Genomic DNA, 100575 nt, shown 5'->3' with positions numbered 1-100575 from the left:
CCGCGCGCAACACTATCGCGAAATGAAAAAGGCGCCCCGAGGGGCGCCTTTCTCTTTACCACCGACCGGCCCGCGTTGCAGGCCGTCGCAGCTTACGCATAGGCCGGGCGCGTCTGGCCGGCCACGTCCTTCAGGTAGCGATGCACCGACAGGTCGTCGGCCTGGATCGCGGGCATCTTGCCCGAGATCAGGTTGGCGAGCAGTTGGCCCGAGCCGCACGACATCGTCCAGCCGAGCGTGCCGTGGCCGGTGTTCAGGAACAGGTTCGACACCGGCGTGCGGCCGACGATCGGCGTGCCGTCCGGCGTCATCGGGCGCAGGCCCGTCCAGAACGTGGCCTTCGACGTGTCGCCGCCGCCCGGGAACAGGTCGTTTACGCACATTTCGAGCGTTTCGCGGCGCGCGGCGCGCAGCTTCTTGTCGAAGCCGACGATTTCCGCCATGCCACCGACGCGGATGCGCTGGTCGAAACGCGTGATCGCGATCTTGTAGGTTTCGTCGAGCACGGTCGACACGGGCGCGGCCGCTTCGTTGACGATCGGCGCGGTGATCGAATAGCCCTTCAGCGGATAGACGGGGATCTTCATCAGGTTCGAGATGAAGTTCGTCGAATACGAGCCGAGCGCGACGACGTACGCGTCGGCACGCACCGTCTCGCTGCCGCACTGCACGCCGGCGATCTTGCCGCCCGCGATCGCGAGCGCGTCGATCGGCGTGTTGTAGCGGAACTTGACGCCGAGCGATTCGGCGAGCGCGGCAAGGCGCGTCGTGAACAGCTGGCAGTCGCCCGTTTCGTCGCCCGGCAGGCGCAGGCCGCCCGTCAGCTTGTGCGAGACGGCCGCGAGCGCCGGTTCGGCACGCTTCAGCTCAGCCGGCGACAGCAGTTCGAACGGCACGTTCGCTTCCTGCAGCACGGCGATGTCCTTCGCTGCGCCGTCGAGCTGCTGCTGCGTGCGGAACAGTTGCAGCGTGCCGCCCGTACGGCCTTCGTATTCGATGCCGGTATCGGCGCGCAGCGCCTGCAGGCAGTCGCGGCTGTATTCGGCGAGGCGGACCATGCGGCCCTTGTTGACCGCATAGCGCTCGGCCGTGCAGTTGCGCAGCATCTGGTACATCCACTGGAGCTGGAAGCGCGTGCCGTCGAGGCGGATCGCGAGCGGCGCATGCTTTTCGAACATCCACTTGACGGCCTTCAGCGGCACGCCGGGCGCGGCCCAAGGTGCGGCATAGCCGGGCGAGATCTGGCCTGCGTTCGCGAAGCTCGTCTCGAGCGCCGGGCCGGCTTCCCGGTCGATCACGGTGACTTCATGGCCTGCGCGCGCGAGGTAATACGCGCTTGCCACGCCCACTACACCACTGCCCAGAATGACGACTCGCATAGCTGCTCCAGATGGAAGGGACCAGATTGAGGCCGGGCGCATGTGCGGCTCCGTGTAACCTCTAGCTGATCTAGTTTTTTGCGCTATGGTATTGTCGAATGTGCAGGTTTTGTTATCGTATTTTTCAGGTTTTCAGCATAAACAAATGAGAACGCAACGTCAGCCCGTACGCTCGCTCGACAAGCTCGACCGGCGCATCCTGAAACTGCTCCAGGACGACGGCCGGATGGCGATGAAGGACCTCGCGGAACAGGTCGGATTGACCGTCACGCCGTGCATCGAGCGTGTGCGGCGCATGGAGCGCGATGGCGTGATCACCGGCTATCACGCGCGCGTCGATCCCCACCAGCTGGGCGCCTCACTGCTGGTGTTCGTCGAGATCACGCTCGGCCACAAGGGCGGCAACATGTTCGAGCAATTCCGCCGGGAAGTGATGAAGATCGACGAGGTGCTCGAATGCCATCTCGTGTCCGGCGATTTCGACTACCTGATCAAGGCGCGGATCGGCGAGATGGCCGACTACCGCAAGCTGCTCGGCGACATCCTGCTGCAGTTACCGGGCGCCGTGCAGTCGAAGAGCTACGTCGTGATGGAAGAAATCAAGGAAACGCTGACGATCGCCGTCGGCGATTGACGTGCCGGCGGCCCGTTGTCGGGCCCCTTATCCCGCCCTTGGCACGCTGCGCCCAATACTGTATAAATGTACAGTATTGGGCGCAGGCGAATGGGTGGGCATATGGACGATCGATCCGACAACGAATTTCCGGTAGCGCCGCCCGTGCCCCGCAAGGGGCGCGGGGCGGTCGACAACCTGCAGGGGCGGTATGAAATCGCGCAGCGCGAGGCGGTCGACGACGGCTGGACGCACGAGTCGGATGATGCCGACTTCCCCGCACCGCTGCGCACGCAGGTGTTCGAGGAGCGCGCGAAGAGCATCCTGACGCACAACCAGTCGCCCGATATCCCGTTCAGCGTATCGCTCAATCCGTATCGCGGCTGCGAGCACGGTTGCATCTACTGCTTCGCGCGGCCGACGCACAGCTATCTCGGCCTGTCGCCGGGGCTCGATTTCGAAAGCCGCATCTATGCGAAGGTCAACGCGGCCGAACTGCTCGAGCGCGAGATTTCGCGCAAGCGCTACGTGCCGGAGCCGATCGCGCTCGGCGTCAACACCGACGCGTACCAGCCGGTCGAGCGCGACCTGCGCATCACGCGCAGCGTGATCCAGGTGATGCACGATCGCGGGCTGCCGTTCGCGGCGATCACGAAGTCGTCGCTGATCGAGCGCGATCTCGACCTGCTCGCACCGATGGCCGAGCGCGGACAGGTGATGGCGGCGGTCACGATCACGACACTCGATGCCGATCTCGCCCGCACGCTCGAGCCGCGCGCGGCCACGCCGGCGCGGCGGCTGCGCACGATCCGCGCGCTGCGCGATGCAGGCGTGCCGGTCGGCGTGAGCATTGCGCCGGTGATTCCGTTCGTGACCGAGCCCGACATGGAGCGCGTGCTCGAAGCGTGCGTGGAAGCCGGTGCGACGCATGCGAGCTACATCATCCTGCGGCTGCCGTGGGAGGTCTCGCCGTTGTTCAAGAACTGGCTCGCCGCGCATTTTCCCGATCGTGCGGAGCGCGTGATGAACCGCGTGCGCGACATGCGCGGCGGCAAGGACTACGACTCTGATTTCTCGAAACGGATGAAGGGCGAGGGGATCTGGGCCGACCTGTTGCGGCAGCGCTTTCGCCAGGCTGTCAAGCGGCTCGGGCTGAACGAGCGCACGAATGGCATTCTCGATCTGTCGCAGTTCAGCGGTGCGCCGGCCACGGTTGCGCCGGCGCCGCGCGTTGCCGTGCGTTCGGTCGGCGCGAAGCCGCGCGATGACATGCAGTTGAACCTGTTCTGACGCGCGAACAAGACTGTCGCGTGTCGGCACCGGGCGCAAGGCACCGGTGCCGTGTTCGTTGCGCTTACTGCGAAATCTGCTTCGCGGCTTCGACCTGCGATTCGAAATACGTCTGGAACGACAGCGCGAGTGCGGTCATCAGCAGGAACGCGCCGATCAGCAGCGAGAAGATCACGACGAAGATCACGGTCCAGCCCGACTTGCTGTGCTTGCCGGTGTCCGCGTTGAATTGCGCATCCCATTTCTCGTCGGGGCGCAGCCCGTAGACGAGTGCGGCGAGGAATGCCGCCAGCAGCGAGATCGCGCCGGGTAGCGCAAGCCACCAGCCGAGGCCGGCGCTGCGTTGGGTCGCCGCGAGCAGAAGGAAGCCCGGGATGCCGACGATCGTCGCAAGGAGGTGTGCCCAGCCGTACACGTCGCGAAAGCCATACAGATAGAAGCGGTGCACGCCGAGCGATCCGAACAGGAACGCGAGGGCGGCGGTGAGCGTCTTGGAACGAAAGCGGCGGGACGGTGCGGTGCTGCTGGACATGGATGGCGGCGTATTGTCGTTGGCATGGGCGGCCGGCGGGCCGGCGCGGGCGCGCGGCCCGGCACGCATTCTACGATGCCCGGTCAGGCCCGGTCACCCCTTGCCTGCGTCAAGGTGCCGCATAGGTCACGCGGTAGAGGGCGCCGGCGTAATCGTCGCTGATGAGCAGCGAGCCGTCCGGTAGCGGCAGTACGTCGGCCGGGCGTCCCCATACCGTGCCGTCGGGCCGCAGCCAGCCCGTGACGAATGGCGTCTGGCGCGCCTGGCTGCCGTCTGCCGACACGACCACACGCATCACGCGGTAGCCGACCTTCGTGCTGCGGTTCCACGAGCCATGTTCGGCAATGAACACGTTGTTGCGATACGACGCCGGAAACATCGGCCCGGTATAGAAGCGCATGCCGAGCGCGGCAACGTGCGCGCCGAGCTTCAATACGGGCGGTACGTAGCGGCGGCACACGTCGGCGCTGCCAAATTCGGGGTCGGGCGTATCGCCGCCATGACAATAAGGAAAGCCGAAGTCGAGCCCGGCGCGCGGGGCGCGGTTCAGCTTGTCGTCGGGCACGTCGTCGCCCATCATGTCGCGCCCGTTGTCGGTAAACCACAGCTCGCCCGAATCGGGGTGCCATGCGAAGCCGACCGTATTGCGCACGCCGCGTGCGACTACCTCGCGTCCGCTGCCGTCCGGCTTCATCCGCGCGATGATCGCGTAGCGGCTGCGATCGGCGAGACAGACGTTGCACGGTGCGCCGGTCGGTACGTACAGCTTGCCGTCGGGGCCGAACGCGATGAATTTCCAGCCGTGATGGTGTTCGGTCGGCAGCGCGTCGGTCACGACGACGGGGGCGGGCGGGTTGGCGAGCCGGTCGTCGACATGATCGACGCGCAGGATGCGCGATACGGCGGATATATAGAGGGTGCCATCGCGGTAGGCGACGCCGACGGGCATGTCGAGCCCGGACGCGATCACGTAGCGCGCGCCGATCCGGCCCTCGTGCATCACGAACGCATGCACGCGGCCTTCCCGGGTGCCGACATACAGGATGCCGCGCGGCGACCAGGCCATTTCGCGCGCGGTCGGTACCGCGTCGGTCAGGATTTCCACGTGAAAGCCGGGCGGGACGACGAGTTCGCTCACCGGCAACGGCGCGGCAAACACCGGTGCGGACGCGAGGCAGGCAAGGCCGGCAAGCAGCGCCATGAAACGGTGCTGCGCGCGGCGCGTCGAGGCGGCGCGAAGGGGCGGCATGACGGTGGGGAACGTCCTGGACACGACGATTGTATGCCTGCCCGACAGGCCGTCCGCGGATTTTTTGCGCGTAAGTGTTTGTTGTACCTCTGGTTTCCGGCTATAATCGCGTGTTTCAGTAGTTTCGAACCCGGTTTTCCGAAGGACATCATATGGTTATCATCCGTCTGGCTCGTGGCGGCTCGAAGAAGCGCCCGTTCTACAACATCGTCGCTACCGATTCGCGCAACCGTCGTGACGGCCGCTTCATCGAGCGCGTCGGCTTCTACAACCCGGTCGCCACGAAGGGCGAATCTCTGCGTATCGCTCAGGATCGCCTGACGTACTGGCAAGGCGTTGGCGCGCAACTGTCGCCGACCGTCCAGCGTCTCGTGAAGGAAGCGCAAAAGGCGCAACCGGCTGCCTAACATGGCACGGTGTGCCGGTCGTGCCGGCTGTGAGGTGCATTGATGGCGGGTCACGATTCCGGTAATGCAAGGCGCGGGCGTGCGTCGTTTGGCGCATTCGTCCGCAAGCCGGTCGAGCGCGACGCTGTCGCGAGCGCCGGTGAGGCTGCCGAGCAAGGTGGTCTCGAAGCGACGCAAGCCTGGCCCGACGATGCCGTCGAGGTCGGGGCGGTAGTCGACGCCTATGGCCTGAAGGGCTGGGTCAAGGTGGCGGCACACGCCGACGCCGGTCGCGGCGGCGATGCGCTGCTCAAGGCGCGGCGCTGGTGGCTGGAGCGCGGCGCGGAGCGGCTTTCCGTCCGCATCATGCAGTCGAAGACGCACAGCGACACCGTCGTTGCGCAACTCGAGGGCGTGAGCGACCGCGATGCCGCGCTGGCCATGCGCGGCTTTCGCGTGTTCGTGCGTCGGGAAGATTTCCCGGCATTGGCCGCGGACGAATTCTATTGGGTCGACCTGATCGGTCTCGACGTCGTCAACGAGCAATCGGTGGCGCTTGGGAAGGTGAGCGGGATGATCGACAATGGCGTGCATTCGATCATGCGTGTCGAGTATCCGGCGACCGGCAAAGACGGTCAGCCGACCACCGACGAGCGGTTGATTCCGTTCGTCGGCGTATACGTCAAAACGGTGGACCAGGCGGCGCGTCGCATCGTCGTCGACTGGGAAGCCGATTACTGAAATGAACCAGGTTACCGAGAGCGCGGTGCAGTTCGACGTCGTCACGCTCTTCCCCGAGATGTTCCGTGCACTGACCGACTGGGGGATCACCAGCCGGGCCGTCAAGCAAGGGCGCTTCGGGTTGCGCACCTGGAACCCGCGTGATTTCACGACGGACAACTACCGCACGGTCGACGATCGTCCGTACGGCGGCGGTCCGGGCATGGTGATGCTGGCCAGGCCGCTCGAAGCCGCGATCGATGCCGCGAAAGCGGCACAGGCGGAACAGGGCATCGCGAGCACGCGTGTCGTGATGATGTCGCCGCAAGGTGCACCGCTCACGCACGATCGCGCGGTGCGGATGGCGCAGGAACCCGGTGTCGTCGTGCTGTGTGGTCGCTATGAAGCGATCGACCAGCGCCTGCTCGATCGGTGCGTCGACGAGGAAATCAGCCTCGGCGATTTCGTCCTGTCCGGCGGAGAGTTGCCGGCGATGGCGATGATGGATGCCGTCGTGCGGTTGCTGCCCGGCGTGCTGAACGATTCGCTGTCGGCCGTGCAGGACAGTTTCGCCGACGGGCTGCTCGATTGTCCGCACTACACGCGCCCGGAGGAATACGACGGCGTGCGCGTGCCGGACGTGCTGCTCGGCGGGCATCATGCCGAGATCGAGCGGTGGCGGCGGCAGGAAGCATTGCGGAATACGTTGCGGAAGCGGCCGGACCTGATCGTCCGGGCGCGCCGCGAGAAGTTGTTGAGCCGTGCCGACGAGGCGTGGCTTGCGAACCTCGCACGCGAAGCGAAGAACGCCTCCTGAGGCGGCTGCGCGAGCGGGAATTGGCGGTGCCGTGCATGCGTGCGCGGCGCCTGATGTGAATCCATCCTCTATCGGGGCCAGGCCTGGAAGCAGGCGGGTGCCAACGCCGACACGATGGCATAAGGAGTCAGTAATGAATCTGATCGCAAAACTTGAGCAGGAAGAAATCGAGCGCGCGCTCGCCGGCAAGACGATCCCCGAATTCGCCCCGGGCGACACGGTGATCGTGAACGTGAACGTGGTTGAAGGTACCCGCAAGCGCGTTCAGGCTTACGAAGGCGTCGTGATCGCGATTCGCAGCCGTGGTCTGAACTCGAACTTCATCGTTCGCAAGATCTCGTCGGGCGAAGGCGTCGAGCGTACGTTCCAGACGTACTCGCCGCTGCTGGCAAGCATCGTCGTGAAGCGTCGCGGTGATGTGCGTCGTGCGAAGCTGTACTACCTGCGCGAGCGTTCGGGCAAGTCGGCTCGTATCAAGGAAAAGCTGGTGTCGAAGGATCGCGCCGCAGCAGCTTCCCAAGAGTAAGAGCTGTAAGGAAAAAGCACCCACCCGGGTGCTTTTTTCATTCTGGCGCGACAATATGCTCGATACGACACGAACCCGAGAGCCCCATTGAATCGCCGCCCCATCATCGATCCCGAAGTCCTGCCGGTCGAAGGCACCGGTGCCGGCCTGCCTGTCATCGATCCCCGGCTGATGACGCCGTCCGGCTTGCGCGAACGTTTCGCGCGCACGCTCGAATGGAGTGTCGAGCCCGGCGAGGCGAGGCTGCAGGAGGGCGTCGATCCGCGTAGCGCGGCCGTCCTCATGCCGCTCGTCGTCCGCGAGTCGGGCCTGACCGTGCTGCTGACCCAGCGCGCCGACCACCTGAACGACCATGCCGGGCAGATCAGCTTCCCCGGCGGCCGTCGCGAGCCGTTCGATCGCGATGCAACGGCCACCGCGTTGCGCGAGGCGAAGGAAGAGATCGGGCTGGCCGACGAACGTGTCGAGATTCTCGGTGCGCTGCCCGACTACCTGACCGGCACGGGCTTCTGCGTGACGCCGGTGGTCGGCCTCGTGCATCCGCCGTTCACCGTGCGGGCCGATACGTTCGAAGTTGCCGAGATTTTCGAAGTGCCGCTCGCGTTCCTGATGAATCCTGCGAACCATCAGGTCCGCGTGTTCCGTTGGGAAGGCGGCGAGCGTCGTTTTTTTGCGATGCCCTATCCGAATGGCGAACCAGGCGGGCATTACTTTATCTGGGGCGCAACTGCCGGCATGTTTCGCAATCTCTACCGCTTCTTGGCCGCCGGCTAGGCGCACGCACCGGCCGGCGCGCGTGGCCGGCCGCCGGGCGACCGCGCCGGCAGCCATGCGCGGCTTACGCTGTGCTATCGTTATGCGAAAAATGACATAACTCCGAAGACGGCGCCACGCATGACTTTCTTTTCGGTTCTCCTCGCACTCATCATCGAACAGGTCCGCGCGTTATCACCGAGCAATCCGGTGTTTGCGTTGTTCCAGTTTCATGCGGAAACCGTTGCGCATGGCCTCGACGCCGGCAAGCAGAAGCACGGCATCCTCGCATGGCTCGCGGTCGTGCTGCCGTGGGTGCTGATCGTCGCGCTGATCTATTTCCTGCTGTACAAGGTGAGCTTCGTGCTCGCGTTCCTGTGGAACGTCGTCGTCGTGTATTTCACGCTCGGCTTCCGCCAGTTCAGCCATTACTTCACCGATATCCACCTCGCGCTCAACAACGACGACGTGCCGCGTGCGCGCGAAATCCTCCATGAGTGGACGGGCATCGATACGGTCGACATGCCGGTCGGCGAAATCGTCCGCCATACGCTGATTCACGCGGTTGTCGCATCGCATCGCCATGTGTTCGGCGTGTTCTTCTGGTATGTGCTGCCGATCGGCCCGGCCGGTGCCGTGCTGTACCGGATTTCCGAATATCTCGCGCGCAGCTGGTCGACGCCGGGCGACGACCGTACGGCCGCGTTCTCGACGTTCGCGCAGCGCGCGTTCTTCGTGATCGACTGGATTCCCGCGCGACTGACCGCGCTCGGCTTCGCGATCGTCGGCAATTTCGAGGATGCGATCTACGCTTGGCGCAATCACACGCGCCAATGGCCCGATCCGAACGACGGCGTGCTGCTGGCAGCGGGCAGCGGGGCGCTCGGCGCACGTCTCGCGGGGCCGCTCGCGGAACCGTCTAGCCTCGATGCGCTGGCGGTCGGCGACAGCGGTCCGTTGACGGTCGGCGACGATTGCACGCCGCGTACGCTGCAATCGGCGGTCGGCCTCGTCTGGCGCGCGGTGATCCTGTGGATGATCCTGCTGCTGATGCTGACGCTTGCCGTCTGGGTGTCGTAACGAAGCAGTGCAGGATCAGGATTCGATGAAAGAAAGGGCCGGCTCGATGCCGGCCTTTTTGCTGTGGGGTCAATCGTCGCGCGGGTCGCGCACGGCACCGCACTGCCAGCACGCGGTGAATTGCGCTTCAAGCGCTTCGCCGCACTGCCGGCAACGCCATGGAGCGGCGCCGGCCGACGGCCCGTGCGAGGCGGCATCGAGGAGCCGGCGCGCGAGTGCGTCGTCGCGTTCGTCGTCGAGCCACAGCTCGGGCGAGCACGCATCGGCCGGCAGGCCGCCGAGCGCGCCCGTCGCGTAGCAGTTGTGCAGCTCGCAACCGATGCCGGCCACCTGAAGCACGTTGGCCCAATGCTGCGCGGTCGCGAGATTGGGTGCCTTGAAGCGCATCGCGGCTCCTGTCGGTGAAGGCCGGCCCGCAGCGTGCCGGCCGGCGCCGCGCGCATGTCGCGCTTAGCGGACGATCTGGCTCGCCTCGTGCACGAGCTGCGCGTACAGCGCATGCCGCGTCGGCCCGATGCGGCCGTTGGCGACGGCTTCGAGGATCGCGCAGCCGGGCTCGTGCAGATGATGACAATTATAGAAACGGCAGTCCGCGAGCAGCGGCCGGAACTCCGGAAACGCACGCTCGAGGCGGCCTTCCGTCAGGTGGTAAAGGCCGAATTCCTGGAAACCCGGCGAATCGATCAGTGCACCGCCGCCTTCCAGCGGGTAGAGGCGCGTGAACGTCGTCGTGTGGCGGCCGCTGTTGAGCGCGGCCGAGATTTCGCGCGTCGCGGCTTCGGCATCGGGAACGAGCAGGTTCACGAGCGTCGACTTGCCCATCCCGGACTGGCCGAGCAGGATCGTCGAATGCCCGGCGAGGCGCGGCATCAGTTGCGCGCGCGCGTCGTCGGGGGAACCCTTCACCGACAGCTCCAGCACGTCGTAGCCGAGCGCGCGGTACGGCGCGAGGCGTTCGCGCGCGACCGGCAGCGCGGCCTCGACGTCGATCTTGTTCAATACGACCAGCGGCTTCAGTTCGTTCGCCTCGGCGGCGATCAGCGCGCGGCCGAGCAGGTCCTCGCTGAAATAGGGCTCGGTCGCGAGCACGATCAGCAACTGGTCGAGGTTGGCCGCGAACAGCTTCGACTTGAACTGGTCGGAGCGGTACAGCAGGTTGCGCCGTTCGCCGATCTCGACGATCACGCCCTGGTCGGCCGAGGCGAGTTCGTACACGACGCGGTCGCCGACCGCGATGTCGCTCTTCTTGCCGCGCGGGAAGCACTGCAGCATCGGGCCGCCGTCGTCGGGCGCGACGATATAGTGGCGCCCATGCGCCGCGATCACGCGGCCTTCGACCCGTTGCGCGCTCGACGCGCGCGGGGCCGGCTTGCGGGAAGTCGGGCGGCTCATGCGTGTTGCAGCAGGCGGTCGATCCGCTGCGACGCAGGCGGATGCGAGTAGTAGAAGGCCGTGTAGACGGGGTCGGGCGTCAGCGTCGACGCGTTGTCCTCGTAGAGTTTCACGAGCGCACTGACGAGATCCTGTGCGTCGGTCTGGCTGGCCGCGAACGCGTCGGCCTCGAATTCGTGCTTGCGCGACGTGAGGCTGCTGAACGGCGTCGCGAAGAACAGGAATACCGGAATCGCGAGGAAGAACAGCACGAGCGCGGCGCCGGCGTTGCTGGTGTCGAGCGACGGTATGACGCCGAGCCCGGTGTAGAACCACGTGCGTTGCGCGAGCCAGCCGAGCAGCGCGAGCAGCACGAGGCTCAGCACGAACGACACGAGCATCCGCTTCATCACGTGGCGGCGCTTGAAATGGCCGAGTTCGTGCGCGAGCACGGCCTCGATTTCCTGGCCGGACAGACGCGCGAGCAGCGTGTCGAAGAACACGATCCGCTTCGATGCACCGAAGCCCGTGAAATACGCGTTGCCGTGCGCCGAGCGGCGGCTGCCGTCCATCACGAACAGTCCCTTCGCCGCGAAGCCGCAGCGCTTCATCAGCGACTCGATGCGCGAGCGCAGCACGTCGTCCTTCAGCGGCTCGAATTTGTTGAAGATCGGTGCGATGAAGGTCGGGTAGATCAGCAGCACGAGCATCTGGAACGCGACCCAGACGATCCAGGTCCACAGCCACCACAGGCTGCCGGCCTGGTTCATCAGCCACAGCACGACGAACAGCAGCGGCAGGCCGAGCGCGGCGCCGAGCAGCGAGTTTTTCAGCATGTCGGTGAAGAACAGCCGTTTCGTCATCCGGTTGAAGCCGAACCGCTGCTCGATCCCGAACTGGCGGTAGTACTCGAACGGGATGTCGATCACGCTCGTGATCACGAGTACCGCGGCGACGAGCGCGACCTGCTGCCCGTAGCCGCGGCCGAGCCAGCCGGTCAGCAGCGTGTCGAGCGCGCCGACGCCGCCGAGCAGCGTCAGGCCGACCAGCACGCCCGCACTGACGACGATCTCGAGCATCGTCAGCCGGGTGCGCTCGACCGTATAGTCGGCCGCACGCTGGTGGGCGGTCAGCGGGATGGTCGCGCTGAACTGCGCGGGGACGCCGTTGCGGTGCGCCGCGACGAAGCGGATCTGCCGCGACGCGAGCCACAGCTTGGTGACGACCATCGCGAGTACGGCGATCGCGAACAGCAGGGTGAACGAAAAGGGTGACATCGAAGGCGCCAAAGGGTTCTATGCGAGAATTATATGTTCTAGCGGACCGGCCCCGCTGATGCGATGTCGGCCGCCCGGGCGGCGCCGCGCGCCGTCCGCCATTTTCCAGGATGACTCATGACCGATACCGCCGCTTCCACCAGCCAGCCCGTGCTCGTGCGCAACGAGTTGAACCTCGTCTGGCTCGATATGGAGATGACCGGCCTCGACCCGGATAACGACCGCATCATCGAGATCGCGGTCGTCGTGACCAATTCCACGCTCGACATCGCGATCGAAGGCCCCGTGTTCGCGATTCACCAGAGCGACGAAACGCTCGCGAAGATGGACGACTGGAACAAGTCGACGCACGGCCGCTCGGGCCTGATCGACCGCGTGCGCGCATCGACCGTGACCGAGGCGGACGCCGCCGCGCAGTTGCAGGCGTTCCTCGCGCAGTACGTGTCGCCCGGCAAGTCGCCGATGTGCGGCAACTCGATCTGCCAGGACCGCCGCTTCATGGCGCGCTGGATGCCGGAATTCGAGAAATTCTTCCACTACCGCAATCTCGACGTCAGCACGCTGAAAGAGCTGTGCCGCCGCTGGCAGCCCGCGATCTACAAGGGTTTCCAGAAGCGCGCGATGCATACGGCGCTCGCGGACATCCACGAGTCGATCGACGAGCTGAAGTACTACCGCGAGCATTTCCTGATTCCGGCCGCGTCGGCGCCGGCAGGCGAGTCCGCGCCGGCCGCCTGAGCGGGCCGGCACGCGTTCGGCGCCCGGCAAACGCTCAGCGCCGCGCGCTTTTCGGCCGGAACGCCGCGACCACCGCGGCGTCGGTCTCGATGTACGGGCCGCCGATCAGGTCGATGCAGTAGGGCACCGCGGCGAAGATGCCGGGCACGGTCGACTTGCCGTCGGCATCGCGCAGCCCTTCGAGCGTCTCCCGGATCGACTTCGGCTGACCGGGCAGGTTGATGATCAGCGCCGCATGGTCGGCCGTCTCGCGGATCACCGCGACCTGCCGCGACAGGATCGCGGTCGGCACGAAATTCAGGCTGATCTGCCGCATCTGCTCGCCGAATCCCGGCATTTCCTTCGTCGCCACTGCCAGCGTGGCCTCGGGCGTCACGTCACGGCGCGCGGGGCCGGTGCCGCCGGTCGTCAGCACGAGGTCGCACCCCGCGACGTCGACGAGCTCGGCAAGCGTGGCGGAGATCGTGGGCGCATCGTCCTGGATCAGGCGCGTTTCGGCGCGCCACGGCGAGACCAGCGTACCGGCGAGCCATTCCTGCAGGGCCGGAATGCCCTTGTCTTCGTAGACACCCGTGCTCGCGCGGTCGCTGATCGACACGAGGCCGACGATCAGCTCGTCCGGGTGATTACGCTTCGTCGTCATGGTCGTCTTCGGTGTCGTCCGGCGCGTCGTCACCTGCATCGGGCCTGCCGCTCGAGGTCTTGATCCACTGGAACAACTCGCGGAAATAGCGCGGCGGCTTGCCTTGCTGCGCTTCCTTGCGGGCGTTGCGGATCAGCGTGCGGCCTTCCTGGATGTCTGCGTCCGGGTGCTGGCGCAGGAATTCGGTCAGCGCGTCGTCGCTGGCGAGCAACTGGTCGCGCGTGCGCTCGATCCAGTGCAGGCGGGCCGTCGCGGCCTTGTTCACGCCACGTTGCGCGTCGAGTGCGGTGCGCAGCGCGGCCGTTTCGTCGTCGGTCAGCGAGCGCATCACGCGGCCGACGTACTGGAGCTGGCGGCGCTTGCCTTCGTGATCGGTGATCCGGCGTGCCTCACGGACGGCGTCCGAAAGGCTTTCGGGCATCGGCATGCGCTTGAGGGCGTCTTTCGGCAGATCGACGAGCGCCTGGCCGAGCACCTGCAACTCGTGCATCTCGCGCTTCAACTGGGATTTGCTGGGGCGATCGTAGCCGTTGTCGTCGTCTTCGACGGCATGCTCGATCGGCTGGATTCGGGTTTTGCGTGTCATGGGCGGCATTGTATCGCGGCGGGGACACCCCAAGCTTGTCTGTGTCCGGCCCCGGACCTTGCTATGATCGCGGGATACGCAACATTTTGACCATGCGGGCGCCCGCCCGCCACCGGATACCAAGACGATGGCAGCCAATCTCGACGTACAAGCGCGCTATTTCCCGCACACGCAGGACCAGCTCAAAGAAATCGCGTCGGACATCCTTCGCCATGCGAAGGCACTCGGCGCGTCGGACGCCGCGACCGAAATCTCCGAAGGCGACGGCCTGTCGGTGTCGGTTCGCCGCGGTGAAGTCGAAACGATCGAGCACAACCGCGACAAGATGGTCGGCGTGACCGTGTTCATCGGCAAGAAGCGCGGCAACGCGAGCACGTCCGATTTCTCGCCGGCCGCGATCAAGGATACCGTCGCCGCCGCGTACAACATCGCGCGCTTCACGGCCGAGGATGAAGCAGCCGGCCTCGCCGAGGCCGAACTGCTCGAAACCGACCCGCGCGACCTCGATCTGTACCACCCGTGGGCGCTGACGGCCGACGAGGCCGTCGAGCTGGCCCGCCGTTCGGAAGATGCCGCATTCGCGGTCAGCCCGCAGATCCGCAATTCGGAAGGCGCGAGCGTGTCGGCGCAGCATTCGCAGTTCGTGCTTGCGACGTCGCGCGGCTTCCTGTCCGGCTACCCGTACTCGCGCCACTACATCGCCTGCGCGCCGATCGCGGGCAGCGGCCGTCACATGCAGCGCGACGACTGGTATTCGTCGAAGCGCAGCGCGATCGATCTCGCGGCACCCGAAGCGGTCGGCCGTTACGCGGCCGAGCGCGCACTCGCGCGGATGGGCGCACGCCGTCTCGACACCCGCAAGGTGCCCGTGCTGTTCGAGGCGCCGCTCGCGGCCGGCCTGCTCGGCGCATTCGTGCAGGCCGTGAGCGGCGGCGCGCTGTACCGCAAGACGTCGTTCCTCGTCGACAGCCTCGGCAAGCCGGTGTTCGCACCGCACATCCAGGTCGTCGAGGATCCGCACGTACCGCGCGCGATGGGCAGCGCACCGTTCGACGAGGAAGGCGTGCGTACGCGCGCGCGCAGCGTCGTGAAGGACGGTGTCGTCGAAGGCTACTTCCTGTCGACCTATTCGGCGCGCAAGCTCGGCACGCAGACCACCGGTAACGCGGGCGGGTCGCACAACCTCGCGCTGCGCAGCTCGAACACGCAGGCGGGAGACGACTTCGAAGCAATGCTGAAGAAGCTCGGCACGGGCCTGCTGCTGACCGAGCTGATGGGGCAGGGCGTGAACTACGTGACGGGCGACTATTCGCGCGGCGCGGCAGGTTTCTGGGTGGAGAACGGTGTGATCCAGTATCCGGTCGAGGAAATCACCGTCGCGAGCACGCTGCAGGAAATGTTCCGGCACATCGTCGCGATCGGTGCCGATTCGATCGTGCGCGGCACGAAGGAAACGGGCTCGGTGCTGATCGAGCAGATGACGATCGCAGGGCAGTAAGCGACGCGCGGCGTCAGCCGCGATCCAACGAAAAAGCCCGACCGGCGCACGCCGGTCGGGCTTTTTTCATCGTGCGTGACTGCGAAGCGCGTCAGCCGCGCTTGCGCGCGTAGACGACGAACGCATAGCCGAACGTGTTCGGCGCGGCAGCCTGGTGCGCATCGCGCGACACTTCCTGCCAGTGTGCGGCGTCGGGTGCGGGGAACGACGCATCGCCGTCGAAGTCGGCATCGATCTCGGTGACGACCAGCTTGTCGGCGAGCGTCAGGCCTTCCGCATAGAGTTGCGCGCCGCCGATCAGGAATGCCTCGGGCACGCCGTCGTGCGCGGCGAGCGCCAGCGCATCGGCGAGCGACGTGACCGTGTCGCAGCCGTCGAAGCGCCGCGCTGCGTCGCGCGTGACGACGATATTGCGGCGGCCGGGCAGCGGCCGGCCGATCGATTCGTGGGTCTTGCGGCCCATCACGATCGGCGCGCCCATCGTCGTGCGCTTGAAGAACGCGAGATCCTCGGGAAGTTTCCAGGGCAACTGGTTGTCGCGGCCGATGATGCCGTTGCGGGCACGCGCGACGATCAGGGTCAACGTCGTCATGAAGGTCGGGGAAGAGGAAAACCGGAATGGCGCCGATTCTACCGGAACGGCGGCGCGCATCGCGCTTTCGCGTGCTGCGCGCCGCGACGCTCGAGGCATTGCGTCGCGGCGACGAACCGAATAAAAAGAGTGCCCGCCGGGGGACGGAGCACAAAACCTTTTCGTGTTGCGGGAGCGGCGATGCCGGCACGGATCGGTGCCGGCCGGCTTGTTCGAATCGTCAAATCAATGCGTAGTACTTATTGAGTGGGCCGGCTCACGCTCACTGGCGCGTATTGCTCTGCGCGTTGCCTTCCATTGCGTGCTGCACGTCGCCGGGTTGCGGTATCGGAAGCGGCATCGGCAGTTGGGGCGGTGGCGGGATCTCGTCCCACAGCGTGACGGTTGCCTTGCCGGTTGGCAGCGGTTGCGGTGCCGACACGGTCACGATCCCGAAACCGTTGCCGTGCTGCAGGCTCGGTGCGTTTTCGGCCAGCAGCATCGCGCGATCCGGTTTTGCGATTTCATCCGCGCGGGCCGGTGCTGGCGGGCCCGCGGCCGAGAGCGCAAACGCTATCGGCACGAAAGAAAGTAAAAGATGTTTGCGCATGGTCGCTGTCTCCGATCGTTTACGTATTCAGCGAAATGCATGCCACCGTGCCGGGACCGTTGTCGCGACAGCGATTCGCGCTCAAGCGTTGCGAATTGTGGCCGAAAAGGCCTGAAAATGTTTCAGGCCTGAAACGAGGGGGCTTGGGAATACTGCGGATTCAATCGATACGCTTCAAGGATGAAAATCGGCCCGTGTGTTGATGAACGAACACTTCGCTGCGCATGTGCTATGTGCAGATGATTGACTTGCATCGACCTCCTGAGCGATCGGGCCGCATCGCCGTCGGCGCTGAAACGGGTTTGTCGTATTCGGTGCCTATAACTAAGCTGTCTTGACCAAAATATAACTGGACGCAAGATAAGCGCCATCATGCGAGGCTTTGTCGTTGCCGAGCATCGGCATGGCGAATCGAGCCACCTCTGGCTGACCCGATTCGATCCTTTTCGCACGAGACCTGACGTGCGCGGCAATCGTTAGACGGTTGATGAACGGGGTGAGCATATGGGAGCCGATCAGCGGCACGTGATCTACTATTCGCGCGAACCGAACGACGCGTTGCGCGGCCATTTCGACGAATGCGGCTGGCGCGTCGATCTCGCGGAGACCGTACGTGATGTACGGCGCGTCGTGCAGCACGGTGTGGCAACCGCCGGCCTGCTCGATTTCTCGCCGGGCTTCAAGCCCTCGGACCTGCGCGAACTCGAATCCTGCCTGAGCATCCAGCATATCGGCTGGATCGCCGCGACGCGTCGCGGCCAGTTGCAGGACGCGACGTTGCGCCATCTCATTCGCGACTATTGCTTCGACTATGTGACGATGCCGTACGAGACGTCGCGGATCGTCGAGACCGTCGGTCATGCGCACGGCATGGTCGCGTTGACCGAACCCGTTGCGCCGCCCGTCGGCGCCGGGCGCAGCGAAGGCGAGATGGTCGGTACCTGCGATGCGATGCTCGGGCTCTTCAGGACGATCCGCCGCGTCGCGGCGACCGACGCACCGGTGTTCATCTCCGGCGAATCGGGTACCGGCAAGGAACTGACGGCGGTTGCGATTCACGAGCGGTCGTCGCGCGCGCAGGCACCGTTCATCGCGATCAATTGCGGGGCGATTCCGTCGACGCTGCTGCAGGCCGAACTGTTCGGCTATGAGCGTGGCGCGTTCACCGGTGCGAACCAGCGCAAGATCGGCCGCGTCGAGGCCGCCAACGGCGGTACGCTGTTTCTCGACGAGATCGGCGATCTGCCGCTGGAAAGCCAGGCAAGCCTGTTGCGCTTCCTGCAGGAAGGCAAGATCGAGCGGCTCGGCGCGCACGTGTCGGTGCCCGTCGATGTGCGCGTGATCTGCGCGACGCACGTCGACATGGAAGTGGCGTTGCGCGAAGGGCGGTTCCGCGAGGACCTGTACCATCGCTTGTGCGTGCTGAAGATCGAGGAGCCGCCGCTGCGCGCGCGCGGCAAGGACATCGAGGTGCTGGCGCGCCACATGCTCGAGCGTTTCAAGGGCGATGCACATCGCCGCCTGCGCGGTTTTTCGCCTGACGCGGTCGCGTCGCTGTACGGCTATTCGTGGCCGGGCAACGTGCGCGAGCTGATCAATCGCGTGCGCCGCGCGATCGTGATGTCGGAGGGCCGGATGATCACCGCGGCCGATCTCGAACTGAACGACTTCGCGACGCTTGCGCCCGTGTCGCTGCTGGAGGCGCGGGAGGCGGCCGAGCGGCAGGCGATCGAGCAGGCGCTGCTGCGCCACCGTGGCCGTTTCGCGGATGCCGCGCGTGAGCTCGGTGTGTCGCGTGTGACGCTCTACCGGCTGATGTGCGCACACGGGATGCGCGATCGCGGCGACACGCTGGCAGGGTTTTCGGCGCCGTTGCCGGAGCTTCCTCACCACGCTTGCTAAAATTGGCGGGTACGGCCGCCCTCGCGGCCGAAGGAACCCGCATGAAACAGTATCTCGATCTCGTTCGTACCATTCTCGATACCGGTGCCTGGCAGGAGAACCGCACGGGGATCCGCACCATCAGCATGCCGGGCGCGATGCTCCGCTTCGACCTGCAGCAAGGCTTTCCGGCCGTGACGACCAAGAAGCTCGCGTTCAAGTCGGCGATCGGCGAACTGGTCGGCTTCCTGCGCGCGTCGCGCAGCGCGGCCGATTTCCGCGCGCTCGGTTGCAAGGTGTGGGATGCGAACGCGAACGAGAACGCGCAGTGGCTTGCGAACCCGTATCGCCAGGGCGTCGACGATCTCGGCGACGTGTACGGCGTGCAATGGCGCCAGTGGCCGGGCTACAAGGTGCTCGACGCGGGCGCCGACGCGCAGATCGCCGACGCGACGCGCCGCGGCTTCCGGATCGTCACGCGTTTCGACGAAGACGGCGCGCCGAAGGTGCTGCTGTACAAGGCGATCGACCAGCTGCGCCAGTGCCTGGACACGATCATGGAGAACCCGTCCGACCGTCGCATCCTGTTTCACGCGTGGAATCCGGCCGTGCTCGACCAGATCGCGCTGCCCGCGTGCCACCTGCTGTACCAGTTCCTGCCGAACGCGACCAAGCGCGAAATCTCGCTGTGCCTGTACATCCGCAGCAACGACGTCGGCCTCGGCACGCCGTTCAACCTGACGGAAGGGGCCGCGCTGCTGGCGCTCGTTGGCCGGCTGACGGGCTATACGCCGCGCTGGTTCACGTACTTCATCGGCGACGCGCACATCTACGAGAACCAGCTCGACATGCTGCAGCAGCAGCTCACGCGCGAGCCGTACGAAAGCCCGCGGCTCGAGATTGCCGAGCGGGTGCCTGAATACGCGAAGACGTGCGTTTATGCGCCCGAATGGCTGGAGAAGATCGAGCCGTCCGATTTCTCGCTGGTCGGCTATCGTCACCATGAGCCGCTGACTGCGCCGATGGCGGTCTGAGCGCACGGTACGGGTCGCGCGGTCTCATCGATCCGCGCCCCGCGGAAAAAGGCCCGACCGGCTGAAACCGGTCGGGCTTTTTGTTTCACGTTTGCGGCACTTACTGGCGATGCCGCTCTTCGTGACCGCCTTGCGGCGGCGGGCTGCTCGGGCGCGGCGCCTCGACGTGCGGTGCCGGTTGCGGCCGCGGTTCCATGCGCGGGGCGGGCATCGACGGGCGCGGTTCCATGCGAGGCGCCGGCTGCGGACGCGGTTCCATGCGAGGCGCGGGTTGGGGCCGCGGCTCCATGCGCGGCGCCTGCGGCTGCGGGCGCGGCATGTCGTGCACGGCGGGCGCCGGCGGCCGGTACTCGTTCACGCGCGGCGGCGCGATGTCGCGGTGCGGCGCCGGTTGCGCGAATTCGGGGCGCGGTTGCGGCGTCGGGGTGGCCCGTTCCGGTTGCCGCTGCGCGTGCTGGGCCGGCGTCTGGAAATCGGGGCGCGGTCGCGGTTGCGCAATCTGCGCCGTGTTGTCGATCCTCGGTTGCGGCAGCGCACGCGGCACCTCGTTCCGACCGCCGGGCTGCATGCCTTGCGGCGTCAGTACGCCTTCCGGATGCGGCACCGCCGCGCTGCGCACGGGCGGCAGTGCATTCTGGCCCGCCGCGTGAAGCGCGGTCGGCGGGGCGGAGCGCTGGCGCTCCATCGGCGTGTGAGGCTGCATCCACGCGGGCGACGGCGTCTCGGCTGCGTGTGCGCTGCCGATGCCCGGCGGCGTGTTGCTTGCGACTGGCGGATGCGGGACACCGTTGCCGGGCCCGAAGGCCTGATGCGGCGTCGCGTTGCCGGGCGCCTGTGGCATGCCGCCGTTGGCGAAATGCGGTGCATTGGGCGGTTCGCCATTCGTCGGCCGTCCGGCATTCGGCATGCCCGGCATCGGCGTACCCGGCGCACCCGTCCGTCCGGCCTGCACGGCGGGCGGCTGGCCTTCGCGCGGCGCGCGTGACGGCTGCACGACGGGGCCGTGCGGATTCACGAGCTGCACGTTGTGCATCGCCCACGCGCCGCCGCTCGGGTTACCCGGCACGCGCACCGGGCGGGCCCGGTAATCGGCCGGCACGCTCGTCTTCACGACCGGCGCGCCGGCGCCCGGCACGCGCCCGCCTTGCCGGGCCAGATGGGCGGCTGCCTGGTCGCGATAGGCGGCTGGCACCGCAGGGTTGCGCGTCGCGACGTACGGATGCTGCGCGACCACCGCGGGCGGACGGTAGCTGGCATTGCGCAGCCCGCCGGTAAAGCTCTGGCGCACCGGCGCGATGCCGGGCGTGCCCGGCGTGACGTGCGCGTTGCGCCATTGCTGCGGATCGACGTGCTGCGAAAAGTGCGCGACCGGCTGGCCATGTACGAACGCGGAGGCCGGCACGGCCGTGATCGCGTGCGGCGCACGGAAGTTCACGTACGTCTTGTTGATGTTGGTGATACTGGTGATGTTCGTCACGTTCACGGTCTTGTTCACGTTCACGTTGACGTTGTTCACCACGACGTTGCGGTTCACGCGGTCGTAGTAGTGCGGGCTCCAGCCACCCCAGCCCGGGTGCCAGGGTTCGCCGGGGCCGAGCGCGAACCATGCGCAGCCGGCCGCGGCGACGCCGCCGACCGTGAGCGCGACGCTCCAGTCGGGACCGCCGCCACCGCCGACGAACGCGACGAGTGCCGGCGCATAGACCGGCGGCTGGCTGACGACCATCGGGCCGGGCACCCATGCCCAGCTGTCGTCCACGTACGCCCAGCGGCCGTAGTGATACGGCGCGAAGCCCCACGGCGCATCGTCGACCCACGTCCAGCCCCACGGTGCCTGCCAGATCCAGTGGCCGTCGTGATACGGCGCCCAGTCGGCCGGCGTGTCGTTCGGTACCCAGACCGAGCCGTAGTTCGGCGTTTCACGCCACGTGCCGTTCGCGTCGAGATCCTGGTAGCCGGGAACGTCGCGGGACACATAGCGGGCCGATACCGAGCGCTCCTCGGCCGCGTCGCGGCTGGCGGCCCACTGGTCGAGCGGGTCGGGGCCCGGCGCCGCCGATTGCTGCGCGACCTGCAGGTCGGTGCCCGTGAACACGACCTGCTGCCCGGGCGACAGCGGATACTGCCCGTTGCTGCCGTAGACGGTCGCGCTGCCGTTGCGCATCGTGACCGTCGTGCTCGCACCGTTCGGCGCGACATCGACGCGATAGTCGCCGGGGCCGGTGATGCCGAGCGCGAGGTTCGGCGTGTCGATTTCGTACGATCCGCCATGCGGCAGATCGCGCACGTGCGTCGATACGGTGCCGAGGCCGACCTTCAGCTGCGTCGTCGTGTCGTCGAGATTCAGCACCGACAGGCTCGTCGAATCGCCGAGCCGCACCGCGGTCGAGCCGATGTGCAGCTCCGAGCGTGCGCCGGCATCGTTCCAGAGCTGGTCGCCGGTCGTCAGCGGCCGGTTCACCGCCGCGTACGACCACGTATCGGTGCCGGCCGGTTCGGTCGTCACGGCGCCCGACAGGTAGTTGAGCCGCGCGACGCGGCCGGGCGGGTCGCCTCCCGGTTGCCGGGAGGCGGCCGCGTGCGGCGGCGCATCGGCCGATTGTGCGAATGCGGGCGGCAGTGCCGCAAGCGCGGCGAACGCGAGCAACGTGTAGCGGGCGGTTCGCTTGAGCGTGAACAGGGTGGCCATGGTGAGCGTCATCGTCGTTATCGCGGCGCGTCGATTCGTGCCGATGAGTTCACAATATCCGCTTGGCCTGTTTCAATGCCCCACGTTTTGTAAGTCGAATGGCACGCGATGTAACAAAACCTGTCCATCGCGCGCCGTTGTCGTGCAGACGCAATCCAGGCGTCAAGCGGACGTAAGCCACCCGTCGAAAACCTGCTGGCCGGGCACGGTCACGCGCAGCACGCGCGGTCGCGCGGAACGCTCGATCCAGCCGTTCGCACAGAAGCTCTCGAGCAGCGCCGCGCCGAGCGCGCCACCGAGATGCGAGCGCCGCTCGCTCCAGTCGAGGCAGCCGCAGGCGAAGCGCCGCCGGCGCGTGCGTTGCTGTGCGACGTCGACGCCCCATTGCGCAAGCGCCTGCGTGCCGAGCTCGGTGGTCTCGATCGCGTCGCCGTCCGCGAGCAGCCAGCCGCGCGCGGTGAGCCCGTCGAAAATGCGGACGGCAAGTTCGCCGGCCATGTGGTCGTAGCAGGTGCGCGCGTAGCGCAGTTCGGCCGGTACCGTGCGCGTCGGCGGCGGAACCGGGCGGTGCGGCGCGGCCGCGCGGGCGACGTTGGCGAGCGCTTCGAGCGACGCCGCGATGTCGGCCGACGCGATGCGGTAGTAGCGGTGCCTCCCGCGCACGTCGAGCGCGAGCAGGCCGCCTTCGGTCAGCCGCGCGAGGTGCGCGCTTGCCGCGGACGGCGACAGCCCCGCGATCATCGTCAGTTCGCCGGCCGGTCGTGCGCTGCCGTCCATCAGCACCCACAGCATCGCGGCACGCCCGGGGTCGGCGATCAGTGCGCCGATGCGGCTCAGGCCCGGAAAGTGGTGGTCGTCTTGATCGGTCATCGTCGTCTCTCGTCAGGCGGGATGAGTTTCAGTGTAGTGGGTGCGGGCATTCGATGTTTCGCATCCGGATGAAATGTCGGATGCGGCGGCGTCCCGTCGGCAGGCGCGACTGCGGCTCGCTGCGGCGCACGCGTAGAATGGCCGGACGCGGCGGCAGCGGGCCGCCGCATGTGACTCGACGCAATGATGAAGACGATTTTCTGTATGTTGGCCGCCGCGCTCGTCTGCGCGGCCTGTGCGCAGGGTGGCGCGGGCGCCACCGGCGGGCAGGGCGGCAGTATCGAGATGTACGGGACGATCGACCAGGGCATCACGGTGCGCCGCTGACCGGCGCCGATCCGTGGCCTTCCGGTATGGCCGCCGCAGCCGCGTCATACGGGGCTTGCCGCGACGCGTTGCCGCAGCGCAACGTATAATGGCCCGATTACAGCGCCCCTGCCGCCTGGAGCCAAAAGATGTCCCAACCGTCCCCCGTGCCGGCCGCCCTCGACCGCACTGAAACCGTATTCCGCTTCCTCGCCGAGCCTTCGTCCGTGAACTTCGGCGGCAAGGTGCATGGCGGCGCGCTGATGAAGTGGATCGACGAGGTCGCGTATGCGTGCGCGGCCGTCTGGTCGAGCCGCTATTGCGTGACGGTCAGCGTCGGCAACATCCGTTTCCAGCGTCCGATCCTGGTCGGCAATCTGGTCGAGCTGAAAGCGCGCGTCGTGGCGACGGGCCGCACCAGCATGCACATCCATGTGTCGGTGCACGCAGGGGATCCGAAGGGCGGCGTGCTGCGCCAGACGACCGATTGTCTCGTCGTGTTCGTCGCGGTCGACGAGAACGGCAACCCGGTGCCGGTGCCGCCGTTCGTGCCCGAGACCGACGAGCAGAAGGTGCTCGCGAAATATGCGGCCGACGTGCGTGCCGCGCTCGACAAGATCGTCGAGATGAAACCGGAAGAAGTCGCGAAGGGCGCGGTCTGACCGCGACGGGCGCCGCGCTCGACGCGCCGCGCCCGCCGTCCTGCCTTTACCGCGTCCCGATCATCTGCTCGGGGCGTACCCACGCATCGAATTCCGCCTCGGTCAGATAGCCGAGCGCGAGCGCGGCCGCCTTCAGCGTCGTGCCTTCCTTGTGCGCCTTCTTTGCAATCTGCGCGGACTTGTCGTAGCCGATGTGCGGATTGAGCGCCGTCACGAGCATCAGCGATTCGTTCAGCAACATGTCGATCCGTGAACGGTTCGGCTCGATGCCCACCGCGCAGTGATCGTTGAAGCTCTGCGCGCCGTCGGCGAGCAGCCGCACCGACTGCAGCACGTTGTGCGCGATCATCGGCCGGAACACGTTCAGCTCGAAATTGCCGCTCGCACCGCCGACGTTGACCGCGACGTCGTTGCCGAACACCTGGCAGCACAGCATCGTCACGGCTTCCGACTGCGTCGGGTTCACCTTGCCCGGCATGATCGAGCTGCCCGGCTCGTTCTCCGGAATCGACAGTTCGCCGAGCCCGCAGCGCGGGCCGCTCGCGAGCCAGCGGACGTCGTTCGCGATCTTCATCAGTCCGGCCGCGACCGTCTTCAGCGCGCCGTGCGCGAACACCAGCGCGTCGGCGGCCGCCATCACCTCGAACTTGCTCGGCGCCGTCACGAACGGCAGCTTCGCGAGCCGGCCGATTTCGTCGGCGACGCGCACCGCGAACTCAGGATGCGCATTCAGCCCGGTGCCGACCGCGGTGCCGCCGAGCGCGAGTTCGTACAGGTGCGGCAGCGCCGATTCGACGTGACGGATGCTTTGGTCGAGCTGCGCGACGTAGCCGGAAAACTCCTGGCCGAGCGTGAGCGGGGTGGCGTCCTGCAGGTGCGTGCGGCCGATCTTCACGATGTCGGCAAAGGCCTTCGACTTCGCGTCGAGCGTCGCGCGCAGCGTGCGCAACGCCGGCAGCAGGTGGTTGACGATCGCGTAGGCCGCCGCGACGTGCATCGCGGTCGGGAACACGTCGTTCGACGACTGGCCGCGGTTCACGTCGTCGTTCGGATGAACCTTGCGCGCTTCGCCGCGCTCGCCGCCCATCAGCTCGCTCGCGCGATTCGCGATCACCTCGTTGAGGTTCATGTTGGTCTGCGTGCCGGAGCCCGTCTGCCACACGGCGAGCGGGAATTCGCGCGGATGCTTGCCGGCGATGATCTCGTCGGCCGCGTCGATGATCGCGCGCGCCTTGTCGTCGGCGAGCACGCCGAGCGACTGGTTCACGGCTGCCGCCGCACGCTTGACGATCGCGAGCGCGTGGATCAGCTCGGGCGACTGCTTCTCGGTCGAGATCCGGAAATTCTGCAGCGAGCGCTCGGTCTGGGCGCCCCAGAGCCGGTCGGCCGGTACGGCGATCTCGCCGAACGTATCGCGTTCCATCCGAACTGCTTCGTTCATGATGCACTCCTCCTGGAAAGGGGAAAGGCCGCGCGTCGTCGCGCGGCATCAGACGTAATCGGGCGTATCGTGAGGCAGTCGCGCCGCTCGCGCGGCGTCTCCAGGTGTTCAGCCCACAAGCATAGCGCCGGCCGGGAATTCGCGTCGTGTCGCGCTCAGCGCGGCGACGTCACGAGCGACGCGCTCTTCAGATGAAAGCGCCACGCCATCAGCACGGCCACGCTGGCAAGGCCGGCCGCGAGGCCCCACCAGAGGCCCCGGGCACCGAGGCCTACGTGGAACGCGAACCAGTAGCCGGTCGGAAAACCGATGCCCCAGTAGCCGAGGGTCGCCGCGAGCATCGGGATGCGCGTGTCCTTCAGGCCGCGCAACGCGCCCGACGCGACGGTCTGCGCGCCGTCGACGATCTGGAACACCGCGGCGATGCCGAGCAGCGACGCGGCAAGCGACACGGTGGCCGCGTTCGACGGATCGTCGAGGTTCAGGTACAGGCCGACGATCGCATGCGGCGCGACGATCAGCACGATGCCCGACAGCGTCATGAACGCGACACCGAGCCCGAGTGCGACGAAGCCCGCATGCCGCGCGGCGACGGGCGCCCCTGCGCCGACCCAGTAGCCGACCCGCACGTTGGCGGCCTGGCCGATCGCGAGCGGCACCATGAACGCCACCGACGCGACGTTCAGCGCGATCTGGTGCGCGGCCAGCGATGTCGCACCGAGCACGCCGATGGTCAGGCCGGTTGCGAGGAACAGCGTCGACTCGACCCCGTACGTGATCGCCACCGGCCAGCCGATGCCGATCAGTTCGCCCATCATGGGCAGCTTCGGGCGCGCGGCGGTGACGAAATGACGGAAGCGTTGCCGGCCGTGCAGCAGCCAGATCAGTGCGAGCGCGGTAAGCCAGATCGTGATCGTCGTTGCGACCGCCGAACCGAGGAAGCCGAGGCGCGGCAGCCCGAACGCGCCGTGGATAAGCCCGTAGTTGAGCACGCCGTTGACGCCGACGCCGCCGATCGACACCCACAGCAGCCGCCGCGCCGCGCCGATCGCCGGCAGGAATGCACGCATCAACCCGACGCCGATCAGGCTGCCGAGCGCGGCGAAGCGCAGGATGCCCGTGTATTCGCCGACGTGATGCGCGAGCAATGGCGGCTCGTGGAACATCAGCAGGATCGGTTCGGACAGCGACAGCGCGATGATGGCCGGAATTGCGAGCAGCACGGACAGCGCGAAGCCGGTCCAGTAGATGTGCGGTACGCGCTCGTCGGCTTTGGCGCCGCGCGCGTGCGCGACGCTGACGCTCACCGACGACAGCACGCCTTGCAGCACGGTCACGATGACGAAGAAGAAGTTAGCGCCGAGTCCGCCCGCTGCGAGCGAATCGGGGCCGAGCGAACCGAGCAGCACCGTGTCGGTGACGCTCATCGCCATCTGCGAAAGTTGCGCGATCGCGAGCGGCGCGGCGAGGCGTGCGGTATCGGCGGCGTGACTGGATAGCGACGGCGGCGCGGCGACCGTCCGCGTAAGACCGGAATGCGACATGGAATGGGCGCTCGCGCGGGTGCGAGCCCGCGCTCTATGTATTTATTTTGAGAGACGCTCAGCTTACGGCTTTATTCAAACCGTGTCGAACGCGTGCGCCGATGGCCATGTCGCAGGCAGGGGGAACGACGCGGGTGCTAGCCCTCGCGCACCGCAATGCGCGTGTCGCCGAGCAGCACGACCTGGCCTGCGCGGATCTTGCAGGTCTTGCGCAGCTCGACCGCGCCGTCGACTTTCACCGCGCCGGACGCGACGATCAGCTTCGCGGTGCCACCGCTGTCCGCGAGGCCGGTGATCTTGAGAAGGTTGTGCAGCTCGACGTATTCGCCGGTCAGCGTGAAATCCAGGTTGGGCATGACGAAGAAGGTGCGCAAGGCGCGGGAGGAAACGCTCCGCATCATACGGCACCGCGGGCCGGCACGCGAGCGCGGGCCGCCGCGCCATGCAGTTGTTAAGGACTGTGAGCGATTCGTCAGCAAATGAAACGGTGGGTAACAGTCTGAGAGATTCGAGAACCGGCCGGGTGCGCCGCGGGTCTTTTGTCGTACCTGCTGCGTGTTGCGGCAGGTGGCGCCACGGGCCGCATCGCTGCGGTCCGGGCTCACAACTCATTGAGGAGAATTGCCATGTCCAAGATTCGTACGATGCTGATCGGTGCCGCGCTGACGGCGTTCGCCACTTCGGCCGCATTTGCCCAGACGGGCACGGCGGTGCAGGGTGCGGCCGGTGCCGGCGTGCAGGCGCAGACTCCGGCGGCAGGCGTCGGCGCAGGCGTGCAGGGCAGTGCCGGCGCGAACGCGTCGGGCAACGCGGTCGGCGGTGCAACCGATGCGGTCGGCGCGGCAGCCGACGGCGCGAAGGATTCGGCGACGTCGGCCGTCCATTCGGCCAAGAAGCACACGAAGCATGCCGCGAAGTCGGCCAAGGGCCATGTCGGCGCAGCCAAGGCGAAGGCCGGCGAAGCGACCGAAGGCGGCGCATCGGTCGGCGCGGAAGGCGGTGCATCGGCCCAGGGCGCCACGCAGTAAGCGGTGCCTGACGCCGCGTGACGCTCGCCCCCCGGGCGTCGCGCCGGCGACAGTATGACGGCCCGGTCCGCTGCGTGCGAATCGGGCCGTTTTCATGGGTTCATGCTTTCTGCGGGATGGGTGCGCGGTCAGGGCCGGCGCGGTCCTTGCCCCTGTCCCGGTTGTCCCTGCGCCGGTCGCACGGCGGCCGGCGTGAACACGCTGCGCAGCCACGCGGCAAGCCGCGCGAAGACGTCGTACGGTTCCTCGACGAAGATCTCCGGCTTGAGCAGCCGCAGGTATTCCATGATCTGCTGCGCTTCCTGCTTCTGGAACGAGCCGTGCGCGAGCCCGAGCCGCAGCAGCCCGCGCAGTTCGCCGAGCTTGTCGCGCGCGGTGCTGCCGACGCTCATCTCGCACGCGAGCTTGGCCTCGTAAATGCGCTGGCGCAACGATTCGGCGAGCCGCCACGCGGGCGTCTGCATCAGTTCCTCGAGCGTCTGGATGTCCTGCGCCGCGCCCTTGATCTGCGACGCGAGCGGGTCGATCAGCGACGGGTCGCCCTGCGCTTCGGCGACGATCGCCTTCGCCCAGTCGCGACACGCTTTCGCGAGTTCGTCGGGGGTCCATTCGGAGCGCGACGCGAAGCCGAAGCCGAATTCGCCGGCCTGTCGCATCAGGATCGCGACGACGTCCGGAAATTCCTTGTCGAGCGTGCGCTTGGCCCACGCGTACTGGCCGCCCTGCAGCATCCGCTGCACCGCGTGTTCGGTCAGCGGGACCATGTTGTCGAGCAGCTTGGCGCGCAGGAAATCCTCGAACGACGGCGTCGCGAACTGCGGGTCGAGTTTCAGCGACACGCGCACGAACGCGTCGTAGTCCTTGCGCAGGGACTCGAGCGTGTCGTCCTTGAGGGAAAGGGTGATCTGGCCCATGAATCGTCTCGATGGCGGCCCGCGCAAGCCGACGGCCGGCACGGCGCACCGGAGCGGGCACAGTGTCGACTGACCGGTGCGCGCAGAGGCCGGTGGCGGGTCTTCATTCCCTATATCGGCGCGCCGGGCGAAAACTTGAGCGCGCGTGGGTAGAGCGTCCGCTCAGGCGGGCAGCCAGTGCGGGATCACGACCCCTTGCCAGAAGAAGAACACCGCGAGCCCCGCGGCGATCGTCACGAGCGGGCGACGGGTTGCCGCCGACACCAGCACGGCGGCGAGCGCGCCGACGAGCTGCGGATTGCGCCAGGTCAGCTCGGCCGTGCCGCCGTGCGGGGAGACGGTCATCGGCACGATGATCGCCGTCAGCACGGTGACGGGAACGAAGCCGAGCGCGGTCCGCACGAGCGGCGGGAAGGTCAGCCGTTCGCCGAACAGGAACAGCGTCGAGCGGATCGCGTACGTGATGACGGCCATTCCGAGGATCAGGAGCGCGTAGTTCACGATGCGGCCTCCGTGCGCGAGCCGGCGCGCGTGCGTTCGTGCAGCAGCGTGAGCGCGACGCCGATCGCGACGCCCGCGGCGACCGCGCCGAGCAGCCCGAGCTTGTACGGCCAGCCCTGCCAGAGGTACGCGAGCGTGCCGGCCGTCGCGGCCGCCGCGAAGTAGCGCAGCGTGCCGAGTTGCGGGACGACGATCGCGATGAAGGTGGCCGCCATCGCGAAATCGAGGCCGAGCGACTGCAGGCCCGGGAACGCGGCGCCGAAGCCGATGCCCGCGAGTGTCCAGACCTGCCAGTTCAGGTACATCGCGAGCCCGGAGCCGAAGAAGTAGTGGGGGCCGATCGTACCGGGCGCGAAGTGCCGGTAGTGCGCATAGGCGACCGCGAACACCTCGTCGGTCATCAGCGCGCCGAGCGTCGCGCGCCAGCGCAGCGGCAGGTGTGCGACATAGGGTGCGAGCGTCGCGCTGTACAGCAGGTGGCGCAGATTCACGATCAGCGTGGTCGCGAGCACGACGACGAAGCTCGCGCTGCCGGCGATCAGGCCGAGCGCGATGAACTGCGCGGAGCCCGCGAATACCGCGAGCGACATCAGCGCGCCATGCCATGCGGCGAGCGGGCCGCCGCCGACGAGCGTGCCGAAAATCACGCCGAACGGCGCGGCGCCGATCATCATCGGAATCGTGTCGCGCGCGCCGTCGAGCCATTCGTTGAGCGGGCGGCGAGGGGGCGATGCGGATGTCGGGTTCAAAGGGTTTCCTCCATGGATGGGAGGATAGCGGGCCGGTGGCGGGCCGGCTTGTATGTTCTTGCGCTGGCGGAATCGGAGGCGGCCGCGTCAGCTCGCCTGCCAGCGCCCGGGCGGCACGCCGAACATCCGTTTGAAATGGCGCGTGAAGTGGCTCTGGTCGACGAAGCCGCTGGCCGCCGCGACGTCGGCGACGGGCACGCCCGCGCGCAGCGGCGCCAGCGCGCGCTGCAGCCGCAGTTGGTTGCGCCACGCATGCGGCGGCATGCCGGTTGTGCGCGTGAACAGGCGCGCCGCGTGAAACGGCGACAGGCCGGCCGCCTGCGCGATGTCGTCGAGCGTCACCGCGCACATGAGATCGGCCGCGAGCCGCTCGCGCATCGCATCGACGCGCGGTTCGTCCGCCGCGAGCAGCGCCGGTCGCGGCAGCGCGTCGGCATGGCGCACGATCAGCGTCGACAGCGCGTCGAGCATCGCCGTTTCGGCGGCGAGCGGATCGTAGATGCGCGGTGCGTCGATCGCCGTATCGCCGGCCGGCTGCCCGTGCGCATTCGACGACAGCGCGCGCTCGCTGCCGGCTTCCATCATCCGGTGCGCCAGCGTGAGCCGGGCCGCGAGATCGGCATCGCGAATCACGTCGGGGGCAAACCACGGCGCATCCTGCGGGCGGCCGGCGATCGCGCTCGTGAGTTCGCGGATGAATTCGACCGGCATGTAGCTGACGCGATAGCACCAGCCTTCGTCGGCCGCGCGCGAGCCCGTATGCACTTCACCGGGATTGATCACGGGCACGGTGCCCGTTTCGGCGACATAGCCGTTGCCACGATAGGTGAAGCGTTCCGCGCCTTCGAGAATCACGGGGATCGTGTACGCGTCGTGCCAGTGCGGCGCGAACGTGTGGTCGCGATAGGTCGCCGTGACGAGATCCGCCTCCGGCAGCAGCGGCGTGCGCCAGTAGCGTGCGGCGTCGGGAAGGCGAGGGGCGGACATGATCGGGCGCGGGAGCGGTCGAACCGACAGTGTATCGCTCGCGCGCCCGGCCGGTGTGCGCGTTACTTGACCGGAATCGTCGTGCCGGCGGGCATCGGTACCGCGGTGACCGCGTTCTTCGGGCTGCCGCTGACGATGCGGTCGCTGTAGGTCAGGTAGACGATCGTGTTGCGCTTCTTGTCGACCACGCGCACGACGTGCAGCGTCTTGAAGATGAACGACATGCGCTCGCTGAACACGTCGGTCTGCTGCTTGAGCGGTTCCTTGAAGCTGATCGGGCCGACCTGCCGGCAGGCGATCGACGCTTCGCTCGGATCCTCGGCGACGCCGAGCGTGCCCTTGATCCCGCCGGTGCGCGCGCGGGATACGTAGCAAGTCACGCCGTTCACGACCGGATCGTCATACGCTTCGACGACCACGCGATCGGAGCCCGTGACGCGGAAATGGGTGTTGACGCTGCCGACTTCCTCCGCGTGCGCGAGCGGTGCCGCGGCGAATGCGGAAAACAGGAGGGCGAACGGGGCGGAGCGGAGGAGGCGATGCTTCATCGACGGAACCGGAGGCGAATGCGGGACAGAGACTCTAGCATGCGCGTGAGCGGGCGACGAAAGGCGGAAAAGCGGGAGGGCGGCCGGAAAAACAAAAGGCCCGTCGAATGACGGGCCTTTCGCTGTCTGGCTCCCCGACCTGGGCTCGAACCAGGGACCTACGGATTAACAGTCCGGCGCTCTACCGACTGAGCTATCGGGGAATAAATCGGTACATCTGCGTGTGTTTGTTCCAACAAAAAACCCGTCCACTTTCAACGGGCCTTTGTGTTTTTGGCTCCCCGACCTGGGCTCGAACCAGGGACCTACGGATTAACAGTCCGGCGCTCTACCGACTGAGCTATCGGGGAACAAACAACAACAGCAGAGAAACGAGATTGTATGGAGTGGGCGCTAACCTGTCAATACTTTTGGGCCACGATCCACAAAAAAATTTTGCGGCCGCCGCGCGATCAGCGCTCGAGCAGGTGCAGCTTCTCCTGCACGTCCTTCCACTCGTCCGCGTCGGCCGGTGCCGGCTTGGTCTTCGTGATCGACGGCCAGCCCTTTGCCAGCTCGGCATTCAGCTCGGTGAACTGCTGCTGGTCGCCCGGAACGTCTTCTTCGGCATAGATCGCATTGGTCGGGCACTCGGCGACGCACACGGCGCAGTCGATGCACTCGTCCGGATCGATGGCGAGAAAGTTGGGACCTTCACGGAAGCAATCCACCGGGCACACATCCACGCAGTCCGTGTATTTGCACTTGATGCAGCCTTCGGTCACAACGTGAGTCATTAAAACGCTCCTGCTTGGCGGTATATATGGGGTGGCGTTTGCGCCAAAAGCGGCATTGTAACTGAAGCGCAAAACCCGCATGGCGTGGTCGGCTATCCGGCTTATATCGTTTCGTGATTAGTTTATGGGGTGGGCAAGACGGGACCCTGCGCATCGCGCGCCGGCGCGACGGGAGCAGGGCGGCAGGCGGTTTCGCGATGGTCGGGCCCGCATTCGGGTAACATGGCCGACAGACCGGGCGGCGCGCGGTGCGCCGGGGCCCTGTCACGATATTGGCGGTGCCGTAATTATGATCATCACTTCGCTGCTCGACACGGATCTCTACAAGTTCACGATGATGCAGGTCGTCCTGCATCACTTCCCCGCCGCAAGCGTCGAATACCGTTTCCGGTGCCGCACGCCGGGCGTCGATCTCGTGCCGTACATCGACGAGATCCGCGACGAGGTGCGCGGCCTGTGCGCGCTGCGCTTTTCGGACGTCGAACTCGACTACCTGCGGCGGATGCGCTTCATCAAGAGCGATTTCGTCGACTTCCTCGCGCTGTTCCACCTGAACGAGAAGTACATCTCGATCACGCCTTCGCCGAAGGGCGGCGGCGAGATCGACATCGTGATCGAGGGGCCGTGGCTGCACACGATCCTGTTCGAGATCCCGGTGCTCGCGATCGTCAATGAAGTCTATTTCCGCAACACGCAGCGCGAGCCCGACTATCGCGAGGGCCGCGAGCGGCTGCGCGAGAAGATCAAGCTGCTCGGCGCGAAGCCCGAGTTCGCCGACTGCAAGATCGCCGACTACGGTACGCGCCGGCGCTTCTCGAAGGTCTGGCACGAGGAAGTCGCGCTCACGCTGCGCGACGGGCTCGGTCCGCAGTTCGCGGGCACGAGCAACGTGCTGTACGCGATGAAGCACGACATCACGCCGCTCGGCACGATGGCGCACGAGTACCTGCAGGCGTGCCAGGCGCTCGGCCCGCGGCTGCGCGATTCGCAGATCTACGGGTTCGAGATGTGGGCGAAGGAATACCGCGGCGACCTCGGGATCGCGCTGTCGGACGTCTACGGGATGGATGCGTTCCTGAACGACTTCGACATGTACTTCTGCAAGCTGTTCGACGGCGCGCGCCACGATTCGGGCGATCCGTTCGAATGGGGCGAGCGGATGCTGCGCCACTACGAGGCGAACCGCTGCGACCCGCGCACCAAGGTGCTCGTGTTCTCTGACGCGCTCGATATCCCGAAGGTCATGCAGTTGTACGAACGGTTCCGCGGCCGCTGCAAGCTCGCGTTCGGCGTCGGCACGAACCTCACCAACGATCTCGGCTACGTGCCGCTGCAGATCGTGATCAAGATGGTCCGCTGCAACGGCCAGCCGGTCGCGAAGCTGTCGGATTCGCCGGGCAAGAGCATGTGCGACGACAAGGCGTATCTCGCGTACCTGCGCCAGGTGTTCGGCATCGCGCAGCCGGTCGAGGAAGACGCGTCGAAGTGAGCGCCGGCCGTTCGGCCGAAGGTGCGTGGCGGCAGGGGCGGCCGGTATAATCCGACGGTATTGCACGCCAACGTCACGAGGACCGTTCATGGACACTTCCGCTGCCCGTCGCCAGATCCTCGCGCGCATCCGCGCGGCGCAGGGGCGCGCGGCCGAACCCGATGCAGCGGAGCGCGACGGCGTCGCCGACTATCTCGCGCAGCATCCGCAGGGCCCGCGCCCGCCGGCGCCGGCCGACCTCGTCGCCGCGTTCGTCGACGAAGCCGCGCGCCTGTCGACCACGGTCGACGAAGTCGCGACGCTGGCCGACGCGCCCGCCGCCGCCGCCCGCTATCTTTCCGCTCATGGCCTGCCGACGCAGGCCGTCGCGTGGCGCACGCTGGCCGATCTCGACTGGGCCGGCGCCGGCCTGTCGGTCGAGTGCCGCAAGCCGCGCGACGGCGATCTCGTCGGCCTCACCGGCTGCTTTTGCGCGACCGCCGAAACGGGGTCGCTGGTGTTGCTGTCGGGCCCGGACACCTATGCTTCGGCCGGCCTGCTGCCGGAAACGCACATTGCGATCGTACCGGCTTCGCGGATCGTCGCCGGGCATGAAGACGCGTTCGCGCTGATCCGTGCGGAGCGCGGCGAATTGCCGCGTGCGGTCAATTTCGTGTCGGGCCCGTCGCGCACGGGCGACATCGAGCAGACCATCGTCCTGGGCGCGCACGGCCCGTACCGCGTGCACGTGATCGTCGTACGGGGCGCATGACGCGCCTGCTGCATCCACTACCACTCAAACAAGGAAGTTCTGCATGAAACGACATGCCGCCTGGGCGGGCATGGCGTCGGGAATCGCGCTTGGCGCGGCTCCCGCGCTCGCATCGGCCGCCACGCTCGACGGTGCCACGCTGTCCGCACTCTGGGGCATCCCGTTCGCCGGTATCCTGCTGTCGATCGCACTGTTCCCGCTCGTCGCGCCCGTGTTCTGGCATCACCACTTCGGCAAGATCGCGGCCGGCTGGGCGGTCGTGTTCCTGATTCCGTTCGCGTTCGCGTTCGGTGCGGGCACCGCGTTCGGCACGCTCGTGCATGCGCTGCTCGAGGAATACATTCCGTTCATCGTGCTGCTCACCGCGCTCTATACGGTCGCGGGCGGCATCTGCGTGAACGGCAACCTGCACGGCTCGCCGAAGCTGAATACCGCGATCCTCGCGCTCGGCACGCTGCTCGCGAGCGTGATGGGTACGACGGGTGCCGCGATGCTGCTGATCCGGCCGCTCCTGCGCGCGAACGACAATCGCAAGCATGTCGTGCACGTCGTGATCTTCTTCATCTTCCTCGTCGCGAACGCGGGCGGCTCGCTGTCGCCGCTCGGTGATCCGCCGCTGTTCCTCGGCTTCCTGAACGGCGTGAGCTTCTTCTGGACTACCACCCATCTCGCGCTGCCGATGCTGTTCATCTGCGTCGTGCTGCTGGCGCTGTTCTTCGTGCTCGATACGTACTTCTACCGGAAGGGCGGCGAGGAGCGGCCGGCTGCGCTCGACCCGACACCCGACGGCGCGACGCTGTCGATCGACGGCAAGATCAACTTCGTGCTGCTCGCGGCCGTGATCGCGCTCGTGCTGATGAGCGGCATCTGGAAGCCGGGCATCACGTTCGACGTGTGGGGCACGCACGTGGCGCTGCAGAATCTCGTGCGCGACGTCGCGCTCGTGGGCGTGACGCTCGCGTCGCTCGCGCTCACCCCCCGTTCCGCGCGCGAGGGCAATGCATTCAACTGGGCGCCGATCGAGGAAGTCGCGAAGCTGTTTGCCGGAATCTTCGTGACGATCGCGCCAGTGATCGTGATCCTGCGCGCGGGCGCGGACGGCGCGTTCGCGCAGATCGTCCATCTCGTCACGGGGCCGGACGGCAAGCCGATCGACGCGATGTACTTCTGGGCGACGGGCATCCTGTCGTCGTTCCTCGACAACGCGCCGACCTATCTGGTGTTCTTCAACCTCGCGGGCGGCGACGCGCAGGCGCTGATGACGACGGGCGCATCGACGCTCGCCGCGATTTCCGCGGGCGCGGTGTTCATGGGCGCGAACAGCTATATCGGCAACGCGCCGAACTTCATGGTGAAGGCGATCGCGGAGTCGCGCGGCGTGAAGATGCCGAGCTTCTTCGCGTACCTCGGCTGGGCACTCGTGATACTGGTCCCCGTGTTCCTGCTGACGTCGCTGATCTTCTTCCCGGCGTAACCTGACGACTTTCAACCCAGCGCGGGCGATCCCGGCGGCGCGGCGCGCACCGCGATCGGCGCGCGGCATACGGAGATGGCGATGCAGAAGATCCTGGTCGCGCGTCCGATCTTTCCGGACGTGATCGAACGGCTCGAGCAGTATTTCGAAGTCGACTGGAACAACGGCGACGCGCTCGCGCCCGATGCGCTCGCCGCGCGTCTCGCCGACAAGGACGGCGCGCTGACGGCTGGCGACCCGGTCGGCGCGGCGGCGCTCGCGGCGGCCCCGCGCTTGCGGGTCGTGGCGAACATGGCGGTCGGCTACAACAACTTCGACATGGCCGCGTTCAATGCGGCGAACGTGCTCGGCACCAACACGCCCGACGTGCTGAACGAGTCGACCGCCGATTTCGGCTGGGCGCTGATGATGGCCGCCGCGCGCCGGATCGCCGAATCCGAGCACTGGCTGCGTGCTGGTCACTGGCAGAAGTGGGCGTACGACGGTTTCCTCGGCTCCGACATTTACGGCTCGACGCTGGGTGTCATCGGGATGGGCCGCATCGGCCAGGCGCTCGCGCGCCGCGCACGCGGCTTCGGGATGCAGGTGATCTATCACAACCGTTCGCGGGTCGCGCCCGAGATCGAGGCCGAGCTGAGTGCCGAGTACGTGTCGAAGGATGCGCTGCTCGCGCGTGCCGATCACATCGTGCTCGTGCTGCCGTATACGAAGGAGAACCATCACACGATCGGTGCGGCCGAACTCGCGAAGATGAAACCCACCGCGACGCTCACCAACATCGCGCGCGGCGGGATCGTCGACGACGCGGCGCTGGCCGCCGCGCTGCGCGACGGGACGATCGCCGCGGCCGGCCTCGACGTGTACGAAGGCGAGCCGGCCGTGCATCCGGCGCTGCTCGAGGTGCCGAACGTCGTGCTGACGCCGCATATCGCGAGTGCGACCGAAAAGACGCGCCGCGCGATGGCGAACCTTGCCGCCGACAACCTGATCGCCGCACTGGGCGAGGGGCCGCGCGCCGGGCAGCCGGCGAATCCGATCAACCCTGACGTGATCGGGAAGCCGCGCGCATGACGATGACGTTGTTGCTTGCGGCGGTTGTCGTACTGGCCGTCGCGCTCGCGGTGGCGATCGTCGCGCTCGTGCGCGGCGGTGGCCGCCACGACGATACGGCCGTACTCGGCGACCAGATCGAGGACGCCGCGCATGCGCAGGCGCGCGCGGTCGAGCGGCTCGAACGCGAATTGCGCGGCGAGATCGTCGAGAACGCGCGCGGCTCGCGCACCGAGCTGGCCGGCAGCTTCGCGCAGCTTCAGCAGACGCTCGCCGCACAGCTGACGAGCGTGGCGACCGTGCAGAACAGCCAGATCGAGGGCTTCGCGCAGCAGCTCGGCAAGCTCGTCGCCGGCAATGCGCAGCAGTTCGACGCGATGCGCGAGAGCGTGCAGCGCCAGGCGCAGCAGGCGCGCGAAGAGCAGACCGGCGCGCTCCGGCTGTTCGGCGACACGTTGAACCGGCAGCTCACGCAACTGACCGAGTCGAACGACCGCCGGATCGGCGAGGTACGTGCGACGCTCGAACAGCGGCTGAAGGAAATCGAGACCAATAACGCGGCGAAGCTCGAGGAGATGCGCCGCACCGTCGACGAGAAACTGCACGCGACGCTCGAGCAGCGTCTCGGCGAATCGTTCAAGCTCGTGTCGGACCGGCTCGAGCAGGTCCATCGCGGGCTCGGCGAGATGCAGACGCTCGCGGCCGGCGTCGGCGATCTGAAGAAAGTGCTGACCAACGTGAAGACGCGCGGCACCTGGGGTGAAGTCCAGCTCGAGGCACTGCTCGAGCAGATGCTGACGCCCGAACAGTACGCGAAGAACGTCGCGACGGTGCCGAAGAGCACGGAGCGCGTCGAGTTCGCGATCCGGTTGCCGGGGCGCGATGCGGGCACGCGCGACGCGCCGCCGGTGTGGTTGCCGATCGACGCGAAATTCCCGCGCGAAGACTACGAGCGGCTGATCGATGCGCAGGAGCGTGCCGATGCGCCGGCGGTCGAGGAAGCGGCCCGCGCACTCGAAACGCGCGTGCGGCTGGAGGCGCGCACGATTGCCGAGAAATACGTCGCGCCGCCGCATACGACCGATTTCGCGCTGCTGTTCCTGCCGACCGAGGGGCTCTATGCGGAGATCCTGCGCCGCCCGGGGCTGACCGACCTGCTGCAGCGCGACTATCGTGTGACGGTCGCGGGGCCGACGACGCTCACCGCGCTGCTGAACAGCCTGCAGATGGGGTTCCGCACGCTCGCGATCGAGCAGCGCTCGAGCGAGGTGTGGCAGGTGCTCGGCGCGGTAAAAACGGAATTCGGCAAGTTCGGCGACGTGCTCGCGCGCACGAAGGCGCAACTCGAAACGGTCACGCGCTCGATCGAGTCCGCCGAGCAGCGTACGCGCGTGATGAGCCGCAAGCTGAAGCAGGTCGAGGCGCTGCCGGGTGACGCGGCGGCCGGGCTGCTCGGCGCGGAAGGTAGCGACGGCGCCGATGCGGACGACGCGTGACGCGCGCGGCCGCTCCGGCCGGAACGAAAACGGGCGCCGCGGCGCCCGTTTTTTCATGAAGCGATCGCCGGTGCGGCCGCCGTGCGCTCAATGTCCGGCGAGCGTGTCCAGCGTGTCGCCCGTCACACGGACGATGCGCCAGTCGGGCAGCACGGTGGCGCCCATCTTCTCGTAGAAATCGATCGCCGGCTGGTTCCAGTCGAGGACCGACCATTCGAAGCGCCCGCAGCGACGCTCGACGGCCAGTGCCGCGAGGTGGCGCAGCATCGCGGTGCCGAGGCCCGTGCCGCGCTGCGACGGTTGCACGTACAGATCCTCGAGATAGAGGCCGCGGCGGCCGAGAAACGTCGAATAGTTGTGGAAGAACAGCGCATACGCGACGATCGTGCCGTTATGCTCGGCCACTCGTGCTTCGGCGGCGGGGTGCGCGCCGAACAGCGCATCGGCGAGATCGGCTTCAGTCGCGACGAACAGATCCGTGAGCTTCTCGAACTCGGCCAGCTCGCGCATCAGCGCGAGGATCGCGCCGACGTCGCGTGTTTCGGCCGCGCGGATCAGCGGCGTGTCGCTCACGCTTCCTCCGGCGGATCGGACAGCACGATCTCGATGCCGCCGAAGCGCGACGCGACCCAGTTGTACGCGTGGCAGGCGATCCACAGCAGCACGAAACCGAGGATCGCGTTCAGCAGCAGCGCGCTCAGGATCGTGCTCAGTTCGACCATCCCGTAGCGGATGTAGGCGACGAGAATGCCGAGCAGCACGATCGGCACGCTGAACGTCAGGTAGACGAGGATCAGCGCCTTCGCGGTCTGTCCCGCGGCGATCGACGAGATTTGTTTCTTCATGTGCGGATTGCCCCCGTAGAGATATACCAATAGTGGAATTCAGATCAGGCCGTCGAGCGGCAGGATGTCGACCGGGGTGCCCGCGTCGACTGCCGCGGTATCGTGGCCCAGGACGATGAAACAGTTGGCGGCCGCGAGGCCGCTCAACGATGCGGAACTTTGCGAACCGGCCGGCGTGACGTGCCAGCGGCCGTCAGCGGCGCGAGTCGCGATGCCGCGCAGGTATTCGGTGCGGCCGGGGCGCTTCTTCAATGCCTGCGTGCTGAGCGCCGGGTACATCGCCGGCGGCGGCGTTTGCGCGCCGGCCAGCGTCAGCAGTGCCGGGCGCACGATCGCGTAGAACGTGACGGCAGACGCGACCGGATTGCCGGGCAGCCCGAAGAACAGCGCGTGACCGGCGCCGCCTGTCGCACGTGCGAGCGTGCCGCAGGCGAGCGGCCGGCCGGGCCGCAGCGCGAGACTCGCGAACGTCACGTCGCCGAGTTTTGCCATTACGTCGCGCGTGAAGTCGGCTTCGCCGACCGAGACGCCGCCCGACGTGATCACCGCGTCGGCTTGCGCGGCGATGGCGTCGCGCAACGCGGCTTCGAGCGCGGCCGGGTCGTCGCGGACGATCCCGAGATCGATCGCGTCGACATTCAGTCTTTCCAGCATCGCGATCAGCATGCCGCGATTGCTGTCGTACAGCGCGCCGCGATCGAGCGGTTCGCCGGGCTCGCGCAGTTCGTCGCCGGTCGAGAACACGGCGACGCGCACGCGGCGGCGCACCGTGACGTCGGTGAGACCGAACGATGCGAGCAGGCCGAGATCGGAAGGGCGCAGGATGCGGCCCGCGGCGAGCGCGCAGGCGCCGCGCGCCAGATCCTCGCCGGCCTTGCGGCAGTTTGCACCGCGCGCGACGTCGTGCGTGGCGAAATGGATCGTGTCGCCGTCGATGCGCACGCGTTCCTGCGGAATCACCGTGTCGCATCCGGCCGGCATCGGCGCGCCCGTCATGATGCGCACGCATGAGCCGGCTGCCACGGCGCCGTCGAACGGGTGGCCCGCGAACGCGGTGCCGGCGACCGTCATCCCGATGTCACCCTGCGGCGACGCGGGCGTGTCGGCGCTGCCGTCGAATGCATAGCCGTCCATCGCCGAGTTGTCATACGCGGGGATGTTGAACGGCGCGTTCACGTCGGCCGCGAGCACGCGGTCGAGCGCACCGCGCAGCGTCACGGTTTCGCACGCGTCGACCGGCGCCGCGAAACGGCACGCGAGTGCCTGTGCGTCGGCGAGCGACAGCGCGGCATCGGAATCGGGTGCGGTTCGGGAGGCGGGCGAGGATTGCGTGATCATCAGTCGGACTGCGCCGCAAGGCGTATCGGGTTCGTGGCCGGTGGCGCGAGGAGGGTGCCTGGGCGCGGGTTTCGCGTGCGGCGGGCGCCGGGCGGGAACGGCGCGTGCGCCGTCAGCGGCGGGCCAGCGCGGCGAGTTCCTGCCAGGAGTTGGCATTGTAAAACGCACGCTCGTCGCGAAACTCGACTTCGACCGTCTTGTGGCGTGCGTACCACGCACGCACCTTGCGGTCGCCGGCCGCGAGCCGGGCGGCCAGATCGTCGGCCAGCGACGTGCGCAGCAGCGCGAACGTCGGCTGCGGCGCGCGCACCTGCAGCGCATCGACGGTCACGGCCATCGCGATGTCGGCCTGTTGCGCGTCGAGGGCCGCGTGCAGCCGCGCGACGAGGTCGTCGGGCAGGTAGGGCGTATCGCACGGTGAGCACACGACGAGCGGTGCGCGCGCCACCCGCATGCCGGCGAGCAGGCCCGCAAGCGGGCCGGGGAAGTCGGGTGTTTCGTCCGCGACGATGCGCGCGTCGAACGGCGCACCGAGCTCGGCATAGCGATCGGCGTGACGATTCGCGCTGATCAGCGTTTCGTCGACCTGCGGTGAAAGCCTGCGCAGCACGTGCAGCGCGAGCGGCGTGCCGTCGAGCAACTGCAGGCCCTTGTCGACGCCGTCCATGCGTGTGGCGCGCCCGCCTGCGAGCAGCAGACCGGCAATCGAGGGGGAGGCGGAAACGGGCATCGAGCGAAAGCGGAAAGAGCCGGCGTGCGTCAGCCGCCGATATACGACATTTCGACACGCTTGCCGGTGCCGTCGGGCATGGCTTCGGCCGACGCGCTGCCACGCAGCTGCGAATAGCGGTCGGTGCGGGCCTGCCAGATGCGGGCAATCGCGGTCGCGATCTCGGCGTCGGTCGCACCGCCGCGCACGAGCGCGCGCAGGTCGTGGCCCGTCGACGCGAACAGGCACAGGTACAGCTTGCCTTCGGTCGACAGCCGCGCGCGCGTACAGTCGCCGCAGAACGCCTGCGTGACGCTCGAGATCACGCCGATTTCGCCGCTACCGTCCGCATAGCCCCAGCGTTGCGCGGTCTCGGCCGCCGTGTGCGCCTCGAGCGGCACGAGCGGGAAATGTTCGGCGATCCGCGCGACGACGTCGGCAGACGGCAGCACCTCGGTCATGTTCCAGCCGTTCGACGTGCCGACATCCATGTATTCGATGAAGCGCAGGACCACGCCGGTGCCGCGGAAACGCTCGGCCATCGGCAGGATCTCGCTGTCGTTGGTGCCGCGCTTCACGACCATGTTGACCTTGACCGGCGCGAGGCCCACGGCCTGCGCGGCGAAGATGCCGTCGAGCACGTCGGCGCTCGCGAACTCGGCATCGTTCATGCGCTTGAACAGTGCATCGTCGAGTGCATCGAGGCTCACCGTCACACGCGTGAGCCCGGCGTCCTTCAGTGCGCGCGCCTTGCGCGCAAGCAGCGAGCCGTTGGTCGTCAGCGTCAGGTCGAGCGGGTGGCCGGCGTGCGTCGTCAGGCGCGCGAGGCGCTCGATCAGGAATTCGAGATTCTTGCGCAGCAGTGGCTCGCCACCGGTGATGCGGATCTTCTCGACGCCATGTGCGACAAAGAGTCGCGCCACGCGCTCGATTTCCTCGTGCGTGAGCAGCGCGCTGTGCGGCAGGAACGGGTAGTCCTTGTCGAAGACCGCGCGCGGCATGCAGTACACGCAACGGAAGTTGCAGCGATCCGTCACCGAAATGCGCAGGTCGCGCAGCGGCCTGGCGAACGTGTCGGCCAGCGTGCCGTCAGGGGCATGCGCGACGCCGGAGACGTCCGGCATCCCGCTGACGTCGGCGAGAGGAATGATGCGTCGGGACATGTTGAAAGAAGTGCGAACCAGACCTCTATTTTAGCCGCAAGCGGCCGACTGGTCCGGTGGGCGGAAACCCGCAGCGCGGACATGAAAAAGCCCGCCGGAGGCGGGCTTTTCCTGGTCAGGCGATGCGCCGTTTTAGTGGTGCGTCGTTTCGACCTGCTGCATCGGGGCCGTATCGGCCGGCGGCAGCGCCTTGCGTTCACGCGGCACGCGGGACGGACGCGGGAGTTGCGACGCGGCTTCCTGCGCAGCGGCGAACTTGTTGGCGTCCGTGTTCACCCAGACGAGGCCGGCTTGCTCCAGCACGACATCCAGGCTCGCCGAAGCGGGCGCTGCTGCCGGTTGCGCGGGAGCTGCTGCCGGCGCCGCTGCTGCCGGTGCCGGTGCTGCGACGGCCTCGACCGACGCAACTTCGACCGGTGCCGGCTCGACAGCCACCGGAGCGGCTTCGATCGCCACGGCCGGTGCTGCTTGCTCGACGGCCGCGGACTGCGGTGCCTCGACAACGGCCGGGGCCGCAGCTTGGACTGCCGGCACTTCGAACGCGTCGGTCGGCGAAACCTCGACCGGAGCCGGGCCGGCTTCGGTGACGACAGCCGGTGCAACCGGTGCCGGTTCCACTGCCTGGACGGCGACGGCCGGCTCGACCGGCGCAGCTTCGGCGGGTGCCGGTGCCGGCTGGGCTTCGACAGCGGCCGGTGCAGCATGCTGCTCGACGACTGCTTCCACGGCGACGGCGCTTGCCACGGCCGCGACGACTGCCGGTGCGGCCGTGTGGGCCGGTTCGACAGCAGCCGGTGCTTCCGGCGTCACGGCTTGCACTGCCGCTTCGCCATCCGCGCCTTGCTCGGCCTGGTCGATGATTGCGCCGTCTTCGTCACGCTCGCGACGACCGCCGCGGCGGCCGCGGCGGCGGCGACGACGCTCTTCACCGTCACGCGCGCCGGCTTCCGCATCGGCTGCCAGGTCGGCGCCGGGCAGCGCCTCTGCAACGGCCTTGTCGTCTTCCGATTCCGGATGGTTTTCACCGCGGTTGACGGTCTCGAGCGTGGCCGCATGCTGGGTCGGCTTGCGGCGCTCGCCGCGCTCGCGACGCTCGCCGCGTTCCTGGCGCTCGCCACGACCGGTTGCCTCGACGGCTTCCGGCTGCTCGGCACGCTCGCGCGGTTCGCGGTTCTCGCGCGGCTCACGCGGTTCACGGCTTTCACGCGGCTCGCGCGGTTCGCGGCCTTCGCGCGGGCCACGGCCCTCGCGACCTTCGCGGCCCTCACGACCTTCGCGGTTTTCGCGACCTTCACGCGGCTCGCGACCCTCGCGCGGTTCACGGCCTTCACGCGGTTCGCGCACTTCCTTGCCTTCGCGTTCCTGGCGTTGCGGCTGGCCACGGCCTACTGCTGCCTGGTCGCGGCCGCCTTGCGCCTGCTGCGCGCCGCCACGACGGTTGCGATTGCGGTCGCCGCCGCGTTGCTCGCTCTTCTCGGTCCGCTCGCGGGCCGGACGGGCTGCCTGCTCCTTGGCCGGTGCCGGAGCAACCGGTGCGGGTGCCGGTGCCGGCGACACGCCGAACAGGCCCTTCAGCCAGCCGATGAAGCCGCCGCTTGCCGCGACGACAGGGGCGGGCGCGGCAACCGGTTCGACAGGACGCTGCGGCGCCGGGCTCGGGGCCGGACGCTCGGGCGTGATGCCCTTGACCGCGGCTTCCTGCTTCGGCTTCACCTCTGCTGCGCGCTTGCTGTAGCCGGTTTCCGACTCCAGTTCGCGGGCGGCTTCCTCGGCCATCTTCCACGACGCGCGCGGATCGTCGAGGCGCGCATCGTCGTGACGCAGGCGCTCGAGCTTGTAATGCGGCGTATCGAGGTGCTTGTTCGGGATCAGCACGATGCCGACCTTGAAGCGCGACTCGATCTTGTTGATTTCCTGACGCTTTTCGTTGAGCAGGAAGGCGGTCACCTCGACCGGCACCTGGCAGTGGATCGCCGCGGTGTTTTCCTTCATCGCTTCTTCCTGAATGATCCGCAGGACCTGCAGCGCGGACGATTCGGTATCGCGGATGTGGCCGGTGCCGTTACAACGCGGGCAGGTCACGTGGCTGCCTTCCGACAGGGCCGGACGCAGGCGCTGGCGCGACAGTTCCATCAGGCCGAAACGGGAGATCTTGCCCATCTGCACGCGCGCGCGGTCATGCTTGAGCGCGTCTTTCAGGCGCTGCTCGACTTCGCGCTGGCTCTTCGCCGATTCCATGTCGATGAAATCGATCACGATCAGGCCGCCGAGGTCGCGCAGGCGGAGCTGGCGGGCGACTTCGTCGGCCGCTTCGAGGTTCGTGCGGGTCGCCGTTTCCTCGATGTCCGCGCCCTTGGTCGCGCGCGCCGAGTTCACGTCGATCGCGACGAGCGCTTCGGTGTGGTCGATCACGATCGCGCCGCCCGACGGCAGCGGCACCGTGCGCGAGTACGCGGTTTCGATCTGGTGCTCGATCTGGAAGCGGGAGAACAGCGGCACGTCGTCGTGGTAGCGCTTCACCTTCGCGACGTTGTCCGGCATCACGATATCCATGAATGCGCGGGCCTGATCGTGAATTTCGTTCGTATCGATCAGGATTTCGCCGATATCGGGCTGGAAATAGTCCCGGATCGCGCGGATCACGAGGCTCGATTCCAGATAGATCAGCATCGGCTGGCCGGCGTTGCCGCTTTGCGATGCCGCTTCGATCGCGCGCCACAGTTGCAGCAGGTAGTTCAGGTCCCACTGCAGTTCCTCGGCGCTGCGGCCGATGCCCGCGGTACGGGCGATCATGCTCATGCCGTCCGGAATCTGCAGTTGCGCCATCGTTTCGCGCAGTTCCTGGCGCTCGTCGCCTTCGATCCGGCGCGACACGCCGCCGCCGCGCGGATTGTTCGGCATCAGCACGAGGTAACGGCCGGCGAGCGAGATGAAGGTGGTGAGGGCGGCGCCCTTGTTGCCACGCTCTTCCTTCTCGACCTGGACGATCAGCTCCTGGCCTTCGCGCAGGGCATCCTGGATGCGCGCGGAGCGCATGTCGATGCCTTCCTTGAAGTACTGGCGGGCGACTTCCTTGAACGGCAGGAAGCCGTGGCGGTCTTCGCCGTAGTTGACGAAGCACGCTTCGAGCGACGGCTCGATGCGGGTGATGACACCTTTGTAGATATTGCCTTTGCGCTGTTCGCGCCCGGCTGTCTCGATGTCGATGTCGATGAGCTTCTGCCCGTCAACGATGGCGACGCGCAGCTCCTCCTGCTGCGTCGCATTGAACAGCATGCGTTTCATGAACGACTCCAGGCGGCTCCGCTGCCAGCGCCTCGCGGTTGTCAGTCGCGAAGGCGGGAACGACGGCAGGCCGCACCTTGTTGTGTTGTCACAAGCACGCTGGAGCGGGAACGATGGCGGGGAGAATTGCCTGAAGAGGCGCTTGGGCCCGAAAGACGGGGCCGGCGGCCGTAGGGCACCTGCGAATACGGTTTCAAAGCACGGCGTTCACACACCGCACGCTGCAAAAGCGCGCTAAGCCTGAGTCCGGGCATTGCCACGGGCGCACGCAATGCGTCGCGCGCGCCGACGGGCGGCAGATGCTGCGGCTTGGGCCGCAGCGGGGAGTATCGAATCCAGCCCGACTTTCCCGCTTGGGGTGTACTTCCCTGGTTTGACGTCGCCAAGTCCCGCACGCTTCGCGGGACCAAATCGGGCGCAACGCCGTAATTTTCGCAACCGGCAGCCTGCGGACGCACTTCGCGCCGTCGGGCTGCCGATCAAATTCTTTTCAACCAACTTTCCGTTACCGCGGCGCCTTGCCGACCGAATCCGCCTGTGGGCGCGATCCTTGCCGACGGGCAGCGCCGTGCGTGCAACTTGCTGCATCTCTTTGATTAGGGGCGAGCAGCAGACCCCCGGCGCAAGTAAAATAACGGTTTCCGCTTGCGCCTTGCCCGACTCGGTCGGGGCCGGCCGGTCAGGCCACCCTCAACGTCAGGCTGGGCAAAATTATATTCAGTATGAATGAGTTAGGCAAAATATCCCAGAATTCAGTCGCAAGCGGCCAGGTATCGATGATCGAGATCGACGAAAACTCGGCCGGTCAGCGGATCGACAACTTCCTGTTGCGCGTCTGTAAAGGCGTGCCGAAAAGCCATATTTACCGGATCCTCCGCAGCGGCGAAGTGCGTGTGAACAAGGGCCGGATCGATGCGCAGTACCGCCTGGCCCTGGGCGACGTCGTCCGCGTGCCGCCCGTGCGTGTGGCGGCGGCGGACCTCGCACGCGCCGACACGCCCATCGTGCCGCCCGCGAATTTCAACGTGCTGTACGAGGACGACGCGATGCTCGTCATCGACAAGCCGGCCGGCGTCGCCGTGCACGGCGGCAGCGGCGTCGCGTTCGGCGTGATCGAGCAGATGCGCCAGGCGCGCCCGCGCGCGAAATTCCTCGAACTCGTGCACCGGCTCGACCGCGAGACGTCCGGGATACTGATGCTCGCGAAGAAGCGCACGGCGCTGGTCGGCCTGCACGAACAGATCCGCGAGAACCGGATGGACAAGCGCTACTTCGCGTGTGCGCACGGCGAATGGCAGCCGGACTGGGGGCGCCGCCGCGCGGTGAAGGTGCCGCTGTTCAAATATTCGACCCCGGAAGGGGAGCGCCGCGTGCGCGTGCAGGACGACGGGCAGCCGTCGCATACGGTGTTCAACCTCGTCGACAGCTGGCCCGACTACGTGCTCGTCGAAGCGGAACTCAAAACGGGTCGGACCCATCAGATCCGCGTGCACCTCGCGCATCTCGGCCTGCCGATCGCCGGCGACGCCAAGTATGGCGATTTCGCACTCAACAAGGCGCTGGCGCGCGCGAACGCGCAACCGTCGCTGAAGCGGATGTTCCTGCATGCCTACCGGCTGCGGCTTGCCCATCCGATCACCGGCGAGGCACTGCAGTTCGACGCGCCGCTGCCGGACGACTGCCAGCGTTTCCTCGATCAACTCAGCGCATTGCGCGATACCGCCTGAACCGCATGGCTCGACAGCAATTTGACCTGATCGTCTTCGACTGGGACGGCACGCTGATGGATTCGACTGCGCACATCGCGCACAGCATCCAGGCCGCATGCCGCGATCTCGGCCTGCCCACGCCCTCCGACGAGGCGTCGCGCTACGTGATCGGCCTCGGCCTGCGCGATGCGCTGCAGATTACGGCTCCGACCCTCGATCCGTCCGAGTACTCGAGACTCGCCGAGCGCTACCGCTATCACTATCTGCTCGACGACCAGCGCATCGAGCTGTTCGCCGGCGTACGCGAACTGCTCGCCGAGCTGCGCGACACGGGCTACCTGCTCGCGGTGGCGACCGGCAAGGGGCGGGTGGGGCTGAACCGCGTGCTCGACCAGTCGAAGCTGACGAGCGTGTTCGATGCGACGCGCTGCGCGGACGAGACGTTCTCGAAACCGCACCCGGCGATGCTGCACGAGTTGTCGCGGGAATTGGGGCAGGACTTGTCGCGCACCGTGATGATCGGCGACACGACGCACGACCTGCAGATGGCCGCGAGCGCCGGTGCGGCTGGCGTCGGGGTCGCGTATGGCGCGCACACGGCCGATGCGCTGGCGGCGCTCGCGCCGCGCTTCGTCGCGCCCGATGTCGGTGCACTGGCCGAATGGCTGAGGGAGTACGCATGAGCACGGCGCCGGACGCCGTGCGCGTGTGCGCATCGGGCGCGCTGACCGACGGCGGCGCCGGCGTGCGCGTCGACGCGACGCTGCGCGGTGAGCAGGCCGTCGTGTTCTTCGTGCGCTACGACGGGCGTGCCTACGGCTACCTGAATCGTTGCGCGCATGTGCCGATGGAGCTCGACTGGGCCGAAGGGCAGTTCTTCGAATCGTCGGGCCTCTACCTGATGTGCGCGACACATGGCGCGATCTACGAGCCGAACACCGGCAAGTGCGTCGGCGGCCCGTGCCGCGGCGGCCGCCTGCGGCCGGTCGAGGTCGACGAACGCGACACGCCCGACGGCCGTGCGGTATTCTGGGTGCCGGATGCCGACCTGCATCCTGCCACTCCCGCCACGACCGACTGACGACACCACTGCATGGCCGACCAACCGAATTCCCCGGAATCCTCCTCCCGTCCCGACAGCCGTGAACCGAACTGGGAGCGCGCGGCGCTCGAACGGATCGCGCTCGCGGCCGTCAAGGAGCAGCGTGCGGCGCGGCGCTGGAAGATCTTCTTCCGCTTCGCGTTCCTCGGCGTGTTCGTGCTGTTCGCGTTCGCGCTGATCGATTTCTCGAGCGATTCGAAGTTTTCATCGAGCGGGCGGCACACGGCGCTCGTGACGATCGACGGCGAGATCGCGGCCGGCGTCAATGCGAACGCCGACGACATCAATACGGCGCTCGACGCCGCATTCGACGACGACGGCACGGCCGGCGTCGTGCTGCGGATCAACAGCCCGGGCGGCAGCCCCGTGCAGGCCGGGATGGTCTACGACGAGATCCGGCGGCTGCGTGCGAAGCATCCGGACAAGCCGCTGTACGTCGTCGTGACCGACATGTGCGCATCGGGCGGCTATTACATCGCGGCCGCGGCTGACAAGATCTTCGTCGACAAGGCGAGCATCGTCGGGTCGATCGGCGTGCTGATGGACGGTTTCGGTTTCACGGGGCTGATGGGCAAGCTCGGCGTCGAACGTCGCCTGCATACGTCAGGTGAAAACAAGGGCTTCTACGATCCGTTCTCGCCGGAGACGCCAAAGATGGACGCGCACGCGCAGGCGCTGCTCGATCAGGTGCACGCGCAGTTCATCAAGGCCGTGAAGGATGGCCGCGGCAAGCGGTTGCACGAGACGCCCGACATGTTCTCGGGCCTGTTCTGGACGGGCGAGAAGAGCGTCGAACTGGGGCTCGCCGACGGTTACGGCACGACCGACACGGTCGCGCGCGACGTGCTGAAGGCGCCGGATCTCGTCGATTACACGGTGAAGGAAAGCCTGACGAACCGTGTCGCGCGCAAGTTCGGCGCGGCCGTCGGCGGCGCCGCGATGAAGGCGCTGACGGCCGGCGGCGCGTCGGTCAGCCTGCGCTGACAGGCTGGCGGCGGGCCGCGACGGCCCGCTTGTCAGTTTGCTGGTCGCCGATCGTGGCGTCAGTTCGCGAGCAGCAGGAAGATCGCGGGTCGCTTGTGCAGGTTCGGCGCAGGCGCCTTTTTCCAGTCGGCCACGGTGCGGCTCGCGATCGTCTCGGTCGCGAGGGTCAGGTCGGCCGCGACGCAAATCTGCGTCGACGGCGCGCAGGTCGCGACCAGCGTGTCGAGCATCGCGTGATTCCGGTACGGCGTTTCGATGAAGATCTGCGTCTGGCGCGCCTTGCGTGACAGTTGCTCGAGTTCGCGCAAGCGTTTCGCGCGCGCGGCCGCATCGACCGGCAGGTAGCCGTTGAACGCGAAGCTCTGGCCGTTCAGGCCCGATGCCATCAGCGCGAGCAGGATCGAACTCGGCCCGACGAGCGGCACGACCTTCACGCCGCGCTCGTGCGCGCGGCGCACCAGCAGCGCGCCGGGATCGGCGACGGCCGGGCAGCCGGCCTCCGACACCAGGCCGGCGTCCGCGCCGGCCAGTATGGGCGCGAGCAGCCGGTCGATCGCGCCGGCCGGCGTATTGACGTTCAGTTCGCTGATCTCGATTTCCTGGATCGGGCGCGTCGTGCCGATCTTCTTCAGAAACGCGCGCGTCGTCTTCGCGTTCTCGCCGATGTAATAGCCGAGCGTGCCGGCGCGCGCCTGGACGGCCGCGGGCAGCACCGCGGCGAGCATCGATTCGTCGCCTTCGCCAAGCGTGTTCGGGACGAGGTAAAGCGTGCCGGCGGTCATGCGCGGTCTCCACGGGTGGTTGCAAACAGCGGGTATTCGGCGGCGCGCAGCATTCGCGTGAGCGCGATCAGCGGCAGGCCGACGAGCGCGGTCGGGTCGTTGGAATCGATCGCGTCGAGCAGCGCGATGCCGAGCCCTTCGGATTTCGCGCTGCCGGCGACGTCGTATGGCGTTTCCGCGCGCAGGTAGGCGTCGAGTTCGGCCTCGGGCAGCGAGCGGAAGCGCACGTGCGTGACGATGTCCTCGACCTGCGCTTCGCCCGTCCGGCTGTCGTACAGGCAAAGCGCGCTGTGGAATTCGACGGAGCGGCCCTGCATCGACACGAGCTGCGCGAGTGCGCGCTCGTGCGTGCCGGGCTTGCCGATCTGGTGGCCGTCGAAGGTCGCGACCTGATCCGACCCGATCACGAGCACGCCGTCGGGCGCGTCGATCGTCGCGGCGACGGCGCGTGCTTTCGCGTCGGCGAGGCGCAGCGCGGTCGCAGCCGGCGTTTCGCCGTCGAGCGGGGTTTCGTCGAGGTCCGGCGACACGACGTCGAACGGTACGCCGAGGCGTTCGAGGAGCGCGCGGCGGTAGCGGGAACTGGAGGCGAGAATCAGCCGCGGCGGGCGGCAAACGGTATCCGGCATGGTCGGTTGGATCGGTGAGTCGTCAGGTGTGGCGCGGCGTTGCGCGGACGCAAGCTTAAGTGATTGACCGCAAAAGGTAAAACAGGTATGCTTTCCCGCTTTTCGTCGGCAGGCTTCTGTTGTGGTGGCGCCTGCCGGGTCTTCGGAAGTAAAGTACGTCATCCGCGGATGAGCCGTACGCGAGCGGTGCCAAGCCGGATTCGCAAGTCAGCCTGTAGGCAGGAGCGCACATGAACACTTCTTCTGGCAAACCTGCGGCGGCGCTTGATCCGCATGCGGTCGACCTGTTCGAGTTCGCCCGCAGCGGCCGGCAGGCAGCAGGGGCGGTGCACCTCTCGCAACTGCCGCGCATGTTAAACGAAGTGCCGGCGGACGCGCCAGATCGCGACACGGTCTTCACTTGGCAGGCGGAAGGGTTCACGCAGAAGGAATTGCAGGACGACGGCGCCGATGGGCAGCAGCCGTATCTGCGCCTCGCGGTGCATGGCCATGCGTGGCTCACGTGCCAGCGCTGCGTGACCCCGTACGACCAGACGTTCGACGTCGACATGACGTACCGGGTCGTCGCGACCGAAGAAGAAGCTGAAGAATTTCCGCTCGACGACGATGAAGCCGATGTGATCGTGGGCTCACGCCAGTTCGATCTCGTCGACTTGATCGAAGAGGAATTGCTGCTTTCGTTGCCGCTCGTGCCCAAGCACGAGGTTTGCCCGGCAGTCCACGAAAGCCTCGTGTCGGGTGCGAGCGGTCCCGCGGAAGAGACGGATGAAGAGTCCGAGGAAGCCGGGGACGAAGGCAAACGGCCGAATCCGTTCGCAGCGCTGGAGGCGTTGAAGAAGGGCGGTGACGGCACCAAGAAACACTAAGCAGTTGTGGCGCGGGAAGGCGTAAGGGCTTTGGGCCAGGGTAGTTAAGCGTCGGATCGGGCTGTGTTAGAATCCGGAAAATTATTTAGGAGTTAGTCATGGCAGTCCAGCAAAACAAGAAGTCGCCGTCGAAGCGCGGCATGCATCGTTCGCACGATTTCCTGACGGCAGCGCCGCTGGCAGTCGAGCCGAGCACGGGTGAAGTGCATCTGCGTCACCACGTCAGCCCGAACGGCTACTATCGCGGCAAGAAAGTCGTCAAGACGAAGAACGACTAAGCGTCAAGTCACGCGTTGCGCGCTACGCTCGTCGTTCGCGTGACAACTGGTCGCTTGACACTTTCCTGGCGCAACAAAAAGGCGGCATTCAACTGCCGCTTTTTTGTGCCTGAAATTCGTCGCATTCCATGACCGTAAAGCTCACTATCGATTGCATGGGAGGCGACCACGGCCCGTCCGTGACCGTTCCCGCAGCAGTCAAGTTCGTCCGCGCGCATCCCGATGCGCACCTGATGCTCGTCGGCATCGAAAGCGCAATCCGCGCTCAGCTGAAGAAGCTGAAAGCCCTCGACGATCCCGCGCTGACCATCGTTCCCGCCACCGAAGTCGTGGCGATGGACGACCCTGTCGAAGTGGCGCTGCGCAAGAAGAAGGATTCTTCGATGCGTGTTGCGCTCAACCACGTCAAGGAAGGCGCGGCGCAGGCCTGTATCTCCGCCGGCAATACCGGCGCGCTGATGGCCGTTTCCCGTTACGTACTCAAGACGCTGCCCGGCATCGAGCGGCCCGCGATCGCGTTCGCGCTGCCGAACCCGACCGGCTACACGATGATGCTGGACCTCGGCGCGAACGTCGACTGCGAACCGCAGCACCTGCTGCAGTTCGCGGAGATGGGGCACGCCCTCGTGGCCGCGCTCGAAGGCAAGGAGCGCCCGACGATCGGCCTGCTGAACATCGGCGAAGAGGTCATCAAGGGCAACGAGACGATCAAGCGCGCAGGTGAACTGCTGCGTGCCAGCACGCTCAATTTCCGCGGCAACGTGGAAGGCAACGACATCTACAAGGGCACCGTCGACGTGATCGTGTGCGACGGCTTCGTCGGCAACGTCGCGCTGAAGACGTCCGAAGGGCTCGCGCAGATGCTGTCCGACATCATCCGCGAGGAGTTCGGCCGTTCGCTGATGTCGAAGCTGATGGCGCTGCTCGCGCTGCCGGTGCTGATGCGTTTCAAGAAGCGCGTCGACCACCGCCAGTACAACGGCGCGGCGCTGCTGGGGCTGAAGAGCCTCGTGATCAAGAGCCACGGTTCGGCCGACGCCTACGCGTTTGAGTGGGCAATCAAACGCGGGTATGATGCCGTCAAAAACGGCGTGCTGGAGCGCCTCACGCGTGCGATGGCGGATAATTCGGTGTCGCTCGGCGATGGCGAACACAACGCGGGCGGCGCGGGCCATGCAAGCCCCGCCGCAGGCCATCACGCCGAACCTTCCGCTGCGCAATCCTCTAAAGCATAAATGGCCCAATCGACTCTCTATTCCCGCGTGCTCGGCACGGGCAGCTATCTGCCGCCTGACCGCGTCACGAACCAGCAGTTGACCGATCGCCTTGCGAAGGAAGGCATCGAGACGAGCGATGAATGGATCGTTGCGCGCACGGGCATCCATGCGCGCCATTTCGCCGCACCGGACGTCACGACGAGCGATCTCGCGCTCGAGGCATCGCGTCGCGCGATCGAAGCGGCCGGCATCGATCCGCAGTCGATCGACCTGATCATCGTCGCGACTTCGACCCCCGATTTCGTGTTCCCGAGCACCGCGTGCCTGCTGCAGAACAAGCTTGGCATCAAGAACGGCGGCGCGGCATTCGACGTGCAGGCCGTGTGTTCGGGCTTCGCGTACGCGATGGCGACGGCCGACAGCTTCATCCGCAGCGGCCAGCACCGTACGGCGCTCGTGGTCGGCGCGGAGACGTTCTCGCGTATTCTCGACTTCAAGGACCGCACGACCTGCGTGCTGTTCGGCGACGGCGCCGGCGCGGTGATCCTGTCCGCGTCGGAAGAGCCGGGTATCCTCGGCAGCGCGCTGCACGCGGACGGCAGCTATTCGCACATCCTCTGCACGCCGGGCAACGTCAATCGCGGCGTGATCGAGGGCAGCGCGTTCCTGTACATGGACGGGCAGGCCGTGTTCAAGCTCGCCGTCAACGTGCTCGAAAAGGTCGCGATCGAGGCGCTCGCGAAGGCGAATCTCGCGCCCGAGCAGATCGACTGGCTGATCCCGCACCAGGCCAACATCCGCATCATGACCAGCACTTGCCGCAAGCTCGGCCTGCCGCAGGAGCGCATGGTCGTGACGGTCGACCAGCACGGCAACACGTCGGCTGCGTCGATCCCGCTGGCGCTCGACACCGCGGTGCGCGACGGTCGCATCCAGCGTGGCCAGCACGTGCTGATCGAAGGCGTCGGCGGCGGCTTCACCTGGGGCGCGTCGGTCTTCCGCTTCTGATCCGCGACGCGCGATTGCTGCGCGCGGATCCCATCGGCGCGCCGTTCGTGCGCGCCGTCCGAATCGATTCAATTGGGGACGATATGAAATTTGCATTCGTTTTTCCGGGGCAGGGCTCGCAGGCGATCGGCATGCTCAACGCATTCGCCGATCTGGCCGTCGTGCGCGAGACGCTTCAGGAAGCGTCCGATGCACTCAATCAGGATCTCGGCAAGCTGATCGCCGAAGGCCCGGCCGAAGAGCTGAACCTGACCACCAATACGCAGCCCGTGATGCTGACGGCCGCCTACGCGTGCTACCGCGCGTGGCAGCAGGCAGGCGGCCCGGCACCGTCGATCGTCGCCGGCCACAGCCTCGGTGAATACACGGCACTCGTCGCCGCGGGTGCGCTCGCGTTCAAGGACGCGGTGCCGCTCGTGCGCTTCCGTGCGCAGGCGATGCAAACGGCCGTGCCGGTCGGCCAGGGCGGCATGGCCGCGATCCTGGGCCTCGACGACGACACGGTGCGCGCAGTGTGCGCCGAAGCCGCGGAAGCGGGCGTCGTCGAAGCGGTGAACTTCAATGCGCCCGCGCAGGTCGTGATCGCAGGCAGCAAGGCCGCGGTCGAGAAGGCGTGCGAGATCGCGAAGGCGAAGGGCGCGAAGCGCGCGCTGCCGCTGGCGGTGTCGGCGCCGTTCCATTCGTCGCTGCTCAAGCCGGCGTCGGACCAGCTGCGCGACTACCTCGTGAACGTCGACGTGAAGGCGCCGCAGATTCCGGTCGTCAACAACATCGACGTGGCCGTGATCAGCGATCCGGCAGCGATCAAGGACGCACTGGTGCGCCAGGCCGCGGGCCCGGTGCGCTGGGTCGAGTGCGTGCAGCACATCGCCGGCACCGGCGTCACGCACGTGATCGAATGTGGTCCGGGCAAGGTGCTCGCCGGCCTGACGAAGCGCATCGACGGCAACCTGACGGGTGCGTCGGTGTTCGATCCGGCGTCGCTCGACGAAGCCCTCAAGCTGGTGACCGCCTGACGCGGCGCCTTTTTTCAAGAAACGGATATTCGATTCATGGAAAAGACTCTGGATAAACAGGTTGCGATCGTGACCGGCGCGTCGCGCGGCATCGGCCGTTCGATCGCGCTCGAACTCGCGCGCCTGGGCGCGACGGTGATCGGCACGGCGACGAGCGAATCGGGCGCCGCCGCGATCACCGCGGCATTCGCGGAAGCGGGCGTCACGGGCCGCGGCGCGGTACTGAACGTCAATGACGCAGCCGCCGCCGAGGCGCTGATCGATGCGACCGTGAAGGAATTCGGCGCGCTGAACGTGCTCGTCAACAACGCGGGCATCACGCAGGACCAACTCGCGATGCGGATGAGGGACGAGGACTGGGACGCGGTGATCGACACCAACCTGAAGTCGGTGTTCCGCCTGTCGCGCGCGGTGCTGCGCCCGATGATGAAGGCGCGCGGCGGCCGTATCATCAACATCACGTCGGTGGTCGGTTCGGCCGGCAACCCGGGTCAGGTCAACTATGCGGCCGCGAAGGCCGGCGTGGCGGGCATGACGCGTGCGCTCGCGCGCGAGATCGGCAGCCGCGGCATCACCGTGAACTGCGTGGCGCCGGGCTTCATCGATACCGACATGACGAAGACGCTGCCGGAAGAACAGCAGGCCGCGCTCAAGACCCAGATTCCGCTCGGCCGCCTCGGCAGCCCGGAAGACATCGCCCATGCCGTCGCGTTCCTCGCATCGCCGCAGGCCGGTTATATCACCGGCACGACGCTGCACGTGAACGGCGGCATGTACATGTCGTAACGGTTTTCGTTTACCATCCGCGCCGTATCCCGATTTTCAGGCGGATCGGCGCTTGATCGACCATCAAGCCAACGCGCGTTTTGGCGTCAGCAAACCTGATAAAATGCGCGCACTTGTAAATCTGAACTTTCCCTCGGAGGGGTAATGGACAACATCGAACAACGTGTCAAGAAGATCGTCGCTGAACAACTGGGCGTCGCGGAAGCCGAGATCAAGAACGAAGCTTCGTTCGTGAACGACCTGGGCGCCGACTCGCTCGACACGGTCGAACTGGTGATGGCTCTGGAAGACGAGTTCGGCATGGAAATCCCGGACGAAGAAGCAGAGAAGATCACGACCGTTCAGCAAGCGATCGACTACGCTCGCGCAAACGTCAAGGCGTAAGCGCCTTTCGCGCTTGTCCGCCACGTCGCCGCGATCTTCGCGATTGACGCGCCATCCTGCCGGCTTCGCGCCGGACGGACTAACAGCCACAGGGCTCGCAGGGCTGGTTCCTGTGGCCACTGTGGCTTTTGTTTTTGTCATCCAATAATGGAAAAGAGGTTACCGTGAGCCGCCGTCGTGTTGTCGTTACAGGCCTGGGGCTGATTTCGCCTGTTGGCAATAGTGTTGCCGACGGCTGGGCCAATCTCGTCGCCGGCAAGTCCGGTATCGCCACCGTCACGAAGTTCGATGCGTCGAACCTCGCCTGCCATTTCGCGGGCGAAGTGAAGGGTTTCAACGCCGAGGAGTACATCCCGGCGAAGGAAGCCCGGAACATGGATACGTTCATCCATTACGGCATCGCCGCCGGCGTCCAGGCCATCAAGGACAGCGGGCTGGAAGTGAACGAAGCCAACGCCGAACGCATCGGCGTGCTGGTCGGTTCCGGCATCGGCGGCCTGCCGATGATCGAAGATACGCACCAGACCTACGTCGATCGCGGCCCGCGCCGGATTTCGCCGTTCTTCGTGCCGGGTTCGATCATCAACATGATCTCGGGCCACCTGAGCATCATGTTCGGCCTGAAGGGCCCGAACCTCGCGGCCGTGACGGCCTGCACGACCGGCCTGCACAGCATCGGCCTCGCCGCGCGCCTGATCCAGGCCGGCGACGCCGACGTGATGGTCGCGGGCGGTGCCGAATCGACCGTGTCGCCGCTCGGTATCGGCGGGTTCGCGGCAGCGCGTGCGCTGTCGACCCGCAACGACGATCCGGCGAGCGCATCGCGTCCGTGGGACAAGGACCGCGACGGCTTCGTGCTGGGCGAGGGCGCCGGCGTGATGGTGCTCGAGGAGTACGAGGCGGCGAAGGCGCGCGGCGCGAAGATCTATGCGGAAGTCTCGGGCTTCGGCATGACGGGCGACGCGTACCACATGACCGCCCCGAACATGGACGGCCCGCGCCGCTGCATGGTCGCGGCACTGCGCGACGCCGGCGTGAACGCGGACGAGGTCCAGTACCTGAACGCGCACGGCACGTCGACGCCGCTGGGCGACAAGAACGAGTCCGACGCGGTGAAGGCGGCCTTCGGCGAGCATGCGTACAAGCTCGTCGTGAACTCGACGAAGTCGATGACGGGCCACCTGTTGGGCGGCGCGGGCGGCCTCGAATCGGTGTTCACGGTGCTGGCGCTGCACAGCAACGTGTCGCCGCCGACCATCAACATCTTCAACCAGGACCCCGAGTGCGATCTCGATTACTGCGCGAACACCGCGCGTGACATGAAGATCGACGTTGCCGTGAAGAACAACTTCGGCTTCGGCGGGACCAACGGCACGCTGGTGTTCAAGCGCGTCTGACGCTGAATCGCTTGACGAGTCCATTCGATGCGCCGGCCGGGCGTCCGCAGCGCTTTGCGTTGCGGGCCTCGGCCGTGTCGTATGTCGTGCTGGCCGTGTTCGTCGCGGCGGCTGCCGCGTCGGCGTACCTGTTCTGGGCGCCACGCGCGGGCGCTGCCGCCGGTGCATGCGTGTCGGCCGCGACGGCCGCCTTGCTGGCCGTGTGTGCCGCGCGGGCCTGCGCCCGCCGGTTGCCGGCCGAGCTGCGGATCGACGCATTCGGGGAAATCGCGGCGTTTGGTCGCACCGGGAGGCTGCTGGCCCGCGGCCGCGTGACGGGCCATGCGCACTGGAGCAGCCTGCTGCTGGTGCTGTCGGTCGGGCAGGGCGCCCGGCGGGCCCGGCCGCTGCTGATTCCGGCCGATGCGCTCGACGCGGCATCGTTCAGCGCGCTTTCCGTGCTGGCGAGCACGGCGGGTGCGGCGGGGCGGGCATGACGACGGCGCGGTTACGTACCGTAACCAGCGTCCGGCGCGGGAACGTTACAATGACGCTCCGCGTTGCATCCCTAGTTAATGGATTTGTCAGGTGAGTGAAAAAGAAATCGATCAGGCTCTGGTCGAACGCGTACAGAAGGGCGACAAGGCGGCGTTCGAACTCCTGGTCTCCAAATACCACCGCAAGATCATTCGGCTGATCTCGCGCCTCGTGCGGGATCCCGCCGAGGTCGAGGATGTGGCCCAGGACGCGTTCATCAAGGCGTATCGTGCGCTGCCGCAATTTCGCGGCGAATCGGCGTTCTATACGTGGTTGTACCGAATTGCCGTCAACACGGCGAAGAACTACCTTGCGACGCAAGGCCGCCGGGCGCCGACCTCGACCGAGGCCGATGCGGAAGAAGCGGAAACTTTCTCCGACGCAGACCAACTAAGGGATATCAACACGCCTGAGTCGATGTTGATGAGCAAGCAGATTGCCGAAACGGTCAACGCTGCAATGGCTCTGCTGCCCGAGGAACTGCGCCAGGCAATCACGCTGCGCGAGATCGAGGGCTTGAGCTACGAAGAGATCGCGGAAATGATGGGCTGTCCGATCGGGACGGTCCGGTCGCGGATCTTCCGTGCGCGCGAAGCAATCGCTGCCAAATTGCGTCCGCTGCTCGATACGCCCGAAGGCAAGCGCTGGTAAGCGCCAGGGGCGGAACGACGCGGGTCGGGGTCTAGTTACGGATAGAGTCGTGAAGTCACGACGGGGTGTGCAAGATGGGGAGCATCATGGGGTCGGTCAATACGCAATCGCAAGCGTGCTCGCGCGGCGAGCGCCTTTCCGCGCTGGTCGACGGCGAAATGTTCGATGGCCCGGACCACGGGCAGTTTCTGGGTGAGCTCGACGGCGCGGATCGCGCTGTGTGGGCCCAATACCACCTGATCGGCGATGCGCTGCGCTCGGACGAGCTCGCGCTGTCGCCCGCGCTGAGCGTTGCGTTCACCGCGCGCATGTCGGCTGCGCTCGAGAGCGAGCCGCACCTGCTCGCGCCGGCGGCCGCGCCGGTCGCGCGCAAGCTGCTGTCGCTGCGCCGGCGCGTCGTGCCCGCGTTCGCGGTTGCGGCCGCGGCGGCCACGCTGACGTGGATCGTCGTCCCGCAGATGCAGACGGCCGGTGCCCCGGGCGCCGTCCAGGTCGCGTCGGCCGGTGCGCAGCAAGGCGGCAATATGCAGCGCGTGACGGTTGCACAGGCATCGGCCCAGCCGGGCCTGCAGGACGTCAACATCATTCGCGACGCGAGCCTCGACCAATATCTTGAAGCGCATCAGCAATTCGCGCAGCAACCCGTCGTCACGGGTTCGATGCCGCTGATTCGCGCAGCCGTGACCACCACGCCAGGCCAATAAACCCGATGCGGACATTGCAGTTGAATCACGCCATCTCCGGATGGAAGCGGCTGCCGGCTCTCCTGCTTTGCGCAGCCGCCCTGTTGTCCGTTCAATCCCTTCCTGCCAGCGCCCAGCAACCGGACGATCCCGTCGCGACCCGCAAGGGCGCCGCGGACTGGCTCGACCGCGTCCAGCAGGCGGCGCAGCAGCAGAGCTACGAAGGTACGTTCGTCTATCAGCGCGGCGGGTATGTCCAGTCGTCGCGCATTGCGCACGTCGCGTCCCGCGATGGCGAGTTCGAGCGGATCGAGACGCTCGACGGCAAGCCCCGCAAGCTGCTGCGGCATAACGACGAGCTGTACACGTTCGTGCCCGAGCGCAAGCTGTGCGTGGTCGAGCGCCGTCAGACGCGCGACTCGTTCCCCGCGCTGCTCGGCGCGAGCGGCGAGCACGTGATGTCCGTCTACGACGCGAAGTCGCTCGGCAAGGACCGCGTGGCCGGGATCGACGCGCAGGTCGTCGAGCTCGTCCCGAAGGATGCATACCGCTTCACGTACAAGCTGTGGGCCGACGCGCGCACGGGGCTGCTGCTGCGTTCGCAGACGCTCGATGCGAACGATCACGTGCTCGAACAGATTGCGTTCTCCCAGTTGCAGACGGGCGGCGCGAGCGGCGACAAGGCCGCGATCGCGGCGGGCATGCGCAACCTGAGTGGCTGGACGGTCGTGCGCCCGCCGGTCGCGGCGGTCGACATGGAAGCGCAGGGCTGGCAGCTCGCACCGAGCGTGGTCGGCTTCCAGAAGATTCGTGAAGTGCGCCGGCCGATGGCCGCGCGCGACGCGGGTGAGCCGCCGATTCCGGTCGATCAGGCCGTCTTCACCGACGGTCTCGCGACGATCTCGGTGTTCATCGAGCCGGCCGAGAAGAATACGCGCAAGGAAGGCGCGGGCAGCACCGGTGCAACGAACGTTCTCGTGAAGCGCCGCGGCGACTACTGGATCACCGTGCTCGGCGAAGTGCCGCCGGCTACGTTGCAGCAGTTCGCGTCTGCCATAGAATACAAGGCTTCCAAGTAACGCTACGGCTTCCGACATGATGAAACTCACGCTGCGTAAATGGCTCGCGGCGGCGGCGCTGTCTGCCTGCCTGCCGCTCGTGCCGCATACCGCGTTCGCGGTGACGGCTCCCGCGGCCAGCCTGCCCGACTTCGCCGATCTCGTCGAAAAGGTCGGGCCGGCCGTCGTGAACATCCGGACCACCGCCAACGTGCCGACGAACAGCGGCCCGCGCGGGATGCTCCCGCCGGGCTTCGACAACGGCGACATGTCGGAATTCTTCCGGCGCTTCTTCGGCATTCCGCTGCCGCAGGCGCCCGGTAACGGCGGCGGCAACGGCAGCAACCCGAAGAACGCGCCGGCGCCGGACAATCCGCCCGACACCGAGCAGAACCGTGGCGTGGGGTCGGGCTTCATCGTGTCGGCCGACGGTTACGTGATGACCAATGCGCACGTCGTCGACGATGCGGACACCATCTACGTGACGCTGACCGACAAGCGTGAATTCAAGGCGAAGCTGATCGGCGTCGACGATCGCACGGACGTCGCGGTCGTGAAGATCCAGGCGTCGAACCTGCCGGTCGTCGCGATCGGCGATTCGAACAAGGTGCGCGTCGGCGAGTGGGTCGTCGCTATCGGTTCGCCGTTCGGCCTCGACAACACGGTCACGGCCGGCATCGTCAGTTCGAAGAGCCGCAACACGGGCGACTACCTGCCGTTCATCCAGACCGACGTCGCCGTGAACCCCGGCAACTCGGGCGGCCCGCTGATCAACATGCAGGGCGAGGTGATCGGCATCAACTCGCAGATCTACAGCCGGACCGGCGGCTTCATGGGCATCTCGTTCGCGATTCCGATCGACGAGGCGATGCGCGTAGCCGACCAGCTGAAGGCGACCGGCAAGGTCACGCGCGGCCGGATCGCGGTCGCGATCGGCGAGGTGACGAAGGAAGTGGCCGATTCGATCGGGCTGCCGAAGGCCGAAGGCGCGCTCGTCAGCAGCGTCGAGCCGGGCGGTCCGGCCGACAAGGCGGGCATCCAGCCGGGCGACATTATCCTGAAGTTCAACGGTCGTTCGGTCGATACGGCGTCGGACCTGCCGCGCATGGTCGGCGACACGAAGCCTGGCGCGAAGGCGACGGTCAGCGTGTGGCGCAAAGGTCAGGCACGCGATCTGCCGATCACGATCGCGGAGACGCCGGTCGAGTCGACGGCGAAGGCCGAGCAGCGCAAGAACGCGCCGCAGAAGCCGCGCCAGACCAATTCGCTCGGCCTGACGGTCAGCGACCTGACGGCCGACCAGATGAAGACGCTGAAGCTGAAGAACGGCGTGCAGATCGACGGCGTCGACGGTCCGGCCGCCCGTGCGGGCCTGCAGCGCGGCGACATCGTGCTGCGTGTCGGCGACACCGACATCACGAACGCGAAGCAGTTCGCCGACGTGACGGCGCAGCTCGATCCGCAGAAGGCGGTCGCGGTGCTCGTGCGGCGTGGCGACAACACGCAGTTCGTGCCCGTGCGGCCACGCCAGAAGTAACGCACCGATGTTCACGCTCTACGGCCGCGGCTGGTGCCACCTGTGCGACGACATGCGCGACGCACTGGCGCCGGTGGCGGCCGAATTCGGCGTCGCGGTCGATTACGTCGACATCGATACCGATGCGGCGCTGGTTGCCCGTTACGACGAAGACGTGCCCGTGCTGCTTCTGGACGGCGTGGAAGTGTGCCGCCACCGGTTCGACGACACGCGGGTGCGCGACGCGCTGGCGGCCCGGCGCTGAGCCCGGCCTGCAGCCGGCTGGCGTCGCTTCGTGCGGGGCTCGGCCCGGTGGGCGCCTCCGGCGGGCCGCCGTCCGAAATCCCGCCCGTCGTAAGCCTTTTCGGCTAAAATAGGCTGTTTTTTCACCGACTTACACAAGGCGTGCTCCGCAGTCGTCGAGCGCGCCTTTTTCGCTTGATCGGCACTGAATGGATCATATTCGCAATTTCTCGATCATCGCGCACATCGACCATGGCAAGTCGACGCTCGCGGATCGCATCATCCAGGTATGCGGCGGTCTCGCCGACCGTGAAATGGAAGCGCAGGTGCTCGACTCGATGGATATCGAGCGTGAGCGCGGCATCACGATCAAGGCGCAGACGGCCGCATTGTCCTATCGCGCGCGCGACGGCAAGGTCTACAACCTGAACCTGATCGACACGCCGGGGCACGTCGATTTCTCGTACGAAGTCAGCCGTTCGCTGTCCGCGTGCGAAGGCGCGCTGCTGGTCGTCGATGCCAGCCAGGGCGTCGAGGCGCAGACGGTCGCGAACTGCTACACGGCGATCGAGCTCGGCGTCGAAGTCGTGCCCGTGCTGAACAAGATCGACTTGCCGGCCGCGAACCCCGAGAACGCGATCGAGGAGATCGAGGACGTAATCGGCATCGACGCGACCGACGCGACGCGCTGCAGCGCGAAGACGGGGCTCGGCGTCGAAGACGTGCTCGAAGCGCTGATCGCGAAGGTGCCGCCGCCGAAGGGCGACCCCGACGCGCCGCTGCAGGCGCTCATCATCGATTCGTGGTTCGACAACTACGTCGGCGTCGTGATGCTGGTGCGCATCGTCAACGGCACGCTGCGTCCGAAGGACAAGATCAAGATGATGGCGACCGGCGCGCAGTATCCGGTCGAGCACGTCGGTGTGTTCACGCCGAAGTCGCGCAATCTCGATTCGCTGTCGGCGGGGCAGGTGGGCTTCATCATCGCCGGCATCAAGGAACTGACGGCCGCGAAGGTCGGCGATACCGTCACGCACGCGACCAAGGCCGCCGCTGAAGCGCTGCCGGGCTTCAAGGAAGTGAAGCCGCAGGTGTTCGCCGGGTTGTACCCGGTGGAAGCGAACCAGTACGACGCGCTGCGCGAATCGCTCGAGAAGCTGAAGCTCAACGACGCGTCGCTGCAATACGAGCCGGAAGTGTCGCAGGCACTCGGCTTCGGGTTCCGGTGCGGCTTCCTGGGTCTCCTGCATATGGAGATCGTGCAGGAGCGCCTCGAACGCGAATTCGACATGGACCTCATTACGACCGCACCGACGGTTGTCTACGAGGTCGTGATGAACGGTGGCTCGATCGTCAAGGTCGAGAATCCGGCGAAGATGCCGGAGCCGCCGAAGATCGAGGAGATCCGCGAGCCGATCGTCACGGTGAACCTGTACATGCCGCAGGACTACGTCGGCTCGGTGATCACGTTGTGCGAGCAGAAGCGCGGCTCGCAGATCAACATGCAGTATCACGGCCGCCAGGTGCAGCTGACCTACGAAATCCCGATGGCCGAGATCGTGCTCGATTTCTTCGATCGCCTGAAGTCGGTGTCGCGCGGCTATGCGTCGATGGATTACGAATTCAAGGAATACCGGTCGGCCGACGTTGTGAAGGTCGACATGCTGATCAATGGCGACAAGGTCGACGCGCTGTCGGTGATCGTCCACCGGTCGCAATCGCAGTATCGCGGCCGCGAAGTGGCGGCGAAGATGCGCGAGATCATTCCGCGCCAGATGTACGACGTGGCGATTCAGGCGACGATCGGTGCGCACATCATCGCCCGCGAGAACATCAAGGCGCTGCGCAAGAACGTGCTGGCGAAGTGTTATGGCGGCGACATCACGCGTAAGAAGAAGCTGCTCGAAAAGCAGAAGGCCGGCAAGAAGCGCATGAAGCAGGTGGGTTCGGTCGAGATCCCGCAGGAAGCGTTCCTTGCGATCTTGCGCGTCGAAGACAAATAACAGGACTGTTCCTTTTATGAATTTTGCGCTGATTCTTTTTGTGCTCGTCGTCGTGACGGGCGTAGCGTGGGTGCTGGACAAGCTGGTGTTCCTGCCGCGGCGACGCAAGGCGGCCGACTCGGCGATCGAGGAGTTCGATCGCCAGCAGTCGCGCATCGACAAGCGTTTCGCGGACGAAAACGCCGTGCAGACGCGTTCGAAGCTGCGTGACGAGAAGCTGCGCCAGCCGTGGTGGCTCGAGTACACCGCAAGCTTCTTCCCGGTGATCCTGGCCGTGTTCGTCGTGCGTTCGTTCGTCGTCGAGCCATTCAAGATTCCGTCGGGCTCGATGGTGCCGACGCTGCTCGTCGGCGACTTCATCCTCGTCAACAAGTTCGAATACGGGCTGCGCCTGCCGGTCACGAACACGAAGATCACGCAGGGCAGCCCGCTGTCGCGTGGCGACGTCGTCGTGTTCCGTTATCCGAAGGACGAGTCGGTCGACTACATCAAGCGCGTCATCGGCCTGCCGGGCGATACGGTCGCGTATCAGGACAAGCAGCTCACGATCAACGGCCAGCCGGTGCCTGAAACGCCGCTGCCCGATTTCTTCGACGACGAGCGTCAGAACTACGCGAAGCAGTTCGAAGAAACGATCGGCAACAAGAAGAACGCGATCCTCAACAACCCGGCCGTGCCGCCGTTCGTGATGGGCGCCTACGACTATCCGTATCGCGACAACTGCACGTACAACAGCCGCGGTGTGATCTGCAAGGTGCCGCCCGGTCACTACTTCATGATGGGCGACAACCGCGACAACAGCGCGGACAGCCGCTACTGGGGTTTCGTGCCGGACCAGAACATCGTCGGCCGCGCGTTCTTCATCTGGATGAACTTCAGCGACCTGAAGCGCATCGGTTCCTTCAACTGATCGCAGTCGACTCGCACGCAATACGTGACGCACGGGCCGCGTCACGTATTGTCGAACTACTTTAAGAACCGGCGGTAACACCGCCTCGTCACGCCTTTTCGTGTCCGGCCGAGCCGTTTCGGCCCGACCGGCGCCCGCGTTATACTCCTGCACATGCCCCTATCCCAGTTGGAAAGCCGGCTGCGCTACGAATTTCGCAATGCGGAATTGTTGCGCCAGGCTTTGACCCATCGCAGTCACAGTGCCACGCACAACGAACGGCTCGAGTTTCTCGGCGACTCCGTTCTGAATTGCGCGGTGGCCGCCCTTTTGTTCCAGCGTTTCAGCAAGCTGGACGAAGGCGATCTGTCGCGCGTACGCGCCAACCTCGTCAAACAGCAGTCGCTGTACGAAATTGCTCAGGCCCTGAATATTTCTGACGGCTTGCGGCTGGGCGAGGGCGAATTGCGCAGCGGCGGGTTCCGTCGCCCGTCGATCCTCGCGGACGCGTTCGAAGCCATCATCGGGGCCGTGTTCCTCGATGGCGGCTTCGAAGCCGCCCAAGGGGTCATCAAGCGCCTCTATATCCCGATTCTCGACCACATCGATCCGCGTACGCTCGGCAAGGACGCGAAGACGCTGCTGCAGGAATACCTGCAGGGGCACAAGATCGCGCTGCCGACCTACACGGTCGTCGCGACGCATGGTGCGGCGCACAATCAGCAGTTCGAGGTCGAATGCACGGTGCCGAAGCTTGACGTGAAGGTATCGGGTTCCGGCGCGAGCCGGCGCGCGGCCGAGCAGGCCGCCGCGAAGAAGGCGCTCGACGAAGTGATGGCAGCCGCGCCGATGCTGGCCACGAAGCCGAAGCGCTCGAAAAACGCGCGCGGGTCGAAGCATGTCGAACCGGAAATCGTGCCGGGCGTGAAGGGCGTGCAGGAAGCGCTCGACCTGCGCTCGCCGGAACGGAAGGAACGTGCGGCTGCACGCGAGGCCCGGGCGGCGGCGGCCGGTGCGGTGCCCGTGACAACCGCTGCGGCTGGCGCCGAGCCGGCCGTCGCACCGATGGCCGCGATCCGCGCGGCGCATGTCGAGACGGCTGCCGACAAGGGCGAACGGGCGGCGAAGCCGGCGACCGACAAGGTGGCCGATAAATCCGCCGACCGGCCCGACAAGGCTGCGGACAAGCCCGCGGACGCCACGCCGCGCGCAGCCGATCCGGCTGCTTCGGCCGCTTCGCCCGCCGACAAGCCGTCCACCGGATCCGACCCCGCGGTGCGCCCGGCCGCGCGTGCACGCGATGCCGCGGCACCGGATGCCGAGACGCCGCCGGGCGGCGCGAGCCTCGCTGCCGCGCAGGCGCGCGTGGCCGATGCCGACCACTGAATTGCCCATCGATCGTGCCGCGCGCCGCGCGGCCGTTTCCGAACCTGTCTCCCAAACGATATGAACACTCCCGCTCCTACCGGTTTCCGTTGCGGCATGATCGCGATCGTGGGCCGCCCGAACGTCGGCAAGTCGACGTTGATGAACGCACTCGTCGGCCAGAAGATCAGCATCACGTCGCGCAAGGCGCAGACGACCCGCCACCGCATCACCGGCATCAACACGTTCGACGACGCGCAATTCGTGTTCGTCGACACGCCGGGTTTCCAGACCCGTCACAGCACCGCGCTGAACCGTTCGCTGAACCGCGCGGTCACGTCGACGCTGACGTCGGTCGACGTGATCCTGTTCGTGATCGAGGCCGGCCGCTTCGGGCCCGACGACCAGAAGGTGCTCGACCTGATCCCGCCCGGCATGCCGACGCTGCTGATCACGAACAAGATCGACCGTGTGGCCGACAAGGCCACGCTGTATCCGTTCATGCAGAAAATGAACACGCTGCGCGAGTTCGCCGAGCTCGTGCCGCTGTCGGCGCAGCAGCCGGAAGACATCAAGCGCCTGCTCGAGACGATCAAGCCGTACCTGCCGGAAGGCGCGCCGATCTACGGCGAGGACGAGCTGACCGACCGCAGCTCGCGCTTCCTCGCGGCTGAAATCCTGCGCGAGAAGGTGTTCCGCTGGACCGGCGACGAACTGCCGTACACGAGCACCGTCGTGATCGACAAGTTCGAGGAAGAAGGGCGGCTGAAGCGCATCTTCGCGACGATCCTCGTCGAACGCGATTCGCACAAGGCGATGGTGATCGGCAAGAAGGGCGAGAAGCTCAAGCAGATCAGCACCGAGGCGCGGATGGACATGGAGAAGCTGTTCGACGGCCCTGTGTACCTCGAGACCTTCGTGAAGGTGAGGAGCGGCTGGGCCGACAACGAGGCCGGACTGCGCGCCTATGGGTACGAATGACGCGCTGACGTCGACTGAAGACGCGGTGACGGCCGGCGCGAACGACGCGCCGCTGCCGGCTCCGCCCGAACCGCCGCGCAAGGCGCGGCGCGCGACGTCTCGCACGTCCGATTTTCGCGTCGCCGAGCAGCCGGCGTTCGTTCTGCACAGCTATCCGTATCGCGAAACGAGCCTGATCGTCGACGTGCTGACGCGCGATCACGGCCGGCTTGCGCTCGTCGCGAAAGGCGCCAAGCGCCCGCACTCCGCGCTGCGCGGCGTGCTGCAGACCTTCCAGCCGCTGCTGCTGTCCTGGTCCGGCAAATCCGAAGTGCGCACGCTGACGGGCGCCGAGTGGGTCGGCGGCATGCTGCCGCTCGGCGGCGACGGGCTGCTGTGCGGTTTCTACGCGAACGAACTGCTCGTGAAATTCTGCGCGCGCGAGGATCCCCAGCCGCCGCTGTTCAATCACTATGTCCTGACGCTCACGCGCCTCGCGCACGGCGAACCCGCGGTGCAGGTGCTGCGCTCGTTCGAGCGCGTGCTGCTGCGCGAGACCGGCTATGCGATGGCGCTGAACCGCACGGTCGCGCGCCGCGCGGTCGAGCCCGATCGCCGCTACGTGTTCGATCCCGAGCGCGGCGTGCGCAATGCGGACGACGACGTGCCGTCGCACTGGCCGGTCATCACCGGACAGACGTTGCTCGACATGGAGCAGGACGATTACCATCGAGCCCAGACGGTTGCGCAAAGCAAGACGCTGATGCGCTTCCTGCTGAACACCTATCTCGGCGGTACGCCGCTTGCCACGCGTCAGATCCTGATCGACCTGCAAAACCTATGAGCTTCTTCCTGACAACGCCCACCGCCATCGACCTCGGCGTGAACATCGACCACGTCGCGACGCTGCGCAATGCGCGCGGCACGACCTATCCCGATCCGATCCGCGCGGCGCTCGCCGCCGAAGAGGCCGGTGCGGATGCGATCACGCTGCATCTGCGCGAGGATCGCCGCCACATCGTCGACGCCGACGTGCGCAAGCTGCGCCCGTTGCTGAAGACGCGCATGAATCTCGAATGCGCGGTGACGGCCGAGATGCTCGACATCGCGTGCGAAGTGCGTCCGCACGACGCGTGCCTCGTGCCCGAGAAGCGCGAAGAGCTGACGACCGAAGGCGGTCTCGACGTCGCCGGTCACTTCGAGGCCGTGCGCGCGGCGTGCAAGCAACTGGCCGACGTCGGCGTGCGCGTGTCGCTGTTCATCGACCCGGACGAGACGCAGATCCGCGCCGCGCACGAAGCCGGCGCGCCGGTGATCGAACTGCACACGGGCCGCTACGCCGAAGCGCACGACGAAGCCGAGCAGCAGCGCGAGTACGAGCGCATCGTCGCGGGCGTGCAGGCCGGTGCGCAGCTTGGCCTGAAGGTCAATGCGGGGCACGGACTGCATTACACGAACGTGCAGCAGATCGCCGCGATCGACGGCATCGTCGAGCTGAACATCGGCCACGCGATCGTCGCGCATGCGATCTTCGCGGGCTGGGACAACGCGGTGCGCGAGATGAAGGCGATCATGGTCGCCGCCCGCGTCGCCGCGCTGCACGGCGGCGCGCGCTGAAGATGAAATTCCACCGCATGCGCGCGTACTGACATGGCGATCTACGGCATCGGTACCGACATCGCCCAGGTGAGCCGCGTCGCGGCCGTGCTCGAACGCACGGGCGGCCGGTTTGCCGAGAAGGTGCTGGGTCCCGACGAGCTGCGCGTGTTCCATGCGCGCCGCGCCCGCTCCGAGGCGCGCGGCATCGCATTTCTCGCGACGCGCTTTTCCGCGAAGGAAGCGTTCTCGAAAGCGATCGGGCTCGGCATGCACTGGCCGATGACGTGGCGCGCGCTGCAGACGCTCAACCACCCGAGCGGCGAGCCATACGTGGTCGCGTCGGGCGAGCTGGCCGACTGGCTGGCCGCGCGCGGCATCACGGCGCGTGTGACGGTCAGCGACGAACGCGACTACGCGGTGTCGTTCGTGATCGCGGAGACGGACGCCGCGCCTGCACCTGCACCTGTTTCCCGAACCTCCTCCTGACGGAATTTCCGATTCGATGAAAACGACTCCCGGCCCGGTCATGCTCGACATCGTCGGCACGGCCCTGTCGCGCGACGATGCGCGGCGCCTTGCGCATCCGAATACCGGCGGCGTGATCCTGTTCGCGCGGCATTTCCAGAATCGCGCGCAGCTGACCGCGCTGACCGACTCGATCCGCGCGGTGCGCGAAGACATCCTGATCGCCGTCGATCATGAAGGCGGGCGCGTGCAGCGGTTCCGTACCGACGGCTTCACGGTGTTGCCCGCGATGCGCCGCCTCGGCGAACTGTGGGATCGCGACGTGCTGCTCGCGGCGAAGGTCGCGACCGCCGTCGGCTACATCCTCGCCGCCGAGCTGCGCGCGTGCGGGATCGACATGAGCTTCACGCCCGTACTCGACCTCGACTACGGGCACTCGAAGGTGATCGGCGATCGCGCATTCCATCGCGACGCGCGTGTCGTCACGCTGCTCGCGAAGAGCCTGAACCATGGGCTGTCGCTCGCCGGCATGGCGAACTGCGGCAAGCATTTCCCGGGGCATGGTTTCGCGGAAGCCGATTCGCACGTCGCGTTGCCGACCGACGATCGCACGCTCGACGCGATCCTCAAGCAGGACGTCGCGCCGTACGACTGGCTCGGCTTGTCGCTGTCGGCCGTGATTCCCGCACACGTGATCTATACGCAGGTCGACAAGCGGCCGGCCGGATTCTCGCGCGTGTGGCTGCAGGACATCCTGCGCGGAAAGCTCGGGTTCACGGGCGCGATCTTCAGCGACGATTTGTCGATGGAGGCCGCCCGCGAAGGCGGCACGCTCACGCAGGCAGCTGACGCCGCGATCGCTGCCGGTTGTGACATGGTGCTCGTCTGCAACCAGCCGGAGGCGGCCGAGGTCGTGCTGAACGGGTTGAAGGCGCAGGCGTCGGCCGAGTCGGTGCGGCGCATCAAGCGGATGCGCGCGCGCGGCAAGGCGCTCAAGTGGGACAAGCTGATTGCGCAGCCGGAGTATCTGCAGGCGCAGGCACTGCTGAAAAGCGCGCTGGCGTAAGCGGGGAGGGGACGGCGCGGGTTCGCGTCCTTCCGGTCGCCGAAACAAAAAGCCGCGCAATTGCGCGGCTTTTTTCGTGGGCTTGACAGCTGCATTCATGGGCTGTGTTGCGGCAGCGGCGAAGCAGGTAATCGGGCGTCGGGCATTTACGCAACTAACGGTCAAGCCCAGCCCGTGCCCGCATTCACGGGCGCCCGCTCAGTTCACCTTCATTCGCTGCAGCTTGTTGTACAGCGTCTTCGGGCTGATGCCGAGCAGCGTGGCCGCGCGATGACGCGTGCCGCCGACCGCGTCGAGCGTCGCGCGGATCAGCAGGTCCTCGACGTCGGACAGCGGCGTGCCGACCTTGATCTGCACGCTGCTGCCGTTCAGTGCGGCGCCGGCGGAGAAGCTCGGCTCGCCCGCGCGCAGCGTCTCGATGAAATCACCCGAGGCGTCGTATGCGAAGCGCACGCGCTCCTGCAGTTCGCGCACGTTGCCGGGCCATTCGTAGGACAGGCATTCGCGCACGAAGCCCGGCGCCGCGCGCTTGTCGGTCGTGCTGCGGCCGGTGGCGCGTGCTTCGCGGTTCAGTTCGTCGATCTGCGCGTCCGCGATCGCGAGTGCGTCGCCGTCGCGCTCGCGCAGCGGCGGCATCGTGATCGACGCCGCATCGAGACGCAGCCACAGATCCTCGCGCAGCGTGCCGTTCGCGACCGCTTCGCGCGCCGGGCGGCGCGTGGTCGCGATCAGCCGGAAATCGCTCGTGATCGAGCTCGTGCCGCCGATCCGCATGAAGTTCTGCGAATCGAGCGCGTGCAGCAGTGCTTCCTGCAGCACGAGCGGCAGCGCGGTGATCTCGTCGAGGAACAGCGTGCCGCCGCCGGCCTGTTCGAACAGGCCCGATTCGCGGCGCTCGGCACCGTCGAACGCGCCGCGCTCATGGCCGAACAGCACGCTGTCGAGCGACGCGCCGTGCCGGCCGGCTTGCGTGATCGTCCGGCAGTCGAACGACACGAACGGCCCCTTGCGGCGCCGGCTCAGGTCGTGCAGCGTGCGCGCGGCCAGCTTCTTGCCGGTACCGGCCTCGCCCGAGAACAGCACGGCCGTTTCGGTGCGCGCGTTGTGCTCGATCATGTCGTACACGTGCTGCATCGCGTCGCTGCGGCCGACCAGTGCGCCGAAGCGGCCGAGATGACGCAGCGACGCACGCAGCGACTGCACTTCGTCGATCAGTTCGTACGGGCGCGGGATCCGCGCGAGCAGGCTGCGCAGGCGCGGGATGTTGATCGGCTTCAGCAGGTAGTCCCAGATGCCGTGACGCAGGCCCTCGATGGCGCTCTCGACCGTTGCGTTGCCCGTCAGCACGATCACGGGCAGCGAGCCGTTCGGCTGTTGCTGCGGCAGGTGCTGGAGCAGGTCGAACCCGCTGCCGTCCGGCAGGTTCAGGTCGACGAGGACGACGTCGGGGATCGAGCGGCCGAGCGCCGTGCGCGCCTCGGCGAGCGATGTGGCCGTGTCGACCGAGAAGCCGTCTGCGGCGAGCAGCGCGGTGAGGCCGGAGAGACTGTTGGGATCGTCTTCGACAATCAGGGCGTGTGGCATGGTGGACGCGAGTCGAGTCAAGAGAGGCGGGCTGTCGGCCATCGGGGGCCGCAGCCGCATGTCAGATTAAAAACTGATTTTATGCCCCACCGAACGCGTAACGCTCATTATTTCTCCTGCGCTATAAAACAGTTACCGATGATACAAATTGAATATCTTTACCGGTGGATTTTGTGCTTCTTATACCCTTGGCGCATGCCCGCTGTTGGCGCCAGACAAACAAAAAGCGCCCCGAAGGGCGCTTTGTTCGATGCGGGTATCGCTGACGATTACGCGCGGCTGCGGTATTCGTTCGTACGCGTATCGATTTCGATCTTGTCGCCGGTGTTGCAGAACAGCGGCACTTGCAGTTCGAAGCCCGTTGCGAGCTTGGCGCTCTTCAGCACCTTGCCCGACGACGTATCGCCCTTGACGGCCGGTTCCGTGTAGGTGATCTCGCGAACGAGGACCGTCGGCAGGTCGACCGAGATCGCCTTCTCGTTGTAGAACACGACTTCGCACGCCATGCCGTCTTCGAGGTAGTTCAGCGCTTCGCCCATCATTTCGGCTTCGACTTCGTACTGGTTGTAGTCGGCGTCCATGAACACGTACATCGGGTCGGCGAAGTACGAATACGTCACTTCCTTGCGATCGAGCACGACGACGTCGAACTTGTCGTCTGCCTTGTAGACCGATTCCTGGCCTGCGTTGGTCAGCAGGTTCTTCATCTTCATCTTGACGACGGCGGAGTTACGGCCCGACTTGTTGTATTCCGCCTTGGCGATGACCCAAGCATCGCTGCCGATCTGCACGACGTTGCCTACGCGGAGTTCCTGTGCGGTCTTCATAAAAACTGTCCTGATCAAATCAAATAAATAGGTGCCTGAGCGTTGCGCAACGGCTGACGGCGCAAGCGGCGCGTTCCGGTGGACGCCAAAAGCGAGCGCTTGCCTGGTCAGCCGTCGGATAACCGCTTATTTTAACTGAGATTTTGCGTATTCCGCCAGCTTTCCGGCGAGATCGCCGACGGCCGCAAGCGCGTCGGCCCAGCGGGCCGCGTTGGCGTCGAGTGCGGCGCGGTGCTGCCAGAAATCGGCCCAGTCGGGCGTGCCGACACCGTTCCATGCATGCCAGAACCGCTCGAGCGCCGCGCGCGGCGCGTCGGCGAGGCCGGCCGACAGATGCGCGAGCGCGGCGTCGAGCTTCGGCAGGTGCACGTCGTCGGCCTGCGGGTAGATGTGCCACACGAACGGCTTGCGCGCCCACTGAGCACGGACGAACGAATCCTCGCCGCGCACGAAATTGATGTCCGCCACCCACAGCAATGGATCGTAGTCGGCCTGAGGGACGAATGCGAGGCCATGTGCGACCAGATTGCCGCTGTGCGCATGCGCGCCCGCGCCGAACGAATCGACCCCGAAAAAGCGCGCGACAGCGGGCGACAGGCGACCGGCTGGCACGAGCGCGACGACCGGCGACGGGCCGTCGCGCCATTGGGCGAGCAGCGCGTCGACGGCCGGATTCTCGTACGCGAACAGGCTGACGACCGTTGTGCCGGTGGCCGGCGGCGCGCCGCCGGTCGCGCGCCGCCACCATGCGTCGCGTGCCGCCGCGTCGGCTTCGAAGGCCATGCGGCGCGAATCGAGGTCGTGCTCCTTCAGGACACCGCCGGTGCCGGCCGACAGGCCAGGGAAGAAGAATGTCTTCAGTAGCGGGTAGCGCGGGTGCGGCGACGGCCGCAGATGGAAATCGGCGACCCAGTCCTCGGCGCTCAGGTATTCGAGGTTGATCCACACGGGGCGGCGCTCGCGGCGCGCCATCGCCGCGAGATACGCGCCGGGCAGCTCGCACGCAAATGCCTCGATCACGACATCGGCGATCTCCAGCGCATCGCCGACTTCCGCGTGCCAGTGCTCGATCACGATCGTGTCGACCGTCTGCCGCCCGGCGTCGGGGTCGACCCCCGGCAGCAGGCGCGCGAACGTGCGCAGGTCGTCGACGAACAGCCGAACCTGCCAGCCGTGCTCGTGCGCGAGCTGGCGCGCCACGCGCCAGCACACACCGATGTCGCCGAAATTGTCGATGACGGTGCAGAAGAGGTCGCAGGCGATCGGTTCGCCCGGCGCGAGCGGTACGGTGGGGAGTGGGGCAGCGGTGGTGCGTGGCATCGAAGCGGGCCGGTGAATGCTCTAAACTGGCGATTCTAATAGACCCGTTCCGCGTTACAAGGCGCCCGGATCACGCATGACAGCCCCAGAAGCCTCCGATACTCCGTTCGAACCGAAGAAGATCCTTGCGCAGTTGCCGCACATGCCCGGTGTCTATCGTTATTACGACACGGCGGGCGCCGTGCTTTACGTCGGCAAGGCGCGCGACCTGAAGAAGCGCGTATCGAGCTATTTCACGAAGACTCAGCTGTCGCCGCGCATCGCGATGATGGTCACGCGCATCGCGCGCATCGAGACGACCGTCACGCGCTCGGAAGCCGAGGCGCTGCTGCTCGAGAACAACCTGATCAAGGCGCTTGCGCCGCGCTACAACATCCTGTTTCGCGACGACAAGTCGTACCCGTACCTGAAGCTCACCGCGCACCGTTTTCCGCGGATGGCCTACTACCGCGGGTCGGTCGACAAGCAGAACCAGTATTTCGGGCCGTTCCCGAGCGCGTGGGCCGTGCGCGAGAGCATCCAGATCCTGCAGCGCGTGTTCCAGTTGCGGACCTGCGAGGATTCGGTCTTCAACAACCGCACGCGGCCGTGCCTGCTGCACCAGATCGGGCGCTGCACGGCGCCGTGCGTCGGCGCGATCTCCGGCGAGGATTATGCGGTCGACGTGTCGAACGCCGCGCGGTTCCTGCTCGGCCGGCAGTCCGAAGTGATGAAGGAGCTCGAGCAGAAGATGCACGCGTTCGCGGCCGAGCTGAAATTCGAGCAGGCGGCGGCCGTGCGCAACCAGATGAGTTCGCTCGCGACGGTGCTGCATCAGCAGGCGATCGAGGTCGGCAGCGACAGTGATGTCGACATCCTCGCCGTCGTCGCGCAGGGCGGGCGCGTGTGCGTGAACCTCGCGATGGTGCGCGGCGGCCGACATCTCGGCGACAAGGCGTATTTCCCGACGCACGTCGAAAGCGCGCTGACGCTCGCCGAAGGCGGTCTTGGCGACGAGGCCGAATCGCTGGAAGCGGTCGATGCAACCGGCGCGACCGCCGTCGCGGTGCCCGAACAGCCTGCGGAAGAAGCCGGCAGCGCGCGCGGCGGCGCGGCGGCGTCGGTCGAGGCCGAAGTGCTCGACGCGTTCATCGCGCAGCACTATCTCGGCAACCGCGTGCCGCCGGTGCTCGTCGTCAGCCATGCACCGGCGAGCCGCGACCTGCTCGAGCTGCTGTCCGAACAGGCCGGCCACAAGGTGTCGCTCGTGCGGCAGCCGCAGGGGCAGCGGCGCGCGTGGCTGTCGATGGCCGAACAGAATGCACAGATCGCGCTCATGCGGCTGCTGTCCGAACAGGGCTCGCAGCAGGCGCGCACGCGCTCGCTGGCCGACACGCTCAGCTACGATTGCGACGATCTCGCGACGCTGCGGATCGAGTGCTTCGACATCAGCCACACGATGGGCGAGGCCACGCAGGCGTCGTGCGTCGTGTACCACCATCACAAGATGCAGTCGGGCGAATACCGCCGCTACAACATCACGGGCATCACGCCGGGCGACGATTACGCGGCGATGCGGCAGGTGCTCACGCGCCGCTACGAGAAGATGGTCGAGCAGGCCGCGCAGGCGGCCGCCGTCGACGAAGCGGCCGGCATCGAAGGCGAGTCGACGCGTCAGGCCGAGGCGTCGAGCCTGCTGCCGAACATCGTGCTGATCGACGGCGGCAAGGGGCAGGTCGAAATCGCGCGCCAGGTGTTCACCGAGCTGGGGCTCGATACGTCGATGCTGGTGGGCGTCGCGAAAGGCGAGGGGCGCAAGGTCGGCCTCGAGACGCTCGTGTTCGCGGACGGCCGCACGCCGCTCGAACTCGGCAAGGAGAGTGCCGCGCTGATGCTCGTCGCACAGATCCGCGACGAGGCGCACCGCTTCGCGATCACCGGCATGCGGGCGAAGCGGGCGAAGGCGCGCCAGACGTCGCGGCTCGAGGAGCTCGAAGGCGTCGGCGCGAAGCGCCGGCAGCGGCTGCTCGCGCGATTCGGCGGATTGCGCGGCGTGGTGGCCGCGAGCGTCGAGGAACTCGCGAGCGTCGAGGGCATCTCGCACGCGCTCGCCGAACAGATCTACAAGCAGCTTCACTGACACGGCCGTGCGGCCGGCTGCCTCGCGCGCTTTTTCGCGTTCTTGTGGCAGGCCGGTCGACACGGCACAATTGCGAATCCTTTACTGTCCCGCATGCCATGCCGTTCAATTTCCCGATTTTCCTGACGTGGGTACGGATCGTGCTGATTCCGCTCGTCGTCGGCGTGTTCTATCTGCCGGACACGGTGATGGGCGGCGCGCACCGCAATCTCGCGGCGGCGGCGATCTTCATCCTCGCGGCGCTGACCGACTGGTTCGACGGCTATCTCGCACGCAAGTGGAACCAGACGTCGTCGTTCGGCGCATTTCTCGATCCGGTGGCGGACAAGCTGATGGTGACGGCCGCGCTGCTGATCCTCGTGCAGATTTCGCGGGTGGACGCGGCGATCGCGCTCGTGATCGTCGGCCGCGAGATCGCGATTTCGGCATTGCGCGAGTGGATGGCGCAGATCGGTGCGTCGAAGAGCGTCGCGGTGAACCAGCTCGGCAAGTTCAAGACCGCGTGCCAGATGGTCGCGATCCCGATGCTGCTGTTCTATGGGCCGCTGCCGCTCGGTGTCGTGACGATCGACACGCGCGTGTGGGGTGAGTGGCTGATGTATCTCGCGGCGGTGCTGACGATCTGGTCGATGCTGTACTACATGAAGCTCGCATGGCCGCAGATTCGCGAGCGCGGCGGTGCGTGAGACGTGCGTCTCGCGCTCGGTCGAGACGGTTTTTGGAAAAAGGGCTGGAAAAGCCCTTGACACACGAATGTGCCTTCGACATAATCTCGCTTCTCCGCTGCACGACGAAGTAAGTGTGTGACGGGGAAGCAGTAGCGCAGCAATACGCGGGAGTAGCTCAGTTGGTAGAGCGCAACCTTGCCAAGGTTGAGGTCGCGAGTTCGAGACTCGTCTCCCGCTCCAGATTTTATCTGGCAGCGTGTTGGTTGGCGAAGCGCTGCAGATGCAGGACACATGCGGGAGTAGCTCAGTTGGTAGAGCGCAACCTTGCCAAGGTTGAGGTCGCGAGTTCGAGACTCGTCTCCCGCTCCAGATTTTTCTGGCAGCGTGTTGGTCGGCAAAGCGCTGCAGGTGCAGGACAATGCGGGAGTAGCTCAGTTGGTAGAGCGCAACCTTGCCAAGGTTGAGGTCGCGAGTTCGAGACTCGTCTCCCGCTCCAAGTAATGGGGAAGCCAAGCTTCCCTTTTTATTTGATGGACTTCCGGTCCTCGAATAAAAAATCTGTCGCTTGCCTCACGGCATCCGGACAGTCCGCTTTTGGCGCGATAGCAAAGCGGTTATGCAGCGGCCTGCAAAGCCGTTTAGGCCGGTTCGACTCCGGCTCGCGCCTCCAGGTAGAACGAGAAAAAGCCCCGCTTCGGCGGGGCTTTTCTTTTTTCTGCCTCGCTTCGCGGCCGTCGAGCAGGGTGCATGCGACGGCCTCCAGTCGATCAGCCATCCACCGGCTGCGCCGGCGTTTCGAGCTTCAATTGATAGAACGCCGCGTCGAGCCAGCGGCCGAACTTGAATCCCGCCTCCGTGATCGTGCCCGAGTGCACGAATCCCAGTTTCGTATGCAGTGCGATGCTCCCGGCATTGGTTGCATCGATGCAGCCGACCAGCACGTGCACCTGTGCGTCGCGCGCACGCCGGACGACTTCGCGCAGCAGCAGCTCGCCTAGCCCGCGGCCGCGCTGGTCGCTGCGCACATAGACGCTATGTTCGACCGTGTACTTGTACGCGGGAAATGCACGGAACGTGCCCCAGCTCGCGAAGCCGAGTAGTGCGCCCGATTCGTCGACGGCGCCGACGACTGGAAAACCGCCCGCGCGCTTCGTCGCGAACCACGTGACCATTGCTTCCGGCGGGCGCGGCCGGTAGTCGTACAGTGCGGTCGAGTTCGCGATCGCGTCGTTCAGGATCTCGAGGATGGCCGCTGCGTGCTCGGCCTCGCTGCAATCGATCAGGCGCACGTCGTCGTGCTGTTTCGGGGAATTCATACGGGCTCCTGGTGGTGTTGAACGGGGCGTGCGTGCATTACGCGCTCCGCACGCCGGCAGCGGCGGACGCATCGCAGATCACGACGACATAGCGCGCGGGATGCGGTGACGGATTGCTGAAGATCAGCGGCTGGTCGAGCCGCATGGCCAGACAGTCGCCTTCGTGAAGTTCGTGGAGCGCATCGCCGAACGTGACGTCGACGCGGCCGCTGATGACCCACACCTGCTGATGCAGCGCGCTTTCGCGCCCGCCGCTGTCGTACGCGACGCGCGCGCCGGGCGGGAAATCGACTTCGACGAGCTGGATCGGCGACGGCCAGCCGGCCGGGGACAGGTTGCGCCGCACATAACCGGACGCCGGATCCCGCCATTCGGCCTGTTGCGCGCGTCGGGCCAGCGGCTGCGCGGGCGTATCGTCCCGGTCGCCACCGAACAGTCCGGCCAGCGACACGCCGAGGCCGGCCGCGAGCTTGTCGAGTACGACGGCTGTCGGGCTGGCCGATGCGCGTTCGATGAGCGAGATCATCGAACGGCTGACGCCGGAACGCGCGGCCAGCGCATCGAGCGTGTAGCCTCGAACGGTGCGCAGGTCGCGCACGCGCCGCGCGATGCGTTCGTTGATGCCGGTGTCGTCGGCCTGGGTGATCGTTGATTCTTTCATGATGGATTTATTTTCCAGCAAACTGGAATTCGATGTCAACGGCATCGGTTGTGGCGGGCCGATGGTTCGACGGATGCCGAGCAGCTTGCCCGGCCGTCGTGCGCAGCGTAATATACGAAACAGCTACGTTTCGTTTAATTGGGGATATATGGGCATCATCAAGATTTCCGAGCACATGCATGAACGGCTGCGCTCGACGAGCACGGCGCTGAGCCGTTCGATCAACGCGCAGGCCGAACACTGGCTGCGCGTCGGGATGCTGGCGGAACTCAACCCGGCACTGTCCTACGGCGACATCTGCAAGATGTTGATCGAGGCCGAGGCACGGGGCGGCGACGTAGTGCCGGCGGAACCGGTCGCGTCGCACATCGAGCAGGTGGCGTAATGGCGAAGCGAGAAATTCCGATCCGCGGCGCCGCGGAGATCGCCAAGTCGCGCGAAGCAGCCAAGCTTGCGTCGCAGGTGCTGACGATGATCACCGAGCACGTGAAGCCGGGCGTGACCACCGACGAACTGGACGCGCGCTGCCGCGAATACATCGTCGACGAACTCGGCGCGATTCCCGCGAACATCGGCTACCACGGCTATCCGAAGACGCTGTGCACGTCGGTCAACCACGTGGTCTGTCACGGCATTCCGACGTCGCGGCCGATGCGCGACGGCGACATCGTGAACCTCGACATCGCGGTGATCAAGGATGGCTGGTTCGGCGATACGAGCCGCATGTATTTCGTCGGTGAGCCGAACGAACTCGCGCGGCGCCTCGTCGCGGCGACCTACGAGGCGATGCACGCGGGCATCCGCGCGGTGCGTCCGGGCGCGACGCTGGGCGACGTCGGCTATGCGATCCAGCAGGTCGCGCATCGCGAAGGATTCAGCGTGGTGCGCGAGTATTGCGGGCACGGCATCGGCGATGTTTATCACGACGAGCCGCAGGTGCTGCACTACGGCCGCCCCGGTACCGGCGTGCCGCTGCGGCCGGGGATGATCTTCACGATCGAGCCGATGCTCAACGCGGGCAAGCGCGACACGCGCGTGCTGGCCGATGGCTGGACGGTCGTCACGAAGGACCATTCGCTGTCCGCGCAATGGGAGCACATGGTCGTGGTGACGGAAACGGGCTTCGAGGTGCTGACCGAGGACGCGAAGCCGCAGGCGTTCGCGGCGCTTTCCGGCACGCACGCGGCCTGACGGCAGAGGTGCGCCGCGCAGGGTGGCGCGGTGCGGTGCTGCAATGAAACGGGCCCCTTCAAGTGAAGGGGCCCGTTTCGTTTGTGGCGACCGGTGCTGAGAGGCTTAGCCGCGCGCCTTCTGCCACGCGTGTTCGACGAACACGCGGCACAGCGCTTCCATGCCTTTGCGATCGTCGTCGTCGAAGCGCGCGGCGACCGGGCTGTCGACGTCCCACACGCCGATCAGCGTGCCGTCGCCGGCCACCAGCGGCACGACGATTTCCGATTCCGAGGCCGCGTCGCACGCGATGTGGCCGGGGAATTCATGCACGTCGCGCACGACCTGCGTCTCGCGCGTCTGCGCGGCCGTGCCGCACACGCCCTTGCCGAGCGCGATGCGCACGCAGGCGGGCTTGCCCTGGAACGGCCCGACAACGAGTTCGGTGCCGTCGAAGAAGTAGAAGCCTGCCCAGTTGAGACGATCGAGCGAGTGATAGACGAGCGCGGAGAAATTCGCGGCGTTTGCCGTCAGGTCGCGTTCGGACTCGACGAGGGCACGTGCCTGCTCGACGAGCGTTGCGTATTGATCGGCCTTGGAGGCGTTGGGGTCGTTGGACAGCGTGAACATGGCGGGAAAGCGATCAGGGTTGTCAAAATGCGCGTGGCGCGTACCGCAGTCTACGGTACGCGCGTGCGGTCTGCAGCGCTCAGTCGGGTTCGAGTTCGGCAAAGCGCTCCGCCAGGAAGTCGAGCAGCGCGCGCACCGCGGGCAGCAGCCCTCGGCGCGACGCGAACACCGCGTGCACGATCTCGCGTCGTGGCGCCCAGTCCGGCAGCACCGTGGCCAGTTCGCCGCGCGCGACTTCGTCGCGCACCATCATCGTCGGCAACTGCACGACGCCGACACCCGCGACGGCCGCCGCGCGCAGCGCGAGCATGCCGCCCGTCACGAAGCGCGGCTGGTGATGGATTTCCGCGTGTGCGCCGTCGGGCCCGCGCAGCCGCCACACGTGCGTGGATTGCGGCACGCCGTGATCGAGGCTCGGCAGGCGTGTGAGATCGGCGGGAACGGCCGGTGCACCGTGCTCGCGCAGCAGCGCGGGGCTCGCGACGAGGCACTGGCCGCGCTCGGCCAGCACGCGCAGCGCGAGATCGCTGTCTTCGAGCGGCGGCGGGCGCACGCGGATCGCGACGTCGATCCCTTCGCCGACCACGTCGACACGCCGGTTGGTCGCTTCCAGATGAATCTCGACACGCGGGCACGCGGCCATGAACGCGGCAATCATCGTACCGGCCAGTGAATCGAGCAGCACGATCGGGCAACTGACGCGCACGATGCCGCGCGGCTCCTCGTGCAGCAGCGCGATCGCCTCGTCGGCCGCGTCGGCCTCGACGAGCATCGCACGGCAATGCGCGTAGTACGTCTGGCCGACGTCGGTGACCATGAAACGGCGCGTCGAACGCTGGATCAGCCGCATGCCGAGCCGTGCCTCGAGCAGCGCGATGCGACGGCTCAGCTTCGATTTCGGCATGTCCAGCGCACGCCCGGCCGGCGCGAAGCCGCCGTGTTCGACGACCTGCACGAAGTAGTAGAGATCGTTCAGATCCCGTGCTTTATCGTTCATGAAATAGAACGCTGAGTGCGATTTCGGCAGTCTACCGGATCGATCGTTCCACCACTATATTGCTACTTATGGATGCGAAACACGTGTTTCGCCGCAATTTGGAGAAGGCAATGAAGAAGATCCAGGGTGTGTACAGTGCGCCGCGCGGCCATTGGGTCGGTGACGGTTTCCCGGTGCGTTCGATGTTCAGCTACCAGTCTCACGGCACGCACCTGAGCCCGTTCCTGCTGCTCGACTACGCTGGCCCGACCTCGTTCGAGCCGGGTTCGGTCTCGGCACCGCGCGGTGTCGGCCAGCATCCGCACCGCGGGTTCGAGACGGTGACAATCGTCTATGACGGCGAGGTCGCACATCGCGACTCGACCGGCGCGGGCGGCGTGATCGGCCCGGGTGACGTGCAGTGGATGACGGCCGCGAGCGGGATCCTGCATGAGGAATTCCACTCGGAAGGGTTCACGAAGCACGGCGGCCCGTTCGAAATGGTGCAGCTGTGGGTGAACCTACCCGCCGCCGACAAGATGGGCGCGCCCGGCTACCAGACGCTGCTGAACGCGGACATTCCCGTGGTCGAGCTGCCGGACGGTGCAGGGCGTGCGCGGATCATCGCCGGTGAACTCGACGGGCGCCGCGGCCCGGCCCGCACGCACACGCCGATTGACGTGTGGGACGTGCGGCTCGTGGCAGGCGGCCATGCGCGGTTCCCGGTTGCCGAAGGGCGCACGCTCGCGGTGGTCGTGCTGAGCGGTACCGTGCAGGTGAACGGCGAGACGGTCGCGCGTGAAGCGCAGTTCGTGCAACTCGGTCGTGACGGCAGCGATGTCGAGATCGAAGCGAACGGCGACGCGAAGCTGCTGATCCTGAGCGGCGAGCCGATCGACGAGCCGGTCGTCGGCTACGGTCCGTTCGTGATGAACTCGCAAGCGGAGATCCGTACCGCGATCGAGGACTTCAACGGCGGCCGCTTCGGCCAGATGCCGGTATGACGGTCATGGCAGTCATGACGGCATGACGGCATGACGAACAGGCCCCGCGTGATGCGGGGCCTTTTTTTCGCGCGCGAGCAGGCGGTCGCGCGCGGTGTGCGCTTCGAGGCATAATCGACGGTTGCCGCGCGCCGGCCGGCGCGCCCGAATCAGGACCGCACATGAACGCATCCGCCGTATCCCCGAGCGCCGCCGATCTCGACTGGCGCTGGAAATCCTTCGACGCGCTGACGGCGCGCGAAGTCTATTCGATCCTCGAGGCGCGCAGCGCCGTGTTCGTCGTCGAGCAGAACTGCGTGTATCGCGATATCGACGACGCGGACCAGACCGCGTGGCACCTGGCCGCGTTCGATCCGGCCGGCCGCTTGGCCGGCTATCTGCGTGTGCTGCTGCCCGATGCGCAGAACACCGACGTGCGGATCGGCCGCGTGCTGACGACCGCCGCGTTCCGTGGCGCGGGCCTCGGCAACGGGCTGCTGTCGCGCGCGCTCGAGCATATCCGCGCGCAGTGGCCGGATACGCCGGTGAGCCTGCATGCGCAGGCTCACTTGCAGCGTTTCTACGGCGCATTCGGCTTTACGCCGAGTTCGGACGTGCATGACGAGGACGGCATTCCGCACGTGTGGATGAGCAGCGCGCGCGCGTGATGCGCGCCGCGCTGCGCCGCGGTCAGTGCGCGGCGTGCGGCACCGGCGGCTTGTCCGTGTGCTGCACCGCGCGTTCGCCGATCAGGCGACCGCGCGCGGACAACCGGAGCCAGTGCCGCAGCGCGATCAGCGCGCCGATCACGCTCATCATCGAGCCCGGAATCCACAGCAGCAGCCCGCCGATCTGCTGATCACGCAGCGGGCTCAGCCACGTGAATGCGCGGCCGCAGATCGAGTAGATCGGATACAGCTCGTGCGGCGTGAAGAAGATCAGCGCGCCGAGCGCGATCTGCGGCGGGATCGCCGCGACGACGATCAGGATCCGGTGGCCCGGCGACAGCCGCGCAGGCGGCGCCGGCCGCGGATCGACGACGAGCCACCAGAACAGCAGCCCGTCGATCACCATGCTCCAGTTCATCACGCGATAGAGACGCCAGTCGAGCATCGCGATGAAGTGGATCGGCGACAGCAGCCAGAAATAGATCAGCCCGACGAACAGCACGACCGCGACGACCGGATGGAACACCACGTCGAGCGTCGCGCGCACGGGCGCCCACGCGAGCGCGGGGCGCACGAAGCGCTGCCGCCAGCTGAACGGGATGCCCGCGCGGATCGCCGCGCCCGGATAGGACAGCGCGATGAAGAACGGCCCGAGGTGGTGCAGCACGAGGTGCTGCGCGCGGTGCATGAAGAACTCGTGCTCGAAGAAATAGTCGAGCCGCGTATGCAGCGCGATATAGAGCGCCGTCAGCCCGAACCAGAACGAGAACTGCCGCAGCGGCGTCACCTTCGCTTTCTTCACGCCACGCGCGAACAGGATGGCAGCCGTCAGCACCGCGATGACGACCGTCGGCGACGGTTCCCACGGGTCGAGCCAGTACAGGAGATTCATCGCGCGCGGATCACTTCGTCTGGGCCGGCGACTTCACGGCAAACGGCGCATCGACCGTTTCGCCGTCGGAGAATTTCAGGCGCAGGTGCACGGTGTCGCCCGGCTTGATCGCGTGCTTCGGCTCCTCGAGCATGAAGTGATAGCCGCCTGGCGCGATGTCGACCTTGCCGCGTGCGGGGATCGTCAGCTTGTCGACCATTTCCATCTTCTGCGTCGAGCCGTTCGACACGGTCTGGTGCAGCATCGCCATCCCGTAGTCGGGGCTGTCGACGTCGACGAGATCGACCGGTTTGTCGCCGGTGTTCACGAGCGTCACGTAGCCGCCCGCGGGCAGCTTGTTCGGCAGCCAGCGCACCCACGCGCCCTGGGCGGTGATCGCGCCGGCGGCATACGCTTGGGCGCCGGCGCACAGCGCGGCGAGGAGGGCGAACGTCTTGAGGGTCGTCTTCGTGTTCATGTCGGAATTCAGGTCGTGGAGGCGGTGTCGATGATCCGGCGCACATCGGCGGCGATGGCGTCGGGCGAATCGCGATCGGTCGCGAGCAGGCGTGCGCGGCCGGTTGCGTCGAAGATGTAGACGGCCGAGCTGTGCGTGACTTCGTAGCCGCCGGACGGATCGCGTTTTTCCATCTGGTACGCGACGCGGTAGCGTTTCGCGAGCGATTCGATCTGGCCGTCGGTGCCGGTCAGGCCGCGCGCGTGCGCGGCGTCGAACGCGGCGACGTACGACTGCATCAACTGCGGCGTGTCGCGCGCGGGATCGACCGACACGAACAGGATGCGCACGTCATTGGCCTGCGGGCCGAGCTTGCCGAGCACTTCCATCAGCCGTGCCATCGTTTCGGGGCAGACATCGGGGCAGTGCGTATAACCGAAGTAGACGAGCGCGACACGGCCGTGGAACGCATCGGCGTCGACGGGACGACCGTCGCCGCCCGTCAGCGTGAACGACAGGTCGGGCAGGTGGCCGGTAACGTTGGTCAGGTTCCAGCGCGGCTCGTCGTGCGTGCACGCGGTGAGCGCCACGGCGGCGGCGAGGGCCGCGGCCGTGCGGATGAAGCGGGAGATGCGCCGGTGCGGCGCGGGACGGGCAGACGACATCCTGGGGCTCGAACGGTCGGAAAAGTACCCGGCCGGCGCGATGCCATGCGTCGCGCGGCAGGCGGTTGCGACTGTAGCGCAATTCGCGCGCCCGCGTCCTTTCGAAACCCGTACGGGGCGGGCGAGCGGGGCAATATGTCGCAGTTGACGCAATCGGCGGCGCGAGGCTGGCGATGAACCGGTTTCGCCCATCTCGGTGCGCAGGCGCGGTAAGATGCGCACAATTCCATTCGCGCAGCGGCGGCCTGCGTTTGCCGGCCGACCCTCAGACTATCGAATCGATGCAATCCGTTCCGGCTTCCCTGTCCCTGACCGATACCGCGTTCTTCTTCGACTTCGACGGCACGCTCGTCGAACTCGCGCCGACTCCCGACAGCATTCATGTTCCGCCGTCGCTGCTGACGCTGCTCGACGAGCTGCGCCGCCGCTCGCACGGTGCTGTCGCGATCGTGTCGGGGCGCGGTATCGACAACCTCGACACGTTCCTGAAGATGCCGGGCCTGCCGATCGCCGGCTTGCACGGTGCGGAGCGCCGCGATGCGAACGGCGACACGCAGCGCATCGGCTTCAACGACGAACGCCTGCTGCGGATCGAACGCGAGCTGGCGGGTGTCGTCGACCGTTATCCGGGCATGCTGCTCGAAATCAAGGGCGCGGCCGTCGCGCTGCACTTTCGCAATGCGCCCGAGCGCGAGGCGGTCGCGCGCGAAGCGGCCGAGCGTCTCGTGGCCGACTATGCCGACGCGTATGTGCTGCAGCCCGGCAAGATGGTGTTCGAGATCAAGCCGAAGGGCGTCGACAAGGGGCGCGCACTGGCCGCGTTCCTCGACGAACCGCCGTTCGCCGGCCGCGTGCCGCTGTTCGCGGGCGACGACCTGACCGACGAGAAGGGCTTTTCGGTGGTCAACGCGCGCGGCGGCCTGTCGATCAAGGTCGGCGCGGGCGAGACGTCGGCCCGCATGCGGCTCGATTCGGTCGACGCGCTGCATGAGCAGATCGCGTGCTGGCTTGGCGCGGGGCAGCCGCACGCATGAGCCGGCTCATCATCGTTTCAAACCGCGTCGCACCGATTTCGGAAGGTGAACCGGCGGCGGGCGGCCTGGCGATCGGCGTTTACGACGCGCTGAAGGAGACGGGCGGCATGTGGTTCGGCTGGAGCGGCGAGGTCGTCGCGTCCGGCGCGCCGCAGCCGCAGATCCGCATCGAGGAGCGCGGGCCCGTGACGTTCGCGACCGTCGGGCTGTCGCGTCGCGATTACGACCAGTACTACCGCGGTTTCTCGAACGCGACGCTGTGGCCCGCGTTCCATTACCGCGCGGACCTGATCCAGTACGACCGCCACGAATTCGACGGCTACCGTCGCGTCAACGTGTGGCTCGCGCAGCAGCTCGTGCCGCTGCTGCAGGACGACGACGTGATCTGGGTGCACGACTATCACCTGATCCCGTTCGCGCGTGCGCTGCGTGATGCCGGTGTGAAGAACCGGATCGGCTTCTTCCTGCATATCCCGTTTCCGGCCGCGCAGGTGCTCGTCAACGTACCGCCGCATCGCGAGCTCGTCGAGTCGCTGTGCGCGTTCGATCTGCTCGGCTTCCAGACCGAACCCGACTTGCGCGCATTCTGCGACTACGTCGAGTTCGAGGCGGGCGGCGAAGTCGAGCGCAACGGGCACAACACGGTGCGCGTGCGCGCGTTCGGCCAGACGCTGCACGCAGCCGCCTATCCGATCGGCGTGTATCCGGACGAGATTGCGTCGCTCGCGCAGGCGGGCGAGCACGGCAAGGCCGTGCGCACGCTCGCGACGTCGCTGCGCGGGCGGCAGCTGATCATGAGCGTCGACCGGCTCGACTATTCGAAGGGGCTCGTCGAGCGCTTCCGTGCCTTTGAGAAGCTGCTCGAGCACCAGGCGTCGATCCGCAACCGCGTGTCGTTCCTGCAGATCGCACCGTCGACGCGCGCGGACCTGCGCGCGTACCAGGACATCCGGCTGCAGCTCGAAGCGGAGTCGGGGCGCATCAACGGGCGCTACGCGGAGCTCGACTGGGCGCCAATTCTCTACATTCACCGCCAGTACGACCGCCAGGTGCTGGCCGCGCTGTACCGGCTCGCGCGCGTGGGCTTCGTGACGCCGCTGCGCGACGGGATGAACCTCGTCGCGAAGGAGTATGTGTCCGCGCAGAATCCGGACGATCCGGGCGTGCTCGTGCTGTCGCGTTTCGCGGGCGCCGCGCGCGAGCTGACGGGCGCGCTGATCGTCAATCCGATCGACATCGACGGGATGGCCGATGCGCTGTCGCAGGCGCTGACGATGCCGCTCGCCGAGCGGCGCGCGCGCTACACGGACATGATCGCGCAGCTGCGCGAGAACAACGTGTCGGTATGGCGTGACAACTTCCTGCGCGATCTGCAGCACGCCTGACCGGCTGCTGCCGATGCGATAAAAAAAGCCGCGGTGCGTGATGCACGGCGGCTTTTTTGTCGGCTGCGCGCGGGCGCGTCAGGCCACGCGCTCGCCGGTCGGCGTGTTGCCGTCCGCGTGATGGCGGCCGTGCTGTTTCGCGAGGAGATCGCGGTACAGGCCGGGACGGTTGCGCAGCACCTCGGGCGTGCCGTCGTCGATCACCTTGCCGCTGCTCATCACGATGATCCGGTCGAAGTTGCGCAGCGTCGACAGGCGGTGTGCGATCGCGATCACCGTGCGGCCGACCATCAGGCGGTCGAGCGCGCTCTGGATTGCTTCCTCGGACGCGCTGTCGAGTGCCGACGTCGCTTCGTCGAGCAGCAGGATCGGCGCATCCTTCAGGATCGCGCGTGCAATCGCGATGCGCTGGCGCTGACCGCCCGAGAGCTTGACGCCGCGATCGCCGACGATCGTGTCATAGCCTTCCGGCATCGCCTCGATGAACTCCGCGCAGCGCGCGTCGCGCGCGGCGGCGAGCACTTCGTCGCGGGTCGCTTCGGGGCGGCCGTACGCGATGTTGTCGTAGATCGTCCGGTGCAACAGCGAGATGTCCTGCGGCACGAGCGCGATCGCATGGCGCAGGCTGTCCTGCGTGATCGTCTTCACGTCCTGGCCGTCGACCTTCACGACGCCGTCCTGCGTATCGTAGAAGCGCTGGAGCAGCGCGAGCACGGTCGATTTGCCCGCGCCCGACTTGCCGATCAGGCCGACGCGCTGGCCCGGTTCGATATGGAGGTCGAAGTGGTCGAGGATCGCGCGGCGGTGCGGATACGCGAACGTCACGCGCTCGAAGTCGACGCGGCCGCCCGTGGCCGACAGCGGCTGCGCGTCGGAGCGGTCCGGCATCCCGTGCGGCTCGAGCAGCGTCTTCACGGCTTCGGACAACCGTGCGACGTGCTGCGTGACGTCGACGAGCGCGACCGCGAGGTCGCGCGTGCCGTGCAGGATCGTGAAGCCGAGCGAGCTGACGAGCACGATGTCGCCCGACGTCGCGCGGCCCTGATCCCACAGCCACAGCGCCCAGCCGAGCAGGCCGGCCGACAGCATCGCGGTGATCACCGCGTGCAGCAGGCGCAGCTTTTCAAGATAGAGCAGGCTTTGCTGGCGCGCGTCCATCTCGGCCTTGACCGTCGCGCCGAAGCGCTTCTGTTCGCGCAGTGTCATCCCGAACGCGCGCACGAGGCCCATGTTGCCGATCACGTCGACGAGCTCGCCGTCGACCGCCGCAGCCTTCGCCGCGAACGCATGGTGACGGGCCGAGCCACGCCCGGCGAGCTTGAACAGGATGACGGACAGCACGGCCGAACAGCCGAGCAGGCCGGCGGCCATCAGCGGATTGACGACGATGATCATCAGGATCGCGCCCATCACCGCGATGCACGGCGGCAGCACGTTCCACGCCATCGTGTTCTCGGACGTGTAGACCGCGTTCGACGTGGCCGTGATGCGGCTCGCGAGCGTGCCCGGCTGTTTCTCCGAGTAATACGTCGGCGAATGGCCGATCAGGTACTGGAACAGGTCGCGCCGCAGGTCGCCGGTCACCGCGACGAACGTGTGCGCGGCGACCCAGCCGCCGACGCGCCACAGCAGGTTGTCGGCCGCGATCAGCCCGACGAGCAGCGCGAACGCGCTCCACAGCGGGCCCGGGTGATGGCGCCCGGTCGCGAGTACGTCGATCAGGTGCTTGATCGCGTATTGCGAGCCGAGCGCGCAGCCGACGGCGGCCAGCACGCTGCAGAACACGATGAGGTGCGCGACGGGGTGGAGACGGATGTAGCGGAACAGGAACGCGATCGGCCGGTGCGCGTAGCTCGACAGCTCCGCGTTGTGGGCGTTGCGCTGGGCGGGGGTGAGAGATTCCAAAATATGCGTGCGGTGATTCGGTGATTGAGCGTTGCGGCTGGATCGCATGCCGGCGTTCGCCCGGACTGAATAATCCGGCATTGTAAACAAGGCCGTGCGTCGCGCTGCGCGAATCTTGCCTTGGCCAGGGCTCGCGATCGATTTTGAGATAAAATCCGGCATCCCGTCTGCCTCATGTGCCGGAATCACGCTGCCGGCAGCCACGGGTGACTCGGATCGCCAAAAGGGCCTTCCACTCTAGAACGGACACCCAAGTCCGCGGGTTGCAAAGTGTTGCGCCTTTGTAACAAAGTAAAGTGTTTGAAATGTTGTGCGCCGTATCGGGATTAACCCTAGATAATCGGCTCCGGGTTCGATTCCAGGTTTTTTACGAACCCCTGTCAACGGGTCTTCGTTTCAAACGTTCTATGCCTGTCGCGTCGCCGACGCTCCTTGAGCAGCGCGGGTTCGACGCCCCCGGCAGGCTGATTTGTCCGATCTTCGGACGAAATGCATCCAGCCCGGACCGCCGGCAGGTTGCCGACCCATACCTGGTTTTTAGCCGATTTTTTAGGAGTTACGCATGCGAATCGCCCAAATCGCTCCGTTGCACGAAGCGGTGCCCCCGAAACTGTACGGTGGTACCGAGCGAGTGGTGTCCTACCTCACCGAAGCACTTGTAGAGATGGGGCATGACGTCACGCTCTTCGCGAGCGGCGATTCGCAAACTTCCGCGAAGCTCGAAGCGTGCTGGCCGCAGGCGCTGCGCCTCGACCCGACGATCCGCGACGTGATGGCGCCGCACATGCTGCTCCTCGAGCAGGTGCGCCGCCGCGCGGAAGAGTTCGACGTCCTGCACTGCCACATCGACTACTACCCGTTCTCGCTGTTCTCGCGCCAGCCGGTCCCGCATCTGACGACGATGCACGGCCGTCTCGACCTGCCGGAACTGCAGCCGATCTTCAATGCATTCAGCGACGTGCCGGTCGTGTCGATCTCCGACAACCAGCGCATCCCGCTGCCGCAGGCGAACTGGCTGTCGACCGTGTACCACGGCCTGCCGGAAAACCTGCTGACGCCGATCCCGAACGTGAAGCCGAGCTACCTGGCGTTCCTCGGCCGCATCTCGCCGGAGAAGCGCGTCGACACGGCGATCCGCATCGCCGAACAGGCCGGCCTGCCGATCAAGATCGCCGCGAAGCTCGACAAGGCTGATCGCGCGTACTACGAAGAGAAGATCAAGCCGCTGTTCGCGCTGCCGCACGTCGAGTACATCGGCGAAATCAGCGAGTCGGAAAAGGCCGAATTCCTCGGCAACGCGCATGCGCTGCTGTTCCCGATCGACTGGCCGGAGCCCTTCGGCCTGGTGATGATCGAGGCGATGGCATGCGGCACGCCGGTGATCGCGTTCAAGCGCGGCTCGGTGCCGGAAGTGATCGACAACGGCGTGTCGGGCTTCGTCGTCGAAGACGAACTGTCGGCCGTCGCGGCGCTCAAGCGCCTCGATACGCTGCCGCGCGAGAAGGTTCGCGCCGCGTTCGAAGCACGTTTCTCGTCGAAGGTGATGGCGCAGAACTACGTGAAGGGCTACGAGGAACTGCTGCGCCAGAAGCGCCGCACGGTGCTCCGCGAAGTCAACGCAAGCTGATCGCGGGCCGCTGCCGCGCTGCGGCGTGCGGCCTTCATCGACGCCCCGTCCGGGTTTTCCGGCGGGGCGTTGTCACATCCGCGGCGCGGATGTGTTGTATTCTCGCCGCGCCCGGCGCCGCGAACGGCCCCTGAAGCGGCCCGGCACGCCATCCGGCCGTCTGTCCAGACGGTAATGTCCCTATAATGGCCGTGCCGTGAAATCCGGCCCTGTACACATACCCAGAGGAGAGCAGTCTTGGCGAGAACGAAAACCACGCGCGCAGCGCCGGCCCCCGGCGCCGGTGTGATCTTCGCGTTGCGTGCGATCGGTCTCGTGCTGCTCGCGCGCTGGCTGTTCTCGATGTCCCAGATGGGCTATCGCTCGTCGCTGTCCGCGATGGTGTCGTCGCCGTGGGCGTTCGTCTACCTCGTGCTGATCTTCCTGCTGCTCGCGCTGCCGGGCGCCGTCGCGCGCGCCGAGCGGCCGTTCCATCCGCTGCCGCAGTGGCTGCGTCAGGCGCTGCGCGTCTTCGCGCTGATCGGTTTCCTGTTCGCGGTCTGGTCGATCGGCATGTACGCGTGGGTAGCCGGCTGGCGCCACGCGCTGCATGCGGTGACGGCGACCAACGGCTGGCTCGTCGCCGCGCCGGCGCTCTACGCGGCAATCGTCTGGATCTGCCGTCCGCGCCCGCTGTGGCGCACCAACGTAGCTGCCCGCCGCTTCGCGGTCGGCCGGTATGCGATTTCACTCGACGTGCTGACGCGCACCGCGATCGTCTGGATGGAAAGCCGCAAGGTCGGCCAGTACGACGCACGTGAGCTGTCGGTGCGCTGGCCGGGCCGCAAGGCTGCCGCGCCGAGCGGGCAGGATACAGCGGACGCGCAGCCGGCCGTCGTGCCGCCGCGTCGCGGCAGCCTGTTCAATCGGCCGAAGGTCGAACTGCTGTGGGATTCGCCGGCGGCTGTCGGCCATAACCGGCAGATCGTGATGCGCGCGCCGCTCGCGACCGAGGGCGACCGCGTCGCGGTGCTCGCGCTCGACGCGGCACTCAAGCAGATCGTCTGACAGGCCCGCGCACCGGGCGCGGGCGGCAAGGAGGCACGATGATCGTCCGCTGGTTGCTGGCCGCCATTCACCTGAGTGCATTCGGCGTCGCGTTTGCCGCGATCGCGGGGCGTAACCGCGCATTGCGCCGGCTCATCGCGTCCGCGCAGACGGCCGACCTGCCCGGCGTATTCAAGGCGGATGCCGCGTGGGGGCTGTCGGCGCTCGTGCTGATCGTCACGGGCCTCACGCGCGCGTTCGGCGGTTTCGAGAAGGGCGCCGCGTACTACCTGCACGCGCCGCTCTTTCACCTGAAGATGACCGCGCTCGTGCTGATCCTGCTGCTCGAGGTCGTGCCGATGCTGGGGTTGATCCGCTGGCGTGCGGCCGCGCGGCGACAGCAGATGCCCGATCTCGGCCGGGCGCGCACTTATGTGCGGATCGGCCATTGGCAGGCCCTGCTGGTGATCGTCATCGTGTTCGCCGCGTCGGGGATGGCGCGGGGGATTGGGGCGGCCGGCTAGGTATGGCCGGGCACGTGCGGCCGCGTCGATGCGGCCGGCCGGGCCCGCCATCACCACCCGGTCCGCATCCCGTTCGACCCGCGCAGCATCTTCCGCGAGATACCCGCAAGCCGGGTGCAGGCCGAGTCGCTTCCCCCGATTCCGACTCGACCGGGCGATCCAGCCGCCCGGTTCATCCCTGGCTCAGCGCACGAGACAGGGCCGTTTGTTGTTGAACGTCCACCCCGGAATCAGATACTGCATGGCCGCCGCATCGTCGCGGGCGCCGAGGCCGTGCCGCTTGTACAGCTCGTGCGCGACCGCGACGGCATCCATGTCGATGTCGACGCCGAGACCCGGCCGCTTCGGCACTTCCACCAGTCCGTTCTCGATCTTCAGCGGCTCGCGCGTCAGCCGTTCGCCGTCCTGCCAGATCCAGTGCGTGTCGATGGCGGTGACCTGACCGGGCGCGGCGGCCGCGACATGCGTGAACATCGCGAGCGACACGTCGAAGTGGTTGTTCGAATGCGAACCCCACGTCAGGCCCCAGTCGCGGCACATCTGCGCGACGCGTACCGAACCCTGCATGGTCCAGAAGTGCGGGTCGGCGAGCGGAATGTCGACGGCCTGCAGCTGCACCGCGTGGCCCATCTGCCGCCAGTCGGTCGCGATCATGTTGGTCGCCGTCGGCAGCCCCGTCGCGCGGCGGAATTCGGCCATCACCTCGCGGCCCGAGTAACCGTTCTCCGCGCCGCACGGATCCTCCGCATACGCGAGCACGTGATGCTGATCGCGGCACAGCCGCACGGCTTCGTCGAGCGACCATGCGCCGTTCGGGTCGAGCGTCACGCGCGCGTCGGGGAAGCGTTCGGCGAGCGCCGTCACGGCCTCGATCTCGCGTGCGCCTTCGAACACGCCGCCCTTCAGCTTGAAGTCGTTGAAGCCGTAGCGCGCATGCGCGGCCTCGGCGAGCCGCACGACGGCCTCGGGCGTCAGTGCGGCTTCGTCGCGCACGCGCGTCCAGTCGTCGGTCGCGCCGCTGCCGTCGCGATAGCCGAGTGCGGTTTTCGTGCGGTCGCCGATATAGAACAGGTAGCCGAGCATTTCGACGCGCTCGCGCTGCTGGCCTTCGCCGAGCAGAGCGGCGACCGGCACGCCGAGATGCTGGCCGAGCAGGTCGAGCAGCGCGGCTTCGAGTGCGGTGACCGCATGGATCGTCGTGCGCAGGTCGAAGGTCTGCAGCCCGCGGCCGCTTGAATCGCGATCGGCGAAGGTGCGCCGCACGTCGTTGAGCAGCGCGTGGTAATTGCCGACCGGCTGGCCGACGACCAGTGCGCGCGCATCGTCGACCGTACGGCGGATGCTTTCGCCGCCCGGCACTTCACCGACGCCGGTTCGGCCCGCGCTGTCCTTCAGGATCACGAGGTTGCGGGTGAAGAACGGACCGTGCGCGCCGCTCAGGTTGAGCAGCATGCTGTCGTGGCCGGCGACGGGAATCGCTTGCAGGTCGACGATGCGCGGCGTGTCGTGGGAAGGCGAGGCGGTGACGGCGTTCATGGGCGGCGATGGCAAAAGAGTGGGCAATGCCGTGCGGCAAAAGCTTTGCCGCGCGCGGCGGGAGGTGCGATCATTCGACAACCGATGTGCGCGGCGCGCAAGGCCCGCATGTCGACAGCAACCCGGAACAGGGCGGGAGCGACAACGAGACCGGCAGAGCGCAGAACGCGAACGCTGGCTGATCGTCAAGCATGGGACCAGGCGGCGCTGAAATGCCGATTTGAGTCAACAGGAGATCCGTGCACCGATCATCAGTCGTCGGATGACTTGTGACGCAGTATAATGAATCATCGGCTTTCGCTCAAACCCCGCGTAAACCCTCGGCTCACATTACGATCATTCAAAAAGGAACCGGCCTCATGTCCGTGCCTACGCTTCCCGCAGCGCCGCGCCGTCGCGCGCGCAGCCTCGCACAAGATGTCGTCGACGCGCTGACCGCGCAGATCGAAAACGGCACGCTGCGTCCCGGCGACAAGCTGCCGACCGAAACCGAAGTCATGGCGGCGCAGGGCGTAAGCCGCACGGTCGTGCGCGAGGCGATCTCGCGGATGCAGGCGAGCGGCCTCGTCGAGACGCGCCACGGTATCGGCAGCTTCGTGCTGGAGCCGTCGCGCCGGCAGACGCTCGGCATCGATCCCGCGACGATCACGACGCTGCGCGACGTGCTCGCGGTGCTTGAGCTTCGCATCAGCCTCGAGAGCGAGTGCGCGAGCCTGGCCGCCCAGCGCGCCAACGATACCGACCTCGCCGCGCTGCGACGCGCGCTCGACGCGATCGCGACAGGGGCGGGCGGCGGGCGCGACACCGCGCAGCTCGACTTCCAGTTCCACCTGCAGATCGCGCAATCGACCGGCAACCGCTATTTCGTCGACATCATGACGCAGCTCGGCACGTCGATCATCCCGCGCACGCGCGTGAATTCGGCACGCTTCGCCGGCGACGATCTCGAGCGCTACGTCGGCCGGCTGAACCACGAGCACGAGGATATCTACGAGGCGATCGCGCGCCACGACCCGGAAGCCGCGCGCGCCGCGATGCGCACCCACCTCACGAACAGCCGCGAGCGGCTGCGTCGCGCGCACGAAGCGGCCGAAGCCGAGGCCAGCTGACTGCGAGAGGTGGCGTGTCGAAACGCCTCAACATCAGTCGTCATACAAGAGATGTGACTGCATCGATCTGCACGGCCTGGCGGCGCACGCGCCGCCGGCCGCTGAGCCTGCCGATCAGCCTCCCTTCGTCGTGATCGTCTTCCACGCGCCGCTCTTCACCTGGTACAGCGTCGACATCCCGCTCTTCAGCGAACCGTCGTTTGCGAACGAGATGCGGCCGGTGACGCCTTCGAAGTCGATCTTCTTCAGCGCCGGGCGATAGACCTTCGGGTCGGTCGAGCCGGCCGCCTGCATCGCCTTGATCGCGGCCCACGCCGCGTCATAGCCGAACTGCGCATACGACAGCACGTCGACGCCGAAGCGCTTCTTGAAGCGCTGTTCGAAATCCTTCCCCTGCGGCAGCTCGTCGAGCGGCCGGCCGTACTCCCAGGCCATCGCGCCTTCGGCGGCCGGGCCCGCGATCTTGATGAACTCGTTGTCCTTCACGCCGCCGCCGCCGACGAACTGCGCATTCAGCCCGAGCTGGCGCATCTGCTTGATGAAGTTCGCGGCGAGCGAGTCGAGGCCGCCGAAGAAGATCAGATCGGGATTCTTGCCCTTCAGGCTCGTGATTTGCGCGCGGAAGTCGACCGCCTGGTTGCTGGTGAACTCGCGGCCGATGATGTTCCCGCCGGCGGCCTTCACGGCCTTCTCGAACTCGTCGGCCTCGCCCTGGCCGAACGCGGTGCGGTCGTCGATGATCGCGATGCGCTTCGCCTTCGTCACGTCGACCGCGTACTTGCCCGCGTTGCCGGCGTTCTGGCCGTCGGTCGCGATCACCATGAACATGTTCGCGAGCCCGCGTGAGGTGAGCGTCGGATTGGTCGCCGCCGGGTCGATCACCGGGATACCGGACTTGTCGTAGACGACCGAGGCCGGAATCGTCGTCCCCGAGTTGAAGTGACCGACCACGACCGACACGTTCTGGTCGACCAGCGCCTGCGCGGCCTGCACGCCGATGCGAGGGTCGGCCTGGTCGTCCTGCACGACGAGATTGAAGTGCGCGGGCTTGCCGGCGATCTGCACCTTCTGCGCGGCCGCATCGTCGAGCGCGAGTTGCACGCCGTTCTGCAGATCCTTGCCGTACCCGGCGTTCACGCCCGTGAGCGGCGCGGCGAAGCCGACCTTCACATCGGTTGCGTCGGCAGCGTGGGCGGCCTGTTGCGAGAGGAGGGCAAGCGCGGATGCAATCGACACCGACAGCAGGGAATGACGGAATTTCATGTTGTTCCTCTTGTTCGACACCTGCGAGTGGGTACCGCGCGCGTCCGGGCGGGCCGGGCGCGTGCGACGGGCGGGCGGTTCGACCGCTTCTCGGAATCGGGCGGGGAGGTCGGCATCGTTATCCTCGGAACAATCTCCCGTCAGGCTCTTTGCGAAGAGCCCCGATCGCCTCGATATATAGGTCGCCGATATGCCCGGGTCTTGGCAATTTGCCGCGCATTCGGTGCGGATTTGCGCATAGCTTCCGCGCGGGCGCAGCCGGCCGGTATCGGGAGTTTCCCGTCGCTGACTGAACGGGCGAAGAGGAGGGAAGGAGCGGCGAGAAAAAAAGCGCGGCGCGGCCCGTCGGGCGCGCGCCGCGCAGGCGATATACCGTCAGTCGGACAGTGCGTCCGATGCGGCTTCGGTGTCGTCGTGCGACGCGTGCGTGCGGATCAGCGGATCGCTGGTGCTCGGACGGCCCGTTTCGACGTGGCCCGCGAAGCGGCGCAGGAACCCGAGCAGCCGGCCGTCGCTGACGGTCAGGTCGTACCAGCCGTGGCTGCCGCGCAGGTCCCAGTAGTCGTCGACGTGCGTGCCCGGCGCGAGATCGAACGTGCGCGAGCGGCCGTGGCCGTACGCGTTCGTGACCTTGAGCCGCACGGCCTTGTGGCCGCGGTTCATCAGGCGCAGCGTGATGTTGCCGTTCGCGACGTCATAGCCGTAGACCACCTCGGGGTTCACGTTCGCGCTGCCGACGCCGGTCGCGAACGGGCCGCGGAAATGGCAGTAGAAGCCGTTCGGACCATACACGTCGAGGTCGTACAGGCCGAGCGATGCTGCCGCGCTCCACGTGTCGGCGATCCGCTTGCCGGCTTCGACCGTGTATGCCCACGGGCCGTCGAGGCGGTTGCGCGACTGCACCTGGAACGCGGCGCCCGCCCGGCCCGTGTTCGCGAAGGTCAGCCGGAACAGGCCGTTGACCGATTCGACGCGGCCGTGCACGAACAGCTCGTACGGCAGCGCGCGCGCCGGACGCAGCCCGGCCTCCTGCTTCGGCAGCTTCTGCAGCGCCGGCGGCACCGGGATGTAGTCGGGGTGACGCAGGCGGTCGGGCGGCGCGTAGCTGCTCGTGTCGGGCAGCGTCGGCCAGGCGGCATCGGACGTCGCGAAGTCGAACGCGGCGGTCAGGTCGCCGCACACCGTCCGGCGCCACGGCGACACGTTGGCGGCCGTGACCGGGTATTGCGCGCCGAATCGTGCCTCGATGAATTGCAGCAGCGACGTGTGATCGAAGGTCTGCGAGCAGACCCAGCCGCCCTTGGTCCACGGCGACACGACGAGCATCGGCACGCGCGGTCCGAGCCCGTACGGGCCGGCCATGTGCGACGCGTCGCCGGCGAACACCTCGTTGGTCGTCGCGACCGTCGACAGCCCGTTGTCGCGCGACTGCGGCGCGAACGGCGGCTGCACGTGGTCGAAGAAGCCGTCGTTTTCGTCATACGTGATGAACAGCGCGGTCTTGCTCCACACTTCCGGATTCGACACGAGCGCCTTCAGCACCTGCTCGATGTACCACGCGCCGTAGTTCGCGGGCCAATTCGGGTGCTCGGAATACGCTTCCGGCGCGCAGATCCACGACACCTGCGGCAACGTGCCGTTCTTCACGTCCTGCTGCAGCACGTCGAACAGCGTGCCGCCGGCGCTGATGTTGGTGCCGGTGCGCGCCTTGTCGTACAGCGGCGTGCCGGGCAGCGCGGTGCGGTACTGGTTGAAGTAGAGCAGCGAGTTGTCGCCGTAGTTGCCGATGTACGGGTTCTGCGTCCAGCCCCACGAGCCGTTCGCGTCGAGCCCCGTGCCGACGTCCTGGTAGATCTTCCACGACACGCCGGCCTGTTCGAGCACTTCCGGATAGGTCGTCCAGCCGTAGCCCTTTTCCTCGTTGCCGAGCACCGGACCGCCGCCGGTGCCGTCGTTGCCGACGTAGCCCGTCCACATGTAGTAGCGGTTCGGGTCGGTCGAGCTCGGGATCGCGCAGTGGTAGGCGTCGCAGATCGTGAACGCGTCGGCGAGCTGGTAGTGGAACGGGATGTCGTCGCGCTTCAGGTACGCCATCGTCGTGGTGCCCTTGTTCGGCACCCACTGGTCGTAGCGGCCCTTGTTCCACGCGGCGTGCATGTCCTGCCAGCCGTGCGGCAGGTCCTGCAGGAACTGCAGGCCGAGCTTGTCGGCGCCAGGATGGAACGGCAGCAGTTCGGCCGGGCCGACGGGCTGGTGGAACACCGACTTGCCGTTCGCGAGGCGCAGCGGGCGCGGGTCACCAAAGCCGCGGACACCGCGCATCGTGCCGAAGTAGTGGTCGAACGAACGGTTCTCCTGCATCAGGATCACGATGTGTTCGATATCGCGGATGGTGCCGGTGCGGCGGTTCGCGGGAATCGCGAGCGCATCGCGGATCACGGGCGGAAACAGGTTCAGCGCGGCAGCGCCGGCAGTGCCGGCGGCGACGCGCAGGAAGTCACGACGGTTCGATCGGGTCATGGTCGTTATCGTGCGGTAAAGGGGGGAGCCGATTGGCGGGACCTACGGGAAGGGCGCGCTCCGGGCGCAGGATGCGGCTGCGCCGGTTCGTGCCGCCGCGAGCATAGCGAGGAATCGGTGTCATTCATGTGAAGTCCGGAAACGTTTGCATGTGCGGCGAAGCGGCAGCAAAGCAGCATCTGGGCGCAGGGCGGCTGCGGTCGTGGCGCAACAGGGGAAGCGAGAAAGCGGCGCGAGCGGCACGCCGGCGAAGCGGACAGCGGTACCGGTGCGTCAGGCGTCGGTCACCCACGCGCCGAACCATTCGCTCGGGCGGGCGATCTCGTCCTGCGCGGCGACGAGTTCGAGTTCGTAGCGACGCGCATCGTAGGTGGCCTTCACGACCGCATG

General features: G+C 66.8%; 102 protein-coding genes and 6 tRNA genes (1 of these 108 only partly in view). 62 read left to right on the top strand and 46 right to left on the bottom strand.

Annotation, left to right across the window (positions count from 1 at the left end):
- Positions 1 to 92 precede the first annotated feature (92 nt).
- On the bottom strand, positions 93 to 1379 hold the full coding sequence (locus U5809_RS12885) for a D-amino acid dehydrogenase (protein WP_322086775.1): 1287 nt from the start codon (positions 1377 to 1379) through the stop codon (positions 93 to 95).
- A 145-nt stretch (positions 1380 to 1524) separates the two neighbouring features.
- Here U5809_RS12885 and U5809_RS12880 point away from each other — a divergent pair, with 145 nt between their 5' ends.
- Together U5809_RS12880 and U5809_RS12875 are read left to right on the top strand one after the other, a co-directional pair.
- Entirely contained in the window at positions 1525 to 2013 is a 489-nt protein-coding gene (locus U5809_RS12880; RefSeq protein ID WP_166957528.1) for an Lrp/AsnC ligand binding domain-containing protein, read from the top strand.
- Positions 2014 to 2103: 90 nt separating this feature from the next.
- Positions 2104 to 3282, top strand: coding sequence for a PA0069 family radical SAM protein (locus tag U5809_RS12875; RefSeq protein ID WP_322086774.1), 1179 nt, complete (start codon positions 2104 to 2106; stop codon positions 3280 to 3282).
- A gap of 64 nt (positions 3283 to 3346) precedes the next feature.
- Here the strand turns inward: U5809_RS12875 and U5809_RS12870 are convergent, their stop codons facing one another.
- Together U5809_RS12870 and U5809_RS12865 are read right to left on the bottom strand one after the other, a co-directional pair.
- Complete coding sequence (locus U5809_RS12870; RefSeq protein WP_282507012.1) at positions 3347 to 3814, bottom strand: TM2 domain-containing protein; 468 nt, start codon at positions 3812 to 3814, stop codon at positions 3347 to 3349.
- Between the two features lie 109 nt (positions 3815 to 3923).
- Positions 3924 to 5063 carry a PQQ-dependent sugar dehydrogenase gene (locus tag U5809_RS12865; RefSeq protein WP_322086773.1) on the bottom strand — a complete coding sequence of 380 codons (1140 nt, stop codon included), beginning with the start codon at positions 5061 to 5063 and terminating at the stop codon, positions 3924 to 3926.
- Between the two features lie 152 nt (positions 5064 to 5215).
- On the opposite strand from U5809_RS12865, the gene rpsP reads away from it, so the two are divergent.
- The 6 genes from rpsP (at position 5216) to U5809_RS12835 (ending at position 9345) form a co-directional block, all read left to right on the top strand.
- Positions 5216 to 5470, top strand: coding sequence for a 30S ribosomal protein S16 (gene rpsP / locus U5809_RS12860; RefSeq protein ID WP_006476550.1), 255 nt, complete (start codon positions 5216 to 5218; stop codon positions 5468 to 5470).
- A gap of 42 nt (positions 5471 to 5512) precedes the next feature.
- The gene (rimM, locus tag U5809_RS12855) at positions 5513 to 6190 is read left to right on the top strand and encodes a ribosome maturation factor RimM (RefSeq protein WP_282507016.1); all 678 of its coding nucleotides are present in this window, start codon (positions 5513 to 5515) and stop codon (positions 6188 to 6190) included.
- Between the two features lies 1 nt (position 6191).
- On the top strand, positions 6192 to 6986 hold the full coding sequence (gene trmD, locus U5809_RS12850; RefSeq protein WP_043181891.1) for a tRNA (guanosine(37)-N1)-methyltransferase TrmD: 795 nt from the start codon (positions 6192 to 6194) through the stop codon (positions 6984 to 6986).
- Positions 6987 to 7119: 133 nt separating this feature from the next.
- Positions 7120 to 7512 carry a 50S ribosomal protein L19 gene (gene rplS, locus U5809_RS12845; RefSeq protein ID WP_048249607.1) on the top strand — a complete coding sequence of 131 codons (393 nt, stop codon included), beginning with the start codon at positions 7120 to 7122 and terminating at the stop codon, positions 7510 to 7512.
- Between the two features lie 87 nt (positions 7513 to 7599).
- Positions 7600 to 8286, top strand: a complete 687-nt coding sequence (locus U5809_RS12840) for a CoA pyrophosphatase (RefSeq protein WP_282507019.1) — start codon at positions 7600 to 7602, stop codon at positions 8284 to 8286.
- 120 nt (positions 8287 to 8406) lie between these two features.
- Positions 8407 to 9345 carry a CobD/CbiB family protein gene (locus U5809_RS12835; protein ID WP_176046803.1) on the top strand — a complete coding sequence of 313 codons (939 nt, stop codon included), beginning with the start codon at positions 8407 to 8409 and terminating at the stop codon, positions 9343 to 9345.
- A 69-nt stretch (positions 9346 to 9414) separates the two neighbouring features.
- On the opposite strand, the gene U5809_RS12830 is transcribed toward U5809_RS12835, so the two are convergent.
- The 3 genes from U5809_RS12830 to U5809_RS12820 form a co-directional block, all read right to left on the bottom strand.
- Entirely contained in the window at positions 9415 to 9732 is a 318-nt protein-coding gene (locus U5809_RS12830; RefSeq protein WP_282507025.1) for a DUF2007 domain-containing protein, read from the bottom strand.
- Positions 9733 to 9795: 63 nt separating this feature from the next.
- Positions 9796 to 10737, bottom strand: a complete 942-nt coding sequence (gene rsgA / locus U5809_RS12825; protein WP_322086772.1) for a ribosome small subunit-dependent GTPase A — start codon at positions 10735 to 10737, stop codon at positions 9796 to 9798.
- Positions 10734 to 11993, bottom strand: coding sequence for a M48 family metallopeptidase (locus U5809_RS12820; RefSeq protein WP_322086771.1), 1260 nt, complete (start codon positions 11991 to 11993; stop codon positions 10734 to 10736). Before U5809_RS12820 ends, rsgA begins: the two co-directional genes overlap by 4 nt.
- 117 nt (positions 11994 to 12110) lie before the next feature.
- Here U5809_RS12820 and orn point away from each other — a divergent pair, with 117 nt between their 5' ends.
- Positions 12111 to 12731: an oligoribonuclease gene (gene orn, locus U5809_RS12815; RefSeq protein ID WP_322086770.1), complete on the top strand. Its 621-nt coding sequence runs from the start codon at positions 12111 to 12113 to the stop codon at positions 12729 to 12731.
- A 34-nt stretch (positions 12732 to 12765) separates the two neighbouring features.
- Here the strand turns inward: orn and mog are convergent, their stop codons facing one another.
- A complete protein-coding gene (gene mog / locus U5809_RS12810; RefSeq protein ID WP_176046807.1) occupies positions 12766 to 13374 on the bottom strand; it encodes a molybdopterin adenylyltransferase in 609 nt (202 codons plus the stop codon).
- Positions 13358 to 13960 (bottom strand): ribosome biogenesis factor YjgA, encoded by a 603-nt coding sequence (gene yjgA, locus U5809_RS12805; RefSeq protein WP_322086769.1) that lies wholly within the window; start codon positions 13958 to 13960, stop codon positions 13358 to 13360. Before yjgA ends, mog begins: the two co-directional genes overlap by 17 nt.
- Before the next feature lie 127 nt (positions 13961 to 14087).
- On the opposite strand from yjgA, the gene pmbA reads away from it, so the two are divergent.
- The gene (gene pmbA, locus U5809_RS12800; RefSeq protein WP_322086768.1) at positions 14088 to 15458 is read left to right on the top strand and encodes a metalloprotease PmbA; all 1371 of its coding nucleotides are present in this window, start codon (positions 14088 to 14090) and stop codon (positions 15456 to 15458) included.
- 91 nt (positions 15459 to 15549) lie between these two features.
- On the opposite strand, the gene U5809_RS12795 is transcribed toward pmbA, so the two are convergent.
- Both U5809_RS12795 and U5809_RS12790 read right to left on the bottom strand, forming a co-directional pair.
- Positions 15550 to 16050 carry a dihydrofolate reductase gene (locus U5809_RS12795; RefSeq protein ID WP_322086767.1) on the bottom strand — a complete coding sequence of 167 codons (501 nt, stop codon included), beginning with the start codon at positions 16048 to 16050 and terminating at the stop codon, positions 15550 to 15552.
- Between the two features lie 262 nt (positions 16051 to 16312).
- Entirely contained in the window at positions 16313 to 16531 is a 219-nt protein-coding gene (locus U5809_RS12790) for a hypothetical protein (RefSeq protein WP_415877942.1), read from the bottom strand.
- Positions 16532 to 17143: 612 nt separating this feature from the next.
- On the opposite strand from U5809_RS12790, the gene U5809_RS12785 reads away from it, so the two are divergent.
- The gene (locus U5809_RS12785; RefSeq protein ID WP_322086765.1) at positions 17144 to 18541 is read left to right on the top strand and encodes a sigma-54 dependent transcriptional regulator; all 1398 of its coding nucleotides are present in this window, start codon (positions 17144 to 17146) and stop codon (positions 18539 to 18541) included.
- A 41-nt stretch (positions 18542 to 18582) separates the two neighbouring features.
- The gene (locus U5809_RS12780; protein ID WP_322086764.1) at positions 18583 to 19554 is read left to right on the top strand and encodes a thymidylate synthase; all 972 of its coding nucleotides are present in this window, start codon (positions 18583 to 18585) and stop codon (positions 19552 to 19554) included.
- Positions 19555 to 19654: 100 nt separating this feature from the next.
- Here U5809_RS12780 and U5809_RS12775 read toward each other — a convergent pair whose 3' ends face one another.
- Entirely contained in the window at positions 19655 to 22255 is a 2601-nt protein-coding gene (locus U5809_RS12775; protein ID WP_322086763.1) for a DUF6600 domain-containing protein, read from the bottom strand.
- A 150-nt stretch (positions 22256 to 22405) separates the two neighbouring features.
- A complete protein-coding gene (locus U5809_RS12770) occupies positions 22406 to 23113 on the bottom strand; it encodes a helix-turn-helix transcriptional regulator (protein ID WP_322086762.1) in 708 nt (235 codons plus the stop codon).
- A gap of 204 nt (positions 23114 to 23317) precedes the next feature.
- Between U5809_RS12770 and U5809_RS12765 the strand changes: the two genes are divergently transcribed.
- Both U5809_RS12765 and U5809_RS12760 read left to right on the top strand, forming a co-directional pair.
- On the top strand, positions 23318 to 23440 hold the full coding sequence (locus U5809_RS12765) for a hypothetical protein (RefSeq protein WP_322086786.1): 123 nt from the start codon (positions 23318 to 23320) through the stop codon (positions 23438 to 23440).
- A gap of 128 nt (positions 23441 to 23568) precedes the next feature.
- Entirely contained in the window at positions 23569 to 24081 is a 513-nt protein-coding gene (locus U5809_RS12760) for an acyl-CoA thioesterase (protein ID WP_012328135.1), read from the top strand.
- Between the two features lie 46 nt (positions 24082 to 24127).
- On the opposite strand, the gene fumC is transcribed toward U5809_RS12760, so the two are convergent.
- The 3 genes from fumC to U5809_RS12745 form a co-directional block, all read right to left on the bottom strand.
- Positions 24128 to 25522 (bottom strand): class II fumarate hydratase, encoded by a 1395-nt coding sequence (fumC, locus tag U5809_RS12755; protein ID WP_176046815.1) that lies wholly within the window; start codon positions 25520 to 25522, stop codon positions 24128 to 24130.
- A gap of 155 nt (positions 25523 to 25677) precedes the next feature.
- Positions 25678 to 27066 (bottom strand): multidrug efflux MATE transporter NorM, encoded by a 1389-nt coding sequence (norM, locus tag U5809_RS12750; protein ID WP_322086761.1) that lies wholly within the window; start codon positions 27064 to 27066, stop codon positions 25678 to 25680.
- 137 nt (positions 27067 to 27203) lie between these two features.
- A complete protein-coding gene (locus U5809_RS12745; RefSeq protein WP_322086760.1) occupies positions 27204 to 27422 on the bottom strand; it encodes an RNA-binding S4 domain-containing protein in 219 nt (72 codons plus the stop codon).
- A 270-nt stretch (positions 27423 to 27692) separates the two neighbouring features.
- On the opposite strand from U5809_RS12745, the gene U5809_RS12740 reads away from it, so the two are divergent.
- Positions 27693 to 28094 (top strand): hypothetical protein, encoded by a 402-nt coding sequence (locus tag U5809_RS12740; RefSeq protein WP_322086759.1) that lies wholly within the window; start codon positions 27693 to 27695, stop codon positions 28092 to 28094.
- A 128-nt stretch (positions 28095 to 28222) separates the two neighbouring features.
- Here the strand turns inward: U5809_RS12740 and U5809_RS12735 are convergent, their stop codons facing one another.
- The 8 genes from U5809_RS12735 to fdxA form a co-directional block, all read right to left on the bottom strand.
- The gene (locus tag U5809_RS12735) at positions 28223 to 29008 is read right to left on the bottom strand and encodes a DUF4088 family protein (RefSeq protein WP_282507041.1); all 786 of its coding nucleotides are present in this window, start codon (positions 29006 to 29008) and stop codon (positions 28223 to 28225) included.
- 162 nt (positions 29009 to 29170) lie between these two features.
- Positions 29171 to 29509: an AzlD domain-containing protein gene (locus U5809_RS12730; RefSeq protein ID WP_282507042.1), complete on the bottom strand. Its 339-nt coding sequence runs from the start codon at positions 29507 to 29509 to the stop codon at positions 29171 to 29173.
- On the bottom strand, positions 29506 to 30258 hold the full coding sequence (locus tag U5809_RS12725; protein ID WP_322086758.1) for an AzlC family ABC transporter permease: 753 nt from the start codon (positions 30256 to 30258) through the stop codon (positions 29506 to 29508). Before U5809_RS12725 ends, U5809_RS12730 begins: the two co-directional genes overlap by 4 nt.
- Before the next feature lie 87 nt (positions 30259 to 30345).
- Positions 30346 to 31245: an AraC family transcriptional regulator gene (locus U5809_RS12720; RefSeq protein ID WP_322086757.1), complete on the bottom strand. Its 900-nt coding sequence runs from the start codon at positions 31243 to 31245 to the stop codon at positions 30346 to 30348.
- A 62-nt stretch (positions 31246 to 31307) separates the two neighbouring features.
- On the bottom strand, positions 31308 to 31793 hold the full coding sequence (locus U5809_RS12715; RefSeq protein ID WP_175843089.1) for a CreA family protein: 486 nt from the start codon (positions 31791 to 31793) through the stop codon (positions 31308 to 31310).
- Positions 31794 to 31920: 127 nt separating this feature from the next.
- Positions 31921 to 31996: transfer RNA gene (locus U5809_RS12710), tRNA-Asn, on the bottom strand.
- A gap of 71 nt (positions 31997 to 32067) precedes the next feature.
- A tRNA-Asn gene (locus U5809_RS12705) sits at positions 32068 to 32143 on the bottom strand.
- A 102-nt stretch (positions 32144 to 32245) separates the two neighbouring features.
- Positions 32246 to 32569 carry a ferredoxin FdxA gene (gene fdxA, locus U5809_RS12700; protein ID WP_059235411.1) on the bottom strand — a complete coding sequence of 108 codons (324 nt, stop codon included), beginning with the start codon at positions 32567 to 32569 and terminating at the stop codon, positions 32246 to 32248.
- 289 nt (positions 32570 to 32858) lie between these two features.
- On the opposite strand from fdxA, the gene pncB reads away from it, so the two are divergent.
- The 5 genes from pncB (at position 32859) to U5809_RS12675 (ending at position 38829) form a co-directional block, all read left to right on the top strand.
- The gene (gene pncB / locus U5809_RS12695; protein ID WP_322086756.1) at positions 32859 to 34058 is read left to right on the top strand and encodes a nicotinate phosphoribosyltransferase; all 1200 of its coding nucleotides are present in this window, start codon (positions 32859 to 32861) and stop codon (positions 34056 to 34058) included.
- Positions 34059 to 34146: 88 nt separating this feature from the next.
- Positions 34147 to 34809, top strand: a complete 663-nt coding sequence (locus U5809_RS12690; protein ID WP_322086755.1) for a lactate utilization protein C — start codon at positions 34147 to 34149, stop codon at positions 34807 to 34809.
- 43 nt (positions 34810 to 34852) lie between these two features.
- On the top strand, positions 34853 to 36283 hold the full coding sequence (locus U5809_RS12685) for a sodium:proton antiporter (protein ID WP_322086754.1): 1431 nt from the start codon (positions 34853 to 34855) through the stop codon (positions 36281 to 36283).
- Between the two features lie 81 nt (positions 36284 to 36364).
- Entirely contained in the window at positions 36365 to 37354 is a 990-nt protein-coding gene (locus U5809_RS12680; protein ID WP_322086753.1) for a D-glycerate dehydrogenase, read from the top strand.
- On the top strand, positions 37351 to 38829 hold the full coding sequence (locus U5809_RS12675) for a DNA recombination protein RmuC (protein ID WP_322086752.1): 1479 nt from the start codon (positions 37351 to 37353) through the stop codon (positions 38827 to 38829). Before U5809_RS12680 ends, U5809_RS12675 begins: the two co-directional genes overlap by 4 nt.
- Before the next feature lie 87 nt (positions 38830 to 38916).
- On the opposite strand, the gene U5809_RS12670 is transcribed toward U5809_RS12675, so the two are convergent.
- The 6 genes from U5809_RS12670 to U5809_RS12645 form a co-directional block, all read right to left on the bottom strand.
- On the bottom strand, positions 38917 to 39402 hold the full coding sequence (locus U5809_RS12670) for a GNAT family N-acetyltransferase (protein WP_322086751.1): 486 nt from the start codon (positions 39400 to 39402) through the stop codon (positions 38917 to 38919).
- On the bottom strand, positions 39399 to 39674 hold the full coding sequence (locus tag U5809_RS12665; RefSeq protein ID WP_006476519.1) for a hypothetical protein: 276 nt from the start codon (positions 39672 to 39674) through the stop codon (positions 39399 to 39401). Before U5809_RS12665 ends, U5809_RS12670 begins: the two co-directional genes overlap by 4 nt.
- 39 nt (positions 39675 to 39713) lie before the next feature.
- Positions 39714 to 41012, bottom strand: coding sequence for a gephyrin-like molybdotransferase Glp (gene glp / locus U5809_RS12660; RefSeq protein WP_322086750.1), 1299 nt, complete (start codon positions 41010 to 41012; stop codon positions 39714 to 39716).
- Between the two features lie 112 nt (positions 41013 to 41124).
- A complete protein-coding gene (gene mobA, locus U5809_RS12655) occupies positions 41125 to 41742 on the bottom strand; it encodes a molybdenum cofactor guanylyltransferase MobA (protein ID WP_322086749.1) in 618 nt (205 codons plus the stop codon).
- Positions 41743 to 41771: 29 nt separating this feature from the next.
- A complete protein-coding gene (gene moaA, locus U5809_RS12650) occupies positions 41772 to 42884 on the bottom strand; it encodes a GTP 3',8-cyclase MoaA (RefSeq protein ID WP_322086748.1) in 1113 nt (370 codons plus the stop codon).
- A gap of 132 nt (positions 42885 to 43016) precedes the next feature.
- A complete protein-coding gene (locus U5809_RS12645) occupies positions 43017 to 46169 on the bottom strand; it encodes an Rne/Rng family ribonuclease (protein ID WP_322086747.1) in 3153 nt (1050 codons plus the stop codon).
- 722 nt (positions 46170 to 46891) lie between these two features.
- Here U5809_RS12645 and U5809_RS12640 point away from each other — a divergent pair.
- Genes U5809_RS12640 through U5809_RS12625 form a run of 4 tightly spaced genes read left to right on the top strand, consistent with a single transcriptional unit; the run spans position 46892 to position 49964 of the window.
- A complete protein-coding gene (locus U5809_RS12640) occupies positions 46892 to 47896 on the top strand; it encodes an RluA family pseudouridine synthase (RefSeq protein ID WP_322086746.1) in 1005 nt (334 codons plus the stop codon).
- A gap of 5 nt (positions 47897 to 47901) precedes the next feature.
- Positions 47902 to 48561: an HAD-IA family hydrolase gene (locus U5809_RS12635; protein WP_176046833.1), complete on the top strand. Its 660-nt coding sequence runs from the start codon at positions 47902 to 47904 to the stop codon at positions 48559 to 48561.
- Positions 48558 to 48959, top strand: a complete 402-nt coding sequence (locus tag U5809_RS12630; protein ID WP_322086745.1) for a Rieske (2Fe-2S) protein — start codon at positions 48558 to 48560, stop codon at positions 48957 to 48959. The genes U5809_RS12635 and U5809_RS12630 overlap by 4 nt, the downstream gene beginning before the upstream one ends.
- Before the next feature lie 12 nt (positions 48960 to 48971).
- Entirely contained in the window at positions 48972 to 49964 is a 993-nt protein-coding gene (locus U5809_RS12625) for a S49 family peptidase (protein WP_059235382.1), read from the top strand.
- Positions 49965 to 50023: 59 nt separating this feature from the next.
- Here U5809_RS12625 and U5809_RS12620 read toward each other — a convergent pair whose 3' ends face one another.
- Together U5809_RS12620 and U5809_RS12615 are read right to left on the bottom strand one after the other, a co-directional pair.
- Positions 50024 to 50746 (bottom strand): SAM-dependent methyltransferase, encoded by a 723-nt coding sequence (locus U5809_RS12620; protein WP_043181959.1) that lies wholly within the window; start codon positions 50744 to 50746, stop codon positions 50024 to 50026.
- Complete coding sequence (locus U5809_RS12615) at positions 50743 to 51375, bottom strand: Maf-like protein (protein WP_322086744.1); 633 nt, start codon at positions 51373 to 51375, stop codon at positions 50743 to 50745. Before U5809_RS12615 ends, U5809_RS12620 begins: the two co-directional genes overlap by 4 nt.
- A gap of 230 nt (positions 51376 to 51605) precedes the next feature.
- On the opposite strand from U5809_RS12615, the gene U5809_RS12610 reads away from it, so the two are divergent.
- The 22 genes from U5809_RS12610 (at position 51606) to nagZ (ending at position 71341) form a co-directional block, all read left to right on the top strand.
- Positions 51606 to 52241, top strand: a complete 636-nt coding sequence (locus tag U5809_RS12610; protein ID WP_322086743.1) for a DUF177 domain-containing protein — start codon at positions 51606 to 51608, stop codon at positions 52239 to 52241.
- Positions 52242 to 52339: 98 nt separating this feature from the next.
- Positions 52340 to 52519: a 50S ribosomal protein L32 gene (gene rpmF / locus U5809_RS12605; protein ID WP_006051932.1), complete on the top strand. Its 180-nt coding sequence runs from the start codon at positions 52340 to 52342 to the stop codon at positions 52517 to 52519.
- 128 nt (positions 52520 to 52647) lie between these two features.
- Positions 52648 to 53754 carry a phosphate acyltransferase PlsX gene (gene plsX / locus U5809_RS12600; protein WP_042975164.1) on the top strand — a complete coding sequence of 369 codons (1107 nt, stop codon included), beginning with the start codon at positions 52648 to 52650 and terminating at the stop codon, positions 53752 to 53754.
- On the top strand, positions 53755 to 54744 hold the full coding sequence (locus tag U5809_RS12595) for a beta-ketoacyl-ACP synthase III (protein WP_175918899.1): 990 nt from the start codon (positions 53755 to 53757) through the stop codon (positions 54742 to 54744).
- An 83-nt stretch (positions 54745 to 54827) separates the two neighbouring features.
- Entirely contained in the window at positions 54828 to 55760 is a 933-nt protein-coding gene (gene fabD, locus U5809_RS12590) for an ACP S-malonyltransferase (protein ID WP_282507057.1), read from the top strand.
- Between the two features lie 36 nt (positions 55761 to 55796).
- Entirely contained in the window at positions 55797 to 56546 is a 750-nt protein-coding gene (fabG, locus tag U5809_RS12585; protein WP_322086742.1) for a 3-oxoacyl-ACP reductase FabG, read from the top strand.
- Between the two features lie 144 nt (positions 56547 to 56690).
- Complete coding sequence (gene acpP / locus U5809_RS12580) at positions 56691 to 56930, top strand: acyl carrier protein (protein WP_004197638.1); 240 nt, start codon at positions 56691 to 56693, stop codon at positions 56928 to 56930.
- Positions 56931 to 57094: 164 nt separating this feature from the next.
- The gene (gene fabF, locus U5809_RS12575; protein WP_322086741.1) at positions 57095 to 58327 is read left to right on the top strand and encodes a beta-ketoacyl-ACP synthase II; all 1233 of its coding nucleotides are present in this window, start codon (positions 57095 to 57097) and stop codon (positions 58325 to 58327) included.
- 11 nt (positions 58328 to 58338) lie between these two features.
- The gene (locus tag U5809_RS12570) at positions 58339 to 58803 is read left to right on the top strand and encodes a hypothetical protein (protein WP_282507060.1); all 465 of its coding nucleotides are present in this window, start codon (positions 58339 to 58341) and stop codon (positions 58801 to 58803) included.
- 91 nt (positions 58804 to 58894) lie between these two features.
- On the top strand, positions 58895 to 59494 hold the full coding sequence (gene rpoE / locus U5809_RS12565) for an RNA polymerase sigma factor RpoE (protein ID WP_006490873.1): 600 nt from the start codon (positions 58895 to 58897) through the stop codon (positions 59492 to 59494).
- Positions 59495 to 59580: 86 nt separating this feature from the next.
- Positions 59581 to 60198 carry a sigma-E factor negative regulatory protein gene (locus U5809_RS12560; RefSeq protein WP_322086740.1) on the top strand — a complete coding sequence of 206 codons (618 nt, stop codon included), beginning with the start codon at positions 59581 to 59583 and terminating at the stop codon, positions 60196 to 60198.
- A gap of 5 nt (positions 60199 to 60203) precedes the next feature.
- Positions 60204 to 61256 (top strand): MucB/RseB C-terminal domain-containing protein, encoded by a 1053-nt coding sequence (locus U5809_RS12555; protein ID WP_322086739.1) that lies wholly within the window; start codon positions 60204 to 60206, stop codon positions 61254 to 61256.
- Between the two features lie 16 nt (positions 61257 to 61272).
- The gene (locus U5809_RS12550) at positions 61273 to 62772 is read left to right on the top strand and encodes a DegQ family serine endoprotease (RefSeq protein ID WP_322086738.1); all 1500 of its coding nucleotides are present in this window, start codon (positions 61273 to 61275) and stop codon (positions 62770 to 62772) included.
- A 7-nt stretch (positions 62773 to 62779) separates the two neighbouring features.
- The gene (locus U5809_RS12545) at positions 62780 to 63016 is read left to right on the top strand and encodes a glutaredoxin family protein (RefSeq protein ID WP_322086737.1); all 237 of its coding nucleotides are present in this window, start codon (positions 62780 to 62782) and stop codon (positions 63014 to 63016) included.
- Between the two features lie 187 nt (positions 63017 to 63203).
- The gene (gene lepA, locus U5809_RS12540; protein WP_322086736.1) at positions 63204 to 64997 is read left to right on the top strand and encodes a translation elongation factor 4; all 1794 of its coding nucleotides are present in this window, start codon (positions 63204 to 63206) and stop codon (positions 64995 to 64997) included.
- A gap of 16 nt (positions 64998 to 65013) precedes the next feature.
- On the top strand, positions 65014 to 65907 hold the full coding sequence (gene lepB, locus U5809_RS12535; protein WP_011544943.1) for a signal peptidase I: 894 nt from the start codon (positions 65014 to 65016) through the stop codon (positions 65905 to 65907).
- A gap of 153 nt (positions 65908 to 66060) precedes the next feature.
- Positions 66061 to 67272 (top strand): ribonuclease III, encoded by a 1212-nt coding sequence (gene rnc, locus U5809_RS12530; RefSeq protein WP_322086735.1) that lies wholly within the window; start codon positions 66061 to 66063, stop codon positions 67270 to 67272.
- A 60-nt stretch (positions 67273 to 67332) separates the two neighbouring features.
- A complete protein-coding gene (gene era, locus U5809_RS12525; protein WP_034186509.1) occupies positions 67333 to 68232 on the top strand; it encodes a GTPase Era in 900 nt (299 codons plus the stop codon).
- Complete coding sequence (gene recO, locus U5809_RS12520) at positions 68219 to 69055, top strand: DNA repair protein RecO (RefSeq protein ID WP_059574001.1); 837 nt, start codon at positions 68219 to 68221, stop codon at positions 69053 to 69055. Before era ends, recO begins: the two co-directional genes overlap by 14 nt.
- Positions 69052 to 69828, top strand: coding sequence for a pyridoxine 5'-phosphate synthase (gene pdxJ / locus U5809_RS12515; protein WP_031400031.1), 777 nt, complete (start codon positions 69052 to 69054; stop codon positions 69826 to 69828). The genes recO and pdxJ overlap by 4 nt, the downstream gene beginning before the upstream one ends.
- Positions 69829 to 69861: 33 nt before the next feature.
- Positions 69862 to 70296, top strand: coding sequence for a holo-ACP synthase (acpS, locus tag U5809_RS12510; RefSeq protein ID WP_034186512.1), 435 nt, complete (start codon positions 69862 to 69864; stop codon positions 70294 to 70296).
- Positions 70297 to 70312: 16 nt separating this feature from the next.
- The gene (gene nagZ, locus U5809_RS12505) at positions 70313 to 71341 is read left to right on the top strand and encodes a beta-N-acetylhexosaminidase (protein WP_322086734.1); all 1029 of its coding nucleotides are present in this window, start codon (positions 70313 to 70315) and stop codon (positions 71339 to 71341) included.
- Between the two features lie 198 nt (positions 71342 to 71539).
- Here the strand turns inward: nagZ and U5809_RS12500 are convergent, their stop codons facing one another.
- The 3 genes from U5809_RS12500 to earP all read right to left on the bottom strand — a co-directional run bounded on the left by U5809_RS12500 (position 71540) and on the right by earP (position 75072).
- The gene (locus U5809_RS12500; protein WP_322086733.1) at positions 71540 to 72925 is read right to left on the bottom strand and encodes a sigma-54 dependent transcriptional regulator; all 1386 of its coding nucleotides are present in this window, start codon (positions 72923 to 72925) and stop codon (positions 71540 to 71542) included.
- A 269-nt stretch (positions 72926 to 73194) separates the two neighbouring features.
- On the bottom strand, positions 73195 to 73752 hold the full coding sequence (gene efp / locus U5809_RS12495; protein ID WP_322086732.1) for an elongation factor P: 558 nt from the start codon (positions 73750 to 73752) through the stop codon (positions 73195 to 73197).
- Positions 73753 to 73878: 126 nt separating this feature from the next.
- Complete coding sequence (gene earP / locus U5809_RS12490; RefSeq protein ID WP_322086731.1) at positions 73879 to 75072, bottom strand: elongation factor P maturation arginine rhamnosyltransferase EarP; 1194 nt, start codon at positions 75070 to 75072, stop codon at positions 73879 to 73881.
- A gap of 76 nt (positions 75073 to 75148) precedes the next feature.
- On the opposite strand from earP, the gene uvrC reads away from it, so the two are divergent.
- From uvrC to U5809_RS12460, 6 genes are all read left to right on the top strand, one after another.
- Positions 75149 to 77191: an excinuclease ABC subunit UvrC gene (gene uvrC / locus U5809_RS12485; protein WP_322086730.1), complete on the top strand. Its 2043-nt coding sequence runs from the start codon at positions 75149 to 75151 to the stop codon at positions 77189 to 77191.
- Between the two features lie 98 nt (positions 77192 to 77289).
- Positions 77290 to 77877 (top strand): CDP-diacylglycerol--glycerol-3-phosphate 3-phosphatidyltransferase, encoded by a 588-nt coding sequence (gene pgsA, locus U5809_RS12480; protein ID WP_034186518.1) that lies wholly within the window; start codon positions 77290 to 77292, stop codon positions 77875 to 77877.
- Positions 77878 to 78023: 146 nt separating this feature from the next.
- A tRNA-Gly gene (locus U5809_RS12475) sits at positions 78024 to 78099 on the top strand.
- Between the two features lie 53 nt (positions 78100 to 78152).
- Positions 78153 to 78228 (top strand) — tRNA-Gly (locus tag U5809_RS12470).
- Between the two features lie 51 nt (positions 78229 to 78279).
- A tRNA-Gly gene (locus U5809_RS12465) sits at positions 78280 to 78355 on the top strand.
- Positions 78356 to 78455: 100 nt separating this feature from the next.
- A tRNA-Cys gene (locus U5809_RS12460) sits at positions 78456 to 78529 on the top strand.
- Between the two features lie 97 nt (positions 78530 to 78626).
- On the opposite strand, the gene U5809_RS12455 is transcribed toward U5809_RS12460, so the two are convergent.
- Both U5809_RS12455 and U5809_RS12450 read right to left on the bottom strand, forming a co-directional pair.
- Complete coding sequence (locus U5809_RS12455) at positions 78627 to 79175, bottom strand: GNAT family N-acetyltransferase (RefSeq protein ID WP_282507072.1); 549 nt, start codon at positions 79173 to 79175, stop codon at positions 78627 to 78629.
- 37 nt (positions 79176 to 79212) lie between these two features.
- Entirely contained in the window at positions 79213 to 79836 is a 624-nt protein-coding gene (locus U5809_RS12450; protein ID WP_176046853.1) for a helix-turn-helix domain-containing protein, read from the bottom strand.
- Positions 79837 to 79984: 148 nt separating this feature from the next.
- Between U5809_RS12450 and U5809_RS12445 the strand changes: the two genes are divergently transcribed.
- Positions 79985 to 80221, top strand: a complete 237-nt coding sequence (locus tag U5809_RS12445) for a ParD-like family protein (RefSeq protein WP_322086785.1) — start codon at positions 79985 to 79987, stop codon at positions 80219 to 80221.
- On the top strand, positions 80221 to 81027 hold the full coding sequence (map, locus tag U5809_RS12440) for a type I methionyl aminopeptidase (protein ID WP_124670453.1): 807 nt from the start codon (positions 80221 to 80223) through the stop codon (positions 81025 to 81027). The genes U5809_RS12445 and map overlap by 1 nt, the downstream gene beginning before the upstream one ends.
- Before the next feature lie 105 nt (positions 81028 to 81132).
- On the opposite strand, the gene U5809_RS12435 is transcribed toward map, so the two are convergent.
- Together U5809_RS12435 and U5809_RS12430 are read right to left on the bottom strand one after the other, a co-directional pair.
- Positions 81133 to 81636 (bottom strand): GAF domain-containing protein, encoded by a 504-nt coding sequence (locus tag U5809_RS12435; RefSeq protein WP_322086729.1) that lies wholly within the window; start codon positions 81634 to 81636, stop codon positions 81133 to 81135.
- Between the two features lie 79 nt (positions 81637 to 81715).
- Positions 81716 to 82633 (bottom strand): LysR family transcriptional regulator, encoded by a 918-nt coding sequence (locus tag U5809_RS12430; protein ID WP_322086728.1) that lies wholly within the window; start codon positions 82631 to 82633, stop codon positions 81716 to 81718.
- 110 nt (positions 82634 to 82743) lie between these two features.
- Here U5809_RS12430 and U5809_RS12425 point away from each other — a divergent pair, with 110 nt between their 5' ends.
- A complete protein-coding gene (locus U5809_RS12425; protein ID WP_322086727.1) occupies positions 82744 to 83616 on the top strand; it encodes a pirin family protein in 873 nt (290 codons plus the stop codon).
- 161 nt (positions 83617 to 83777) lie between these two features.
- Complete coding sequence (locus U5809_RS12420) at positions 83778 to 84263, top strand: GNAT family N-acetyltransferase (RefSeq protein WP_322086726.1); 486 nt, start codon at positions 83778 to 83780, stop codon at positions 84261 to 84263.
- A gap of 22 nt (positions 84264 to 84285) precedes the next feature.
- Here the strand turns inward: U5809_RS12420 and U5809_RS12415 are convergent, their stop codons facing one another.
- The 3 genes from U5809_RS12415 to U5809_RS12405 are packed head-to-tail and all read right to left on the bottom strand — an operon-like array spanning position 84286 to position 86256.
- Positions 84286 to 85155 carry a cytochrome c oxidase assembly protein gene (locus U5809_RS12415; RefSeq protein ID WP_322086725.1) on the bottom strand — a complete coding sequence of 290 codons (870 nt, stop codon included), beginning with the start codon at positions 85153 to 85155 and terminating at the stop codon, positions 84286 to 84288.
- A 10-nt stretch (positions 85156 to 85165) separates the two neighbouring features.
- The gene (locus U5809_RS12410) at positions 85166 to 85612 is read right to left on the bottom strand and encodes a copper chaperone PCu(A)C (RefSeq protein ID WP_322086724.1); all 447 of its coding nucleotides are present in this window, start codon (positions 85610 to 85612) and stop codon (positions 85166 to 85168) included.
- Between the two features lie 8 nt (positions 85613 to 85620).
- Positions 85621 to 86256, bottom strand: coding sequence for an SCO family protein (locus tag U5809_RS12405; RefSeq protein WP_322086723.1), 636 nt, complete (start codon positions 86254 to 86256; stop codon positions 85621 to 85623).
- Between the two features lie 281 nt (positions 86257 to 86537).
- Here U5809_RS12405 and otsB point away from each other — a divergent pair, with 281 nt between their 5' ends.
- Positions 86538 to 87290 carry a trehalose-phosphatase gene (gene otsB / locus U5809_RS12400; RefSeq protein ID WP_176046862.1) on the top strand — a complete coding sequence of 251 codons (753 nt, stop codon included), beginning with the start codon at positions 86538 to 86540 and terminating at the stop codon, positions 87288 to 87290.
- Positions 87287 to 88675 (top strand): alpha,alpha-trehalose-phosphate synthase (UDP-forming), encoded by a 1389-nt coding sequence (gene otsA / locus U5809_RS12395; RefSeq protein ID WP_322086722.1) that lies wholly within the window; start codon positions 87287 to 87289, stop codon positions 88673 to 88675. Before otsB ends, otsA begins: the two co-directional genes overlap by 4 nt.
- 78 nt (positions 88676 to 88753) lie before the next feature.
- Here the strand turns inward: otsA and U5809_RS12390 are convergent, their stop codons facing one another.
- Positions 88754 to 90580, bottom strand: a complete 1827-nt coding sequence (locus U5809_RS12390; protein ID WP_322086721.1) for an ABC transporter ATP-binding protein — start codon at positions 90578 to 90580, stop codon at positions 88754 to 88756.
- 562 nt (positions 90581 to 91142) lie between these two features.
- On the opposite strand from U5809_RS12390, the gene U5809_RS12385 reads away from it, so the two are divergent.
- The 3 genes from U5809_RS12385 to U5809_RS12375 all read left to right on the top strand — a co-directional run bounded on the left by U5809_RS12385 (position 91143) and on the right by U5809_RS12375 (position 93757).
- Positions 91143 to 92207 (top strand): glycosyltransferase family 4 protein, encoded by a 1065-nt coding sequence (locus U5809_RS12385; protein ID WP_027783961.1) that lies wholly within the window; start codon positions 91143 to 91145, stop codon positions 92205 to 92207.
- Positions 92208 to 92444: 237 nt separating this feature from the next.
- Positions 92445 to 93254, top strand: coding sequence for a hypothetical protein (locus tag U5809_RS12380; protein WP_322086720.1), 810 nt, complete (start codon positions 92445 to 92447; stop codon positions 93252 to 93254).
- 38 nt (positions 93255 to 93292) lie between these two features.
- Positions 93293 to 93757 (top strand): DUF2214 family protein, encoded by a 465-nt coding sequence (locus tag U5809_RS12375; protein WP_322086719.1) that lies wholly within the window; start codon positions 93293 to 93295, stop codon positions 93755 to 93757.
- Positions 93758 to 93940: 183 nt separating this feature from the next.
- On the opposite strand, the gene gudD is transcribed toward U5809_RS12375, so the two are convergent.
- A complete protein-coding gene (gene gudD / locus U5809_RS12370) occupies positions 93941 to 95293 on the bottom strand; it encodes a glucarate dehydratase (protein WP_322086718.1) in 1353 nt (450 codons plus the stop codon).
- A 359-nt stretch (positions 95294 to 95652) separates the two neighbouring features.
- Here gudD and U5809_RS12365 point away from each other — a divergent pair, with 359 nt between their 5' ends.
- Positions 95653 to 96402: a FadR/GntR family transcriptional regulator gene (locus U5809_RS12365; protein WP_126360463.1), complete on the top strand. Its 750-nt coding sequence runs from the start codon at positions 95653 to 95655 to the stop codon at positions 96400 to 96402.
- 114 nt (positions 96403 to 96516) lie between these two features.
- Here the strand turns inward: U5809_RS12365 and U5809_RS12360 are convergent, their stop codons facing one another.
- The 3 genes from U5809_RS12360 to pdxY form a co-directional block, all read right to left on the bottom strand.
- Positions 96517 to 97665 (bottom strand): branched-chain amino acid ABC transporter substrate-binding protein, encoded by a 1149-nt coding sequence (locus tag U5809_RS12360; RefSeq protein ID WP_322086717.1) that lies wholly within the window; start codon positions 97663 to 97665, stop codon positions 96517 to 96519.
- Between the two features lie 375 nt (positions 97666 to 98040).
- The gene (locus tag U5809_RS12355; RefSeq protein WP_322086716.1) at positions 98041 to 100185 is read right to left on the bottom strand and encodes a phosphocholine-specific phospholipase C; all 2145 of its coding nucleotides are present in this window, start codon (positions 100183 to 100185) and stop codon (positions 98041 to 98043) included.
- A 273-nt stretch (positions 100186 to 100458) separates the two neighbouring features.
- Positions 100459 to 100575, bottom strand: partial view of a pyridoxal kinase PdxY gene (gene pdxY / locus U5809_RS12350; RefSeq protein ID WP_282507086.1) — the final stretch only. 744 nt of this gene lie beyond the right edge of the window; 117 of the gene's 861 nt are visible here — the last part of the coding sequence; its start codon lies beyond the right edge, outside the window; its stop codon occupies positions 100459 to 100461.

The organism is Burkholderia sp. BCC1999, assembly GCF_905339975.1.
In the GTDB taxonomy this organism is placed as follows: Bacteria; Pseudomonadota; Gammaproteobacteria; order Burkholderiales; family Burkholderiaceae; genus Burkholderia.
The sequence above is the reverse complement of the archived record's forward strand: the minus strand, read 5'-3'. Positions and strand labels throughout refer to the sequence as shown.

Excerpts from the sequence above, each read along its gene's own strand:
- fdxA (WP_059235411.1), bottom strand. The coding sequence starts at position 32,569 with ATGACTCACGTTGTGACCGAAGGCTGCATCAAGTGCAAATACACGGAC.
- nagZ (WP_322086734.1), top strand. The coding sequence starts at position 70,313 with ATGAAAACGACTCCCGGCCCGGTCATGCTCGACATCGTCGGCACGGCC.
- U5809_RS12665 (WP_006476519.1), bottom strand. The coding sequence starts at position 39,674 with ATGAAGAAACAAATCTCGTCGATCGCCGCGGGACAGACCGCGAAGGCG.
- U5809_RS12355 (WP_322086716.1), bottom strand. The coding sequence starts at position 100,185 with ATGACCCGATCGAACCGTCGTGACTTCCTGCGCGTCGCCGCCGGCACT.
- U5809_RS12630 (WP_322086745.1), top strand. The coding sequence starts at position 48,558 with ATGAGCACGGCGCCGGACGCCGTGCGCGTGTGCGCATCGGGCGCGCTG.
- U5809_RS12555 (WP_322086739.1), top strand. The coding sequence starts at position 60,204 with ATGCGGACATTGCAGTTGAATCACGCCATCTCCGGATGGAAGCGGCTG.
- U5809_RS12435 (WP_322086729.1), bottom strand. The coding sequence starts at position 81,636 with ATGTTCACGCTGTCCAACGACCCCAACGCCTCCAAGGCCGATCAATAC.
- U5809_RS12865 (WP_322086773.1), bottom strand. The coding sequence starts at position 5,063 with ATGCCGCCCCTTCGCGCCGCCTCGACGCGCCGCGCGCAGCACCGTTTC.
- acpS (WP_034186512.1), top strand. The coding sequence starts at position 69,862 with ATGGCGATCTACGGCATCGGTACCGACATCGCCCAGGTGAGCCGCGTC.
- era (WP_034186509.1), top strand. The coding sequence starts at position 67,333 with ATGAACACTCCCGCTCCTACCGGTTTCCGTTGCGGCATGATCGCGATC.
- U5809_RS12545 (WP_322086737.1), top strand. The coding sequence starts at position 62,780 with ATGTTCACGCTCTACGGCCGCGGCTGGTGCCACCTGTGCGACGACATG.
- U5809_RS12785 (WP_322086765.1), top strand. The coding sequence starts at position 17,144 with ATGGGAGCCGATCAGCGGCACGTGATCTACTATTCGCGCGAACCGAAC.
- U5809_RS12405 (WP_322086723.1), bottom strand. The coding sequence starts at position 86,256 with ATGTCGTCTGCCCGTCCCGCGCCGCACCGGCGCATCTCCCGCTTCATC.
- yjgA (WP_322086769.1), bottom strand. The coding sequence starts at position 13,960 with ATGACACGCAAAACCCGAATCCAGCCGATCGAGCATGCCGTCGAAGAC.
- U5809_RS12835 (WP_176046803.1), top strand. The coding sequence starts at position 8,407 with ATGACTTTCTTTTCGGTTCTCCTCGCACTCATCATCGAACAGGTCCGC.
- fabG (WP_322086742.1), top strand. The coding sequence starts at position 55,797 with ATGGAAAAGACTCTGGATAAACAGGTTGCGATCGTGACCGGCGCGTCG.
- lepB (WP_011544943.1), top strand. The coding sequence starts at position 65,014 with ATGAATTTTGCGCTGATTCTTTTTGTGCTCGTCGTCGTGACGGGCGTA.
- U5809_RS12430 (WP_322086728.1), bottom strand. The coding sequence starts at position 82,633 with ATGAACGATAAAGCACGGGATCTGAACGATCTCTACTACTTCGTGCAG.
- U5809_RS12760 (WP_012328135.1), top strand. The coding sequence starts at position 23,569 with ATGTCCCAACCGTCCCCCGTGCCGGCCGCCCTCGACCGCACTGAAACC.
- recO (WP_059574001.1), top strand. The coding sequence starts at position 68,219 with ATGGGTACGAATGACGCGCTGACGTCGACTGAAGACGCGGTGACGGCC.
- U5809_RS12830 (WP_282507025.1), bottom strand. The coding sequence starts at position 9,732 with ATGCGCTTCAAGGCACCCAATCTCGCGACCGCGCAGCATTGGGCCAAC.
- U5809_RS12885 (WP_322086775.1), bottom strand. The coding sequence starts at position 1,379 with ATGCGAGTCGTCATTCTGGGCAGTGGTGTAGTGGGCGTGGCAAGCGCG.
- U5809_RS12595 (WP_175918899.1), top strand. The coding sequence starts at position 53,755 with ATGGCCCAATCGACTCTCTATTCCCGCGTGCTCGGCACGGGCAGCTAT.
- U5809_RS12425 (WP_322086727.1), top strand. The coding sequence starts at position 82,744 with ATGAAGAAGATCCAGGGTGTGTACAGTGCGCCGCGCGGCCATTGGGTC.
- earP (WP_322086731.1), bottom strand. The coding sequence starts at position 75,072 with ATGCCACGCACCACCGCTGCCCCACTCCCCACCGTACCGCTCGCGCCG.
- mobA (WP_322086749.1), bottom strand. The coding sequence starts at position 41,742 with ATGCCCGTTTCCGCCTCCCCCTCGATTGCCGGTCTGCTGCTCGCAGGC.
- lepA (WP_322086736.1), top strand. The coding sequence starts at position 63,204 with ATGGATCATATTCGCAATTTCTCGATCATCGCGCACATCGACCATGGC.
- U5809_RS12450 (WP_176046853.1), bottom strand. The coding sequence starts at position 79,836 with ATGAAAGAATCAACGATCACCCAGGCCGACGACACCGGCATCAACGAA.
- U5809_RS12625 (WP_059235382.1), top strand. The coding sequence starts at position 48,972 with ATGGCCGACCAACCGAATTCCCCGGAATCCTCCTCCCGTCCCGACAGC.
- U5809_RS12420 (WP_322086726.1), top strand. The coding sequence starts at position 83,778 with ATGAACGCATCCGCCGTATCCCCGAGCGCCGCCGATCTCGACTGGCGC.
- U5809_RS12690 (WP_322086755.1), top strand. The coding sequence starts at position 34,147 with ATGGACACTTCCGCTGCCCGTCGCCAGATCCTCGCGCGCATCCGCGCG.
- uvrC (WP_322086730.1), top strand. The coding sequence starts at position 75,149 with ATGACAGCCCCAGAAGCCTCCGATACTCCGTTCGAACCGAAGAAGATC.
- U5809_RS12795 (WP_322086767.1), bottom strand. The coding sequence starts at position 16,050 with ATGACGACGTTGACCCTGATCGTCGCGCGTGCCCGCAACGGCATCATC.
- U5809_RS12790 (WP_415877942.1), bottom strand. The coding sequence starts at position 16,531 with ATGCTGCTGGCCGAAAACGCACCGAGCCTGCAGCACGGCAACGGTTTC.
- U5809_RS12675 (WP_322086752.1), top strand. The coding sequence starts at position 37,351 with ATGACGATGACGTTGTTGCTTGCGGCGGTTGTCGTACTGGCCGTCGCG.
- rpsP (WP_006476550.1), top strand. The coding sequence starts at position 5,216 with ATGGTTATCATCCGTCTGGCTCGTGGCGGCTCGAAGAAGCGCCCGTTC.
- U5809_RS12745 (WP_322086760.1), bottom strand. The coding sequence starts at position 27,422 with ATGCCCAACCTGGATTTCACGCTGACCGGCGAATACGTCGAGCTGCAC.
- fabD (WP_282507057.1), top strand. The coding sequence starts at position 54,828 with ATGAAATTTGCATTCGTTTTTCCGGGGCAGGGCTCGCAGGCGATCGGC.
- U5809_RS12645 (WP_322086747.1), bottom strand. The coding sequence starts at position 46,169 with ATGAAACGCATGCTGTTCAATGCGACGCAGCAGGAGGAGCTGCGCGTC.
- rpmF (WP_006051932.1), top strand. The coding sequence starts at position 52,340 with ATGGCAGTCCAGCAAAACAAGAAGTCGCCGTCGAAGCGCGGCATGCAT.
- pncB (WP_322086756.1), top strand. The coding sequence starts at position 32,859 with ATGATCATCACTTCGCTGCTCGACACGGATCTCTACAAGTTCACGATG.
- pmbA (WP_322086768.1), top strand. The coding sequence starts at position 14,088 with ATGGCAGCCAATCTCGACGTACAAGCGCGCTATTTCCCGCACACGCAG.
- U5809_RS12880 (WP_166957528.1), top strand. The coding sequence starts at position 1,525 with ATGAGAACGCAACGTCAGCCCGTACGCTCGCTCGACAAGCTCGACCGG.
- U5809_RS12415 (WP_322086725.1), bottom strand. The coding sequence starts at position 85,155 with ATGAATCTCCTGTACTGGCTCGACCCGTGGGAACCGTCGCCGACGGTC.
- rnc (WP_322086735.1), top strand. The coding sequence starts at position 66,061 with ATGCCCCTATCCCAGTTGGAAAGCCGGCTGCGCTACGAATTTCGCAAT.
- U5809_RS12735 (WP_282507041.1), bottom strand. The coding sequence starts at position 29,008 with ATGGGCCAGATCACCCTTTCCCTCAAGGACGACACGCTCGAGTCCCTG.
- U5809_RS12770 (WP_322086762.1), bottom strand. The coding sequence starts at position 23,113 with ATGACCGATCAAGACGACCACCACTTTCCGGGCCTGAGCCGCATCGGC.
- mog (WP_176046807.1), bottom strand. The coding sequence starts at position 13,374 with ATGACGACGAAGCGTAATCACCCGGACGAGCTGATCGTCGGCCTCGTG.
- U5809_RS12775 (WP_322086763.1), bottom strand. The coding sequence starts at position 22,255 with ATGACGCTCACCATGGCCACCCTGTTCACGCTCAAGCGAACCGCCCGC.
- orn (WP_322086770.1), top strand. The coding sequence starts at position 12,111 with ATGACCGATACCGCCGCTTCCACCAGCCAGCCCGTGCTCGTGCGCAAC.
- U5809_RS12680 (WP_322086753.1), top strand. The coding sequence starts at position 36,365 with ATGCAGAAGATCCTGGTCGCGCGTCCGATCTTTCCGGACGTGATCGAA.
- U5809_RS12685 (WP_322086754.1), top strand. The coding sequence starts at position 34,853 with ATGAAACGACATGCCGCCTGGGCGGGCATGGCGTCGGGAATCGCGCTT.
- otsB (WP_176046862.1), top strand. The coding sequence starts at position 86,538 with ATGCAATCCGTTCCGGCTTCCCTGTCCCTGACCGATACCGCGTTCTTC.
- U5809_RS12640 (WP_322086746.1), top strand. The coding sequence starts at position 46,892 with ATGAATGAGTTAGGCAAAATATCCCAGAATTCAGTCGCAAGCGGCCAG.
- pgsA (WP_034186518.1), top strand. The coding sequence starts at position 77,290 with ATGCCGTTCAATTTCCCGATTTTCCTGACGTGGGTACGGATCGTGCTG.
- pdxJ (WP_031400031.1), top strand. The coding sequence starts at position 69,052 with ATGAGCTTCTTCCTGACAACGCCCACCGCCATCGACCTCGGCGTGAAC.
- norM (WP_322086761.1), bottom strand. The coding sequence starts at position 27,066 with ATGTCGCATTCCGGTCTTACGCGGACGGTCGCCGCGCCGCCGTCGCTA.
- U5809_RS12445 (WP_322086785.1), top strand. The coding sequence starts at position 79,985 with ATGGGCATCATCAAGATTTCCGAGCACATGCATGAACGGCTGCGCTCG.
- U5809_RS12875 (WP_322086774.1), top strand. The coding sequence starts at position 2,104 with ATGGGTGGGCATATGGACGATCGATCCGACAACGAATTTCCGGTAGCG.
- glp (WP_322086750.1), bottom strand. The coding sequence starts at position 41,012 with ATGATCACGCAATCCTCGCCCGCCTCCCGAACCGCACCCGATTCCGAT.
- gudD (WP_322086718.1), bottom strand. The coding sequence starts at position 95,293 with ATGAACGCCGTCACCGCCTCGCCTTCCCACGACACGCCGCGCATCGTC.
- fumC (WP_176046815.1), bottom strand. The coding sequence starts at position 25,522 with ATGAACGAAGCAGTTCGGATGGAACGCGATACGTTCGGCGAGATCGCC.
- U5809_RS12615 (WP_322086744.1), bottom strand. The coding sequence starts at position 51,375 with ATGCCGGATACCGTTTGCCGCCCGCCGCGGCTGATTCTCGCCTCCAGT.
- U5809_RS12635 (WP_176046833.1), top strand. The coding sequence starts at position 47,902 with ATGGCTCGACAGCAATTTGACCTGATCGTCTTCGACTGGGACGGCACG.
- map (WP_124670453.1), top strand. The coding sequence starts at position 80,221 with ATGGCGAAGCGAGAAATTCCGATCCGCGGCGCCGCGGAGATCGCCAAG.
- U5809_RS12765 (WP_322086786.1), top strand. The coding sequence starts at position 23,318 with ATGTTGGCCGCCGCGCTCGTCTGCGCGGCCTGTGCGCAGGGTGGCGCG.
- U5809_RS12410 (WP_322086724.1), bottom strand. The coding sequence starts at position 85,612 with ATGAACACGAAGACGACCCTCAAGACGTTCGCCCTCCTCGCCGCGCTG.
- U5809_RS12870 (WP_282507012.1), bottom strand. The coding sequence starts at position 3,814 with ATGTCCAGCAGCACCGCACCGTCCCGCCGCTTTCGTTCCAAGACGCTC.
- U5809_RS12620 (WP_043181959.1), bottom strand. The coding sequence starts at position 50,746 with ATGACCGCCGGCACGCTTTACCTCGTCCCGAACACGCTTGGCGAAGGC.
- trmD (WP_043181891.1), top strand. The coding sequence starts at position 6,192 with ATGAACCAGGTTACCGAGAGCGCGGTGCAGTTCGACGTCGTCACGCTC.
- U5809_RS12820 (WP_322086771.1), bottom strand. The coding sequence starts at position 11,993 with ATGTCACCCTTTTCGTTCACCCTGCTGTTCGCGATCGCCGTACTCGCG.
- rsgA (WP_322086772.1), bottom strand. The coding sequence starts at position 10,737 with ATGAGCCGCCCGACTTCCCGCAAGCCGGCCCCGCGCGCGTCGAGCGCG.
- plsX (WP_042975164.1), top strand. The coding sequence starts at position 52,648 with ATGACCGTAAAGCTCACTATCGATTGCATGGGAGGCGACCACGGCCCG.
- U5809_RS12610 (WP_322086743.1), top strand. The coding sequence starts at position 51,606 with ATGAACACTTCTTCTGGCAAACCTGCGGCGGCGCTTGATCCGCATGCG.
- U5809_RS12360 (WP_322086717.1), bottom strand. The coding sequence starts at position 97,665 with ATGAAATTCCGTCATTCCCTGCTGTCGGTGTCGATTGCATCCGCGCTT.
- U5809_RS12500 (WP_322086733.1), bottom strand. The coding sequence starts at position 72,925 with ATGCCACACGCCCTGATTGTCGAAGACGATCCCAACAGTCTCTCCGGC.
- U5809_RS12455 (WP_282507072.1), bottom strand. The coding sequence starts at position 79,175 with ATGAATTCCCCGAAACAGCACGACGACGTGCGCCTGATCGATTGCAGC.
- efp (WP_322086732.1), bottom strand. The coding sequence starts at position 73,752 with ATGAAGACCGCACAGGAACTCCGCGTAGGCAACGTCGTGCAGATCGGC.
- U5809_RS12550 (WP_322086738.1), top strand. The coding sequence starts at position 61,273 with ATGATGAAACTCACGCTGCGTAAATGGCTCGCGGCGGCGGCGCTGTCT.
- U5809_RS12780 (WP_322086764.1), top strand. The coding sequence starts at position 18,583 with ATGAAACAGTATCTCGATCTCGTTCGTACCATTCTCGATACCGGTGCC.
- acpP (WP_004197638.1), top strand. The coding sequence starts at position 56,691 with ATGGACAACATCGAACAACGTGTCAAGAAGATCGTCGCTGAACAACTG.
- U5809_RS12715 (WP_175843089.1), bottom strand. The coding sequence starts at position 31,793 with ATGAAGCATCGCCTCCTCCGCTCCGCCCCGTTCGCCCTCCTGTTTTCC.
- U5809_RS12385 (WP_027783961.1), top strand. The coding sequence starts at position 91,143 with ATGCGAATCGCCCAAATCGCTCCGTTGCACGAAGCGGTGCCCCCGAAA.
- otsA (WP_322086722.1), top strand. The coding sequence starts at position 87,287 with ATGAGCCGGCTCATCATCGTTTCAAACCGCGTCGCACCGATTTCGGAA.
- U5809_RS12365 (WP_126360463.1), top strand. The coding sequence starts at position 95,653 with ATGTCCGTGCCTACGCTTCCCGCAGCGCCGCGCCGTCGCGCGCGCAGC.
- U5809_RS12560 (WP_322086740.1), top strand. The coding sequence starts at position 59,581 with ATGGGGTCGGTCAATACGCAATCGCAAGCGTGCTCGCGCGGCGAGCGC.
- U5809_RS12720 (WP_322086757.1), bottom strand. The coding sequence starts at position 31,245 with ATGTCCGCCCCTCGCCTTCCCGACGCCGCACGCTACTGGCGCACGCCG.
- rplS (WP_048249607.1), top strand. The coding sequence starts at position 7,120 with ATGAATCTGATCGCAAAACTTGAGCAGGAAGAAATCGAGCGCGCGCTC.
- moaA (WP_322086748.1), bottom strand. The coding sequence starts at position 42,884 with ATGTCCCGACGCATCATTCCTCTCGCCGACGTCAGCGGGATGCCGGAC.
- U5809_RS12740 (WP_322086759.1), top strand. The coding sequence starts at position 27,693 with ATGTCCAAGATTCGTACGATGCTGATCGGTGCCGCGCTGACGGCGTTC.
- rimM (WP_282507016.1), top strand. The coding sequence starts at position 5,513 with ATGGCGGGTCACGATTCCGGTAATGCAAGGCGCGGGCGTGCGTCGTTT.
- U5809_RS12375 (WP_322086719.1), top strand. The coding sequence starts at position 93,293 with ATGATCGTCCGCTGGTTGCTGGCCGCCATTCACCTGAGTGCATTCGGC.